Genomic DNA, 115,343 nt, shown 5'->3' on the forward strand with positions numbered 1-115,343 from the left:
GGGGGCGGGCCGGTGGCGGCCCGCCCCCGCCGCGGCCGGGTCAGCCGTCGAGCTCGGTGAGGAGTCGCTGCATCTCGGCGATCTCGGCGTTCTGGCTGTCGCGGATGGACTGGGCCAGCGCGAGCGCCTCGGCGTTGCGGCCGTCCGCGGACTGCTCGGCTGCCATCTCCACCGCGCCCTGGTGGTGGACGATCATGCCGGACAGGAAGAGACGGTCGAACTCAGCGCCGGTGGCGGACATCAGCGCGTGCATGTCGTCCGCCGACATCATCCCGCCCTCGCCGTGGTGCATGCCGCCGTCGCCGTGGTCCATGCCGTCCATGCCGTCGTCCATGTGCCCGCCGTCGGCGTCCCAGTCCTGCAGCCAGCCGGTCATCGTCTGGATCTCGGGGTCCTGCGCGGCCTGGATGCGGGCGGCTAGGTCGAGCACGCGGGGGTCGGCGGCGCGCCCTTCGGCCAGCTCGGCCATGGCGATGGCCTGCCGGTGGTGGGGGATCATGCCCTGGGCGAAGGCGACGTCGGCGTCGTTGAACTCGGCCTGCGCGGCCGAGGAGCCGGCCGAGGAGGCGCTGCCGTTCATCATCGAGCCGTGCCCGGGAGCGCCGGTGTCGTCGGCGCAGCCGGCGAGGACGAGTGCGCCGGTGAGCAGGGCGGCGGTGAGGCCGGTCAGGCGTGCGGTGGTGCGGGTCATGGTGGGTGTCTCCTGGAGCTGCGGATGTGGGCCGGTGGGCGTGCGCGTGCACCGCCGCCGGGCCAGCACGGTCGCTGGAGGCGGGGCGGTGGCGGCGGTCGGCCTAGATCCGCAGCAGGCAGAGGGCGTGCAGGTCCGGCGGGCGCAGTGGCGCGAGGGCGGCGGAGGCGTGCGTGCGCAGCCGCGCCCACGCCGCCGGCAGCAGCGTCAGCAGGCGGGGCAGCAGCAGGGCGAGCAGCACCGCCAGCCCGGCGGCGACCACCGCCAGGCACAGCGCCCACAGGTGCCCGCCCGCTCCGGCCGGCGCACTGCCGTGGTCGGCGGCGAGCAGGCCGACCGGCGGGGCCGCGGCGACCATCGCGGCGGCGCCCTGGATGCTGCCGTGCTCACCGGCGTGGGCGCTGCTGTGCGCCTCGAGGCCGGGGCTCACCGGGCCGGTGTGGAGGCCGCCCTCGAGCAGCCCGGCGGGGGCTGCCGCCACCGGAGCGGCGCCGTGACCGGCTGGGTGCTCGGTGCCGGCGGCGGTGCACTGCAGGCCGTGCATCGCGAAGACGGCGGCCAGCAGCAGCAGCGCTGTCCATCCTCGTGCCGCCATCTCCACCCCCTTCCTCGGGCGAGGCTACGACGCCCGCGATGGCCGGCCGCCGGGACGGTGCCCGGCGGCCGGACCCGGTCAGCGCCGGCCGGCGATGGTCGGCTCCGCGGCCGCCCCGGAGCGCCGGGCCGGGGCGGCCCGGCCGGCGGCGACCTCGGCGACGCTGGCCTCCGGGCGCAGGTCCAGCCGCCGCAGCAACTGGGCGTTGGAGGCCACCACCACGGTGGACAGGCTCATCAGCAGGGCGCCGACCTCCATCGGGAGGACGAACCCGATCGGGGCGAGCACCCCGGCGGCCAGCGGGACCGCGATCAGGTTGTAGCCGGCGCCGGCCCACAGGTTCTGCTGCATCTTGCGGTAACTGGCTCGTGACAGCCGGATCACCGACACCACCGCGCGCGGGTCGGAGGAGGCCAGGATGATCCCGGCGGAGCCGATCGCGACGTCGGTGCCGGCCCCGATCGCGATGCCCACGTCGGCGCGCGCCAGGCTCGGGGCGTCGTTCACGCCGTCGCCCACCATGGCGACCGCCCGGCCCTGCTGCTGCAGGGCGGCGACCTTCGCGGCCTTGTCCTCCGGGCGCACCCCGGCGAACACCTGGTCGATGCCCAGCTCGGTGGCCACCGCGCGGGCGACCGGCTCGGCGTCGCCGGTGATCATGACGACGTCGACGCCGAGCGCGTGCAGCGCGTCGACCGCATCCCGGGACTCCGGCCTGATCTCGTCGGCCAGGGCCAGCGCGCCGGCGACGTGCCCGTCGACGAGCACGTGCAGCACCGTCGCGCCGTCGGCGGCCCACGGCCGGGTGTCGGGCAGCGGGGTCAGGCCGTGCTCGGTCAGCAGGTTCGGGCCGCCGACGGCGACGGTGTGCCCGTCGACGGTGGCGGTGACCCCGACCGCGGCCGACGCGCGGAACTCCGCCGCCGGGGACACGGGCAGGTGCCGCTGCCGGGCGGCGGCGACGATCGCGCGGGCCAGCGGGTGCTCGCTGTCGGCCTCCGCCGCCGCGGCCAGCGCCAGCACCTCGTCCTCGGTCAGGCCGACCCCGGTGACGTGGGTGACCGCCGGCTCCCCCTTGGTCAGGGTGCCGGTCTTGTCGAAGAGCACGGTGTCGACGGTGCGCATCCGCTCCATCGCCCCGCGGTCCTTGACCAGCACGCCGCCCCGCGCGGCCCGCTCGGTGGAGATGGACACCACCAGGGGGATGGCCAGGCCCAGCGCGTGCGGGCACGCGATGACCAGCACCGTGATCACCCGGACCAGCGCGCTGTCCGGCGCGCCGTAGAGGCTCCACACGACAGCGGTGACCGCCGCGGCCCCGACGGCGAACCAGAACAGCCAGCCGGCCGCCCGGTCGGCCAGCAGCTGCGCGCGCGTGGTGGAGGACTGCGCATCTGCGACCAGCCGCTGGATGCCGGCCAGCGCGGTGTCCTCTCCCACCGCCGTGACCCGCACCCGGATCGCGGTGTCGGTGGCCACGGTGCCGGCCACCACGGTGTCCCCGACGCCGCGGCGGACCGGCTGGGACTCCCCGGTGATCATCGACTCGTCCACCTCGGCGGTGCCGTCGACGACGTCGCCGTCGGCCGGCACCCGCCCACCAGGACGGACGACCACCACGTCGCCGACGGCCAGCTCGGCCGGGGACACGGTGACCAGGTCGTCGCCGACGACCTTCTCCGCCTCGTCGGGCAGCAGCGCGGCGAGCGAGTCCAGTGCCGAGGAGGTCTGCGCCAGGGAGCGCATCTCCAGCCAGTGCCCCAGCAGCATGATGACGACGAGCAGCGCCAGCTCCCACCAGAAGTCCAGCTCGTGGGAGAGCACGCCCACCGTGGCACCCCAGGACGCGACGAACGCCACGGTGATGGCCATGCCGATGAGCAGCATCATCCCGGGCTTGCGGGCCCGGACCTCCCCGACCGCTCCGGTGAGGAACGGCCGGCCGCCCCAGACGTAGATGACCGTCCCGAGCACCGGGGACACCCACTCCCGGCCGGGGACGTCGGGCAGCGTGTAGCCGACGATGTCGGCGAACATGCCGCTGAGCAGGACCGTCGGCACCGCCAGCGCCAGCATGAGCCAGAACAGCCGGCGGAACATCGCCACGTGGTCAGCGCCGTGACCGCCATGCCCGGCGTGCCCCGCGTGGCCGTCGTGGTCTCCCTGCCCGGCGTGCCCCGCGTGCCCGCCGTGGGACGCGCCGTGGCCGTCGGGAGTGGAGCCGGCGGCGGCGCGCAACGGGTCCTCCACGTCCACGCGGTTGTCGCCGGCGGCGACCGGCAGTCCCTGTCCGTGCGTCGGCCCACCACCGTGGCCGTGGCCGTGGTGGTGGCCGGCCACTGTCGCCTTCGGCGCCGCCGCGTAGCCGTCCGGGCGGCTCGTCGCATCTGACATGACCTTCTCCTCTGCCTCGCACTCCTCCACCGACCGGCCGCCGGACCCCGCCGAAGAAGTGCGGGAGGCGGCTCGGGTGGCCTGCACCGCCACGAAGGTTATACCCCCCGGGGGTATTCCACCAGAGGTCCTGCCTCGGGAGTTCCCAGCCGACGGCGAGATGCGGGAAACCGGGCGCTGCGGGCCCTGCCAGCGCCCGATCCACCGTCTCTCGACCGGCCCCGCCACGCCCTCCGCAGGGCGTTTCCGGGCAGCGGAAGGTCTGCTTCGTCAACGTCCCGCCGTGTGTCTAGCGTCACAGCCGCTCAGTCTCCGCACCGGCGACAACGCCCCCACTGAATCGGAGCTCGACACACATGCGCCCCACCGCACGCACCGCCCGGAAGGGCCTCGCGGCCGGCTGCGGCCTCGCCGCCGCACTGGCCGTCTCCCTCGCCGCCCCGGCCCACGCGGCCCCGCCGTCCGAGCCCACCGTCGTGAGCGACCTCGCCTACGGCCCGGCGTCCCCGGGCAACCTGCTGGACCTGCACCTCCCGGACGCCCGCGGGAGGGGCGGCCTGCCGCTGGTCATCTGGCACTCGGGCTCCGCGTGGTTCAGCAACGACGTCAAGACCGGCGAGCAGGCGCTCGACGTCGTCGAGGAGTTCACCGGCCGCGGGTACGCCGTCGCGGCGATCAACGTGCGCTCCAGCTTCGACGCCCGCTTCCCGGCGCAGGGCCACGACGTCCGCGCCGCCGTCCGCTACCTGCGGGAGAACGCCGACCGGTACGGCCTCGACCCGGACCGCTTCGCCTTCATGGGCAACTCGTCGGGCGGCTGGTCGGCGGCGTTCGCGGCCACCACGAGCGACGTCCTGGAGCTGCCCGGCGAGACGGGCGTGGACGGGACCTCCAGCGCCGTCCAGGTGGCCGTGCCGTTCTTCCCACCGACGGACTTCCTGTCCATGGACGCCTTCGCGGCAGAGAACGACCTCCCGATGCAGGAGGGCATCTACCCCCACGACGCACCGGACTCCCCGGAGAGCCGGCTGATCGAGTGCCCCGGCGAGGTCTTCCCGACCGAGCTCGTGAGCATCCAGGACTGCCCGGCGGAGACCGAGGCGGCCGACCCGAGCAGCTACATCGAGGGCGACGAGATCCCGATCTGGGTGCTCCACGGCCTGGCCGACCCGCTGCTCCCCTACAACCAGAGCCAGCTCGTCTACGACACGACGACGGCCGCGGGGAACGAGGCGCGGTTCTCCCTCGTGCCCGGTGCCGGCCACTCGGTCGACGACATCATCGGCGCCCGTGAGTCGACGACGTGGCTCACGAACGCCTTCGGTCGCGAGCGGGTGGTCCACCGCGCCGGCCCGAGCTGGCACGACATCGACCGGTTCCTGCGCAGCGGCTTCGCCCAGGCGGAGCGCGCCGGCCGCTGACCCCGCGAGAGACGGCGAACGGGGCCCCGGCACAGCTGCCGGGGCCCCGTTTCGCGTCTCTCACCCCGGGCCCGCAACCCGACTTCGGGGAAAGCGGGCGCCCGAACGCCCGCCACGGGCCGACTTCCCGGAAGTCGGCCCCTCGAAGTCGGCCCTGCGGAGCGGTCAGAACCCCGAGTGGTCGGGGGCGGCGGGCGCGGGGCCGGACACGGGGCCGGCGGCCACGGGCTGTGCTGCCTCCGCGGCCTCCTTCTCGTCCTTGGCCCGGTGGATCTGCTCGTAGACCCGCGCCCGCAGCTCGGCGAACCGCGGCGAGGAGCGGGTGGTGAGCTGGTCACGCTCGTCGGGCAGGTCGATGACGAGGTCGTCGCGGATCACCGTCGGCGAGTTGGACAGGATGAGCACCCGCTGGCCGAGGTAGACCGCCTCGTCGATGTCGTGCGTGACGAACAGCGTGGTCACCTGGAAGCGGTGCCACAGGCTCCGGATGAGGTCCTCGAGGTCGGCGCGGGTCTGCGCGTCGACGGCGGCGAACGGCTCGTCCATGAGCAGCACGTGCGGCTCGTAGGCGACCGCCCGGGCGATGGCCACCCGCTGCTGCATGCCGCCCGACAGCTGCCACGGGTAGGCCGCGTGCGCCTCGGCCAGGCCGACGGCGGCCAGCGACTCCTCGACCAGCTCCGTGCGCCGGGCCGATGCCAGCTTCTTCTGCTTGAGCGGGAGCTCGACGTTGTCGCGCACGGTCATCCAGGGGAAGAGGCTGCGCCCGTACTCCTGGAAGACCACCGCCATGCCCGGCGGCGGGCCGTTCACGACCTCGCCCTCCATGCGCACCTCACCGGAGGTGGGCTCCAGCAGGCCGGACATGATCTTCAGCAGCGTCGTCTTGCCGCAGCCGGAGGGGCCGACCAGGCAGGCCAGCTCGCCCGCGGGCAGGGTGAACGTCAGGTCGCGGACGGCCTCGACCGTGCGGTCCTTGCTCTCGTAGACCTTCTTGATGCCACGGACGTCGAGCACGAGGTTCCCCTTCCGGGAAGTCGAGGAGGTCAGGAGGAGCGCTGGGCCCGGCGCAGGCCGTGGTACCAGGCGAGCTGCCGGCTCTCGACGAGCCGGAACAGCAGCGACAGCAGGAAGCCCAGCAGACCCAGCATGAGCATCCCCGCCCAGGTCTCCGGGATGGCGAAGCTGCGCTGCGCCTGGACGACCGCGTAGCCCAGCCCGTTGCTCGCGGCGAACAGCTCGCTGATGACCATGAGGATGATCGCGACCGAGAGCCCCTGGCGGAGCCCGGCGAAGATCTGCGGGCTGGCGCTGGGCAGCACCAGGCGCCGCAGCCGGGACCAGCCGGTGAGGCCGTAGACGCGGCCGGTGTCGCTGAGCACCTCGTCGACGGCGCGCACGCCCTCGACGGTGTTCAGCAGGATCGGCCACATGCAGCCGAAGGCGATGACGACGATCTTCATCCCGTCGCCGAGGCCGAACAGCAGGATGAAGATCGGCACCAGCACCGGCGGCGGGATGGCCCGGAAGAACTCGAACACCGGCTCGGTCAGCGCCCGCACCGTGCGCGAGGTGCCGATCAGGACGCCGAGGGCCAGGGACACCACGACGGCGAGCGCGTAACCCGCGGCCAGCCGGTAGAGGCTGGGCCAGACGTCGGCGGCCAGCCGGGGGCCGAACCACTCCTCGACCAGGCTGTCGAGGATCTCCGACAGCGGCGGGAAGAAGAAGCTCGTGCTGCCGGCGCTGGCGAACCACCAGGCGGCGAGCAGGATCACCGGCAGGCCGAGGGTCATCGCGACCCGGCGGAGCACGCTCACGCCGCCACCTCCGCTCGCTGGGACGGGTGCCACGACAGCGCCCGCCGCTCGATGGCCCGGAAGACCAGGTTGACGATCACGCCGAGGATGCCCGTGGTCACGACGATCGCGTACGCGGCCACGACCGCGCCGCTGCTCTGGGCCGTGGCGAGCAGCTGGCCCAGCCCCGGCGTGCCGATGACGAGCTCGGCGGTGACCGCGAGGATCAGCGCGACCGCCGCGCCCAGGCGCAGGCCGGTCATGACGTAGGGAAGCGCGGTGGGCCAGGTGACGTGCCGGACCCGCGCCCAGGGGCCGAGCCCGTAGGCGCGGGCGGTGTCCTGGGCGACGGGGTCGACGTCCTGCACCCCGTAGAGCACCTGGATGAGGATCTGCCAGAACGACGCGTAGACGACGAGCAGGAGCTCGCTCTCGAGGTCGTTCCCGTACAGCAGGACGGCGATCGGGATCAACGCCACCGACGGGATCGGCCGCAGGAACTCGATGGTGGACGCGGAGAACTCCCGGGCGAACCGGAAGGTGCCCAGCAGCAGCCCCAGCAGCACGCCGGCGACCGCGGCGATGGCCAGGCCGATCGCCCAGCCCTTCAGGGTCTCCAGGACGGCGGTCCAGAACTCCGGGCGGCCGAACTGCTCGACCAGCTCCGCGCCGATCTCCGACGACGGCGGGAACCAGCGGCGCGGGACGAGCCCGATCCGCGGGGCGATCTCGACCAGCGCGACGAGCGCGACCAGCCCGAGCAGCCCCAGGACCCAGGCCGGGACGGGCCGGCGCCGGCCCGCTCGTGGGGAGCGGGCCGGCGACGCGGCGGGGTCCGCCGCCGTGCGGGTGGCGGTGGAACCGGTCACGGCAGCAGGGCGTCCAGGTCCGGAGCCTCGTCGAGCAGCCCGTCCTCGACCGCCAGGTCGGAGAGGGTCTGCACCGAGTCGCGGTTGATCTCGGCCGGCCAGGCCGGCAGGGTCATCGCCTCGGCGATGGCCGGGTCGATCTCGGTGTACTCGTCCAGGACCTCGCGGACGGCGTCCGGGTTCGCCTGCGCGTACTCCAGCGACTGCGCCATCGCGTCGCTGAAGCACTCGACGGCCTCGGGGTTCTCCTGGGCGTACTGCTCGCTGGTGAAGTACGCGGCCACGGTGAGGTCGTCGGCGGTGTCGACGAAGTTCGAGGTCACGACCGTGGCGCCGGCGTCGGTGGCGACGGCGAGGAACGGCTCCACCACCCAGGCGGCGTCGACGTTGCCCTGCTCCAGGGCGGCGGGCATCTCCGGGAACGGCAGCTCGACGAACTGGACGCTGTCGGGGTCGCCGCCGGCGGCGCGCACCGACTCGCGGACCGTCGTCGTCCCGATGTTGTTGAGCGTGTTGACCGCCACGGTGGCGCCGGCGAGGTCGGCGGCGCCGGCGATGCCGCTGTCGGGGGTGGTGACGATGCCGCCGAAGTCCGCGCCCTGCTCACCGGTGGAGGCGACGCCGTTGGCGACGACCTGCAGCGGCAGGCCCTCGCTGGCGGCGAGCAGCAGCGAGGTGATGTTGCTGAAGCCGAACTGCGACTGCCCGCTCACCACGGCGGGGACGATGGCGGCACCGCCCTGGCCGGTCTCGAGGGTGAGGTCGAGCCCGCACTCCTCGAAGAAACCCTGCTGGTCGCCGAGGTAGATCGGCGCCACGTCGACGATGGGGATGACCCCGACCGACACCTGCTCGAGCTCTCCACCGCCACCGCCGCCGGCCGCGCCGGCGTCGGGCTCCTCGTCGGATCCGCCGCAGGCGGTGACGAGCAGCAGGGGGGCGGCGACGAGCGCTGCCACGGTGCGGCGCATGAGTTCTCCTCGGATCGATGGCGACTCCAGGCACGTGTTCGCTGTGCGAACATCTGTGTGCCATGTGAACGTGCACGACGCTCGCACGTGAGGGCAGTCACGTCAATCCGTCGTGATCCGACCGTCATGTCGTGCGCTCTCCGCACAGGCGTTCATCATGCGCACCGTATGGTGATCGCGCTCACCACCCCGCCGGAGCGAAGGAGCGCCGTGACCCCTGTGCCCGACGAGCGGCCGGTGCCCGTCCGGGACGGCACCTACGTGCAGTCCCTCGACCGCGGCCTGGCCGTGATCCGCGCCTTCGACGCCGAGCACCCCCGCCTGCAGCTCAGCGAGGTCGCCCGCGCCACCGGGCTGACCCGCGCGGCCGCCCGGCGCTTCCTGCTGACCCTCGTCCAGCTCGGCTACGTCCGCGCCGAGGGGCGGGAGTTCTCCCTCCGCCCCCGCGTGCTGGAGCTCGGCTACTCCTACCTCTCGGGGCTCACCCTCCCCGAGGTCGCGCAGCCGCACCTGGAGTCGCTGGTGCAGCGGGTGGAGGAGTCCTCGTCGCTGTCGGTGCTCGACGGCGACGACGTCGTGTACGTGGCGCGGGTGCACACCAAGCGGATCATGACCGTGATGATCACCGTCGGCACCCGGTTCCCCGCCTACGCCACGTCGATGGGGCGGGTGCTCCTCGCCGGGCTCCCCGACGAGGAGCTGACCGCCTACCTCGACCGCGCCCGGCTGGAGCCGCTCACCGGGCGCACCGTCACCGACCCCGGGGTGCTGCGGTGGGTGCTCGGCGACGTGCGCGAGCGCGGCTACGCGATGGTCGACCAGGAGCTCGAGGAGGGCCTGCGCTCGGCCGCCGCCCCCGTGCGTGACCGGTCCGGCGCCGTCGTCGCCGCGGTCAACCTGTCGGTCAGCGCCAGCCGCACCTCGGTGGCGCAGCTCGAGCAGGACTACGTGCCGCCGCTGCTGGAGACCGCCGCCCAGATCGAGCACGATCTCGGCCGCAGCGCCCGCTCGTGACCGCCCCCGCCACCCGACGGCGCTCCGCCTGGCGGCTCGCGCTCCCGGCCGCCGCCCTCGTGCTGGTCGCGCTGTGCCTGCGCGCGCCGTTCGCCGCCGTCGGCCCGCTGCTGGCCGAGCTCGGCGACGAGTTCACCCTCTCCACCGGGGCGCTCGCCGTCGTCACCGCGCTCCCGCTGGTCTGCTTCGGGCTGGTCTCGCCGTTCGCGCCGGCCCTGGCCGCCCGGTTCGGGGTGCACCGGGCCGTGCTCCTCGGCGTCGTCGCGCTGGCGGCCGGGATCGGGCTCCGGCTGGCCGGCGTCCCGGGGCTCTTCCTGGGCACCGTGCTGCTCACCGGCGGCATCGCCGTCGCCAACGTGCTGCTGCCCGCCGCGGCACGCGCGGAGTACGGCAACCGCAGCGCCCTGGTGCTCGGGATGATCGTCGCCGCCATGGCGGCCTCGGCCAGCATCGGGGCGGGGCTGGCGCAGCCGCTGGCCGGGCTCGCGGGCAGCGCCGGCACCGGCCTGCTGCTGTGGGCCGTGCCGGTGCTCGCGGCGCTGCTCGGCATGGCCGCCCTCACCCGCGCGCGGCGGGCCGTCCCGCCCCCTCCACCCGCTCCGGCCGGCGCCCGCACCGCCGTCCTGCGCGACCGCGTGGCGCTGGCGGTGACCCTCTTCTTCGGTCTCCAGTCGCTGTCGTTCTACGCGATGCTCACCTGGCTGGCCGAGGTGCTGGAGTCCGACGCCGGCGTCTCCCCGGTGGCCGCGGGCGGCCTGGTCGCGCTCGCCGCCGCCCTCGGCCTGCCCGCGTCCCTCGTCGTCCCGCCGCTGGCCGCGCGCCGCCCGGGCCAGGGCGCGTGGGTGCTGGCCGGCACGATCCCGGTGATCGCCGGGATCGTCGGCCTGCTCGCGGCGCCCGCATCCGCCCCGCTGCTGTGGGCGGTGCTCTACGGCCTCGGCACCGGCATCGCCTTCCCGCTGGCGATGACGCTGATCCTCCAGCGCACCCGCGACGTCGGCCAGACCGGGCGACTCTCGGCGGCGGCGCAGAGCGTGGGCTACCTGGTGGCGGCCACCGGGCCGCTGACCGTCGGCCTGCTGCACGAGGCGACCGGCGAGTGGGCGCCCGGGCTGTGGATGCTGCTCGCCGTGGTGGTCGCCCAGCTCGCCGTCGGGCTGGCCGCCGCCCGCCCGCGCCTGGTCGGCGAGACCGTCTGACGCCCCTCCCCGGTTGATCATCGTCATCTGGCGCCCACCGCCGGCGTGTCTCCAGCCACACGACGATGATCAACAGCGATCCAGAGCGTCAGGGGTCGGCGGTGACGCCCTCCGGCGTCTCGGTGACCGGCGTCCCGGCGACGCCGTGCAGGTGGCACGCGGCCAGCTGGCCGGGCGCGCCCGCCGGCTGCAGCGCCGGGTCGACGTCGTCGCACGGCTCGAAGACGTACGGGCAGCGGGTGCGGAACCGGCAGCCCGAGGGGACGTCGGACGGCGAGGGGACGTCGCCGCGCAGCACGACCCGCTTCCGCGCCCGCTCCTGCGCCGGGTGCGGCACGGGCACCGCCGACAGCAGCGCCTGCGTGTAGGGCATCTGCGGCTCGGAACCCACCGCCGCCGCGGGGCCGATCTCGACGATCCGCCCCAGGTACATGACGGCGATCCGGTCGGAGATGTGCCGGACGGCGGAGAGATCGTGCGAGATGAACAGCAGGGTGAGCCCCAGCTGCCGCTGCAGCCGGCGCAGCAGGTTGAGCACCTGGGCCTGCACGCTCACGTCGAGCGAGGCGATCGCCTCGTCGCACACCAGGAAGTCGGGCTCCCCGGCGAGCGCCCGGGCGATGCCGACGCGCTGCCGCTGACCGCCGGAGAACTCGTGCGGGTAGCGCCCCGCGACGACCGGGTCGAGCCCGACCAGCTCCAGCAGCTCGCCCACCCGCTCGGCCCGCTCCCGCTTGCCCGACCGCAGCCCGTGCACCTCCAGCGGCTCGCTGACCGTCTGGGCGACGGTGCGCCGCGGGTCGAGCGAGGCGAACGGGTCCTGGAAGACCATCCCGGCCCGCCGGCGCATCTCCTTGAGCCCGCGGCGGTCCAGCGAGGTCACGTCGGTGCCGTCGAAGGTCACGCTGCCCCCGGTCGGCGGCACCAGCCGCAGCAGGGCGTTGCCCAGCGTGGACTTGCCGCAGCCGGACTCCCCCACCAGGCCCAGCGCCTCCCCGCGCAGGATGTCGAGGTCCACCCCGTCGACGGCGCGCAGCACCCGGGCGGGCGTGCCGCGGCCCTGCCCGCGCAGCGGGAAGTGCACCTCCAGCCCGCGGGCGGAGACCAGGACGTCGCCCCCCGGCGCCGTCCCATGCTCGGCCACCGGCGCTCCCTGCGAGGCGTGCGCCCCCGCCGGCCCCCGCTCGCTCATCGCGGCTCCTCCCCCTCGGCGCACCAGGTCGCCGCCCGGTGCGGCAGCGCCCCACCGGAGGGGCCGACCACGGCCAGCGGCGGCTGCTCGGTCTCGCAGCGCGGATCGGCCCGCACGGGGCAGCGCGGCCAGAACACGCAGCCCGGCGGCAGGTCGGTGGGCGGCGGCGGCAGCCCGGGGACGGCGGTGAGCTCGGGCACCTCGCCGTCGGGCCCCACCGGGGCGGCGAGGTCGGGCAGCGAGCCGAGCAGGCCGCGGGTGTAGGGGTGCGCCGGCCGCTCCAGGACGTCGTCGACCGTGCCGTCCTCGACGCACCGGCCGCCGTACATGACCAGCACGCGGTCGGCGATGCCGGCGACCACGCCGAGGTCGTGGGTGATCCAGATGACCCCGGTGCCGTGCTCGGCCTGCAGCTCCTCGACCAGGTCGATGATCTGCGCCTGCACCGTCACGTCCAGCGCCGTCGTGGCCTCGTCGGCGATGAGCAGCGAGGGCGAGTTGCTCAGCGCGATCGCGATGACGACCCGCTGGCGCATCCCCCCGGAGAGCTCGTGCGGGTAGCGGTCCAGCGCCCGGCCCGGATCGGGCAGCCCCACCTCGCGCAGCAGCTCCGTCGCCCGGTCCCGCGCGGCCTGCTTGGAGACCTCGCCGTGCGCACGGATGCCCTCGACCAGCTGCCGCCCGATGGTGAGCACCGGGTTGAGCGACGTCATCGGGTCCTGGAACACCATGCCCGCCCCCGGGCCGCGCACCTGGCGCAGCCGTTCGGGCGACATGGTCAGCAGGTCCTCGCCCTGCAGCACGGCGCGGCCGGTCACCGTCGCCACCCGCGCGGGGAGCAGCCCGAGCAGCGCCAGCACCGAGACGCTCTTGCCGCTGCCGGACTCCCCCACGACCGCGACGGTCTCCCCCGGGCCCACGGTGTAGCTCAGCCCGTTGACGACGTCGGCCGGCCCGCGCGGGGTGCGCAACCGCACCCGCAGGTCCTCGACCTCCAGCACCGGCGCGGTCACCGCCCACCCCCGCCGGTGTCGGCGGCGGCGGCCGCACCGGCCGCCCGTGAGCCCCCGGCCATCTGGGTGCGCTGGCGCGGGTCGAGGACGTCGCGAAGCCCGTCGCCGAGCAGGTTGAAGCACAGCACGGTCAGGAAGATCGCCATCCCCGGGAAGAAGGCCAGCCACCAGGCCAGCTCGATGTAGCCGCGCCCCTCGGCGAGCATCAGCCCCCACGAGGGGTTGGGCGGTTGCGTGCCCAGGCCGAGGAACGACAGCGCCGCCTCGGCCAGCACCGCGAACGCCAGGCTGATCGAGGTCTGCACGATGATCGGCGGCGCGGCGTTGGGCAGGATGTGGCGGGTCAGGATCCGCCAGTCCGACGCCCCCACCGACCGGGACGCCCGCACGTACACCTCCTCGCGCACGCCGAGCACGCTGGCGCGGGTGACCCGGGCGAAGATCGGCGTGTAGACGATCCCGATCGCCAGCGCGGTGTTGCCCGACCCGGGCCCGCGGACGGCGAGGACGGCGATCGCGAGCAGCACCGCGGGGAAGGCGAAGAGCATGTCCATGACCCGCATGAGGACGTCGTCGACCCACTTGCCGTAGTAGCCGGCGAGCAGGCCGATCAGGGTGCCCACGACGAGGGCGAACCCGACGGCGAGGAACCCCACGCGCAGCGACACCGAGGCACCCAGGATGACCCGGCTCAGGATGTCGCGGCCGAGGTCGTCGGTGCCGAACGGGTGCTCCCAGCTCGGCGACTGGAGCCGGTCGGCCACCGAGATGTCGTTGGCCCCCTCCGGCGCGAAGGTGTCGTCGAAGACCGCCACCACCACGATGAAGAGCAGGACGACCGAGGCGATCGCCGCCGTCGGGTTGTGGGCCAGCAGGCTGAGGGTCTCGCGCCACCGCGGCCGGGCCGGGCGCAGGGTGGGCGGCTCGGGCGAGGTGTCCCGCTGCGGGGACCCGCCCGGGGGCTCCTCCGGCGTCTCGGGCGGACGCTCGCCATCCCTGCCCTGGTAGGGCGGGGGCCCTGGGGTCGGCTGGATGCTCATGGCAGCAGGACTCGGCTGGGGGTCGGCAGCAGGACTCGGCTGGGGGTCGGCAGCAGGACTCGGCTGGGGATCATCGGCGGATCCGGGGGTCGATGGCGGTGTAGAGCAGGTCCACCACCAGGTTGATCACCAGGAAGACCAGCGCGAAGAGCAGGATCGCGCCCTGCAGCACCGGGTAGTCGCGGGCCTGGACCGCCTGCAGCGCCAGCTGCCCCAGCCCCGGCCACGAGAAGACGATCTCCACGACCACCACCCCCGACAGCAGGTAGGCCAGCTGCACGCCGGTCACCGTGACCAACGGCAGCAGCGCGTTCCGCAGCACGTGCCAGGTGAACACCTGCCGCGTCGGCAGCCCCTTGGCCTGCGCCGTGCGCACGTGATCGGCGCCGAGGGCCTCGAGCATGCTGGACCGCACGAACCGGGTGATCACCGAGCCCGACACCACGCCGGTCACCAGCGCAGGCATGAGCAGCCGCTGGAGCCACCCGCCCGGGTCCTCGGTGAGCGGGACGTAGCCGCCCGAGGGCAGCCAGCCCAGCGTCCCGGCGAAGATCAAGATCAGCACGATGCCCATCCAGAAGTCCGGCACCGAGATGCCGAACTGGCTGATCACGGTGGCCGCGCGGTCGACGAGCGAGCGCGGGCGCAGCGCCGAGATCGTGCCCAGCGGGACGGCGATGAGCAGCGCCACCAGGATGGAGGCGAGCGCCAGCGTCAGCGTCGCCGGCAGCCGCTCGGCGATCTGGGAGGTCACCGTCTCGCCGCTGCGGAAGCTCACCCCCAGGTCGCCGGTGAGCGCCCGGCCGAACCAGCTGAAGAACTGCTCGAACAGCGGCTGGTCCAGCCCCGAACGCTCGCGCAGGGCGTCGTAGCTCTCCTGGGAGAACCGGGTGCCCAGCGCGAGCCGCACCGGATCGCCTGGTACCAGGTGCACCAGGCCGAACACGATGACGCTCACTCCGGCGAGGACGACCGCGGACTGGCCGATCCGCCGGAGGACGTAGCCGGTCAGGGCAGCTCCACGCCTTCGAAGTTGATGGCCTTGTCGGCCCGGATCTCGTACCCGGAGAGCCCTGGCGCCCAGGCCTGCACGACGTCGGGGTTGTAGAGGTACAGGTAGGAGACGTCGTCCACGATCAGCTTCGCGGCCTGGTCGTAGAGCTCCTTGCGGGCGTTCTCGTCGGTCTCCGTGGATGCCTGGGTGAGCAGCTGGTCGACCTGCGGGTTGCTGTAACCCTGGTAGTTGCTGGAGCCGTCGGTGATGTGCTGGGCGTGGTAGAAGTCGAACGGGTCGATGTTGCCCAGCCAGCCGAGCATGAACGCGTCGAAGTCGCCCTGCGCCTGCCGGTCCAGCCAGGTGGCGAAGTCCACGGTCTGGACGTCCACCTCGATCCCGATCGGCTCGAGCTGGCTGGCGATGACCTGCGCGGCGGTGACGGTCTCCGGGAACTCGTCGGTGACCATCAGCCCCATGGTGATCGGGGTCTGCACCCCGGCCTGCTCGAGCAGCGCCGTCGCCTCTTCCACGTTGGGCTCGAAGGGCGCGTAGTCGTAGTAGTAGAAGCTGTCCTCGGGGATGGCGGTCTGGTTGGGCTGCGCCGCCCCGAACCGGGCCGCCTCGGTCACCGCACCGCGGTCGATGGCGGTGGCGATCGCCTGGCGCACCAGCGGGTTGCCGAAGGGCTCCCGGTCGTAGTTCATGCTCATGTACCAGTAGTCCACGCTGGGCGTGGTCGCGAGCTCGACGGCGTCGTCACCTTCGAGGGACTCGATCTGCTGCGGCGGGATGTTGTCGGTCCACTGCACCTCGCCGTTCTGCAGCGCGGTCAGCGCCGCGGCCGGCTCGGTGATGTAGGTGAACTCGACGCCGCCGATGCTGGGCGCGCCGCCCCAGTAGTCCTCGTAGGCGGCGAGCTCGGTGCTGCTGGCGTCGGAGCTCTCCAGCGTGAACGGGCCGGTGCCGACCGCCTCGGTCGTGAGGTCGTACTCCTCGGCGGCGCCCTCCGGCAGGATCGCCATGCCCTTGAAGGCGCCGATCAGGGCGGGCAGGTTCGGCGTCGGCTGGCTGACGGTGATCTCGACGGTCTGCGGGTCGACGGCTTCGACGCTCTCGACCGTGGCGAACCGGTAGGCGTTGTTGAGCTCCTCGTCGATGATCCGGTTGTACGAGTAGACGACGTCCGCGGCGTCGAACTCGCTGCCGTCGTGGAAGGTGACGCCCTCCCGCAGGTTGAACGTCCAGGTCAGCCCGTCCTCGCTGACCTCCCAGTCGGTGGCGAGGCTCGGCTCCATCGTCAGGTCCTGCGCGTTCGGGACGACGAGGGTGTCGTAGACGTTCTCCAGCACCTGGAAGCTCGGGTAGGCGCTGGTCACGTGCGGGTCGAACTGGTCGGGCTGGGCGCTCACCGCGGCCACGAGCACGTCGCCGCCGCCGCCCCCGCCGCCGCCGGCACCGGTGTCGACGCTCTCGCCGCCACCGCTGCACGCACTGAGGGCGAGCGCGCCGACGGCGCCCAGGGAGATCAATCGAGTGGTGCGCACGGGAACCTCCGCGATCGGGGCAGGTCGTCCACCCCGACCTTGCTCCCGTACCCGCAGGTTGGCGACTCGGGGGCAAGGGATCGTTGCCGGTTCGAGACCCGACGGTGGACGCGCGGGGGGAAGTGAGCCACCTCACAATCGAGGCGTCACACCGTCGTCCCGTCGAGGTGCCCCATGACCGACGCCCGTCCTCCGCACCGCGCCCGCATCCCCCGCGACCGGGAGCACGACTACACCGACGAGATGGCGCACAAGCGGCAGGCCTTCGTCGCCGAGCAGACCGGCGCCGGGCTCGACCACGTCGGCCGGTACTCCATCGACCCCGCCGTGCTGCCCGGCAACGTCGAGAACTTCACCGGCGTCGCCCAGGTGCCCCTGGGCCTCGCCGGGCCGCTGACGCTGCGGGGCGAGCACGCCCGGGGCGACTTCTTCGTGCCGATGGCCACGACGGAGGGCACGCTGGTGGCCAGCTACAACCGCGGGATGCGGCTGATCGCCGAGTGCGGCGGCGCGCGGACCACCGTCGTGGACGACCACATGCAGCGCGCGCCCGCCTTCATGCTCGAGGACGCCCTGGCGGCGCGGGAGTTCGGCCGCTGGGTGGACGAGCACGTCGACGGCATCAGGGCGGCGGCCGAGGCCACGACCCGCTCGGGGAAGCTGACCTACATCGGCCAGCACCAGATCGGCCCGCTGCGGTACCTGCGGGTCAACTACACGACCGGCGACGCCGCCGGCCAGAACATGACCGGCAAGGCGACGCTGGCCGCCTGCGAGTGGATCCGCGAGAACCACCCCGACCACCCGCGCTACGTCCTCTCCGGCGCGATCGACACCGACAAGAAGCACTCGCAGATCAACATGCTGATGACGCGGGGCAAGCGCGTCGTCGCCGAGGTGACGATCCCCGACGAGGTGCTGCGGCGGCTCACCGGCGTCGGCACCCGGCAGCTGTTCGAGTACCGGCAGATCGGCATGGCCGGCGCCTTCATGTCCGGGGCGGCCTACAACGGCGCGCACGCCGCGAACGGGCTGACCGCCATGTTCATCGCCACCGGGCAGGACGCCGCCAACGTCGCAGAGTCGCACTCCGGGGTCACCTACACCCAGCTGCTGGAGAACGGCGACTACTACTGGTCGACCACGCTGACCTCGCTCATCGTCGCCACGTACGGCGGGGGCACGGGGCTGCCCACCCAGCGCGAGTGCCTGGAGGTGCTCGGCTGCTACGGCAAGGACAAGGTGCAGAAGTTCGCCGAGATCTGCGCCGGGGTGGTGCTGGCCGGCGACATCTCGCTCACCTCCGCGATCCTGGCCGGTGACTGGGTCACCAGCCACGACGCCCTCGGGCGCAACCGGTAGCCGCGGGCCGCCCCGGCCACGAGACTGCCCGGGTGGAGCTCACCTGCCGCCCCCTGACGCTGCACCTGCGCGACACCTTCACGATCGCCCGCTCCTCCGTGGACACCGAGGAGGTGCTCGTCGTCCGGGTCGACGAGGGGGGCGTCCGCGGTTACGGCGAGGGCGCGCCGGTCGCCTACTGGGGGGAGTCGGTGGCCGCGATGGCCGACGCCGTCGCCGCGGACGGGCCCGCGCTCCTGGACGGGGACCTCCGCGACGTCGAGTGCATCGCCCGCCGGCTGCGGGCCTGGGACGGCCCGCAGGGCGCGAAGATGGCTCTCGACGGCGCGGTGCACGACTGGCTGGGCCGTCGCTACGGGCAGCCGGTCTGGCGGCTGCTGGGGCTGGACGGGGTCCTCCCGCCCACCAGCTTCACGATCGGCATCGCGTCGGTGGAGGAGACGGTCGCCCGTGTGCGGCGCGCCCCGGGGTTCGCCGTCTACAAGGTGAAGGTGGGCGGGCCGGGCGACCTGGAACGGCTGGCGGCGATCCGCTCGGTCACCGACGCCCGGCTGCGGATCGACGGCAACGAGGGCTGGACGTTCGACCAGGCCCGCGAGCTGCTGCCGCGGCTGCGCGAGCTGGGCGTCGAGATGGTCGAGCAGCCCTTCCCCGCCGGCGACCTGGACTCCTTCGCCCGCTACCGGGAGCTCCCCGACCGGCTGCCGGTGTTCGTCGACGAGGGCTGCAAGGACCTCGCCTCGGTGCCCGCCGTCGCCGGCTACGCGGACGGCATCGTGGTGAAGCTGGCCAAGTGCGGGGGCATCCGCGAGGCGCAGCGGATGCTGGCGGCGGCCGCGGCGCTGGACCTCCGGGTGATGCTCGGCTGCATGATCGAGTCGCAGCTCGGCATCGCCCAGGCGGCGCAGCTCGGCCCGCTGGCCGACCTGGTGGACCTCGACGCCCACCTGCTCGTCTCGGACGAGCCCTTCACGGGTCTGGGGCTCGAGGCCGGGCGGGTCGTGCTGCCCGACGCACCCGGCCTCGGGCTCGAGCCGGCCGGGGAGGCGGCGTGAGCGGGGAGCGGCTGGCCGTCCTGACCGGCGGGCAGCTGTCGGAGTCCTACGCCAAGACCGCGCACGGGGTGCTCCGCTACGGCACCCGCGAGGTGGTCTGCGTGATCGACCCCGCGCACGCCGGGCGGCGGGCGGTCGACGTCGTCCCCTTCTGCGCCTCCCCCGCCCCCGTGGTCGCCGACGTCGCGGCCGCCCGGGAGCTCGGCGCGACGACGGTGCTGCTCGGGGTCGCACCGCTCGGCGGCCGGCTGACGGCCGCCTGGCGGGAGACGCTGCTGACCGCCCTCCGGCTCGGCCTGCACGTCGAGGCCGGGCTGCACACCGACCTGGGCGCCGATCCGGAGCTGGCGGCCGCCGCCCGGGCGGCCGGGGTCTCGATCCGCGACCTGCGCGCGGTCCCCGACGACCTCGGCGTCCCGCTCACCGGGCCGGTCGGCGCCCGGGTGGTGCACACCGTCGGCTCGGATTGCGCGATCGGGAAGATGAGCGTCGTCCTGGAGCTGGACCGGGCCGCGCGGGACCGGGGGCTGCGCTCGGTCTTCGTGGCCACCGGGCAGACCGGCGTCGCGATCTCCGGCTGGGGCATGGCCGTCGACCACGTGATCTCCGACTTCACCGCCGGCGCCGCCGACCGGCTGGTGCGGGAGGGCGCCGGACGGGGTGACCTGCTGTGGCTGGAGGGGCAGGGCTCGATCTACCACCCGGCCTACTCGGGCGTGACCCTCGGCCTGCTGCACGGGTCGTCGGCGGACGCGCTGGTGCTGTGCCACCGGGCGGGGCGCACCGCGATCGCCGACTACCCGGGCACGGCGCTGCCCCCGCTCGCCGAGATCGTGCGCGGCTACGAGCAGGCCGCCGGCTGGGTGCGCCCGGCGCGGGTCGCCGCGGTCGCCGTGAACACCGCCGGGCTCGACGACGTCGCCGCGCGGCGTGCCGTGGACGCCGCCGCGGGAGAGACCGGGCTGGTCACCGACGACGTCGTCCGCTGGGGCCCCGACCGGGTGCTCGACGCCGTGCTGGCCGTTCTGGACCGGTAGCGATCAGCCGTCGACGGTGACGTCGTTCCAGGGGAGCTGCGGCTCCACCCACGGGAAGACGACGAAGAGCAGCAGGGCGCAGACGGCGAGCGCGAGGACGAGCGACTGCGCCGCCCTCAGGCCCGTGCCGCCGGGCAGGTGCCGCCAGATCCAGCCGTACATGCGGTCCTCCGGTGTCCGGATCAGCCCTCGCGCAGCGCCGGCGGGCCATCGGGCATCTCCGACTTGGGAATGCCCGCGCCGTCCAGCCGCGCGTGGATGATCAGCCGCTCCCGCGCGGAGAAGCGCGGGTGGCAGGTGGTGAGCGTGAGGTAGGCGCCGGTCGGGCCGACCGCCGGGTCGGCGGTCGGTGTCGGGGCGATCACCGACACGTCGGAGGGGGAGACCACGTGCCGGCCGGGGATGCCGGTCGGGTCGGCCTCGAGATCGCCGGTCGCCGGGTCGCCCAGTACGCGGTAGACGAACCAGGTGTCCACGGTCTCGACGACGATCGGATCGCCGGGGGCGAGCGCGTCGAGCTCGAGGAAGGGCGAGCCCTTGCCCACCCGGTGGCCGGCGAGCGCGACGTTCCCGGGCTGCCCCGGCATCGCGGTGCCGACGTAGTGGCCGGGCCCCTGCGAGAGCTCGCCCTCGGTGGTGCCCTCCAGGACCACGCGGGCGTAGTCCTCGCCCAGCCGCGGGATGCGCAGGACCCCGAACGCGTCGCCGATCTCGACCTGGACGAGGCCCGCCTCGGTGGGGGCGTTCCGCCACTCCTCCTCCAGCTCGGCGCTCAGCTGGTCCTGGCGCCGCTCGGCGAGCAGGTCGGTGACGTAGACCTCGTAGACGACGAAGAGCAGCAGCACCAGGCCGGCGGTGACCATCAGCTCGCCGATCCCGCGGGACACCACCTGCCACCGCGGCTCTCGGCGCCGGGGCGGGGTGGCCTGCTCCTCGCCGTCCTCGTCCTGCCAGGAGGCGCCGTGCCAGGACCGGCCGTCCGAGGAGGGGTCGTCCCAGGTGCCGTCGTCCGCGGTGAGCTCGTCCCAGTGCTCGTCCCACGGCCCGTCGTCCCACGGGCGCTCGGCCGGGCGCGCCCCGGCCACGGTGCCGACCGGGCCGCCGTCGGGTGCGGGGATCGCGTCGTGCCGCGGGCCGGCCACCGGCGGCACCGGCGGGCGGGCGGTCAGCGGCAGGACGTCCGGGTCGGCGCCGGCGTCCCACCGCAGCGCCGGACGGGTGTCGTCCTCGCGCCGTCCCCGGTCCGGGTCCGCCATACCGTGCCCCCGGTCGTTCGGCTGCGGCGCCCCTCGAAGGCGCGTCGGGCCGATGCTAAGTGACGGAACCGCTGCTCAGCGTGATGCGACGCGCCGGGCACGGGCCGCGTCACCACACCCGGACGACGGTCGCGCTCTGCCCCGCCCACGTGGGCAGAGCGCGACACCACGACACAGCTGCCCGGTCGGCTCTCCGTCAGCGGAGCTGCACGCCGGAGATGGCGCGGGCGATGACCAGGCGCTGGATCTCCGAGGTGCCCTCGAAGATCGTGTAGATCTTCGCGTCGCGCGCCATCCGCTCGACGGGGTATTCGCGGGTGTAGCCGTTGCCGCCGAGGATCTGCATGGCCTTCTCCGTCACGCGCACGGCCGTCTCCCCTGCCACCAGCTTCGACATCGAGCCCTCGGCGGCAGTGAACTGCTGGCCGTTGCGGGCCATCCACGCCGCGCGCCACACCAGCAGGCGGGCCGCGTCGATCGAGGTCTTCATGTCGGCGAGCATGAAGGCGATCGCCTGGTTCTCGATGATCGGCCGGCCGAACTGCACCCGCTGCTTGGCGTAGTCCAGCGCGTAGTCGTAGGCGGCCCGCGCCACCCCGACCGCCTGGGCGCCGACCGCGGGGCGGGTGCGCTCGAAGGTCGCCATCGAGGGCTGGGTGCGCCCGCTCCGCACGCCCTCGCGCGCGCGGGCCAGCCGCTCCTCGAGCTTCTCCCGCCCGCCGAGCAGGCAGTCACCGGGCACGCGGCAGCCGTCCAGCACCACCTCGGCGGTGTGCGAGGCGCGGATGCCGTGCTTGAGGAACTTCTGGCCCTGGCTGATGCCCTTCGTGCCCGGCGGGACGACGAAGCTCGCGTGCCCGCGCGCCTTCAGCTCCGGGTCGACCACGGCGGTGACCACGTGGATGTCGGCGATCCCGCCGTTGGTGGCCCAGGTCTTGGTGCCGGTGAGCACCCACTCGTCGGTCGCCTCGTCGTAGACGGCCCGGGTACGCATGGCCCCGACGTCGGAGCCGGCGTTGGGCTCGCTGGAGCAGAAGGCGGCCACCTTCGGCTCGCTCTCGGTCCCGAACATCGCGGGGATCCACTGCCCGACCTGCTCGTCGGTGCCGTTGGCCCGCACGGAGGCGGCGGCGAGCGTCGTCCCCACGATCGCCAGCCCGATCCCGGCGTCGCCCCAGAAGAGCTCCTCCATGGTGAGCGGGATGCCGAGACCGGACTCGTCGAACCACTGGGTGGCGAAGAAGTCCAGCGAATACAGGCCGATCTTCGCGGCCTCCTGCAGGACCTCCCACGGGAAGTCCTCCCGCTCGTCGTACTCGTGCGCGGCCGGGCGGACGACGTCCGCAGCGAACTCGTGCACCCACTTCTGCAGCTCGAGCTGGTCCTCGGTGAGGTCGAACGACACGGCCATGCGGAGCTCCTCGATTCGGTCCGTCGCGTTGATCATCGGCATCCGGCTGCGCCCAGCGGCGTGTCGGCCGACCAGACGCCGATGATCAACGAGGGGGTGCGCTCAGGTCACAGGGGGCGGATGGTGGCGACGAGGTGCTCGGTGCCGCTCGCCGCGTTGCGGACGGCGGCGTCCCAGCCACCCTGGGCCTGCTCCGTGGCGAGCGTGACCGTGGAGGGCAGGAACAGCGGCTTGCGGAAGGCGACGTCGACCGTGAACGCGTCGGGCAGCCGGTTCTCCAGCGCCGCCAGCACGCGGGCCTTGACCCACATGCCGTGCGCGATCGCCCGCTTGAAGCCGAACGCCTTGGCGGACAGCCCCGAGAGGTGGATCGGGTTCACGTCACCGGAGACCTTGGCGTAGCGGCGACCGGCGTCGTCGGGGACCCGCCAGGTGGCGACCGCCCGCTCCAGGCTGCCCACCGTCACCGTCACATCGGATTCCGGCGCGCCGTCGGGTGCGGCCGCCCCGCGCGCCAGGTACGTCGACCGGGAGCGCCAGACCTCGGCGCCGCCGGCGCGCACCGACGCGCAGAGGTCGACGGTCACCCCGCTCCGGTGCCGCGCGAACCGCTCCGCCCACACCTCGAGGTCGAGCGCCCCGGTCGTGGCGATCGGGCGCAGCAGGTCGATGCGGTTGCGCACGTGCACCAGCCCGGGCAGGGCGAGCGGGAACGCGCGGTCGCTCATCAGCGCCAGCTGCAGCGGGAAGGTCAGCACGTGCGGGTAGGTCGCCGGCAGCGTGTCGGCGAGCGGGAAGCCGCAGACCCGCGCGTACGCGGCGAGGTCGGCCGGGTCCACGGTCACGCCGGTGCGCGCGACGCGGGTGTCGGGCAGGTCCCCGCCCCGGCCGCGCGCGGTGAGCGCGGCCCGGGCGAAGAGCGCCGCCATGTTCGGCGGCCCGTCCAGGACGGTGCGTGCAGCGGAGGACTCGGCCATCAGGCCCCCAGCAGCGACTGGCCGCAGACCCGCACGGTCTGGCCGTTGACCCCGGCGCTGGCCGGCTGCGCCAGCCAGGCGATCGTCTCGGCGACGTCGACCGGCAGCCCGCCCTGCTGCAGCGAGTTGATCCGCGACCCGATCTCCCGGGTGCCGAAGGGCATCTTCGCCGTCATCTCGGTGACGATGAAGCCCGGCGCGACGGCGTTGATCGTGGCGGCCCGGCCGGCGAACTCAGGCGCCCAGGCCCGCACCATGCCGAGGACGCCGGCCTTGCTCGCCGCGTAGTTGGTCTGGCCGCGGTTGCCGGCGATGCCCGACTGCGAGGAGACGCAGACGACGCGGGCGCCCGGCCTCAGCACGCCGTCGGCGTCCAGCAGCGCCTGCGTGAGGTCCAGCTGCGCCTGCAGGTTGACCGCCATGACGGTGTCCCAGCGGGCGGCGTCCATGTTCACCAGCAGCTTGTCGCGGGTGATGCCGGCGTTGTGGACGACGACGTCCACGCCCCCGTGCCGCTCCCGCAGGTGCTCGACGAGCCGCTGCGCGGCGTCCGCGGCGGTGATGTCGAGCTGCAGCGACGTCCCCCCGATCTCGTTGGCCACCCGGGCCAGGGCGTCCCCGGCGGCGGGGACGTCGACGGCGACCACGTGCGCGCCGTCGCGGGCCATGACCTTCGCGATGGCGGCGCCGATGCCGCGCGCCGCACCGGTGACGACGGCGACCTTGCCGGCCAGCGGCCGCTCCTCGTCGGGGTTCGCCGGGACGTCCGCCGCCGAGAGGGTGAGCAGCTGGCCGTCGACGTAGGCGGAACGGCCGGAGAGGAAGAAGCGGAGCGGCGCGGCGAGCGAGCCCTCGGCGCCGTCGGGCACGACGAGCGCGTTCGCCGTCGAGCCGTTGAGCAGCTCCTTGCCGATGGACCGGACCAGTCCGTCCACGGCCTGGCGTGCCGCCGCCTGCGCCGGGGTGGCGGCATCCGCCGGCGGGTCGGCGAGGACCAGCACCCGCCCGGAGGCCCGCAGCCGCTTGATCACCGGGGCCAGGACGTCGCGCGCGCCGGCCAGGTCGCCCGGCGAGGCCAGCCCCGTGGCGTCGAGGACCACCGCGCCGAGCTTCTCGCCGTCGGCCGCCCCGTCGGCGGTCACCGGCGACTGCACGGTCACCCCGGCGTCCCGGAGGACGGCGGTCACGGTCTCGCCCAGCCGGCCCGCGCCGGCCGAGCCGACCACCACCGGGCCCGGGAGCAGGGGCTCCCCGGGCTCGTAGCGGCGGAGCTCGACCGGGCGCGGCAGGCCCAGTTGCTTGGTGAGGGTGGTGCCGAAGCCGGAGTTGGCGAAGTTCGTGTACCAGTCAGCCACTGAGAGCTCTCTTCTTCCGGAGGTGTGCGGGTGGGGTGCGGCCGGAGGCCGTCCGGTTCCCCACCGGAGGTGTGTGGGTCAGGACTCGAGGATCGCGACGACGCCCTGACCGCCGGCGGCGCAGATGGAGATCAGGCCGCGCTTGCCCGGGCCCGCCTCGTGCAGCATCTTGGCCAGGCTCGCCACGATCCGGCCGCCGGTCGCGGCGAACGGGTGCCCGGCGGCCAACGACGAGCCGTTGACGTTCAGCTTCGCCCGGTCGATCGGTCCCAGCGGCGCGTCGAGGCCCAGCTTGTCCTTGCAGAACGCGGGGTCCTCCCAGGCCTTCATCGTCGCGAGCACGGTGGACGCGAACGCCTCGTGGATCTCGTAGAAGTCGAAGTCCTGCAGGGTCAGGCCGTTGCGGGCCAGCATCACCGGCACGGCGTAGACCGGGGCCATGAGCAGGCCCTCGCCGCCGTGCACGTAGTCGACGGCGGCGGTCTGCGCATCGACGAGGTGGGCCAGCACCGGCAGCCCCTTGGCCCGCGCCCACTCGTCGGAGGCCAGCAGCACGGCCGAGGCCCCGTCGGTGAGCGGCGTCGAGTTGCCCGCGGTCATCGTGGCGCGCTCGCCCTTGCCGAAGACCGGCGTCAGCTTCGCCAGCTTCTCGACGCTCGAGTCGGGGCGCAGGTTGTTGTCGCGGGCGAGGCCGAGGAACGGCGTCACCAGGTCGTCGAAGAAGCCGCGCTCGTAGGCGGCAGCCATGCTCCGGTGGGAACGGGCGGCGAGCTCGTCCTGCTCCTCGCGCCCGATCTCCCACTCCTCCGCGGTGATCGCGGCGTGGTCGCCCATGGCCAGGCCGGTGCGCGGCTCGGCGTTGCGCGGGATCTCGGGCGCCAGCATGCCCGGGCGGATCCGTGCGAGGGCCTTCAGCCGGTCCTGCACCGTCTTCGCGCTGTTGAGCGAGATGAGCACGCGGCGGAGGTCCTCCCCCACGGCCAGCGGCGCGTCGGAGGTGGTGTCCACCCCGCCGGCGATCCCGGACTCGATCTGGCCCAGCGCGATCTTGTTGGCGACGAGGATCGCGGCCTCCAGCCCGGTGCCGCAGGCCTGCTGGACGTCGTAGGCCGGCGTGGTGGGCGACAGCTTCGAGCCGAGCACCGCCTCGCGGGTGAGGTTGAAGTCGCGCGCGTGCTTGAGGACGGCGCCGGCGACGACCTCGCCCACCGACTCGCCCTGCAACCCGAAGCGGGCGACGAGCCCGTCGAGGGTCGCGGTGAGCATGTCCTGGTTGGACGCCTGGGCGTAGGCGGTGTTGGACCGCGCGAACGGGATCCGGTTGCCGCCGACGATCGCCGCCCGGCGGGTGGCGGGCTTCGCGTTCTCAGCCATGGGGACCTCCGTGGTGGGGGATGGGTGGCCGGTACCGACAGTACCCGGTACCGTCGGTGCCGTGAAACTCGAGGCGATGGACCCGTCGTCGCAGCCGGAGGCCCCGGCCGGCCGCCGGCGGCGGGCCGGCGGGGACACCCAGGGGCGCGCCGAGCACCGGGCGGGGGCGGCCGCCGCCCGTGCGGCCGCCCCGCGCGACCGGCGCGACTCCCGGTGGGACGAGCACCGCCGCGCCCGCCGGGCCGCGCTGGTCGACGCGGCGGTCGTCGCGGTCGGCCGGCACGGCGCCGGCGTGGGCATGGACGAGATCGCGGCCGTGGCCGGCACCAGCAAGACCGTCGTCTACCGGCACTTCGCCGACCGCAGCGACCTGCACGTCGCCGTCTGCACCCGGGTCGCCGAGCAGCTGGTGCCGACGCTGCGCGCCGCGATGGGCAGCTCCGACCAGCCGCGCGACATGCTCGGCGCCGCCGTCGAGGCCTACCTGGCGTTCCTCGAGGCCGATCCGGAGCTGTACCGCTTCGTCGTCCACGGCCCGACCGGCCCGGCCGACGCCGACGACCCGATCACCGGCCTCTCCGACCTCGTCGGTGACCAGGCGGCCGCGATCCTGGCCCCGGCGCTCGAACGGGCCGGCCGCGACCCGGTCGCCGCCGCGCCCTGGGGCCACGCCGTCGTCGGCCTGGTCCGCGCCGCCGCCGACTGGTGGCTGCGCGCCGGCCGCCCCATGCCGCGTCGCGACCTGGCCGCCCACCTCACCGAACTCGCCTGGGCCGGACTCTCCGGCGTCGCGACCCCCGAACCCCGCAAGGAGGACCTGTGACGAGCACCCTGCCCCCCACGGTCGACCCGGCCCGCCTCCAGGAGGCGCTCGACGGCCGCTGGGCGCACGTGCGCCGCGACGCCCGCGAGAACCTGCACGACCCGGAGATGCTCCCGGTCTACGGCGAGTCGATGGCCGAGGCGCGGGAGCGGGTGACCCGCATGGCGGCGAAGCTCGCAGAGTCCGGCCGGGTCACCCTCGGCTTCCCCAAGGAGTTCGGCGGCGAGGCCGACGCCGGCGGCTCGGTCGTCTCCATCGAGATGCTGGCCTTCGTCGACCTCTCGCTCATGGTCAAGGCCGGCGTCCAGTGGGGCCTGTTCGGCGGGGCGGTGCAGCTGCTCGGCACGCGCCGGCACCACGAGACCTACCTGCGCGACATCATGAGCTTCGACCTGCCCGGCTGCTTCGCGATGACCGAGACCGGGCACGGCTCCGACGTCCAGCAGCTGCGGACCACGTGCACCTACGACCCCGCGACGCAGACGTTCGACCTGCACACCCCGCACGAGGCGGCGCGCAAGGACTACATCGGCAACGCGGCGAGGGACGGCCGGATGGCGGTGGTCTTCGCGCAACTGGTCAGCCAGGGGAGGAACCACGGGGTGCACGCCTGGCTGGTGCCGATCCGGGACGAGGACGGCAACCCGATGCCTGGCGTCACCATCGGCGACGACGGCCCCAAGGCCGGGCTGCTCGGCGTCGACAACGGCCGGCTCACCTTCGACCACGTGGCCGTGCCGCGGGACATGCTGCTCGACCGCTACGGCCAGGTCGCCGCGGACGGCAGCTACACCTCGAGCATCGAGAACGAGACCCGGCGCTTCTTCACCATGCTGGGCACCCTCGTGCGGGGCCGGGTCAGCGTCGGCGGCTCGGCGGCGTCGGCCACCAAGCTGGCGCTCGACATCGCCGTCCGCTACGGCAACAGCCGTCGCCAGTTCGCCGCTCCCGGCGAGGAGCGCGAGATCGTCATCAACGACTACCTCGTGCACCAGCGCAAGCTGCTGCCGGCGCTGGCGAGGACCTACGCGCTGCACTTCGCCCAGAGCGAGCTGGTCAGCACCATGCACGACCTCCAGACGGCGGTGCACGAGCACGGCCAGGAGGTCGACGAGCACGCCCAGCGGGAGCTCGAGTCCCGCGCCGCCGGCCTCAAGGTGGCCCAGACCTGGCACGCCACCCGCACCATCCAGATGTGCCGTGAGGCGTGCGGCGGCGCGGGCTACCTGCAGGAGAACCGGCTCCCCCACCTCAAGGCCGACACCGACGTCTTCACCACCTTCGAGGGCGACAACACCGTCCTGCTGCAGCTGGTGGCGAAGGGCCTGCTCACCGGCTACCGCGACACGTTCGGCTCGCTCGACGGCTGGGGCCGGATCGGCTTCGTCGCCGACATGGTCCGCGAGACCGTCCTGGAGCGGACGGCGGCGCGGGCGCTGATCCAGCGGCTCGTCGACGCCGTCCCCGGCCGGGACGACGAGGTGCCGATGCTCGACCGCGGCTGGCAGCTCAAGATGTTCGAGTTCCGCGAGAAGCACGCCCTCGAGGGCGCGATCCGCCGCCTGCGGAGGAACTCGACGATCGAGGGCATGGCCCCGTTCGACATGTTCAACGACGTCCAGGACCACGTCCTGAAGACGGCGCAGACGCACATCGACCGGGTCGTCCTCGAGGCGTTCGTCGACGCCGTCGACCGCACCACCGACCCCGCCGCGAAGGCGCTGCTCGACACCGTCTGCGACCTGTACGCCCTGTCCACCATCGAGAAGGACAAGGCCTGGTTCCTCGAGCACGGGCAGCTCACCCCGTCGCGGGGCAAGACGCTGACCGCGACGGTGAACGGCCTGCTCAAGGCCCTGCGGCCGCACATCACCACGCTGGTCGACGCCTTCGCGATCCCCGACGGCTGGAAGGCCGCCGCGATCCTGGAGGAGGAGCCGGGCCGGCAGGAGGCGATGGCCGCCCGCGACGCCGAGCTGCGGGCCCAGACCGGCGCGAGCACCCCCCAGGGCACCGCGACCGCCGTCGAGGTCCCGCCGGGCCAGTAAGAGGACCCCCGTGCCCCCCGGCCCTCGCACGCTCGGGCCGGGGCCCTGCACGGGAGGGTCCGGCGGCCGGGGTGCCCGGCAGCGCATCCACCCGGTGCGGGGTCAGTCCTCGGGAACGAGCCGGACGGCGAGGACGGCGACGTCGTCCTCGGCGTCCGGCAGGATCATCCGCTCCAGGACGCGGTCGCAGAGCTCGTCGAGGGGCAACCCGCCGCACTCGCCGAGGACCTCCAGCAGCTCCTCGGTGCCCGCGTCGATGTCGCGGTCGCGGCGCTCGACCAGCCCGTCCGTGTAGAGCAGCACCGTCGAGCCGGGGGCCAGGACGGCGACGTGGTCCTCGCGGACGGTCTCCGGCGCGACGCCCAGCAGCAGGTCCGCCTGCTTGCCGTCGAGGAGCACCACACTGCTGTCCGAGGCGAGCAGCGCCGGTGGCGGGTGCCCGGCGTTGGCCCAGCGCAGCCGCATGCGCCCGGCCTCGTCGCCGGGCTCGGGGTCCAGCTGGGCGACCAGCGCCGTCGCCATCGTGTTCAGCGCCAGCCCCTGGACCGCGCGGTCGAGCTCGGTGAGCACCTCGGCCGGTGAGCCGCCGCTGGAGTAGCTGATCCCCCGCAGCAGACCGCGGACCTGACCCATCGCCGCCGCGGCCCGGGTGTCGTGGCCGACGACGTCGCCGATCGCCAGCACCGTCGTGCCGCCGCGCTGGAGGAAGGCGTCGTACCAGTCGCCACCGATCTCGGCGCCCTCGGCGGCCGGCACGTAGCGCACCACGATCTCGCAGTGCTCCGGCTGCGGCGGCTCGGTCAGCATGCTCCGCTGCAGCGCGTCGGCCAGATCCCGTTGCTGCTCGTACAGCCGGGCCTGGTGCAGGGCCAGCCCCGCCCGCCGGCCGATCTCCACCGCCGTGTCCACCTCGGCGTCGCCGAGCGGCCCGCGCTGCTCCCCGGTGAACAGCCCCAGCGCGCCGAGCGCCTGCCCGCGCGCGACCAGCGGCACCACGACGGAGGACGCGGCCCCCAGCCGGGAGAAGAGCTCCCGCGTCACGGGATCGGGCAGCGCGCGCGCCACGTGGTCGCGGTCGATGGCCGGCAGCACGACGGGGCGGCCGGTGGCGGTCACCTGCCGCGCGGCGGCCTCCTCGGTCATCTCGGCGACCATCGCGCGCACGTAGGCCTGGACCTCCTCGCGCCGCGCCGGGTCCCGGTGACCGCTGGCCACCCCGTGCAGCCGGCCGGCCTCGTCGGTGACCACGATCCAGCACCAGTCGGCCAGCTCGGGCACCACGAGGGAGGCCAGCCGGCCGATCTGCTGGTCGATGTCCAGCGTCCCCGACAGCACCCGCCCGGCCTCCGCGAGCAGCCGCAGCCGCTGGTTGGCCTGCGCCATCGCCGCGACCGCCGCACCGCGCTCGGCGTCGGACTGCAGCCGCGACACGCTCAGCGCGATCTGCGCGGCCAGCGCCTCGAGCACCTCGACGTCGTCCCCGATGAACGTGTGCGCGCTGGTCCAGACGACCAGGAACGAGCCGAGCAGCCGCCCTTCGACCCGCAGCGGGATGGTCGCCAGCGCGTGCAACCCCAGCAGTTCGATGACCGGCTCCAGCGCCGGGAAGCGGGCCACCGCCTCGGCGCGGTCGTCGAGCAGGATCCGGCGTCCGTGCCGGGCCGCGTGCTGGGCCGGCAGCGCGTCGTCCATGGGGAGGATGACGCCGTCGCCGAGCACCCCCGCCTCCGGCGCGCTCTCCTCCACCGCGGCCACCATGTTCCCGGTCATGCGCAGCCGCAGCGGGCCGCCCGGGAAGTCGAAGACAGCCAGCGCGCTGGACTCGGCACCCAGCACCTGGGCCCCGCGCAGCGCGATGTCGGCGAGCTGGTCCAGCCGCGCCGCGTTGGCGAGCTCGGCCGCCACCTCGGCGATCGCAGCGGCCCGCTGCACCGCGGTGAGCCGCCGCTGCGCCTGCCCGCGCGCCTCGGTGATGTCCACGGCCGTGCCGAGCACCCGCGCCGGGGCGCCGGTCACGTCGGCCACCACACGCCCGCGGGCGAGCACCCACCGCGTGACGCCGTCCTCGCGCAGCGCCCGGAACTCGACGGTGTAGTCACCGCGCTCCTCCACGGCGACCCGCATGGCCTCGGCGATGGCGGCGTGGTCGTCGGGGTGCACGTGCGAGACCAGGACGTCGTCGAGCGAGTCGAGCTCGACCGCGGAGTCCAGGCCGAACAGCGCCGCGCACCGGTCGTCCCAGTGGATGGTCCCCGTGCGCAGGTCGCGCTCCCAGATGCCCACCGAGCTCGCCTCGAGCGCGACCTCCAGCCAGGCCCGCGAGGTGCCCACCGCCGACTGCGCGGCCGACAGCTCCAGCTCGGCGACGACGGAGGCGGCCAGCTGCTCCAGCAGCTCGGCGGCGTCCTCGGACCAGGTGCGCGGCTCGGCGTCGTAGGCCGCCAACGCGCCCACCACCTGACCCGAGACGGCGGTCAGCGGCGCGCCCAGGTAGGAGAGCACCTGCCCCGACGTGACGGCGGGCAGGTCGGCCACCCGCGCGTCCTCGGTGGCGGCGGAGACGACCAGCGGCTGGCCGGTGCGCACCGTGATGGCGGAGAGCGCCCCGGTGAGGAGGGCCGGGCCGCCCACCACGCCGGCCGGGAGGCCGTACCCACCGACGACGACGTCGTGGTCGGTGAAGAGCGTGACCTTGACGTGGCCCACCCCGAGCACCCGGGCCGTCAGCGCCGAGAGCCGGTCGAACGCCGCGGGGCCGCGGACCTCCAGCAGCAGCCGGCGCGCCGCGGCGATCCGCAGCGGATCGGTGAGCGGGTCGTCCTCGGACCGACCGTCCGGGACCGCGGCGCCCATCGTGGCCACGCATCCTCCGCCCGGCGTCCGCGCCCCCCTGACCGGGGACGTTCCTGGCACATGCTGGCACGCCGCGCCGCGGGCGCGGGACCGGCGTCCCCGGTGTGCCACGGAAGGACGTCCCCCCGCGGGGTGAGGCGGCAGGGGCCGGGACCGCACGGCCAGCCCGCGGCCCTGCGGCTGAGCGACCCGCGGACCGGCGAGGTGCACACCGCCCCCGTCTCGCTGCGGGTGCACCTCTCGACCGGTGTCGGGGACGCCCTGCGCAGGGCGCCCACCCGCCCGGCCGCCCACCGCTTCACCCCCGTCGTCTGCACCGACCCCGCCCGAGGAGCGGCTGAGCCAGCCCGCAGGGGCCGCGGGACCGCGTGACGGCTGTGATCAGCGGGTCTGCCGGGTTTCCCAGGACCCCCCACTGGCCAGACCTGCAGGTGGCATGACACCGTGCCCCCGGCCCGGAATCCCGCGAGACCGGGTGCTCGCACCCCCGCCAGGCGTGGGAGCGGGAACCCCGGTGTCGTCCCGCGCGTCCGGGTGAAGAGCCGGCTGCGTGCCGAGGACACGGCACCGCCACCCCCTACGGAAAGGTTGCTCCATGAACAAGGCTGAACTGGTCTCCGCCATCGCCAAGCGCGCCGACGTCCCGACCTCGACGGTCGACTCGGTCCTCGCCGGCCTCCAGGACGAGCTCGTCGACGCGATCACGCGTGGCGAGAAGGTCGCCGTCTCCGGGCTGATCACGGTCGAGCGCACGCAGCGCTCCGCCCGCACCGGCCGCAACCCGCAGACCGGTGAGTCGATCGACATCCCCGCGGCCAACACCGTCAAGGTGACCGCCGGCTCCAACCTGAAGAAGGCCGCGAGCTCCGTCCCGGTCTGACCCCGGGTCGCGCCCGCAGCCGGGCCGACGCCGACCCCGTGTGTCCGGGCTCACAACGCCGTGAGCCAGGATGCGGTCGAGGCGTCGCCCGGCGGCGGTCGGCGCCCGGGACCCGGAGGTGCGCGTGAGCGACGAACTGCAGGTGGTCACCGACCCGGCAGAGGTGGGCATGGACCCCGCCCGGTTGGGACGCCTGGACGGCCGGCTGGCCCGCTACGTCGAGGAGGGCCAGCTGCCCGGCTTCCTGGTGACGGTCGCCCGCCACGGGAAGCTGGTGCACGTCGGGCGCTACGGCTCCCGCGACGTCGAGCACGGCCGCCCCGTCGAGCTGGACACCCGGTGGCGCATCTTCTCGATGACGAAGCCGGTCACCTCGGTCGCGGCGATGATGCTGTACGAGGAGGGCGCCTTCCAGCTCTCCGACCCGATCTCGCGGTGGCTGCCGGAGTTCGCCGAGACCCGCGTGTACGTGGCCGGGTCGACGATGAAGCCGGTCACCGCGCCGCAGGTGGAGCCGATCCGGATCTGGCACCTGCTCACGCACATGTCGGGGCTCACCTACGGCTTCCACCACGCCCACCCCGTCGACGCCATGTACCGCGCGATGGGCCACGAGTGGGGCACCCCGCCCGGCGCGGACTCCGCCGAGGTCTGCCGGCAGTGGGCCTCGGTGCCGCTGGTCTTCCAGCCCGGCAGCGAGTGGAACTACGGCGTCTCCACCGACGTGCTGGGCCGGCTGGTCGAGGTCGTCTCCGGGCAGCCGCTGGACGAGTTCTTCGAGCAGCGCATCTTCGCGCCGCTCGGCATGGCGAACACGTCGTTCGGGCTGCGCCCCGAGGACGACCCCGACACCCTGGCCCGGCTCTACGCCGCCACCCCCGGCCGGCCGGGGGGCGCGCCCACGGGCTTCGCCCCGCTCGACGCCATGGGCCAGGCGGCCCTGAGCAAGCCCGCGTTCCTCTCCGGCGGCGGCGGGCTCGTCTCCACCGCCGGTGACTACCTGCGGTTCGCGGAGATGATGCGCCGCGGCGGCTCCTACGACGGCGGCCGGCTGCTCGGGCCGCGGACGCTGGCCCACATGGTCAGGAACCACATCCCCGGTGGGCAGGACCTGGAGACCTTCGGCCGGCCGCTGTTCGCCGAGACGCCGCTGCGCGGGGTGGGCTTCGGCCTCGGGGTCTCGATGGTGATCGACCCGGTGCGCTACGGCGTCGTCTCCAGCGTCGGCGACTACAGCTGGGGCGGGGCGGCGTCGACGGCGTTCTACGTGGACCCGGTCGAGGACCTGACGGTCGGCTTCTACACGCAGCTGCTGCCCTCGAGCACGCTGCCGATCCGCACCTACCTGCGCCAGCTGATCAGCCAGGCGATCGTCACCTGACCCGTCCCCGGCGCTGGGATCAGGTGGCCTGATCGTCGGGCGTCCTCCCTCGCGGTGCGCGGTGAGGGAGGACGCCCGGCGGTGAGGGTGGACGGCGGTTGCGAGCCGACCGCCCGCCGGTCAGAGGTAGCGGCGGTAGACGACGGTGGCGACCATCGCCGGCTTGCTGCCGCCCTCGACCTCCACGGTGACGGCGAGGTTCATCTGGATGCCGCCCTCGAACGGCGTCGCCGCCTCGAGCGTGGCAGAGGCCCGCACCCGCGCGCCGACGGGCACCGGCGAGGGGAAGCGCACCTTCTCGGTGCCGTAGTTCACGCCCATCCGGAAGCCGGTGATCTCGACGATCTGCGGCATCAGCGCGGGCAGCAGCGACAGCGTCAGGTAGCCGTGGGCGATGGGCCCGCCGAACGGGCTCTCCTTCTTCGCCCGCTCCGGGTCGACGTGGATCCACTGGTGGTCGCCGGTCGCCTCGGCGAACTGGTTCACCTGCTCCTGCGTGATCGTCACCCAGTCGCTGTGGCCCAGGTGCTGACCCACCAGGCCCTGGACCCCCTCGACGCCCTCGGCCGTCGTCTGCGCCATCTGCTCTGCCTCCTCGTGCACGGTCTGGTTGGCTGACTCCACCACACACCACCATGGGACGGGGAGCGGGTTGCTGCGACTGGGGGCGCTCGACGTTCCGGACGGCGCGTTCGTGGTCATGGCGATCGTCAACCGCACCCCCGACTCGTTCTACGACCGCGGGGCCACCTACGAGCTGGCCGCGGCCGTCGAGCGGGTGGACCAGGTGGTCGCCGAGGGCGCGGACATGGTCGACGTCGGCGGCGTGAAGGCCGCGCCCGGCGAGGAGGTCTCCCCCGCCGAGGAGGTGCGCCGGACCGTCGACCTCGTGGCCGCGATCCGCGCCGCGCACCCCGCCCTGCCCATCTCCATCGACACCTGGCGGGCCGGGGTCGCCCGCGAGGCGCTGGCCGCCGGCGCCGACGTGGTGAACGACGCCTGGGGCGGCGTGGACCCGGCGCTGGCGGTCGTCGCGGCCGAGGCCGGCGCCGGCATCGTCTGCACCCACGCCGGTGGGCTGCCGCCGCGCACCCGGCCGCACCGTGTCGCCTACGACGACGTCGTCGCCGACATCGTCACGCGGACGACGACGCTGGCCGAGGCCGCCGTCGCCGCCGGGGTGGACCGCGAGCGCGTGCTGGTCGACCCGGGGCACGACTTCGGCAAGAACACCCGGCACTCGCTGGAGGCGACCCGCCGGCTGGACGAGCTCGTCGCGACCGGCTGGCCGGTGCTCGTGGCGCTGTCGAACAAGGACTTCGTCGGCGAGACCCTCGACGTCCCGCTGGGCGAGCGGCTCACCGGCACGCTGGCCGCGACCGCGGTGAGCGCCTGGCTGGGCGCCCGGGTGTTCCGCGCCCACGACGTCGCCCCGACCCGGCAGACGCTGGACATGGTGGCCTCAATCCGCGGCACCCGCCCGCCGGTGCGCACCGTCCGCGGCCTCGCGTGAGAGAGGACCCCCTGCCGCCCACGCCTCGCAGGCTCGGCGCGGGCCCCTGCGGAGGGGCCGGGGCGCGCCGCCCACTCGCCGGGACCCTTCGGGCCCCGCTCCTCGCGGGCACCCCTGCAGCTAAGTTCCCTTCCCATGTCCGCCACCGGGTTCCTGACCGCCGACGAGCTCAACGACCTGCTGCCGGGCACCCTCCCCGGCCTGCTCGGCATCGTCGTCGACACCCACGAGCCCGGTCGGCTGACGAGCCACCTCGACGTCCGGCCCGAGCTGCTCGCCCCCAACGGCTACCTGCACGCGGGCACCGTCGTCACCCTCGCGGACACCTCCTGCGGCCTGCCCACGCGCGCGCTGCTCCCCGAGGGTGCCAGCGGGTTCACCACGATCGAGCTCAAGAGCAACCACCTGAGCACCGCGCGGGAGGGCCGGCTCACCTGCGAGGCCACCAACGTGCACGCCGGGCGGACCACCCAGGTGTGGGACGCCGTCGTCCGCAACGCCGCCACCGGGAAGACCATCGCGTTGTTCCGGTGCACGCAGTCTGTGCTGTGGCCCCGCTGACCGGGCGAACCCGCCGGTAACCCCCTTGTGAGCGGGGACACCGCGGGTGTGAGACTGGCGCCACACACCATGCGAGGAGGAACACCCGTGGCGCTGTCGAGCCCGTATCCCGACGTCGAGATCCCGAACGTCTCCGTCCCCGAGTTCGTCCTGGCGGCCGGCCGGGAGAAGCCCGATGCACCGGCCCTGATCGACGGCCTCAAGGGCGACGTCATCACGCACGGCCAGCTGGCCCAGTACGTCGACCGGGTCGCGGCCAACCTGCACGCCCGCGGCCTGCGCAAGGGCGACGTCGTCGCCGTCTTCTGCCCGAACACCCCGTGGTTCCCGGTGGTCTTCCACGGCATCGCCGCAGCCGGCTGCGTGATGAGCCCGATCAACTCGCTCTACACGCCCGACGAGATCGCCTTCCAGCTGAAGGACTCCGGCGCGAAGATCCTGATCACCATCGGGCTGTTCCTGGACCGCGCCACGGCGGCCGCGGAGAAGACGCCGCTGGACGAGATCATCGTGCTCGACGGCGCCGAGGGGCACGCCAACCTGTTCGACCTGCTGGGCGCCGACGCGCCGTCGGTCCAGGTGGACATCGACCCGGCGAACGACCTGGTCACGCTGCCGTACTCCAGCGGCACCACCGGGCTGCCCAAGGGCGTCATGCTGACCCACCGCAACCTGGTGGCCAACGTCGCGCAGTGCCGCCCGCTGATCCGGCTGGGCGAGGACGAGCGGATCATCGCCGTCCTGCCGTTCTTCCACATCTACGGCCTGACCGTGCTGATGAACCAGGGCCTGGCGTGGGGCGGCGCCGTCGTCACGCTGCCGCGCTTCGACCTGGAGGACTTCCTCCGCACCATCCAGGACCACAAGATCACCCGCGCGTTCGTCGCGCCGCCCATCCTGCTGGCGATGGCCAAGCACCCGGTGGTCGACCAGTACGACCTGTCGTCGCTGACCTCGATCCTGTCGGGCGCCGCCCCGCTCGACGAGCAGCTCGCACTGGCGGCCCAGGACCGGCTGCGCAAGGGCGCCGACACCGGCGTCACCGTCGGGCAGGGCTACGGCATGACCGAGCTCTCGCCGGTCTCGCACACCACGCCCGACCCGGGCGCCGAGCCGCCGGGCGTCAGCAGCGAGGTGCCCAAGGGCTCGGTCGGGTACGCGGTGCCCAACACCGAGTGCCGGCTGGTCGACCCGGGCACCGGCCAGGACGCCGCGCCGGGCGAGCGCGGTGAGCTGTGGGTGCGCGGCCCGCAGGTGATGAAGGGCTACCTGAACAACCCCGACGCCACCGCCGGGACCGTCGACAGCGAGGGCTGGCTGCACACCGGCGACGTCGCCGTCGTCGACGAGAACGGCTGCTACACGGTCGTCGACCGCGTCAAGGAGCTGATCAAGTACAAGGGCTACCAGGTGGCCCCGGCCGAGCTCGAGGCCGTGCTGATCAACCACCCGGAGATCGCCGACGCCGCCGTCATCGGCGTGCCGGACAAGGAGAGCGGCGAGGAGCTGCCGAAGGCGTTCATCGTCCGCGCGCCGGGCTCGGAGCTCTCCGAGGACGCCGTCATGGCGTACATGTCCGAGAAGGTGGCCCCGCACAAGAAGATCCGCTTCGTCGAGTTCATCGAGCAGGTGCCGAAGTCGGCAGCCGGCAAGATCCTGCGCAAGGACCTCAAGGCCCGCGCCTGAGAACGCCCCGCGACGGCGGTGGGGCCCCGGCACGGCGACGTGCCGGGGCCTCACCCCAGCGGCAGACCCTTGACCACCCGCCCGGCCGTCCGGCCGGCCCGGCGCAGCTCGACCGGTCCCGCGCCCGCCCCGACGACGAGCACCGCGCGCCGCGCGGGGAGCTTCCCGTGGTGCACCGCGACCGCCCCGGCGGCGTCCACCCCGATCCCCACCTCCAGCCGGGAGTCGGTCGCCGCGGCGTGCGCCATCGCCACGGCATCCGGGGATCCGTGCGGGAGCACGACCTCGCGGGTCGGCACCCCCTCCTCCTCCATGCCGGCGTGGAGCTCGCGCAGCACCGTGGCATCGGCATCCGCGTGGCGGTGCACGAGCACCGCCGGGGGCTCCGGTGCCGACCTCCCCGGCGCGGTCACGGCACGGCGGCGGCTGCGTCCACCGGCGCCGCCGGGACGGCGGTGGCCGCCGCGTAGGCGTGCACGAGGCCCGAGGCGACGGCGTTGCGCGGCCCCTCGGTGCCCAGCACGTTCCCGGTTCCGCACACGATGCCGTGACCGGCCAGCGCGTCGGCGATCATGTCCGGGATCTCGAAGTCCAGGGCGGAGCCGCCGAGCAGGACCACGAAGTCGAGGGCACGCAGGTCCGCGTCCGGCGCGACCTGGCGGAGCGCGCGCAGGGAGTTGACGACGAAGACCCGGCGCTTGGCCTCCCGGCGGACACGGCGCACGCGGTCCAGCCCGTGCCTGGTGACCACCGGGACCGGCCCCTCCGGCGTCATGACCACCACCCGGGCGAACACGTGGGCCGGCAGCGGGTCGGGGAAGAACTGCACCGTCCCGTCCTCGTGGCGGACGTGGAAGAAGCTCTCGACCTTCGCCAGCGGGAACCGCTTGACGCTCTCGGCCACCTCCCGGTCGTCCAGCGCCAGCTCCGAGTCGATGAGCTTGGTGACGAGCTCGCCCGCACCCGCGACGTGCACCGCGGTGCTCCGGCCGGCGCGGTCCACCAGGGCCGCGTCGGTCGATCCGCCACCGAGGTCGAGCACCGCGACCGGCCGGTCCACGCCCGGGGTGGTCAGGGCGCCGCGCACGGCCATCTCACCCTCGACCCCACCGATCTCGGCCGGGACGCCCAGCCGGGTGGACACCTCGTCGGCCACCAGCTGCATGCGGCTGCGGCTGGTGCGCACCATCGCCGCCAGCGCGACCGCGTTCTCCAGCGCGACCTCACCCGCCAGCCCGCCGCGCACCTCGGCGGGCACGAAGGTGTCGACGGCCAGGACGTCGCGGATGGCGATCTCCGCCGAGGGGACGCCCGCCTGACCGGGCACCTCCATGACGTCGGCCATGGTGTCGCGGACCTGGGCCAGCATGCCACCCACGTGGGTGCCCGGCTCACCGTGCGCGTCGTCGAGCGGCTGGACGCGGGCGAGGGTCGCCATGATCGCCTCCGCACCGGCGTCGACGTCGACCCGCAGGGTCTTGCCGGCACCCCGCAGCTCCAGGACCCCCACCGGGATGCGCCGGTCGGAGACGTCACCCGACGGGGTCCGGATCACGACGGCCGAGCGGTTGCCGGTGAGCGCCCGCGCCACGGGCGACACGTGCCGGGTCTGCTCGGGGTCCAGGCCGAACACGGTGGCCAACCCGTAGGTGTTCGACAGGGTCCGGATGGTGCGACCGGGCGCGGCCACCTCGACCGCGGCGAGCATGCCCAGCGGCACCTTCTCCACCGACGCGACCTCGTCGACCACCGGTATGGGCCGTGCGAGCCGGTTGGTGACCAGGACGGCGTCATCCCCGGCGAGCACCGCGGCCACGACCTCCACGCCGCGGTCGACCGCCGTGTTGAGGGCGCCGGCGACGTCGTCGAAGTCCCAGCCGTGGGGCACCACGCAGATCACCGGCGTCCCGGCCTCCTGCGCGGCGAGGTCGGTGACCGACACGGTGGTGCCCACCCCGAGCCCCTCCCCGCCCGGGGTGGCCGGGTTGTGCCCGATCATGGTCGATTCGGTGATGATCGTCTCGGTGATCGTCTCCATGGCCAGCCCGCTGATGACCGGCGTCGCCTCGTTGAGCAGCACGACGTGCACGTCGGCGGGATCCCGCCCGGCACGGGCCAGGGCGCCCCGGATCGCGACGAGCGCTCCCGCGCTGTTGTCCGGGGTCCCCTTCACGCCGGTGGTGTGCGTCAGATCGGTGCCCAGGTGGTCGGCCGCGCCGTCCGCACCGATCACGGCGACGCAGGCCTCGGTGGTGGAGTTGCCGATGTCGACGCCGACGACGAGCCGTCGACCGCGCTGACCGGTCACCTCAGCCGGCGGGCCCGAACGCCACCGCCAGCTCGACCGGCTCGCGGTCGTGCTGGATGCACTCGAACTCCTTGAGGTGCAGCAGAGCGGCCTTCGCCTGCCACCGGGGTCGCGCCATCTGGTCGTTTCGGGTCGGTACGGGCTGGGGTGACTCGCCCTTGGCGTACTGGGCTGCGTTCGAGCCGATCATCCGGAACACCGGCGGGTCGAGCAGCGGGGACTGGGGGAAGAGCTCGAGGTTGCTCAGCCGCGCGAGGTCCTTCTGGTGGATCATCGTGGTGCCCCGGGAGAGCAGCCCCACCGAGATCCCCGAGCCGGACAGCTTCGCGGCGGTGTGCGACAGGGCGGCGAGATCGGCGGTCGACCAGACGCGCACGACCCGCGCCGACACGCCCTGCTCCTCGATGCCGGCGAGCAGCTGACGCAGCACCTCGGCGTGCGGCACCCCGACGATCGTCTGGCTGAAGTGCCCACCGAACGCCGGGGACACCGCGACCACGACCTCGTCGCCGCGGGTCCCCCGGCCGGCCGGCCCCACCTCGCGGAGCGCGAGCGTGCGCTCCGGTCGTGCCGGCGTCGTCTCCAGCGTGGTCACGGTTCAGCTCACCTCGGTCTCGGGGTCGGTGGCGGAGGTGACGTGCCGCAGCTTCTTGAGCTGCTCCCACCTCTCGCCCTCCAGCCGGTAGCCCGTGCCGGGCCCGGCGTAGTCGTTGGCGTCGTTGATCGCCGACAGCGGCACGAAGTCGGCGGTGAGGACGGCGGACGTCTGCAACAGGTCCCCGCTCACCCGTTGGCGCAGGACCGCCAGCAGGTTCTCCGCGACGTCGTGGAAGCCGGTGGCCTCCAGTCCCCGCACGAGGTCCAAGCCGGTGATCCCGCGGTCCATCACGGACTGCGCACCCTTGAGGTCGGCGAGCACGTCCCGGAACGGGTAGTCGTTGGAGGAGTTCGCGCGGGTCGCCGCCTCCACCTCCTCGTCGGTGATCGACGGGAGGTCCAGGTGGGCGAAGAGGGCCTGCAGTGCCCGCGCCGCTCTGTTCCGGACGGCGAGGATCTCGTCCTCGCGCACGTGCCGGAGGCCCCCGTCGACCTGGAGGTCGCGCTGGATGGTGTTCCAGTCGTCGTAGTCGTCGGTGTCGAAGTTGGAACCCGCGAACATGTTGTCGGGGTTCGGCACGGCCGAGTAGCCGGAGCAGACGAAGTCGGTGCCCGGCAGCAGCTGCGGCATCAGCCGGGCCACCCGGCGCATCGAGGAGTGGGAGAAGGACTGGTCGTTCCCCGACGCGCACTCGAGGTCGAGCATGCTGGCCACCAGGTTCTCCGCGGCCACCGCGCGGATGCCGCCCGGTACCGCCCCGGGCACGCCGATGCAGCTGATCGACCCGTTCTGCAGACCCTGCACGCCGGCGCCCTTGGCCATGAGGATGCAGCGGATCTCCAGGTAGAGCATGGACCTGCCCTCGGCGTTGCCCATCTGCACCTCCGACCCGGTCCCGGAGGTGAAGCGCATCTTGATGCCGCGGGAGGCGTACGCCGAGGCGAGGAATGCCTTGGACCAGGGGGTGTCGTCGCCGTCGACGAACACCGACTCCGTCCCGTACACGGAGATGGTCTCCGCATAGGCGGTGATGCCGCGCATGCCCAGCTCGAGCTCGGTCGCCTCCTCCAGCGCGCACTGGGTGAGGACGCCACCGCGCCCGACCTGCCCGCCCACCTGCAGCGCGATCGCCACCAGCGGGGCGTACCGCACCACGCCCAGCGTCGTCTCCAGCTCGGCGAACCCGCGCAGCGCTCCCTCGGCGGCGTCCACGGCGACCTGGAGCGGGTTGTCGCGGGCGCTGGTGGAGTGGGCCTGGTTCGCCGGGGTGCGGCGGGCCCGCATCTTCTGCATCCCCTGCATGATCTCGACGACGTTCATCAGCTTGACGACGTCGAGGATCTTGGCGGGGGTGAGGCCGCGCGTCACCTGGAGCACGTCGGCGCGGGAGGTCCGGGGGTCGATGAGCATCCGGGCGATCTCGATCGACGGCACGGCGTTGGATGCCTCGGCCGTGGCGACGTCGATCGCGTGGTCGGCGATGAAGGTGTCCATGAAGTCGAAGTCGGCGCGTGCGCGGCCGTCGAGCTCGACGATCCGGCCGTCCTCCACCCGCACACCCGGGGCCGGGTCGAAGGCGCTCTCCATCGCCACGAGGCCCTTCTCGGGCCACTCCTCCACGAAGCCGTCGAGGTTGACCGGCCGCGCCTCGAGGACGTCGGTGCGCCGGGAGCGCCCGGGCTCGTCCGCCGTGCGGGGCTGCGTGGTGGTCATGTCCGCGGTGTCCTCTCGCTCAGCTCGGGGGTGAGGTCTGCGGCCGCGACGTCGTCGGCGGCGGTGGGGGGCACGTCCCCGGAGGCGACCGGACCGTCGGCGTCGGTGGCGTCGTCGGGGGCGGCGTCGGGGGCCAGCAGGCGGCGCCGGGCGTAGACCTCGGCGGCCTCGCGGACCAGGCCGGCGCAGGTCGGCGCCGAGTACGTGCCTTCCAGCCGGTCGGCGAGCGAGCGCAGCTCCGCACCCGTCGAGGCGCGGGGGCGGAGCGCGTTGTACATCTGCAGCACCTCGACGTCGGGTATCACGGCCATCTCCGCCGCGCGCCGGAAGTTGGCCGCCAGCTGCGGGCGGCCGCTCGCCTCGGCCAGCTGGGCCTGCAGCTCGAGGGTCTGCGGGGCGATCCGCAGGTCGTCGGCCGACAGCTCGCCGGACACCACCGCGGCCATGGTCAGGTCGCTGACCGACTTGCCGGTGGGGGTGCGCAGGAGGTCGGGCCGGTTGATGGACAGCGGGTAGTCGGCGGGGGTCAGCGGTCTGCTCGGTGGCGTGCTCATCCGGCGGCGCTCCTGTGGTGGTCCGGCGCGGGCGTCCAGCCCGGCAACTGTGACAGGCGCCACGTTGCACGCGCGTTGCGTCGGGGGACGGCGGGCACCGGGCCGCGGACCGGCACGACGGGAGGGCTGGCCCCGACGGAGCGTTGACGGTTTGCTGCCCGCCATGACACCTCGCCTCACCCACGCAGAAGCCCGCCAGGTCCTGGACGCCGGCATCGCCAAGGCCGAAGAGATCGGCCAGCCGATGAACGTGGCCGTCGTCGACGACGGTGGCCACCTGGTGGCCTTCGCCCGGATGGACGGCGCCATCCGGGCCAGCATCGACATCTCCAACCGCAAGGCGGTGACGTCGGCGCTGATGGCTCTGCCGACCGCCGCGCTCACGCCCCTCGTCCAGCCGGGGGCCGAGCTCTACGGCCTCGAGAACACCGCGGGCGGCCTGGTCACCTTCGGCGGGGGGATCCCCCTGCAGCGCGGGAACGAGATCATCGGAGCGGTCGGGGTCAGCGCCGGATCCGTCGAGCAGGACGTCGTCGTCGCGACGGCGGCCGCGGCTGCGCTCGACGGCCGGCCAGGCGCCTGACGCCTGCCACCTGCCGCCACGAGCAGGCCCGGCGGCGCCGGGGGTTGCCCGCCCGGCGCGGCCGGGTCGATGATGCGCGGGCGAGGTGTGCTCGGCGGGTGCCCGGCACCGGGGCTCGGAGGTGCGGGTGACACGCGGAGCGGCGCCCCGGCTCGGCAGCGCGCGGACGGCACCCGATCCCGTCGCGCACGCCCGCACCCTGAGCAGGGTCTTCGACGCGGTCCTCGCCGGCGACCCGGACGCCCCCCGCCCGCGCCCGGTCGTGTCGGCCTCGTGGGAGCGGAGCCTCGCCGCGCACGTCGACCCGGAGCACCGCACCCCGCCGGTCGTCTACGCGGAAGACGAGCTGCGGGACATCCGGGATGCCCACCCGCTGAACGCGGTGCTCCCCCTCCTGCAGAGCACCCTGACCAGCATCGCCGACGAGGCCGTGCACGTCATGCTGGTCACCGACGCCGCCGGCAACGTCCTGTGGCGGGAGGGCGCGGCCACCCTGCTCCACCAGGGGGACCGGGTCGGCCTGTTCCCCGGCACGAACTGGAGCGAGCAGGCCATCGGCACGAACGCGATGGGAACGACGCTGGCCGTGGACGAGCCGGTGCAGATCCACTCGGCCGAGCACCTCGTCCGCACCTACCACAGCTGGACCTGCGTGGCCGCGCCCGTGCACGACCCGGAGACCGGCTCGATCCTCGGCGCGATAGACCTCAGCGGCCCTCTGCAGACCGTGCACCCGGCGCTCGTGCAACTGGTCTCCACCACCGCGCAGCTCGCCGAGCACCAGCTGCGGGTGCGGTCGGCGATCGCCGACGAGCGCCTGCGACGGCAGAACATGCGGCACCTGACGGCCCTGCGGGGCGCCCCCGGAGCTCTTCTCACCCCGTCCGGCCGGCTGCTCGCCGGGCAACCCTGGGGCTGGTGGCCCGACCGCATGGAGATCCCCGCCGCGGGCGACCGGCTCGTGCTTCCCGGTGGTCAGGAGGTGGTGGTCGAGCAGCTGGACGAGGGGCTCCTCCTGCGCACCACCGACCGCCTCTCCGGCACCGCCGCCGGGCCACCCGAGAGGGCGCTCTCCCTGCGCCTCATGGGCGACGAGCCGCCCCGGGCGGTGGTGCGGGGACGCCCGATCCCGCTCACCCTCCGCCCTGCCGAGATGCTCACCGCCCTGGTGCTGCACCCCGAAGGGCTCACCGGCGAGCAGCTGGCCCTGCTGCTGTACGGCGACGAGGGCAACCCCACGACGGTGCGGGTCGAGGTCCTCCGCCTGCGCAGCCTCATCGGCGCCGAGTTGCTGCTGACCCGGCCCTACCGGCTGACCACACCGGTGGACAGCGACCTGGGCACGGTGCGTCGCGCGCTGCAGCAGGGCCAGGCCGCCACGGCGCTGCGGGGGGCGCCCGGGCCCCTGCTGCCCCGCTCGGAGGCGCCACTGGTCCGCCAGCTGCGCGGCGAGCTGTCGGCCGCCGTGCGCCGTGCGGTGCTCGACTCCGGGGACGTGGACCTGCTGCACGAGCTGGCCCACCACCGCCTCGGCGAGGACGACCTGGAGGTGCACGACCGGCTGATCGAGCTGCTGCCCGTGCGCGATCCGCGGCTGGCGCCCCTGACGGTCCGCCGGGGTCGGCTGGCGGCCGACTGACCCGGAACCCGTCCTGCCCCGGCCCGCGAGAGGTGGGGAGCCCACGGTCCTCCTAGGGTGCGGGCATGCGCGCGGTGACGATCAGCGAACCCGGCGGTCCGGATGTGCTGACCTGGGGGGAGGTGCCCGACCCGGTCTGCGGCCCCGGCGAGCTCGTCGTCGACGTCGTCGCCACCGCCGTGAACCGCGCCGACCTCCTCCAGCGGCGAGGCAACTACGCGCCCCCGCCCGGTGCGACACAGGTCCTCGGCCTGGAGTGCAGCGGGATCGTGAGCGAGGTCGGGGAGGGCGTCACCGGCTGGGCGGTCGGCGACGAGGTGTGCGCCCTGCTCGCCGGCGGTGGCTACGCCGAGCGGGTCGCCGTCCCGGCCGCACAGGTGCTGCCCAGGCCGTCGGGCGTGGAGCTGGCGACGGCCGCCGCCCTGCCGGAGGTGGCCTGCACCGTCTGGTCCAACGTCTTCATGCTCGCCGGGCTGCGCCGGGGCGAGACGTTCCTGGTGCACGGCGGGTCCAGCGGCATCGGGACGATGGCGATCCAACTCGCCGCCCGCGCCGGCGCGCGGGTGCTCACGACCGCGGGGACGGCGGCCAAGCTCGACGTCTGCCGCGAGCTCGGCGCCGACGTCGGCATCAACTACCGCGACGAGGACTTCGTCGAGCGCGTGCGGGAGGCGACCGACGGCCGTGGGGTCGACGTCGTCCTGGACAACATGGGCGCCGAGTACCTGGCCCGCAACGTCGATGCCCTCGCGACCGGCGGGCGGCTGGTGATCATCGGCATGCAGGGCGGCATGAAGGCCGAGCTGCACATCGGGAAGCTGCTGGCCAAGCGGGCCTCGGTGCACGCCACGGCGCTGCGGTCGCGCCCGGTGGAGGGCCGCGGGGGCAAGGCGGAGATCGTGGCGGCCGTGCGGCACGACGTGTGGCCCGACGTCGAGCGCGGCACGATTCGGCCGATCGTCGACCGCCGCCTGCCGATGTCGCGGGCGGCCGAGGCCCACCGGGTCGTGGAGGCCAGTGAGCACGTCGGCAAGGTGCTGCTGGTCAACGGCGACTGACGGCCCCGTCCAGAGGCTCGTCGCGAGCCTGCGAGCGATGAGGAGGACGGGGCCCTCAGCGGGGGCGTAGGCCGGCGACGGCGTCGATGATCCGGCCGACCTCGTCCGCGGTGTTGTAGTGCATGAGGCCCAGGCGCACCGCTCCCCCGCTCTCGTTGACCCCGAGGGCGTCGAAGAGCTCGCGGGCGTAGAAGTCGCCGTCCCAGGCGCAGATGCCGGCGCGGGCGAGCTCCGCGGCCACCTGGCGGGGGCGCATGCCGGCGACGGTGAACGACAACGTCGGGGTGCACCGCTCGGGCTCGCCCAGCACCTGCACGTGCCGCATGGCGCGGAGCGCCTGGTCCAGCCAGTCGAACAGGTCGCCCTCGTGCCGGGCGACGGCGGCCATCGACACCCGCAGCCGGTCGCGGCGGCTGCCGAACGTCTCCCCGCAGAGACCGGCCAGGTGGTCGACGGCGGCGCTCACGCCGGCGTAGAGCTCGAACGGCGGCGTCCCCGTCTCGAACCGGTCGGGCACCCGGTCGGAGGACGGCAGCAGCTTCTCCGGCTGCAGGTGGCCGAGCAGTTCGGGGTCGGCGACCACCGCCGCGACGTGCGGGCCGCACCACTTGTAGGCCGACACCGCGAGGAGGTCGGCGCCCAGGGACGCCTTGTCGAGGAACACGTGCGGGGCGGCGTGCACGGCGTCGACGTAGACCAGTGCCCCCGCCGCGTGCGCCTCCGCGGCGATGCCGGCGACGTCGGGCCGGGTGCCCAGGGCGTTGCTGGCCGCGGTGACGGCCACCAACCGGGTGCGCCGGTTCAGCAGCTCGGCGTACTGCCAGGCGGGCAGCTCACCGGTCTCGATGTCGACCTCCGCCCACCGCACGTTCACGCCGGTGGCGGCGGCCAGTTGCAGCCAGGGGCGGACGTTGGCGTCGTGGTCCAGCCGGCTCAGCACGATCTCGTCACCCGGCCGCCAGGTGCGGGCCAGCGCGCGGGCCATCCCGTAGGTCAGCGCCGTCATGCTGGGGCCCAGGACCACGCCGCCGGGGCGGCCACCCACGAGGTCGGCGACGGCCGCGCGGGCGCCGGAGACCAGCGCCTCGGCCCGCCCGGACGCCGGGAAGACCCCGCCGCGGTTCGCGACCGGCATGCGCATCGCGGAGCCCACGGCGTGCGCCACGTTCTCGGGGACCAGCGAGCCGGCTGGACCGTCCGCGTGGACGTACCCGTCGGAGAGCGCCGGGAAGAGGCCGCGCACCCGCGCGACGTCCAGCCGGCCCCCCGAAGACATGGGCCGCACCCTAGTTCGTGCGCCCGGCGGTCCCGCGCCGTCCCGGTGCCCCGGCGGACCGTCCGCACCACCGGGCAGGATGGGGGCATGACTGCACCGCAGAACGGCAACGAGCGCCCGCAGCAGGTCGTCGTGGTCGGGCCCGACGGGCGTCCGGTCGGCACCGTGCCGATGCCCCAGGGGTCCGACGATGAGGGCGACGGCGCGCCCGGCGTCGGCGAGCTGGTCGAGCAGCCCGCGAAGGTGATGCGCATCGGCACGATGATCAAGCAGCTGTTGGAGGAGGTCCGCGCCGCGCCCCTGGACGACGCCAGCCGCAACCGGCTGCGCGACATCCACGCCTCCTCGATCCGGGAACTCGAGCAGGGCCTGGCGCCGGAGCTGCGCGAGGAGCTGGAGCGGATCACCCTGCCCTTCAGCGAGGGCGAGACCCCCTCGGACGCCGAGCTGCGGATCGCGCAGGCGCAGCTGGTGGGCTGGCTGGAGGGAGTGTTCCACGGCATCCAGACGGCGCTGTTCGCCCAGCAGATGGCCGCCCGCGCCCAGCTGGAGGAGATGCGCCGCAAGGCCCTCCCCGGCGGGCAGGCGCCGGCCCAGCAGCCCGACTTCCGGCCCGGCGGCGGCCAGTACCTCTGACACCTGGCCCCGGCAGGGGAGCACCTGGCCCCGGCGGGAGAGCACCTGGCCCCGGCGGGGATCAGGTGACCTGATCACCGGGTGTCCTCCCTCAGCGTCTGCGGCGAGGGAGGACACCGCGAGCTGAGGACGGACGCCGGTTGTCCACAGATCGGCCGACGCCGTCCCGCGGTCGGCCGGGCATCCCGAGACTGGCGCGGTGCATCCAGTCCTCGAGGCCGCCGCCCGACGCCGTGACGGCGTCTTCACCGTCGCCGACGCCCGCCGCGCCGGCTACCGCCCCGACGAGATCCGCTCGGCCGTCGGATCGGGCGCCTGGCACCGGCTGCGCCGCGGCGTCTACGTGACGGCCGAGACCTGGGCCACCGCGGCCGGCGACCCTCGGGCCCGGCACCTCCTCGCCGCGGTCGCGGCGCTCACCGTCCTCCGCGCCGGCCCGGTGCTCAGCCACTCGTCCGCGGCCCGCTTCCACGAGCTGGTCCTCCCGCGCGGTGTGGACGACGTCGTCCGGTTGACCGACCCGGACCAGTGGCGGGTCGGCGACGGCTACCGCATCGCCGCCGCGGCGCTGCCCGCGGACGACGTCGTCGACACCGGCCCGTTCCGGGTGACGGGCGTCGCGCGGACGCTGGTCGACTGCGCCAGGGAGCTGCCCGTCGCCGACGCCGTCGTCGCCTTCGACGCCGCGATCTTCCGCAAGCAGGTGCGCCGGCGTGAGCTGACGACGGCGGTGCTGCAGCAGAGCCACTGGGTGGGCATCGGTGGGGCGGCGCGCGCCCTCGGCCTGGCCGACGGGCGAGCCGAGTCGCCGCTGGAGTCGCGGGGCCGGTTGGCCCTCCTGGACGCCGGGCTGCCCCGCCCCGAGCTGCAGGTGGACCTGCACGGGCCTCGCGGCTTCGTCGCGCGGGTGGACGCCTGGTTCGAGGACGCCGGTGTCGCCGTCGAGTTCGACGGGCGCATCAAGTACGAGGACCCCCACGGCGGCCGCACCCCGGCGGAGGTTGCCTGGCGGGAGAAGCGTCGCGAGGACCGGATCCGCGACCTCGACGTGCGGGTGGTCCGCGTCGTCGACGAGGACCTCCCCCGGCTCCACGGACCCGCCGAGCGCCTCCGCGAGCTGCTGGCCCGGCCGTTGAGCGGGCCTCGCCGCTTCCGGGTGGTCCGCCGGCCCGAGCCCGGGTCCGATCCGGCGGACGCGGTCGCCTGACGCCTGCCCGGTCGCGTCCTCCCTCAACGCAGAGCGTCCTCCCTCACGGTCTGCGGTGAGGGAGGACGCTCGATGATCAGGTCACCTGATCCCAGCCGGGTCCGCCGGGTCAGACGGTGAAGCGGCCGACCGCCTCCTGCAGCTCACCGCTCATCCGGGCCAGCTCACCGGCGGCGCGCTGGGCGTCGGCGACGCGCTGGTTGGTCTCCTGCGTGCCCGCGGCCAGCCCCGAGATCGCCGCGGCGATGCCCTGGGTCCCGCTGGCCGCCTCGGCGACGTTGCGGTTCATCTCGTTGGTCGTCGCCGTCTGCTCCTCGACCGCCGCGGCGATGGTCGCCTGGAAGTCGTTGATCTCGCCGATGACCGAGCTGATCCGGCTGATCGCGTCCACCGCGCCGGCGGTGTCGGCCTGGATCGCCTCGACGCGCTTGGAGATGTCCTCGGTCGCGCGCGCCGTCTCCTGCGCCAGCTCCTTGACCTCCGAGGCGACGACGGCGAAGCCCTTGCCCGCCTCACCGGCCCGCGCCGCCTCGATGGTGGCGTTGAGCGCCAGCAGATTGGTCTGCTCCGCGATGCCGTTGATCAGCTTGATGACGGTGGCGATCTCCTGCGAGGAGTCGCCCAGCTTGCCGACGGTCCTGGTGGTGTTCTCGGCGACCGACACGGCCTGACCGGCGACGCGGGCGGCCTCGGTGGCGTTGTGCGCGATCTCGCGGATCGCCGACTCCATCTGGGAGGAGCCGGTCGCGACCGTGTCCACGCTCGACGCGACGGCACCGGCGGAGGCGACGACCTCGTCGGCCTGGCCGGCCGCGGTCTCCGCATTGCCGCGCATGCCCTCGGCCGCCGCGTTCAGCTGCGTCGAGGCCGCGGCGAGGCGGGTGGAGGAGTCGTTCACCAGCACGAGGACGTTGCCGATGGCGTCGAGGGTCTCGTCCAGCGACGCCGCCATCTCGCCGAGCTCGGCACCGCCGGTGCGGCCGGCGCGGACGGTGAGGTCACCGGCGGCGACCTGGCCGAGCACCTCGCGGATGCGCTGCACCGGCCCGGTGACGCCGCGGGCCACCACGAGGGCCAGGACGACGGAGATCGCCAGACCCGCGCCGATGATCAGCAGGGTCATGGTGCGCGCGGTCTCGTAGGCCGCCTTGGCGTCGGCCGCGGTGGCGCGGGCGGCCGCTGCCGCGGCGTCGGTCGCCTCGACCAGCGACTCCTCGATGAGGACCTCGTTCTCGTTCATGGTCCTGAGCAGCCCCGGCATGGCGGCGGGGTTGGTGGTCGCCACCGTCTGCAGCTCGCCGAGCGCGGCCAGGTATGCCTGGGTGGCCCCGGCGAAGGTCTCGAACGCCGCACGCGTCGGCCCGTCCAGGGGCATCTCCGCGACGGTGGCGGTGTCGGCGGCGAGGGCCTCGGTGGCCGCCACCGTGCCGCGCTGCGCCTTGGCGATCGTCTCGGGCGGGAGGGTGGGGATGGCGGCCCGCGCGACGTTGGTGGAGAGCTGCCACCAGTCCGCCTCGAGTCCCTGCAGCCCGCTGAGCGGGATCGCCCCGCGGTCGTAGACCTCCTGGGCCTGGTCGCTGAGGGTGGACATCCGGTCGATGCCGAACGCGCCCACGCCGACGGTGGTCAGGGCGACGACGAGGATGGAGCCGAGCAGCCGGGTGCGCAGCCCGATCCCGGACAGGCCGCGCCGGGCCTCGTCTCCGGGGTGGACGTTCGCCGCTGTCTCGGGGTCGTGCACGTGCTCCATGCCTGCTCGCTTCCGTGAAGTCGGTCGGTCGGCGGAGGACCGTCGTGCTCCTTTCGGACGGCGGACGGCCGGAATGCAGCCGAGCGGTGTACCGACTACACCGTCACCCACGACGGCGGAGGTCGACGGCGCCGTCGCGGGACGCCGGACGCGCCGGGCCGGGGCGCGTCCTCCCTCGGCGTCGCGCGTCCTCCCTCACCGCCCACCGTGAGGGAGGACCCTCGATGATCAGGTCACCTGATCCCAGCCGGGCCGCGCCGGCGCGCGGGGGGAGGGGCTCGTTCCGACCTAGAGCGCGGACAGGAAGGCGGCGACGCCGTCCTCCTCGTTGGTGCCGGTGACGTCGGTCGCGACGGCGAGCAGGTCCGGGTGGGCGTGGGCCATCGCTACCGCCCGTCCCCCGCCGGCGCGGACCCACTCGAACGCGGCGATGTCGTTGGGCATGTCGCCGAACACGACGACGTCCTCGGGTCCGACCCCGTGCTCGGCGGCGACCCGGGCGAGGCCCGTCGCCTTGGTCACCCCGGGCGCGGAGATCTCGGCGAGCGCGTCGGTCGACGAGGTGGTCACCGTGGCCCGGTCCCCGACGACGTCGCCGACCAGGCGCACGAAGGCGTCCCGGGTCATCGACTCGTGCCGGGCCAGCAGCTTCGCGACCGGTTGCGCGACCATCTCCGCCAGCGTCGCCTCCGCCACCCCGGGTGCGTCGACGTCCCACCGCGGCTTGTAGATCGGCTCGTGACGGAACTCCAGGCCGTACTCGACCGCGAACCAGGTGTCGGGCTGATGCCGCCGGAGCTCGGCGGTGACCGACTCGAGGACCTCCGGCTGCAGCGGGTCCTCGTGGAGGATCTCCAGCCGCTCCAGGTCGAGCAGCACCGCGCCGTTGCAGCACACCGCGGTGCCGGTGCCCAGGACCTCCCGGATCCGGACCATCCAGCGGGGTGGCCGGCCGGTGGCCAGGACGACGGGCACCCCGTCGGCCCGCCAGCGCGCGAGCTCGGCGACCGTCGCCTCGCTCACCGTGTCGTCCCAGCGCAGCAGGGTGCCGTCCATGTCCGTGGCGATCAGCCGCGGCCGCCAGTCAGACATCGCCCAGCACCGCCTCCAGGTAGCGGGCGACCCCGTCGACCTCGTGGCCGCTCGTCAGCTCCGGGGTGAGCGCCTTCACCGCCGGGTGGGCGTTGGCCACCGCGACCGCCCGGCCACCGGCGTCCTTGACCGCCGAGAGCATCGGCAGGTCGTTGGGCATGTCGCCGAAGACGAGGACGTCGCCGAAGCCGACGCCGTAGCGCTCCAGGGCCATCGCCAGGCCGCTGGCCTTGGTGATGCCCGGAGGCAGCACCTCGATGAAGCCGAGCCCGGCGTGGGTCAGCTCGGCGTCGGCCGGGTCGACGACGGACCGGGCGCGGGCCAGCAGCTCGTCCTGCCCCAGCGCGGCCGAGCGGAGGAACACCTTGAGCACGGGCCCGGCGGGCAGCACCTCGCCGCGGGGGAGCAGGTGCGCCGGCTCGGGGTAGGGCCAGTCGAACCCGTGCTGCACCCGCAGGCGGGCGTGCACCTCGCCCTGCTCGGCGGCGTCCTCGACGGCGAGGACGAGGTCGCCGGCGACCTCCTCGATCTGCTCCACCACCCGCTCGGCCTGGTCACGCGGGAGAGCGACGGTGCGCAGCACCTCGTCCCGCTCGAGGTCCACGACGAACCCGCCCTGCGAGAGGACGGCGATCCCGCGCCCGTCCAGGGCCGCACGGACGCTGTCGAGCAGCCGCGGCCCCCGGCCGGTGACGCCGATGACCGGGATCCCGGCGTCCCAGCACGCCTCCAGCGCCGCTCGGGTGCGCGGGCTCACCTCGCCGTCGCGCCCCAGCAGCGTGCCGTCGAGGTCGCTGGCCACCAGCTTGGGCCGCCAGGTGCCCAGGTCGCCCAGCTCGACCACGGTGTCCGCCCCCTCGAGGACGCCGTGAGCGCGGACCGCCCGCGGCGTGCGGGCCGTCATGCGGTCGGCACCGGGGGCACCAGCGCCATGCCCGGGGTCAGCGTCTCGACGCCGCCCAGCCAGGGGCGCAGCGCGACCGGCACGTGCACCGACCCGTCGGCCCGCTGGTGCACCTCGAGCAGGCAGGCGATGGTGCGGGCGATGGCGCAGAGCGTGCCGTTGAGGGTGGCCGCGATCTGGTTCTTCCCGTCGGCGTCGCGGTAGCGGATGTTCAGCCGGCGGGCCTGGAACGTGGTGCAGTCCGAGGTCGAGGTCAGCTCCCGGTAGGTGCCCTGGGTGGGGAACCAGGCCTCGATGTCGTACTTGCGGGTGGCGCTGGTGCCCAGGTCGCCGGCGGCGATGTCGACGACGCGGTAGGGCAGCTCGAGGGCCTGGAGGAACTCCTCCTCCCACGCCAGCAGGCGCAGGTGCTCGGCCTCGGTCTCCTCGGGCCGGCAGAAGCTGAACATCTCGACCTTGTCGAACCAGTGCACGCGGATGATGCCGCGGGTGTCCTTGCCGTAGGACCCGGCCTCCCGGCGGAAGCAGGACGACCAGCCGGCGTAGCGCCGCGGCCCCGACGAGAGGTCGATCACCTCGTTCGCGTGCATGCCGGCCAGGGCGACCTCGGAGGTACCGACGAGGTACAGGTCGTCGCGCTCGATCCGGTAGACCTCCTCGTCGTGCTCGCCGAGGAAGCCGGTGCCCTCCATGGCGCTGGGCTTGACCAGCGCGGGGGCGATCACCGGGGTGAAGCCGGCGGCGACCGCGCGGCTGATCGCCAGCTGGGCCAGCGCGAACTCCAGCAGCGCACCGGGCCCGGTGAGGAAGTAGAAGCGGGAGCCCGAGACCTTCGCCCCGCGCTCCATGTCGATCGCGCCGAGCTTCTCCCCGATCTCGATGTGGTCGCGCGGCGGGAAGTCGTAGGCGGGCACCTCGCCCACGGTGCGCATCGTCACCGCGTCGTCCTCACCGCCGGGCGGGACCTCGTCGGCGACCACGTTCGGGATGCGCAGGTGGACCTCGCGCAGCGCCGCGTCGGCGGCGCGCTGCGCCTCCTCGGCCTCCTTGACCTCCGCGGCCAGGGCCTTGGCCCGCTCGAGGACGGCGGGACGCTCCTCGGGGGTCGCCTTCTTGACCGCCTGCGAGGCACTCTTCTGCTCGCCGCGCAGGTCGTCGCCGCGCTTCACCGCGTCCCGCCTTGCCGCGTCCGCGGCCAGGAGCGCGTCGACCAGGGACTCGTCGGCGCCCCGGGCGCGCTGGCTGGCACGGACGACGTCGGGGTGCTCGCGTACCAGGCGCAGGTCGATCACGTCGCCATGGTGTCACCCGGGGCCGGACGACGTGTCGAGCGGCGGGGGACCCGGCGGCGCGGGGTCGCGGTCACGGGGCGTCGAGCAGGGTCGTGACGGCGGCGTGCACCCGCCGGCTCTCGTCGCGCAGCGCGCCGAGCACCTCGTCCCGGTCCCCCGGCGCCGCGCCGGCGTCCTCCAGGCGGTGGCAGAGGTCGGCCAGCCGCAGCGCCCCCATGGCGGCGCTGCTGCCCTTGAGGCGGTGGGCCAGCCGGGGGAGGCCGGCCTCGTCGTCGGCGTCCGTGGTGACGTCGGCCGCCAGCAGCGCCGCCACCGTCTCCGCGAGCGCGTCCGCGTACTGGCGGTAGAGGTGCTGGAAGCCGTCCTCGCCGAGGTCGCGGAGCTCCGCCACCGTCTCCGCGTCCAGGGCGTCGTCGTCGGCCGGGGGCGCGGCGGGCACCGCGACGGGTGCCGGCGCCGGGATGCCGCTGGGGCGCCCGGTGGCGACCCGCTCCAGCGCGTCGCCGAGCGCCCCCATGCGGACGGGCTTGGTCAGGAACTCGTCCGCGCCCGCGGTGTGGAAGGCGGTGCGGTCGCTGGCCAGCACGCTGGCCGTCACGGCGATGACGGCCGGCTGCCGCACGTCGAGGGCGCGGATCGCCGCCGTGGCGTCCACCCCGCCCATCACCGGCATCTGCGCGTCCATCAGGACGACGTCGTAGCGCTCCGTGCGCACCGCCTCCACCGCGAGCGCGCCGTTCTCCACGTGCACGCCGTCGTGCCCGAGCTGGCGCAGGTAGAGCCCGATCAGGTGCGCGTTGACCGCGTGGTCCTCGGCGACGAGCACCCGCAGCCGCTGCCCCGCGACCCCGGTCCCGTACGGCTGCGCGCCCCCGGCATCGGGCGCGGCGGCCCCGTCCCGCTGCAGCACCGAGCGCAGCGTCTGCACGAGGCGCTCCGGGCGGACCGGCTTGTGCAGCCGCGCCTCGAATGTCGCGCCGCCGTCGCAGGGGATGTGCGCGGCACTGCTGAGCAGCACCAGCGGCATGCGGCCCGCCCGCGGGTGGGCGCGCAGCCGGCGGGCCAGCTCCTCGCCGTCCATGAACGGCATGTGCAGGTCGAGGAGGCAGGCGTCGAAGTCCCCGCTCTCGACCTGCTCGAGCGCGGCCGCCCCGCTACCGGCGTGGACGCAGGTCGCCCCGGCCCGGCCCAGCTGGTGCTCGAGGATCCGCAGGTTGGTCGGGTTGTCGTCGACCAGCAGCAGCCGCCGGCCGGCGAGGCTGCCGCTGCGGTCGTCCTCCGGCGCCGGCGGGGCGACCGGCAGCTGCACGGTGACGGTGAACGTCGAGCCGCTGCCCTCCGTGCTGTCGACGCCGATGTCGCCGCCCATCGCCCGGGCGATCCGCTGGCTGATCGCCAGGCCCAGGCCGGTGCCGCCGTAGGAGCGGGTGATCGAGGCGTCGCCCTGGTTGAAGGACCGGAACAGCCGGTCCCGCTGGGCGGCCGGGATGCCGATGCCCGTGTCGCTCACCGCCAGCCGGCAGGTCAGCACCCCGTCGGTCTCCTGGCCGGCGAGGCTGACCAGCACCTGGCCCGAGCTGGTGAACTTGACCGCGTTGCCGAGCAGGTTGGTGAGCACCTGTCGCAGCCGGGCGGCGTCGCCGACGGCCCGCCACGAGCAGGTGACCGGGACGTCGACCAGCAGGTCCAGCCCCTTGCCCGCCGCCTGGGGCGCGAGCAGCTGCGCGACGTCGTACACGAGCCCGGCGACGTCGAAGGGCGCCTGCTCCAGGTCCAGCTCGCCGGCCTCGATCTTGGAGAAGTCGAGGATGTCGTTGATCAGCGCCAGCAGGCTGTCGCCGCTGCGCGAGACGGTCTCCAGGTGCCCGCGCTGCTCGTCGGTGAGCGACGTCGTCAGCAGGAGGTCGGTGAGCCCGAGGACGGCGTTCAGCGGCGTCCGGATCTCGTGGCTCATGGTGGCGAGGAAGGCGGTCTTGGCCTGGCCGGCGCGCTCGGCCTCGTCGCGGGCGGCGACCAGTTGCGTCTCCCGGGCGGCGACCTGCTCGCCGCGCTCCCGCAGCGCTCGGCCCAGGGCGTTCACGTCACCGGCGATGGCGCGCAGCTCGGCGGGCCCGGCCTCGGGGGCCCGGCGGTCCAGGTTGCCGGAGGCGAGCGCCTCCAGCGCGTCCCGCACCTCGCGGGTCGGGGGCAGCAGCTGGGCGGCCAGCCGCCGGTTGGCCCGGCGGACGGCCAGCGCCACGACGACGGCCACGACCAGCCCCAGCCCGGCTCCGCCCAGCACGACGGCGTTCCGCTGCCCGGTCGCCTGCTCGCGCCGCTCCTGCATGAGGGCGCGCGCCTCGCCCTGCACCTCCCGGTACCGGTCGAACAGGGCCTTGTCGCGCACCAGCAGCGCGCTCAGGGCGGCGGTGTCGCCGACGGCGGGCTGGGTCCGGAGGACGGGCTCGGCCCAGTCGGTGATGAACTGCTGCTGCGCGGCCCGCAGGTCGGCGACGACGGCGGCGAACTCGGCGTCCCCCGGGGCCATGCGGTCCAGCGCGGCGTCGCTCCGCCGGAGGGCGTCGACGCCGTCCCAGTACGGCTTGAGGAACCGCACCTCGCGGGTCACCAGGAACCCGCGCAGCCCCGTCTCCTGGTTCAGCATCGCGACGTGCCCGTCCTGGAGGGTCGCGAGCATGGCGTCGGTCCGATCGATCCGGGGGCCGATCACCGTGACCACCAGCAGGGCGAGCCCCAGCGTCGTCAGGGCCACCGTGGTGAGGGCGGCGAGCGCGACCAGCATCGGCCGGCGCAGCAGCGCCCGCAGCGGGCGGGCGTCGTCGGCGTCGGTCAGGGGACGGGGGGAGGGGCGCACCCCTGTGGTGTCGGCCGCCGGGCCCGCGTCCTTGAGGCCCGACGGCCCGGCCCGGGACGCTTCAGTTCCGCGCCGTGCGTGCCGATGCCGGGGAGGTCCGCCCCCTCCGATCGGAGCCCCATGACCCACGTGCTCGTCGTCGACGACGACCCCGTCATCGCCGACCTCGTCGCGTTCCGCCTCGGCCGGATGGGCCTCGAGGTGTCGGTCGAGCGCGACGGCGAGGCCGGCCTGGCGGCCGCCCGCGAGCTGCGCCCGGACCTCGTCGTCCTCGACTGGATGATGCCGCGGATGAACGGCCTGGAGGTGTGCCGCGCCCTGCGCGAGGACGGCGACGCCGCGCTCGCCCGCACCCCCGTGCTGCTGCTGACGGCCAAGGCCCAGGAGCCGGACCTGGAGCGGGGGTTCGCCGCGGGGGCCACCGACTTCGTCGCCAAGCCGTTCAGCACCCGTGAGCTGGTCAGCCGCGTCACCGCGGCCCTGCCGCCGGGCAGCGTCGTCACGTGACCGTCCCGCTCGCACCGGCGCTCGTGGCCGGGGCGGCGGTGACCGCGCTGATCGTCGTCCTGCTGGTCCTGGTCGGGGCAGCCCACCTCCTGCGCGGACGCCGCGTCGCCCGGGACGCCCGGCGCAAGCGGGAGCTCACCCCGCTGGTGCACGCCCTGCTGGACGACGGCCCCGCGGGCGGCGCGCCCCTCCCCGAGGCCGTCGGCGCGCCCGCCGAGCTCGACGCCATCGTGCTGGAGCTCCTCCCCCAGCTCCGCGGCAGCGGCCGCGAGGTGCTCCGCCGGCTGCTGACCGAGCGGGGCGTCGTGGCCTGCGCGGTCGCCGACCTCTCGGCGCGCACGCCCTGGCGGCGCGGCCGCGCGGTGACCCTGCTGGGCTCCGCCGCGGGGACCTCGCACGTCGCGGCGATGACCCCGCTGCTGCGCGACCGCTCGCTCGAGGTGCGCTGCGCCGCGGCCCGCGCCCTCGGCAAGGCCGGCGACCCCGCCGCCGTCGACCCCCTCCTCCGGGCCACCCGGGGCGCCGGCGGCCTGCCCCACGGCGTCGTCGGCATGGCCCTGCTCGACCTGGGGACCGCGGCCCTCCCCGTGCTGCGCGACGCCCTCGCCGGCTCCCGCGGCGTCGCCCGCGAGCTCGTGGCCGAGCTGCTCGGCGTGCACGGCGACGCCTCCGCCGCCCCGCTGCTCGAGGACCTGCTCCGCGACGTCCGGGAGGACCTCGGCGTACGCCGTGCCGCGGCCGCCGCGCTCGGCCGCATCGGCTCGCCGACGTCGACCGAGCCGCTCGTCGCCGCGCTGACCCACTCCCCCGACGCCCGGCTCCAGCGCACCAGCGCCGAGGCCCTCGGGCGGGTCGGCGACCCGGTCGCGACCATCCCGCTGCTCGCCGGCCTGGCCGCCCCCGGGATCGCCGTCCGCAGCGCCTGCGCCGATGCGCTCGGCCGGCTCGGCGCCGAGGGGCGCCTCGCCCTCCGCGAGGTGGCCGACGGCCCCGGGGCCGCCGCCGACGTCGCCCGGGCCGCGCTCGACGAGCTCGACGGCGGGCTGCGCCGTCCCGAGCCGGTCGGTGCCCGGTGAGCGGCCTCCTCACCGACGTCGTCCTGACCGCGAGCTGGACCGTCCTCGGCTACACGCTGCTGCTCGACCTGAGCATGCTGGCCCTGGTGCTCCTGGGAGCCCGGCGGGTCGCCGAGGCCCGCCGGTGGCGCGGTGCCGAGGGGCACGGCGAGATCTTCGCCAGCCCGCTCACCCCGGCCGTCTCGCTGCTGATCCCGGCGCACGACGAGGAGGCGGGCATCCTCGACACGCTGCGCGCGGCCCTCGGCCAGCGCTACCCGGCGCTCGAGGTGGTGCTCGTCGACGACGGCTCCACCGACCGGACCTTCGCGCTGGTCGCCGAGCGCTACGGGCTCACCGAGATCGCCCCTCGCCGCACCGCGGAGCTCCCGGTCGACGGCGAGATCCTCTCGGTGCACCGGGCCACCACCGGCGACCCGCTGGTCGTCGTCCGCAAGACCAGCGTCGGCCGCCGCTCCGACGCCCTCAACGCGGCGCTGAACGTCGCCCGCCACCCGCTGGTCTGCATGGTCGACGCCGACTCGCTGCTGGAGGAGGACGCGCTGCTGCGGGTGGCCCGCCCGTTCGTGGAGGACCCGGCGAACGTCATCGCCGCCGGCGGGGTGATCCGCGCGGCCAACGGCGCCGTCACCGACCGCGGGACCGTGCTGGAGCCGCGGTTGTCGCGCAACTGGCTGGTCCGCATCCAGGCGGTGGAGTACCTGCGCTCGTTCCTGCTCGGTCGCACGGGCTGGGCCGACGCCAACGCGCTGCTGATCATCTCCGGCGCCTTCGGGCTGTTCCGCCGCGACCTGCTGCTGGAGATCGGCGGGCTGGACGCCCGGTCCCTGGCCGAGGACGCCGAGCTGGTCATCAGCCTGATCGAGCACCAGCGCCGGGCCGGCGCGCCGCACCGCGTCGTCTTCGTCCCCGAGCCGGTCTGCTGGACCGAGGTCCCCGAGACGTGGGGTGTGCTGGCGCGGCAGCGGCGGCGCTGGTCGCACGGGCTGGCGCAGCTGCTGTGGAAGCACCGGCGGATGGTCGGCAACCCGCGCTTCGGCGCCGTCGGCACGATGGCGCTGCCGTTCTTCGTGCTGTTCGAGCTGCTGGGCCCGGTCGTGGAGGTGTTCGGGCTGGCCTCGGTCGTCCTGGCCGCGGGGCTGGGCATCCTCGACCACGGCACCGCCGCGCTGATGGTCGGGCTGGCGCTCGCCGTCGGGACGCTGCTGTCGACCACGGCCATCGCCGTCGAGGAGCTGACCTACCACCGGTACCGGCGGGGGCGGGACCTGTGCGCCCTCCTGCTGGCCGCCCTCGTCGAGAACGTGGGGTACCGGCAGGCGCACGCCTGGTTCCGGCTGCGCGGCCTGGTGGCGGCGCTGACCTCCCGCGACCCGGTGTGGTCGGCCATGCCGCGCGTGGGCTTCGCCGCGGACCCGCGGCGAAGGCAGCTCGCCCCCGCGCGCTCGCTGTACTGACCGGAGACGTTGGTCGAGGAGCGCGTCCTGCCACCGCGTCCACTGCTCGTGGTCGACGCCGGCCGCGATCCGGCTCCTCGCCCGCTCCACCCACCCCGGAGGTCCCCACCCGAGCAGTACCTCTCTGCCCACCCGGGCGGGGCAGAGAGGTACAGCCCGCAGGGCACCACGGGCCGGGCCGGGGATCGGGGACAATGGGCCCCATGCGCTTCCTGCAGCGGCCCTCGCACGACCTCACCTACTCCGACGTCTTCATGGTGCCGGCGCGCTCCACCGTCGGGTCGCGGCTGGAGGTCGACCTGCGCACGCCCGACGGCGTGGGCACCACGATCCCGATCGTCGTGGCCAACATGACGGCGATCTCGGGCCGCCGCATGGCCGAGACGGTGGCCCGCCGCGGCGGCCTCGCCGTCCTGCCGCAGGACATCCCGGTCGACGTCGTCGCCGAGGTCGTCTCCTGGGTCAAGACCCGGCACCCCGTCTACGACACCCCGATCACCCTCTCCCCCACGTCCACGGTGGGCGAGGCGCTGTCGCTGCTGACCAAGCGCGCCCACGGCATCGTCGTCGTGGTCGAGGGCGGCTCCCCGGTCGGCGTCGTCACCGACGGGCAGTGCCAGGGCGTCGACCGCTTCACCCAGCTCTCCGAGGTGATGACCCGGCAGCCGCTGACGATCCCGGCCGGTACCGACCTCACCAAGATCTTCGACGTGCTCTCCGGCGAGCGGGTGAGCGCCGCCCCCGTGGTCGAGGGCGACCGCCTGGTCGGGGTCATCACCCGCAAGGGCGCGCTGCGCTCCTCGCTCTACCTCCCGGCGGTGAACGCCGACGGGCACCTGCTCACCTCGGCCGCCGTCGGCATCAACGGCGACGTCGCCGGCAAGGCCGGCGCACTCCTGGCCGCCGGCGTCGACGTGCTGGTCGTCGACACCGCGCACGGGCACCAGGAGAAGGCGATCGAGGCGGTGCGCGCGGTCCGCTCGGTCGCCGGCTCCGTGCCGGTCGTCGCCGGCAACGTGGTGACGGCGCAGGGCACCCGCGACCTGGTCGAGGCCGGCGCCGACGTGGTCAAGGTCGGCGTGGGCCCGGGCGCCATGTGCACCACCCGGATGATGACCGGGGTGGGGCGACCGCAGTTCTCCGCCGTCGAGGAGTGCGCCGCCGAGGCCCGCTCGCTGGGCAAGCACGTGTGGGCCGACGGCGGCGTGCGGCACCCCCGCGACATCGCCCTGGCGCTGGCGGCCGGCGCGGCGAACGTGATGGTGGGCTCCTGGTTCGCCGGCACCTTCGAGAGCGCCGGCGACATCCACGACGACGCCGGCCGGCTGTACAAGGAGTCCTTCGGGATGGCGTCGGCGCGCGCGGTCAAGGCACGGACGGCGACGCAGAGCGGCTTCGAACGGGCGCGGGCCGGGCTGTTCGAGGAGGGCATCTCCTCCTCCCGCATGTACCTGGACCCCCAGCGCCCCGGCGTCGAGGACCTGATCGACCAGATCGTCGCCGGCGTGCGCTCCTCCTGCACCTACGCCGGTGCGCGCACCGTCGACGAGCTGCACGAGCGGGCGGTGCTGGGGGTGCAGAGCTCGGCCGGGTACGAGGAGGGCCGGCCGCTGCCGACCAGCTGGTGACGCCGCTCCCGCTCCCGGTCTTCGAGGACCTCGTCGCCGACGCGCTGGACCAGGTGCCGCCCGAGCTGATGGCGCTGCTGGACAACGTCGTCGTCCTGGTCGAGGACCGGAACCCCGACGAGCCCGAGCTGCTCGGGCTCTACGAGGGCTACGCGCTGACCGAGCGCGGCTGGGACTACGGCGGGGCGCTGCCCGACCGGATCATGATCTACCGCGAGGCGATCTGCGACATCTGCGAGACCGAGGACGAGGTGGTCGACGAGGTGACGATCACCGTCGTCCACGAGATCGCGCACCACTTCGGCATCGAGGAGGACCGCCTCCACGAGCTCGGCTGGGGGTGAACGTAGCCTTGCCCCCCGTGCCCGAGAACAGCGCCGGACGGCTGCCGATCAAGATGCTGCACGACCGCATCCTGGTGTCGCTGCGCCGGGAGGACGGCGAGCGGCGCTCGACCGGCGGCATCCTCATCCCCGCGACCGCCCAGGTCGCCAAGCGGCTGGTCTGGGGCGAGGCCAAGGGGGTCGGGCCCAGCGTCCGGCAGGTGAAGGTCGGCGACCAGGTGCTCTTCTCCCCCGAGGACCAGCACGAGGTCGAGGTGCACGGCGAGGACCTGGTCATCCTGCGCGAGCGGGACGTGCACGCCGTCGCCGCCGAGCGCATCGAGGAGTCGACCGGCCTCTACCTCTGAGACAGGACCCCCTCGCCCCCGCCCTTCGCGCGCTCAGGGCGGGACCCTGCGAGGGGCCGCACGGTCACGGGGCGTCGCGGGCGTGCGCCTCGATCACCTCGGTCATCCCCAGGAGGAACCGGCGGACGACGGTGAGCTCGTCGTCCGAGAACCCCTCCATCGCGGCGAGCAGGTCCCGCTGCAGCCCGCCGAAGAACTCCGCGCCGGCAGCCATCGAACCGGCCGACATCTCCAGGGTCACCCGACGGCGGTCGGCGTCGTCCCGCACCCGGCGCAGGTGACCGGCCCGCTCCAGCCGGTCGACCAGCGCGGTCACCGACGCCGAGCTCAGCTCCACGGCCGACCCGAGCCGCCCGGCGGTGAGCGCCTCCCCGCGCCGCGCGGCGTCCATGACGGCCACGAGCGCCCGGACGTCGGTGCGCCCGAGCCCGTGCAGATCGGCGAACCGCTGCCCGACCGCATCCAGCTCCACGGTCAGCCGGCGAAGGAGCAGTGCGAGCTCCTGCCGGTCGACGTCCTCGGCCACCGCACCTCCACTCGCCATCGTGGTCCCGCCGTCCTATCATCTCGACGATCGAGATGATCGAGCATCTAGGGGAATCATGCCCGGCCGCCGCTCCGCCCGCTGGATCCTCCCGCTCCTGGTCCTCGTCGTCTGGCTCGGCGGCGCCGGCCCGCTCAGCGCCCTGGGCGCCGGGCTCACCGGCCTGCAGGAGAACGACGTCGCCGCGTTCCTGCCCGACAGCGCGGAGAGCACACGGGTGCAGGAGCTGCAGCAGGGCTTCGCGCCGACGCAGTCGATCCCGGCGATCCTGCTGTGGGAGGGCGAGGGCGGCATCGACCCCGCAACCCTCGCCACCATCGCCGAGCGGGTGCAGCAGGCCGCCGACGTCGCCCGCGAGGCCGACGCGCTGGCCGGCGAGCCCAGCCCGCCGATCCCCTCGCAGGACGGCGAGGCGGTGCAGGCGGTCCTGCCGCTGAGCCCCGAGCTCGGCGACGAGATCATCCCCGTCGTCGCCGACCTCCGCGACACCCTGCCGGTCGAGGGCACCGACTCCTACGTCACCGGCCCCGGCGGGATCTTCGCCGACTTCGCCAACGGCTTCGCCGGCATCGACGGGCTGCTGCTGGCCGCCGCCTTCGGCGTGGTGCTGCTGATCCTCCTCGTCGTGTACCGCAGCCCGATCCTGCCCTTCCTGGTCATCGGCACCGCCGGGCTCGCCCTCACCGCGGCCAACGCCGTCGCCTACCTGCTGGCCGACGCCGGCGCCATCACCGTCAACGGCCAGAGCCAGGGCATCGCCGCGATCCTGGTGGTGGGTGCGGCCACGGACTACGGGCTGCTCCTGGTGGCCCGCTTCCGCGAGGAGCTCCGGTCCCAGCAGTCCGCGTACGCCGCGATGGGGACGGCGTTGCGCCGGTCGTGGGAGCCGATCGTCGCCTCGGGGGCCACCGTCGTCCTGGGCGTCCTCTGCCTGCTGCTCTCCGACCTGGGCTCGAACCGGGGCCTCGGCCCGATCTCGGCGGTGAGCGTGACCCTCGCGGTCGTCGCCGCGCTCACCTTCCTCCCGGCGGCGCTGACCCTGCTCGGCCGGGCCGCCTTCTGGCCGTTCCGCCCGGCGTACGGGGTGCAGCCGCCGGAGGGCCGTGGCTGGCAGCGGGTCGCCGCGCTGGTCGGCCGCCGGCCGCGCCGGGTCCTCGCGCTCAGCACGCTCGCGCTCGTCGCCGCCGCCGTGTTCGCGCCGGCCTACGACGCCAGCGGCATCACGTTCTCCGACGCGATCCGGGGCGAGTCCGACGCCGTCGCGGGGCAGGAGGCCCTGGGCCGCCACTTCCCCGCCGGGGCCGGCAGCCCCACGGTGGTCCTGACCCCGGAGGAGAACTGGCCCGCCGTCGCCGAGGCGGCCGCGGCGACCGAGGGGGTGGCCGCCGTGCTGCCCTTCACCGGGGCGGAGGGGCCGCCGCAGCCGGGAGCCGAGCCGCTGGTGGTCGACGGGCTGGTCCGGCTCGACGTCGTGCTCGCCGTCCCAGCCGACAGCGTCGAGGCCATCGAGACGGTGCAGGACCTGCGCACGAGCCTGGACGGCGCCGACCCCGCCGCCCTCGTCGGGGGCGACACCGCGAGCAACCTGGACACCCGCGAGACCGCCGCACGCGACCTCCAGGTGATCGTGCCCGCCGTGCTGGTGGTGATCACCGTGGTCCTCGCGCTGCTGCTGCGCTCCCTCGTGGCCCCGCTGCTGCTCCTCGGCACCGTGGTGCTCAGCGTCGGCGCCACCGTCGGCGTCGCCGCGCTGCTGTTCGACGGCGTCTTCGGCTTCCCCGGCAGCGATCCCACGATCCTGCTGATCGCCTTCGTGTTCCTCGTCGCGCTCGGGATCGACTACAACATCTTCCTCATGACCCGGGCCCGCGAGGAGGCCACGCGGCACGGCACGCGGGACGGCGTCCTGCGGGCCCTGGCGGTCACCGGCGGGGTCATCACGTCGGCGGGCCTGGTGCTGGCCGCGACCTTCGGCGCGCTGTCGGTGCTGCCGCTGCTGTTCCTGGTGCAGCTGGCGTTCCTCGTCGGCTTCGGCGTGCTGCTGGACACCTTCGTGGTGCGCTCCCTGGTGGTGCCGGCCGCCGTGCACCTCCTCGGCGACCGGGTGTGGTGGCCGAGCCGGCTGGCCCGGGGGCCGGACCGGGGCGCCGAACCCGACCGCGAGCTCATCGGCGCGGCCGCGGGCTGACCGGCGGGGGCCGCGCCGCTCCGGGAGGACTTCGTGCAGGCTGGCCCCATGACGACTGCGGACGGGCTCCGGATCGCCGTGCTCGGCCCCGGCGGGGTGGGCGGGCTGCTCGCCGCTCTGCTCGCGCGGGACGGGCACGCGGTCACCTGCCTCGCCCGTCCGGGGACCGCCGCGCACCTGGACGCGCACGGCGTGCGGGTGGTCAGCGACCGGTACGGCGAGCTGACGGCGCGGGTCCGCGGCGCCGAGCGGCTGGACGGCCCGGTCGACGTCCTCCTGGTGACGACGAAGGCCACCCAGCTGGACGAGGCGCTCGACCGCGTGCCGGCCGAGACGCTGGGCGGCGCCGTGGTGGTGCCGCTGCTCAACGGCGTGGAGCACCTGGCCGCGCTGCGGGAGCGCTACGCGGCGGCGCGGGTGGTCGCCGGGACGATCCGGGTGTTCGCCTCCCGCCCCGCGCCGGGCGAGGTCCGGCACGAGGGGCAGCTGTGCGCGGTGCAGCTGGCCCCGGGCGCCGAGCCCCTCGCCGCTGCGCTCGACGCCGCCGGGGTGGACGTCGCCGTCCGCACGGACGAGGCCGGGCTGCTCTGGGACAAGCTGTGCTTCCTGGCCCCCATGGCGCTGCTGACGACCCGGCACGCAACCGACCTCGGCACGGTGCGCGCGGAGCACGGCGAGGAGTTCACCGCCGTGATCGCCGAGGTGGCCGCGGTGGCGCGGGCCGACGGGGCGGCCGGGGACGCCGCGGCGACCCGGGAGTTCGCCTGGTCGCTGCCCGAGGGCATGCGGTCCTCCATGCAGCGCGACGCCGGGGCCGGGCTGCCCACCGAGCTCGAGGCGATCGGCGGCGCGGTGCTGCGGGCGGCGGACCGGCAGGGCGTCGAGGTCCCGGTCACCCGGGAGATCGTCGAGGAGCTGCGCGCCCGCCTGGGCTGAGCCGGGTCAGCCGGCGGTGGCGATCCAGCAGGAAGAGCACGGCGCCGCAGCGCGGCCACCCTGCGTGGCCTACGACGGCGGCGAGCCGCGGCTCAGAGCTCCCCTGCGCGCACCCGGGCCAGCCACTGCCCGGCCTCGACGAACGCGTCGTCGGACGACTCCGCCGGCACCGACCGGTTGTCCCGCCCGTCGGCGCGCGCGTACGAGCCGAGGAAGCGGACGTCGTCGCACACCCGGTGCAACGCGGCCAGCGCCTCCCCCACCCGGGAGTCCGCGACGTGCCCCTCGCAGTCCAGGGAGAAGGAGTAGACGCCGAGCCGTTGCCGGGTGGGGCGCGACTCGATGCGGGTCAGGCTGATGCCGCGGACGGCGAACTCCCGCAGCACGTCCAGCAGCGCACCGGTGCGGTCACCGACGACGACGGTCAGCGAGGTCTTGTCGTTGCCGGTCGGCGCGGGCAGCGGGCCGGGCGGCTGCACGAGCACGAACCGGGTCACCGCACCCGCGGTGTCGGCGACGTCGTCGGCGAGCACCTCCAGGCCGTAGCGGTCGGCTGCGATCCGCGCGCAGACCGCGGCGTCGACCTTCCCTGCGGCCACGGCCGAGGCGGCGGCGGCGGTCGAGGCCGTGGGCATCGGGGGAACGCCGGGCAGCAGCTCGGCCAGCCGGCCGCTGGTCTGGGCGAGGGCATGCGGGTGGCTGGCCACCGACCGGACGGCGTCGAGCGCCGTCCCGGGGCGGACGGCGATGACGAACGCCACCTCGAGGTAGACCTCGCGGGTGATGACGAGGGTGGCGCCGTCGGCCAGGCCGTCCATGGTGGCCGGCACGGACCCCTCGACCGAGTTCTCCAGCGGCACGAGCGCCGCGTCGGCGTCCCCCGAACGGACGGCGGAGAGCGCCGCGGAGACACTCGGGTGGGGGTCCCGCCGTCCCCCGGCAGTGGCGATCGCCCTGCTCAGGGCCGCTTCGGCGAAGGTACCCTCGGGCCCGAGATAGGCGAACCGCGTCGGAGACGGACTGGGTGGCATCCCGGGCATCCGACGAGGGTAGTGCGCACGGTACGAGGCGGTCGCCCGGCCCGGTAGGGGTGTCGGGAACCGGCAGGACCGGCCCTCCGGGGCCCCACCGCGGAGGGAGGGATGCGTGACCGCCCGTCCGGCCCGTGTCGCTCCCGGCGCCCTGCAGACCCTCCTGTGGCGGCTGCTCGACGCCAGCGACCGGGAGGACCACGCCCCCTTCCTCGCCCTCGTCGACGAGGCCGACGACGCCTTCGCCGACGACCTCGGCGCGCCGTGGCCGGCCTGGCGGCACGCGTTCGGCGCCCGTCGCGCCCTGGTGGACGGCGAACCCGGCGCGGCCGCCGCCGGGATCGCGGCCGCCCGCGAGCAGCTCGACGCCTGCCCGGTGTCGGCCGAGACGGCGCTGCTCATGGCCTACCTGGCGCACGTCGAGACGACCGCCGACCACCTCGACTCCGCGATGCTGCTCGCCGTCGACGCCAGCCTGCTCACCGACGGGCCGTCCGCGCCGCCGTCCCGTGCCCTGCTGCAGGCCCACCGCTGGCTGTCGATGGCGCTCTCCGGCCTGGACCTGGAGGAGCTCGCCGTCCACCACGCCGTCCGCGGGCACCAGGTGGCCGCGGCCCTGCCCGACGTCGACGACCGCGGGCGGCTGCTGCTGCTCTCGGCCCGCCAGCACGTCGAGCTCGCGCAGACGATGCGCCGCCGCGGGGAGACCGAGCGCTCCGCCGAGCTCGCCGGCGAGGCGATCACCTGCGCCACCGGCGCGCGGGAGCTGGACTGGTCGCCCGACCAGGCCGACGCCGACCTGCTCGACGTGGTGCAGGCCTGGGCGCTGATGTGCAGCGGCGACCCGGACGCCGCGCTCGGGCCGCTGCGCCGCGTGCGGCGCGCGCTGCAGCGGGACGGCGGCCTGTGGCTGCGGGGGTACGCCGACCTGGCGCTGGCCCGGGTGCTCTCGGCGCTCGCCGCGCGCGACGGGCGCACCGCTCCCGGCGAGGAGGCGATCGACCTGCTGGTCGAGGCCTCCGGTGCCTTCGCCGCCGCCGGTGACCGCCGCCGCTACCGGCAGAGCCTGCTCGAGCTCGGGCAGGGCAACGCCGACCTCGGTCGCCCTGCCGAGGCGCTGCACTGGCTGGAGGCCTACCGCGCCGACACCGGCCGGGCGCACGCCCGCGGCCGGGCGCTGTGGGCGGAGATGTTCGTCCGCCGCAGCCGGCTGCGCGAGGCCGAGCGCCAGGAGGCGGTGCTCCGGCGGCACGCGCTCGAGGACCCGCTCACCGGGCTGGGCAACCGGCGCAGCGCCGAGCGGCGGCTGGGCGCCCTGCGGCTGGGCGAGGAGCCGCTGTCGCTGGCCGTCGTCGACGTCGACCGGTTCAAGGAGGTCAACGACGACACCTCGCACACCCACGGGGACGCCGTCCTGCGCCGGGTCGCCGACCTGCTGCGCGAGCACAGCCGCACCGGCGACGAGGTCTACCGCTGGGCCGGTGACGAGTTCCTCGTCGTGCTGCCGACGGCGACCGAGGCGCAGGCCGTGGTGGTGATGGAGCGGCTGCGCTCGGCGGTCGCCGAGGCCGACTGGCGGGACCTGGAGCTCTCCGCGCCGGTGACGGTCAGCATCGGCGTCGCGACCGCGCCCGCGGTGACCGACGGCCAGCCGAGCCCGGTCACCGGCTGGCGGTCGCTGTTCGACACCGCCGACCTGCACCTCTTCTCCGCCAAGCGCCTCGGCCGCAACCGGGTCCGCGCGCACGGGCCGGCCGAGGTGGGGCCGGCGGATCGCGGGGCGAGTGCGTGACCATCCTGCACGCGTGGGGCGGGAGGGACGAGGGACGGCGCGTTCAGCGTGACGTCCTCGACACTGTCGGTGACGACATGCACAGTGCGCTCGTGCCACCGGGAGCCCTGCACCACCGGGTGACCGCCGCCCTCAGCAACTGGCAGCTCGACGACGCCGAGCAGCTGCTCGCCGGGGTCGAGCGGGACCCGTCGCCCTACGTCGCAGCCACCCCGGCCGCCGACGCGCCCGAGGGCGCCCCGGTGTCGCTGGGCCGCGCGTGGGCCGACACCCTGCGCGCCGAGCTGCTGGTGCGCCGGCTCCGCGTCGCCGGGTTCACGCTCGTCGGCGACCCGGTCTCCGCCGCCGAGCCGGCCCTCGACCTGCACGCGGGCGTCGCCGGGCTGATCGACGGCGCCGGCGAGGGCTCCCCCGACGGCACGGAGCCCGACGCGCGGTCGGAGTCCGCCTCGCGCGCGGCGCTGGCCATCGCCCTGGTCCGCTCGGCGAAGGCCGCGTTCGACGCCTCCGACGACGCCCTGCAGCGCGCCGCCGGCCTGGCCCGGCATGCCCGCATCGAGCTGCTCTCGCGCCGGATCGACGCCGCGATGGACGAGGCCGTCGAGGCCGCCAGCCTGCTCGACCCGGGGCTGGCGCCGAGCCCGCTGCTGGTGGACACGCTCGGGACGCTGGCCGGGGTGCTCGCCGACCTCGAGCTGATGCCGCTGGCCCTGGACTACCAGCGCCGCTCGCTCGAGGCCGCCCAGGCGGTCGCCACCGGCCCCGCCGCCGCGGAGGGCGACCCCGACGTGCTCGTCGCCGTCGCCGCCACCCGCCTCGGCGAGCTCTGCGCCGAGCTGGGCGAGGGGCTCCTGGACGACGGCGCTCCCGAGTCGGCCGCACCGTACTTCGCCGAGGCCCGCGCGCTGGCCGAGCAGGCGCTCGTGCAGCTGCCGCCGGACTCCCCCGGCGTCGTCCCCGCCCAGGTCGTGCACGGGTGGGCCCTGGTCGGCATGGGGGAGCAGACGGCCGCAGTCGGGCCGCTGCGCGCCGCCGTGCGGCTCTCCGCCGCCACTGCCGACCGCGACCGCATGGCCTCGGCGCAGCTGGCCCTGGGGCGCGCGCTGCGCCGGCAGGGCGAGGGCCACGCCGCCGACGAGCACCTGGTCGCCGCGCTGACCCTGGCCACCGAGCACGGCCTGCCGCGGCTGCGCCGCGCCGCCCTCCGCGAGCTGTGCACGCTGCACGCCGACCTCGACGACGCCGGGCGGGCGCTCCCGTACCTGCAGGCCTACCTCGCCGACGAGCTGGACCGGGTCGACGAGCGGCGCACCCGCTGGGTCGAGCTGTTCGGCCGGCGCAAGAGCCTGCTGGAGACCGAGCGCGCCGCCGGTCAGCTGCGCCGGCAGGCCTACGAGGACCCGCTCACCCACCTGCCCAACCGGCGCTACGCCGAGGCGCGGCTGGACGGGCTGCTGGCGGCGGGCGACGTCCCGGCGCTGGCCGTGGTCGACGTCGACACCTTCAAGGCGATCAACGACACCGCCGGGCACCCCGCCGGCGATGCCGTGCTGCGGACCATCGGCGAGCTGCTGGTCGCCGGGGTCCGCGACACCGACGAGGTGTGCCGCTGGGCCGGCGACGAGTTCGTCATCCTGCTGCCCGAGACGACCGCCGAGCAGGCCGAGCGGGCGCTGGAGCGGATCCGGGCCTCGGTCGCCCGCTACCCGTGGGTGGATCTCGGCCTGGACGTCCCGGTGACCATCAGCGCCGGCATCGCCTCGGCCACCCGGGGTGACGACCGCAAGACCCTGTTCGCGGCCGCCGACGGCGTGCTCTACGAGGCCAAGCGCGGCGGCCGGGACCGCGTGGTGCGGCTGTCGGCGCTCACCCAGACGAGAGCCACCGACGGCGTCGCGCAGCCGTCCCCCGCCGCTCCCGTGCGCCAGGTGCCCGACGGGCCCAGCCCGGCGGAGGACGCCGCCCGCGCCGCCGCGGCCGTCCGGGAGGAGGCGGCCGGCTTCGCCGCGCTGCTCGGCGACGCGCACGCCCCGCTGGGTACCGCGCGCCCGGGGGAGCCGCTGCTCGTGCCGACCCCGCCCGCGCACCGCCCCGCCGAGGAGGTCGGCCCGGCGGTGGTCCGGGCTCCGGGCCGCACGGTCGACGAGGTGCTGGCCCTGGTCCGCCAGGCGCGCCGCGACACCCCCGACCGCCCGGTGCTCGTGCTGCGCGCCGCCGCGGAGACGCTGGTGGCGGTGGCCGGCGAGCACGGACCGGTCACCACCATGGACGGCGCCGCGATGGCCGCCGTCGTCGGCCCGCTGCCCGAGCCGGCCGGCCGCACCACCGTGCTGCGCGCCGCGGGCGCCGACCCCGTCGTCGCGGCCGAGGCGGCGTTCGTGGCCCGGGCCTCCGGCACGGAGGTGGTCCGCGTCGAGGACGGCTCCGTGCCCGACGGCACCGACTGCCTGGTCGTCGTCGCCGGCGCCGACGCCGCGGTCGTGACCTCGCTCGCCGCGCGCACCGACGTCCCGGTGGTCGCGGTGCCGACGTCGGCCGCGCACCCCGGCGGCCTCGGCGGGCTGGGCGCGCTCGTGTCGATGCTGCACCCCGCGGGGACCGGCGTGGTCGTCACCTCGGTCGACGACGGCTGCTCGGCCGGCATCTTCGCCGCCCGTGTCGCGCGGAGGAGCGCGCGGCGGCCGTGACCATCGGCTGGCTGGACCTCGCGGCCGGGGCCTCGGGCGACATGCTGCTGGGCGCCCTCGTCGACGCCGGGGTGCCGCTGGACGTGCCGGCCGAGGCGGTCGCCGCGCTCCCCGTCGAGCAGGTCCGGCTGACCACCGAGCAGGTGACCCGCCACGGGCTCGGCGCCACCCGGGTGCACGTGCACGCGCCGCCGTCGGACGTGCTGCGCACCTGGGCCGACGTCCGGGCGCTGCTGCACTCCTCGGCGCTGCCCCCACCGGTGCGCGACGGCGCGCTCGCGGTGTTCGAGCGGCTGGCCGTCGCGGAGGGCCGGGTGCACCGCATCGACCCGGCGCGCGTGCACTTCCACGAGGTCGGGGCGCTGGACGCCCTGGCCGACGTCGTGGGGGTGGTCGCCTCCTTCGAGTACCTGGAGCTGTCGCGGCTGACCGCCTCCCCCGTCGCGCTGGGCAGCGGCTCGGCCCGCGGGGCGCACGGCGTCGTCCCGATCCCGGGTCCGGCGGTGCTGGAGCTTCTCGCCGGGGTGCCGGTGCACGCCGGCGCCGTGCCGGCCGAGATGTGCACGCCCACCGGCGCGGCCCTGCTCGCCGCCCGGGTGGAGGAGTGGACGACGCTGCCCGCGCTCCGCGTCGAGCGCGTGGGCGTGGGCGCCGGCGGCCGCGACCCGGAGCAGCTGCCCAACGTCGTGCGGCTGGTGCTGGGCGAGCCCGCCGAGCCCGCGCCGGCCCGCCCGGTGGTCCTGGAGGCCAACGTCGACGACCTCGACCCGCGGCTGTGGCCGGCCGTCCTCGACGCCCTCCTCGCGGCCGGCGCCTCGGACGCGTGGCTCACCCCGATCCTGATGAAGAAGGGCCGCCCGGCGCACACCCTGTCCGCGCTGTGCCGTCCCGAGGTGCTGCCCGCCGTGCAGGCCGCCGTCTTCGCGACGACGTCGACGATCGGGCTGCGGGTGGTCGAGGTCGGCAAGGTCGCCCTGGAGCGGGCGCACGCCACGGTCGAGGTGCTCGGCGCCCCCGTCGGCGTGAAGCTCGCCGTCTCCGGCGACCGGGTCGTGAACGTGAGCGTCGAGTACGAGGACGTCGCCGCGCTGGCCCGCGCCCGCGAGCTACCGGTCAAGGAGGTGCTGCGGGCCGCCACGGCCGCCGCCGAGGCGGCCCACCCGGTCGCTCCGCCGGCCGAGGTCCCTCCGCTCTGGGGCTGAGCGCCGTCGCCGGCGCGGCCGGTCACCCCTGCGCCGCGCCCCACTCGGCCAGGCGGCGCTCCACCTCGGCCGGGGTCAGGTCCTCCACCCGGGTCATGACCGCCCAGCGGTGGCCGAACGGGTCGAGGACCGAGGCGAAGCGGTCACCGGTGACAAACGTGGACGGCGCCTCGCGCACCGTCGCCCCGCGCTCGACCGCGGCGGCGAAGACCGCGTCGACGTCGGCCACGTAGATGCACGTGGACCCGCTCACCCGGTCGCCGTCCCGGGTGGGCGCCACCAGGCCGTACTCGTCGTTCGGGTCGGACAGCTGCAGCCGTCCCTCGCCGAACTGGAGCTCGGCGTGCAGCACGGTGCCGCCGGGGCCGTCCATCCGGCTGACCAGCGTGGCGCCGAAGACCTCGCCGTAGAAGCCGATCGCCTCGGCGGCCGGGGCGCAGACGAGGAAGGGGGTGAGGGTCGTGTAGCCGGCGGGCTTCCAGGTCGTGGACATGCCGCGGATCGTCCCTACGCTCCGGCCGTGGCGTCTTGGACGAACACGACACCGCCCTCGATGCGCGGCGTCCTCCGGCCGGAGGAGACCGGGGAGGTGGCCGGGCTGCGCCGGGACGCCGCCGTCTCCGCCGCCCTCTCCCCCTTCGTGGAGCGCTACTGGTCGGTGCGCTGGGACCGCACCGGTCTGCCGCCCTTCCGCTCGGACGTGCTCAGCCACCCCTCGGTGAACGTGTCGGTCGAGAGCGGCACCCGGCCGCGCTTCGGCTTCGCGCTGCCCGCGGTGCTCGTGCACGGTGTCGTGTCCCGCCGGTTCACCGTCGAGCTCGTGGGAGTTGGAAGGGTCACCGCGGTGAAGTTCCGGCCCGGGGGCTTCGCCGCGTTCACCGGCAGGCGCCCCGGCCGCGAGACGGTGGCCCCGCTGGCCGGTGAGCTCGGGCTGGAGCCGGCCCCCCTGCTGGCCGCGGTGCTCGCCGAGGAGGACGACGCCGCGCGGGCCGCCGTCCTCGACGCCGCCCTGGCCCCGCGGGCTCCCGCGCCCGCACCGGAGTACCTCGACCTGCTCGCGCTGGTCGACCGGATGGCCACCGACCGTGAGCTGGTGCGGGTGGAGCAGGTCGCCGAGCTGGGCGGCACCGGCGTCCGCTCGCTGCAACGGTCGTTCGCGCGGTACGTGGGCCTGGGGCCGAAGGCGGTGCTGGCGCGCTACCGGCTGCAGGACGCCGCCGCGCTCATCGACTCCGGCGAGGTGACCGACCTCGCCGGGCTGGCCGCCTCGCTGGGCTGGTTCGACCAGGCGCACTTCAGCCGCGACTTCCGGGCGGTGGTGGGGCAGCCGCCGTCGGAGTACCTGCGCCGGGCGCGGGCGGCGCGCCCGGCGACGTGAGCCAATCCTCCCGATTGGCCTGCGGTCGCCGGGCCGGTCGTCACCGATGATCGCCGGGTGAACCAGCGTCTCCTGCTCGCCGGCGCCCCCGCCACCGTCGGCGGCACCCCGCGGCGGCTGCTGCAGCTCTACGCCGGGCTGGCCCTCTACGGCGCCTCGATGGCGCTCCTCGTCCGCTCGGCGCTGGGCGTGATGCCCTGGGACGTGCTGCACCAGGGGCTCGCGGGGCGACTCGGGTGGTCGCTGGGCACGGTCACGATCGCGGTGGGGGCGCTGGTGCTGCTGGCGTGGATCCCGCTGCGCCAGCGGCCCGGGCTCGGCACGGTGAGCAACGTCCTGGTCATCGGTCTGGCCGTCGACGCGACGCTCGCCGTCCTGCCCGCGCCGGGAGCGCCGGCGGCACGGGCCGGGTTCCTGGTCGCCGGCGTCCTGCTCAACGCGGTCGCCACGGCCGCCTACATCGGCGTCCGCCTCGGGCCCGGGCCGCGCGACGGCCTGATGACCGGCCTGGGTGGAGCGCACCGGGCGGTCGGTGCGGCTCGTGCGGACCTCGGTGGAGCTCGGCGTCGTGGCGACCGGGTGGCTCCTCGGCGGCACCCTGGGTCTCGGCACCGTGGTCTACGCGCTGGCCATCGGCCCGCTCGTGCAGGTGCTCCTGCCGCGGCTGTCCCTGCCGCTGGCCGGATCAGCCCCGGCGGCGCAGCCCGAGGACCACGACGGGGACGACGGCGAGCACGAGCAGCGCGACCGCCCTGCCGCCGCCGCCGGCCCACGCTGCGAAGACCAGCAGTGACGACAGCTCGACCCCGGTGCCGGCGACCGAGGTGATGGTCGCGCGGTACGGGCCGCTGATCCGCCGCTGCAGCTCGGCCTCCGCGGCCACCAGCACCGCCAGGTAGACCCCGTAGGCCAGGCCCAGCACGACCACCACCGGCGGCCCGGCCGTCGCGGCGGCGAGCAGCAGCCCCGCGCCCGCGGCGACCAGCAGCCCGCCCAGCACGCGGCCCGGAGGGCGCACCAGCCGGCCGCCGAGCGCGGCGCCGGCGGCCCCGGCGAGCGAGACGACCAGCACGGCCGCCGGGACCGCGAGCCCGGGCACGCCGCGCTCGGCCACGAGCACCGGGAAGTACTCCTCCACCGCGTCCAGCCCGCCGACCAGGGCCACGGCCAGGACGGCGGCGAGCAGGGCCGGACGGCGCAGCAGCGCTCCGGGGCCCGGGGCCGCCTCCTCGCCGTCCCCGCCGTCGCTCTCCGCCTCGGGGAACCGCAGGGCCAGCCCGGCGGCGCCCAGGCAGGCGGCCGCGCTGACCCAGCCCACCAGCGGGTAGCCGCCGAGCGCGTGCAGGACCGTCGCCGCGAGCGCCGTCGGCACCTGCACGAGCAGCTCGGCGGCGGTCATGGCGGCGTGGACCCGGGCGAAGCAGTGCGCCGCGCCGATCTCGGCCAGCCCGTCGTGCACGAGCGCCTCCGCGGTGCCCGAGGTCCCCGCGCCGGCCAGGCCCCAGAGGACGAAGCCGACCGCGAAGGCGCCGGTCGACGGGGCCGCCGTCCAGACCACGAACGCCGCCGCCTGGAGCACCCCGGCGAGGACGAGCACGCCCCGCCGGGACCACCGGTCGGCGAGCAGCCCCGCCGGCACCTCGGCCACCAGGCCGGTGACCGACCAGAGGCCGAACAGCACCGAGAGCTCGGTGGCGGGCACCCCGGCGTCGAGGAACAGCAGGGCGTACAGCGGGTACAGCGGCACCCACTCGGAGAGCGCGGCCCAGCCGATGGCCAGGCGGGCGAGCGGCCTGGCCGCCGGGGGCAGCGGGGGCGGTGCGGATCAATGTCGGCGCATGACCGGGACGGTAGACCCGACGGCGCCCCGGCGCACCGGGGTTCTCGACCAGGGGGATGCCCGGGGGAGCCGCGGACCTACCCGTGCGGGGGAATCGACACGCCGTCCCTCAACCAGGCGGCGGCGCCCGCCGTTGCGAGACTGGACGGACCGGATGCGCCGGCCACGTCGGCGGGGGGACACAGGATGACCAGCACGGCCGGGCACACGCCGGCGCCCGGGCATCCGGACGTGGACCTCCCCCTCATGGACGCCGACCCCGCGCTCGAGGGCCTGGTGCGGGTGGCCGCCGCGGTCACGAACATGCCCTCCGCCGCGGTGATCACCATGGACACCGCCGTCATGCACGTCATGGCGGTCCACGGCTTCCGGGGCGCCGCCTGGCCGCGCGCGGGCTCGATCGTCGCGACGGTGCTCGAGCGGGGGCCCGGCGTCCAGACCTGCGACGACCTGACCGACGACCCCGGGTTCGCCCGCAGCCCCTGGGTGGACGGCCGCCGGGCGCGGATGCGCGCCTTCGGCACCGTCCCGGTGGTCGTCGACGGCCGCACGGTCGCCGCCATCTGCGTCTTCGACTCCACGCCGCACGCCTTCACCGACGAGGAGCGCGCCCGGCTCGCCGACGTCGCCGCCGCCGTGGGCACGCTGGTGCGAGCCGGGCAGCAGACCCGCGAGCTCGCCGACCTCGCCGCCGCCAGCCAGCTGGCCCGAGCCGAGACGGCGCGGGCGCACCAGGAGCTCGCCCGCTCCACCGCGTTCACGCAGTCGCTGCTGGAGGTGCTGCCCGTGGGGGTCATCGGCGGGGACGCCGAGGGGCGGGTCACCCTCTTCAACGCCGCCGCCCGCGCCTGGCACGGCCTCGACGCCGACCCGACCGTCGCGGTCGAGGACATCCCGAGGACCTTCGGGCTCACCGACGTCCACGGGACGCCCCTCGCCTACGGCGACGTGCCCTTCAGCCGGGTCTACACCGAGGGCCGCGTGGAGGACGCCGAGATGGGCATCGCCCTCCCCGACCGGCCCCTGCGCAGGGTGTCCGGCTCGGGCGTCCAGGTGCACGACGTCGACGGCTCGCTGCTGGGCATCGTCGTCACCCTCACCGACGTCACCGAGCAGCGGGCGCTCGAGGAGGCGCTGCGGGACGCCGCGCTGCACGACCCGCTCACCGGCCTGCCCAACCGGAACCTGCTGCTCGACCGGCTCGACCAGACCCTCGCCGCCGCGGAGCGGGCGCGCCGGCAGATGGCCGTCCTCTACTGCGACCTCGACGGGTTCAAGCCGGTCAACGACACCGCCGGGCACGCCGCCGGCGACGAGGTGCTGGTGGTGGCCGCCCGCCGGCTGGCCGCCGAGATCCGCCCCGGCGACACCGTCGCGCGCATCGGCGGTGACGAGTTCGTCGTCCTGTGCCCGGAGGCCGGCTCCGAGCGGGCCGCCCAGGTCATCGCCGACCGGATCACCGCCGCCTTCGACGAGCCCCTGCGCCAGGCCGACGGCGCGGAGCACGCCGTCGGCATCAGCATCGGGGTGGCGCTGTGCGGTCCCGGCGAGACGCCGGACTCCGCGCTGGCCGCCTCGGACGCCGCCATGTACCGGGTCAAGGCCGCCCGGCGGGAGGCGCGCGTCCCCGCGCCGCGGCCGGAGCCCGGCCCCGTCGTCCCCGCCCCCTGACCCCACGTCGCGCACCGCCCGGCGGCCGCTACGGTGGTCCACCGAGAGGTCGCCTGCCCGAGCCCCGCCCGGCAGTGCCGTGCGAGAAGGGTTCGTCGTGATCTGGTCGGTCGTCCTGGCCGCGTTCGTCCTGGTGCTGCCGGTCGAGCTCCCCGACAAGACGCTCTTCGCCAGCCTGGTGCTGGCCACCCGCTTCCCGCCGCTGCCGGTGTTCGTCGGCGTCGGCACCGCGTTCGGCCTGCAGGTGGCGATCGCGGTCACCGCGGGCTCGCTGCTGTCGCTGCTGCCCCAGGCGCTGGTCACCGGCGTCGTCGCGCTGCTGTTCCTGGTCGGCGCGGTGATCCTCTGGCGCAGCGCCACCGCGGGCGCCGAGGACGCCGGCGAGGCCGCCGACGTCCGCGAGCAGACGTCGTTCCTCCGGGCGGCCGCCATCTCCTTCGGCGTGCTCTTCGCCGCCGAGTGGGGCGACCTCTCCCAGCTCGCCACCGCGGGCCTGGCCGCGCGCTACGACGCGCCGCTCTCAGTGTTCGTCGGCTCCTGGGCCGCCCTGCTCGTCGTCTCCGGCCTCGCGGTGTTCCTCGGCAAGAACCTCGCCGACCGGCTGCCGATCGCGCTCATCCGCCGGGTGGCCGCGGGGTTGTTCCTGGTCTTCGCCGTCATCGCCGCCGTGGAGACCGTCCGCGCGCTGGTCTGACTACGCGAGCGTGGGGAGCCAGTCGGCCACCGCGCGCCCGATCTCGTGCGGCGAGTCCTCCGGGACGAAGTGGCTGCCCGCCACGGTGACCTCGGTGAGCGCCGGCCAGCTGCGCACGAACTCCCGCTGGCGGCCGACCAGGATCGAGCCGGGGTCGGCGTCGATGAACAGCTTGGGGACGTCGCTGCCGGCCAGCCACTCCCCGTACTGCTGGACCCGCTCCACCACGGCCGCCGGCTCGCCCTCGATCGGCAGCTGACGGGGCCACTCGAGCGTCGGCCAGCGGTCCTCGCGCCCCGGGAACGGCGCGCGGTACCGGTCGTGCGCCTCGGGGGTGAGCCCGCGGGCCACCGACGCCGGCAGGATCTTCTCGACGAACACGTTCTTGTCCAGCACGGCGGCCTCCCCGTTCGGGCCGCGCATCAGCTGGAAGATGTTGCGCGCGTCGGCGGGCCAGTCGTCCCAGGTGACCGGCATGACGATCGCCTCGGTGAAGGCGATGCCGCGGACCCGGTCCGGGTGGCGGGCGGCCCAGTCGAAGCCGAGCCCGGAGCCCCAGTCGTGCAGGACGAGCGTGATGCGGTCGCCGACGAAGACCCGGTCCAGGAACTCCTCCAGGTAGGCGGCGTGCGTGTCGAACGAGTACGTGCCCGGGGCCGGGTCGGGCAGCTTCTCGGACTCCCCCATGCCGATGAGGTCGGGGGCGACGCAGCGGCCGAGGTGCTGGACGTGCGGGATCACGTTGCGCCACAGGTAGGACGACGTCGGGTTGCCGTGCAGGAAGACGATCGACTCCCCGGTGCCGACGTCCACGTACGCCATCTCGGCGTCCTTGACGGTGATCCGCGTGCGCGGGAACGGGTCCTCGGGGGAGATGGCGTCGGGCATGCGCCGATCCTCACACGGACCGCGGCCGGTCCGCCGGGTCGGCCCGCCCGGCGCCGGCAGGCCCGTTCCTGCCGTCGCCGTCGCCGCCGTGGAGACGGTCCGCGCCCTCAGCTGACCGGCGGGGTCAGCAGCGCCAGCCGCTCCACCAGCGCCGACAGCTGCCCGTCGAGGTCCGGCCAGCCCGGCGCGGGCGCGGCCGACCGCAGGGTGACCACGCCGTGCAGCGCCGTCCACACCAGCGTGGCCTCCTCCCGCGGGTCGATGCTGCGGGATCGGCCCGCCCCGACGCAGGCCTCGATGCCCTGGACCAGGACGGCGAACGCCATCTCGGCGCTGTCGGGCTTCCGCGGGCCGAACATGGCGCGGTACCGCGCCGGTGCGGCGAGGCCGGCCAGCACGTAGGTCCGGCACCCGGCGAGCAGCCGTCGCACCGGGTCGGACTCGCGCTCGACGGCTACCAGCACCGCCGACCGCAGCTGCTCGAAGCCCTCGTCCAGGACGGCGCGCAGCAGCTCGTCCAGGTCGGCGAAGTGGCCGTAGACCGCGGGCGCGCTGACGCCGGCCTCGCGCGCCACGCCGCGCAGGCTGACGGCGGCGATCGAGCCCTCGCGCTCGAGCAGCGTGGTGGCCGCGGCGAGGAGGTCGGCGCGGAGGTCGCGGGCGGGCACGAAGACACTTTACAGGCGTTAAGCAAAGGGCCTACGCTGCTTTACACCCGTTAAGTCGAAGGAGGAGTCATGGGCCTGATCCCCGACCTCGCCTGGACCTCGCCCGCTCCGGGCCCCGGACCCGGCGTCGTGGTCGACACCCGCCTGCACCTGCGGCGGCTCCGGGACGTGCCGATGTTCTTCCGCACGTCCCTCGCCACGTACCGGCAGGCCGTGCGGAGCCCCGGTGCCCGCTCGGTGCGCATGCGCGCCCAGCCGCTGGCGCGCCGGTTCACGACGGTGTCGTGGTGGGACGACGCCGGGGCGGCGCGGGCCTTCGCGATCGCGGAGCCGCACCGCTCGGCGATGCGGTCCTGGCGCCCGCGCATGGACCAGGCGGACATCACCTGGCGGCCGGGCGTCGCCGGCGAGATCCCGGCGCTGGCGGTCCTCGAGCCCACGACCTCCTAGACCTGCCGCGCCACCAGCACCCGGAAGAGGTTCTGCAGCCGGTAGCCGCCGTCGCCGGTGCGGTAGGGCTCGAGGTGCTCCAGCACCGTGTCGCGCAGCGCCTCCGGTTCGGTCCGCCGCACGGCCGAGCGGGCGAGCGGGGTGACCATGAGCGGCCCGACCAGCTCGTCGGCACCGGCGTAGTCGAAGGGCACGACCACCTCGTCGAGCCGCTCGACCGCCAGCCCCGCCCGCTCGGCCATCGCCCGCAGCCGGGCCGGCTCGCTCACCGCCGGCCCGCGGCGGGGCCGGCCCGGCGCCAGCGCCTCCTGCAGCACCCGCAGGTCGCACTCCCGGTCCCGGCCCCACACCGTCGCGGCGACGACCCCACCCGCGCGCCCGGCCCGGTGCAGCACCGCGACCGGGTCGGCGACGTGCATCAGCAACTGGACGGCGGTGACGACGTCGAACGGCCCGGGCGGAGGGTCCTGCGCGTGCCGGACGAGGAAGGTCCCGCCGGGCACCGCCGCGGCCGCCTCCGCGACGGCGGCCGGATCGGTGTCGACGCCGGTCACGCGGGCGCCCCGGCCGGCCGCGCGCCGGGCAAGCTCGCCCGCGCCGCAACCCAGGTCGAGCAGGCGGGTGCCGGCGGTCACCGCGGTGGCGTCGAGCACGGCCTCGTGCAGCGCCGCGCCCCAGCTCTCCGCTCCCCCGCTCACCGGGCGACCATAAACGTGCTTGACCCTGACGCGACGTCAGGCCGTTGCCTTCTCCTCGTCAGAGGGAGCGAGGGATCCGATGAACGTGGGCGAGGTCGCCGCGATGGCCGGCGTCACGGTACGCACGCTGCACCACTACGACCGGATCGGCCTGCTACGGCCGTCCGGGCGGACGTCGGCCGGCTACCGGCAGTACGCGCGGGCCGACCTGGACCGGCTGCACCAGGTGCTGGTCTACCGCGAGCTCGGGTTCCCCCTCGAGGAGGTCGCGGCCCTGCTGGACGACCCGTCCGCCGACCCCGCCGAGCACCTGCGCCGGCAGCACCGGCTGCTGCGGGACCGGCTGGATCGGACGCAGGCGATGGTCGCGGCCGTGGAGAAGGAGATGGAGGCGAGAGCCATGGGAATCGGACTCACCCCGGAGGAGCGGTTCGCGGTGTTCGGGGAGCACGACCCCGAGCAGTACGAGGCCGAGGTCGAGGAGCGCTGGGGCGAGACGGAGGCCTACGCGCAGACGAAGCGCCGGACCGCGGCGTACTCCAAGGAGGACTGGCTGCAGATCCTGGCCGAGGGGGAGGACGTCGAGGCCCGCTTCGCCGCCGCCCTGCGGGCCGGGGTCCCGGCCGACTCGGCGCAGGCGATGGACCTCGCGGAGGAGCACCGGCAGCAGATCAGCCGGAACTTCTACGACTGCCCGCCCGAGATGCACGCCGACCTGGGCCGGATGTACGTCGAGGACGAGCGGTTCGCCGCCCACTACGACCAGCGCGCGCCCGGCCTGGCGCAGTACGTCAGCTCCGCCGTCCAGGCCAACGCCGCCCGCCAGGGGTGACCGCCCTGGACCAGTGGCCGGCCGGCGAGATCGGCGATCCGGCCCTCTCCAGCGCCGGGATCCGGGCGGGATCGCCGATCTCGCGTGGTCACACCCGGATCAGCAGCTCCCCGTGCAGCATGCCGAGCCAGCCGTTGTCGGCGTCGGCCCAGCGCAGCCACGCATCGGCGATGCCCTGGAGGTCGCCCGGCGTCGCCAGGCCGTAGGCCACAGCCTGCTCGGCGAAGGACGACGCCGTCGCCCGCCCCGCCCACGAGCCGCCCCACCACCGCCGCTCGGCCGGGGACGCGTAGCACCACGCCGAGGTGGACGCGGTCAGGTCGCGGAGCCCCGCCGCGTGCGCCCAGGCCAGCAGCCGGCGACCGGCGTCGGGCTCGGCGCGGTTGCGGCGGGCCACCTGCTGGTAGAGCGCCAGCCACCGGTCGAGCCCCTCGTCGGCGGGGAACCAGGTGGTGGCCGCGTAGTCGACGTCCCGGACGGCGACCAGCCCGCCCGGCCGGCAGACCCGCGCCATCTCCCGCAGTGCGGCCACCGGGTCGGTGAGGTGCTGCAGCACCTGGTGGGCGTGGACGACGTCGAACGAGGCGTCGGGCAGGTCGAGGGCGTAGACGTCGCCGACGGCGAAGGCGACCTCGACGCCGGCGCGGTCGGCAGCGGTCCGCGCCTCGTCCAGCGGGTCCGCCGAGAGGTCGAGCCCGAGCACGCGTCCGGGCGCCACCCGGGCGGCGAGGTCGACGGTGATCGTGCCGGGCCCGCACCCGACGTCGAGCAGGTCGAGCCCCGGGCGCAGCGCGGGCAGCAGGTGCGCGGCGGAGTTCTCGGCGGTGCGCCACCGGTGCGACTGCAGGACCGGCTCGGCGTGCCCGTGGGTGTAGGTGTCCACGGGCGCAGTGTGGCCCGGCGTCCCGGCTAGTGGAACCGGCATCCCGCTTGATGAGATGCCGCCGTCCTCCCCCGTCGCAGCGCGTCCTCCCTCAGCGCCCACCGTGCGGGAGGACGCGCCATGATCAGGGAACCTGATCCCGGCGGACGGGGTCAGCCCTCGGCGAGGACCTGCTCGGCCACCGGCACCGCCCGCTCCCGGTCGGCGCGCACCAGCCCGATGCGGGAGCGGCGGTCGAGCAGGTCGGCCACCGTGCGCGCGCCCTCGTGCCGGACCGCGAAGCGCAGCTCCCCCACCGTCTCCGGCCGCCCGGCGACGACCAGCGCCGGTCCGAGCGCCTCCACCGCGGGCGCCTCGGTGCCGTACCGGGCGACCAGCCGCGCCGGTGCGGGCACCCGGTCCAGCGCCACCCGCGGCGCCGCCCCGGCGAGCGCGAGCCGCGCGGTGGTCGACCGCGCCGCGCCCCGCCCCAGCCGCGTCACGACGGCGTCCACGGCCTCCTCGGCCATCGCCCGGTAGGTGGTCAGCTTCCCGCCGACGACGGAGAGGACCGGTCCGTCCCACGCGAGCAGGTGCCGGCGGGAGAGGTCGGCGGTGGCGCCACCCGGCCCCGTGCCCGCCGACTCGGGCAGGACCAGCGGCCGGTAGCCGGAGTAGGCGCCCACCAGGTCGGCGCGGGTGAGCGGCTCGGCGAGCACCTGGTTCACGGTGTCGAGCAGCTGCCGCACCTCGGCGTCGGACGGTGCCGCGTCGTCGTCGGGGACCGGCCCCTCGACCGGCTCGTCGGTGAGCCCGAGGTAGACCAGGCCGTCGGGCTGCGGCAGCGCGAAGACGTACCGCGAGCGGGACCCCGGCAGCGGCACGGTCAGCGCGGCCGACGGCGAGCCCAGCCGCACGCCCGGCACGACGAGGTGGGAGCCGCGCGAGGGCACCAGCCGGATGTGGGGCGCCAGCCGCTGCGCCCACACCCCGGCGGCGTTCACCACCACCCCCGCCCGCACGGTGAGCGGGCCCTCGTCGGTGGTCGCGTGCACGTCCGCGCCGTCGACGGCGGTGACGGTCGCGCCGGTGACCACCCGCGCGCCGTGGGCGGCCGCCGTCCGGGCCAGGGCGACGACGAGCCGCGCGTCGTCGGTCAGCTGCCCGTCCCAGAAGACGACGCCGCCACCGCCGGGCCGCACCGCGGGCACCAGCCGGCCGACGTCGGAGGCCTCCACCCGCCGGGTCGCGGGCAGCGAGCGCCGGCCGCCGGGCACCGAGAGCCGCACCGCGTCGCCGAGCCGACCGCCCAGCTCCGCGAGCGCGGTGACGTCGCGGCCGGCGGCATCGGGGACCAGGAAGGGCAGCGGGCGCACCAGGTGCGGCGCCGTCGCCCCCATGAGGACGGCGCGCTCGCGGGCGCTCTCCCGCGCCAGCCCGAGCTCGCCGTGGGCCAGGTACCGCAGGCCGCCGTGCACGAGCTTCGAGGACCACCGGCTGGTGCCCGCTGCCAGGTCGGTGCGCTCGCACAGCAGCACCGAGAGGCCGCGCGAGGCGGCGTCCAGGGCCACCCCGGCGCCGGTCACCCCGCCACCGACGACCACCACGTCGACGGCGGCCCCGGCGACGGCGGCCAGGTCGCGGGCGCGGCGCTCGGGTGAGAGGGAGCCGATCACCCGGTCCCCCAGCGCTGCGGCACCGGCAGACTGTAGCCGTGCCCGAGCAGCCGGAACTGACGATCCAGGGCTGGGGCCCGCGCCCCGCCACCCCGGGGGACGAGAGCCCCGACGGCGCCCTGACCAAGGCCGCGCGCCGCTTCCTGACCCGCGAGCTGGGCTGGGAGCCCCGGCACACCCCGCCCGCCGCCGTGGACGAGATCCGCCTGGCGCCCTGCCGGCTGCCCGAGGAGGACCGGGCGGCCCTGGCCGGCCTGCTGGGCGAGGACCACGTGCGCACCGACCGCGACGCGCGGCTGCGCCGGGCCGGCGGCAAGAGCTACCTGGACCTGCTGCGCCGACGGGAGGGCGACGCCTCCGACGCGCCGGACGGCGTCGTGCTCCCGGGCACCACCCAGGAGACGGCGGCGCTGCTGGCGCTGTGCAGCGAGCGCGGCATCGTCGTCGTTCCGTTCGGCGGCGGCACCAGCGTCGTCGGCGGGCTGGCCGGCGTGGACGCCGACGACCGCCCGACCCTCGCCGTCGACCTCTCGCGCATGGCGTCGGTGCAGGCCCTCGACGTGCCGTCGTCGCTGGTCACCGTGGGTCCGGGCATGCGCGGGCCGGCCCTGGAGCAGGCCCTCGCCCGCGAGGGGCTGACCTTCGGCCACCTGCCGCAGAGCTGGGAGTTCGCCACGCTCGGCGGGTACGCCGCGACGCGGTCGGCGGGCCAGACCTCGACGGGGGTCGGCCGCTTCGACCAGCTCGTCGCGGGGCTCACCCTGGCGACGCCCTCGGGGGTGCTCCAGCTCGGCCACCCCCCGGCGTCGGCCGCCGGGCCCGACCTGCTCGGCCTGGCGCTGGGCTCGGAGGGGACGCTCGGCGTGATCACCGAGCTGACGCTGCGGGTGCGGCCCAAGCCCTCGGCCAGCTCCTACGAGGGCTGGTCGTTCCGCACCTGGGCGGCCGGGCTGGCCGCGCTCCAGCTGCTGGCCCGCCACGACCTGCTCCCCGACGTCGTCCGGCTCTCCGACGCCGACGAGACGAAGGCCAACCTGCTCATGGCCGCCGGCACCGGCGCGCGGGCGCTGCGGGGCGGGCTGCGGGCCCGGGGCCACGGCGAGGGGTGCCTGCTCGTCGTGGGCTGGGAGGGGGTGCCCGACCTGGTGCACGCCCGGACGCGCGCCGCCGCGGCACTGCTGCGCGACGGCGGCGCGGTGCGGCTCGGCCGCCGGGTGGGTGACTCGTGGCGCCGGCACCGGTTCGAGGCGCCCTACCTGCGCGACCGCCTCATGGACGGCGGCCTGCTGGTGGAGACGCTGGAGACCGCGGCCACCTGGACGGCGCTGCCCACCGTGTACGACACCACCCGCCGGGCGCTGCAGGAGTCGCTGGCCCGCGGCGGGCACCGGCCGTTGGTCATGGCCCACGTCTCGCACGGCTACGCCACGGGCGCCTCGCTCTACTTCACCGTGCTGGCCGACCGCGACGACGCGCTGCCCATCCAGCAGTGGCTGTCGGCCAAGCGGGCGGCGACCGACGCGCTCCTGGCCGCGGGCGGGACGCTCACCCACCACCACGCCGTCGGCGCCGACCACCGGCCGTGGCTGGAGCGCGAGGTGGGGGCGCTCGGCGTCGAGGTGCTGCGGGCGGTGAAGGAGCGGCTGGACCCCCGCGGCATCTGCAACCCCGGCGTCCTCCTCCCCGACTGAACGCCCCGCGCCATGATCAGGTGACCTGATCGTCGAGCGTCCTCCCTCACGGTGTGCGGTGAGGGAGGACGCTTCATGATCAGGTCACCTGATCGACGAGAGGCCGGCGCGGCGCCGGGAGGGCCGGGGTCAGGGGCCCGTGACGCCGGGGGCGATCTCTCAGAAGGCGTGGCCGAAGGAGAAGACGCGCTCCGGGTCGACCGCCGCCTTCACCTCGGCCAGCCGCTGGTAGACCCCGGGCGGGTAGGCCGCGGCCACCTCCCCGGGGCCGGAGACGTCACCCAGGAAGTTGGTCAGGCACCCGGGGGCCCGCCACGGCGCCATCGCCCCGAGCACGCCCCGCCCGACGGCGGGCACGATCTCGGCCAGCTCGGGCACGCCCGGCCCGAGGGCCAGCATCGAGAAACCCCCGTCGCGGCCGGCCACCGCGTTGGGCACCTTCGGCGCGCGGGCGAAGGCCCCGCCGAGCTTGCGCAGCTCGACCATCATGAGCGGGATCTCCGCCTGCGGGCCGGCCACGGCCAGCAGGGCGTCGATGCCGTCGTCGGTCAGCTCGGTGAGCAGCTGCCCCTTCTCCCACGCCGGCACGGGGTCGACCGGGTCCATGTGGATCGAGTCCATCTCGTCGGTCCGCATCGGCCCGATGAAGCCGAGCAGGATCCGGCCGGCCCGCATCATCGGCTCGACCAGCCGCTGGCCCTCGTCGAAGTCGGTGCCGCAGTAGGCGTAGCGGAGGTGGACGGCGGTCTGCCCACGCAGCGGCGGCGGGAGGAACTCCATGTCGGGCAGCCGGAGGATCGCGACCGAGGTGCCGACCTCCTCCGGCAGCTCGCGTGACCAGCGGCCGAAGGCGTGCAGGACGGCGGCCATGTCCTCACCGGCGAAGAAGACCCCGCCGGCGTACAGGCCGGTCAGCGGGACCAGGTCCATCTCCAGGGCGGTGACGACGCCGAAGTTGCCCTTGCCGCCGCGGACCGCCCAGAAGAGCTCGGGCTCGGAGTCGGGGGAGAGCGTGCGCTGCCGCCCGTCGGCGGTCACGATCTCCACCGCCCGGACGTGGTCGGCGGCGAACCCGTGCTTGCGGCCGAGGGAGCCCACGCCGCCGCCCAGCGTGTAGCCGATCACCCCGACGTCGGACGACGAGCCGCACAACCCCGCCAGGCCGAACTCGGCGGCGGACTCCATGAGCCGCTTCCACTTCACCCCGGCCTCGACGCGGACGGTCCGCCGCTCGGGGTCGATGAACAGCCCCTGCATGCGGCGGGTGGTGATCATCATGGAACCGGCGGCGTTGCGCACCGGGCCGTGGCCGGTGGCCTGGACGGCGACGCGCAGACCACGGGCGACGGCCCAGGAGACGGCGGCGGCGACGTCGGCGGCGCAGGTGGCGCCGACGGCGATCGACGGGGTGTGCTGTATCGCGACGTTCCAGGTGGCCACCTCGGCGGCCAGCCCGTCGTCGCCGGCGGCGTAGACGGGACCGTGGACGAGGCCGCGGAGCACGTCGACGTCCGCCGCGGGGAACGGCGGTACGAGGGCGTTCACGGCGTCGGCGTCCAGGAGGGCGACGGGCTGCTCGGGCTCGCGGGGGAGCTCGGTGAGGGACATGCGGATTCCTCTTCGCTGCCGCGGTGGTGACCGCGGGTGGGGCACCGCGGTCGGGCCGCGGCTTTTCGGGACGGCGGAAGCGTGCGCGGCCCCGCTTGCCGCGAGCTTGGAGCCGACTTGCACGAGCACCTTGCGGCCCGCTGCAGGCCCACCGCGCGAAAAGGGGTGCCCCCGGGGGCGCCGCGCTGGGAGCATCCTGCGGCGTGCGCTTCCGAGTCCTGGGGCCGCTCGAGGTCTCCGGCCCCGACGGCAGCCCCGCCGACGTGGGCGGGGCCAAGCCCCGGGCGCTGCTGACCCTGCTCCTGGCGGAGGCCGGCCGGGTCGTCGGCATCGACCGCATCGTGAGCACGCTCTGGGGCGAGGAGCCGCCCCCGACGGTCACCGGCACCCTCCAGGCCTACGTCTCGCACCTGCGGCGGGTGCTGGAACCGGGCCGCGGCCCGCGCGAGGCGCCGACCGTGCTGATCACCCGCCCACCGGGCTACCTGCTGCAGGTCGAGGCCGACGACCTGGACCTGCTGCGCTTCGCCCGGCTCATCGAGGAGGGCGACCGCGCGGTGACCGCCGGCGCACCCGCGCGGGGCGTGGCGCTGCTGGACGAGGCGCTGGGCCTCTGGCGCGGGGAACCGCTGGCCGAGCTGGGCGACCTGCCCGCGGCCGCGAGCGACCGGCTCCGCCTCACCGAGCTGCACGTGCGCGCCCGCGAACGGCGCTGCGACGCGCTGCTGGCGGTCGGCCGCCCGGAGGCCGCCGTCCCCGACCTGCAGCACCTGGTGTCCGAGCACCCCCTCCGCGAGCGGCTGTGGGCCCGTCTCGTGACGGCCCTGTACGCCGCCGACCGGCAGGCGGAGGCGCTGGACGCCTGCCGCCGGTGCGCCGACCTGTTGCGCGACGAGCTGGGCATCGACCCCGGGCCGGAGCTGCGCGACCTGGAGCAGGCCGTGCTGCGGCAGGACCCGCGACTGCTGGAGCGGCTGCCCCGCCCCGTGCTGCCGCCGGCTCCCGCGCCCGCGCCGAGCGCCTCGGTGGACGCGCTGGTCGGCCGCCGGGCGGAGCTCGACCAGGTGCGCGCGGTCGCCGAGCAGGTGGCCGGCGGGCGATCCGCCGTCGTCGTCATCGAGGGCGAGGCGGGCATCGGCAAGACCCGGCTCGCCGAGACGGTCGCCGACGGTGCCCGGCTCCTGGGGTGGCCGGTGGCGTGGAGCCGCTGCGCCGACGACACGGGTGCGCCGCCCCTGTGGCCGTGGACGCAGGTGCTCGAGCAGCTGGGCCAGCCGGAGCTGGTCCCCGACGAGGCGGCCGGGGACGACGCCGACGCAGCGCGCTTCCGGCTGTTCCAGGACCTGCGCGCCCGGCTGACCGCCGCGGCATCCCGCCCGGCGCTCGTCGTCCTCGAGGACCTGCAGGGCGCCGACACCACGTCGGTGCAGCTGCTCGGCCTGCTCGCCCGCCACCTCCCCCGGGCGCCGGTGCTGCTGGTCGTCACCGCGCGGACCGTCGGCGAGCCGCTGCCCGAGGCCGTCGCGGACTGCCTGGCCCGGCTCGCCCGCGAGCCCGCCGCCACCTGCCTGCGGCTGCGCGGGCTGGACGCCGACGACGTCGCCGCGCTCCTGACCGCTCAGCTGGGCTCCCCGGGCGACCGCGCGCTGGCCGCCACCGTGCACGACCGCACCGGCGGCAACCCGTTCTTCGTCGTCGAGCTGTCGCGCTGGATGGTCGGCGCCCACGACCTCCACCTGGACGTCGTCCCGGTGCCGCCGTCGGTCGGGGAGGTGCTGCGCACCCGGCTCGCCCGGCTGCCCGCGGGCGCCCGCGAGGTGCTCGAACTGGCCGCCGTCGTCGGCCGCGAGGTGTCCCTGGGCCTCCTGGAGGCGGCCGGCGTCGCCGTCGACGACGCGCTTACGGCGATGGACTCGGCCCTCGCCGTCGGCCTGGTGGTCGAGGGCGGGCGGCCGTGGAGCTGGCGGTTCGCCCACGCGCTCGTGCAGGAGGTGCTGGCCGGCGACCTGCCCGCGGTGCGGCGGGCGCGGCTGCACGCCCGCGTCGGCGAGGCGCTCGAACGGCGGATCACGACGTCCACGGACGACGGGCTCGTGGAACGGCTCACCCACCACTTCGTCGAGGCGCTCCCCGTGGTCGGGCCCGGCCCGGCGCTGCTCTACCTGGGGGCGGCCGCCCGCGCCGCGCGGGCCCGGCTGGCCCACGGCGAGGCCGCCGCGCACGGCCGGCGGGCGCTGCAGCTGCTCGACCCGGAGGCGCCGGACGCGGCGCGCACCCGGCACGACCTGCTCACCGCCCTGGGCAACGACCTGCTCCGCAGCGGCCAGCTGACCGAGGCGCGCGAGGTGGTGGCCGAGGCGATCTGCCTGGCCCGCCAGCTCGACGACCGGGAGTGCCTCGCCGAGGCGGCGGCGGTCTGGGGCAGCGTCACGCTGTGGAACTGGCGACCGCACGGGGTGGTCGACGAGGACATGGTCGCCGTCCTGGAGGACCTGCTCGCCGAGCGCGGGGACGGCGACGACCCGACCACGGCCCGGTTGCTGGGCACCCTCGGCGTCGAGCTGGCGTTCGGCCCCGACGACCGCGGCGTGCGGGCCGCCGGGCAGGCGGTCGCGATGGCGCGGCGGATCGGCGACCCGGAGCTGCTGGGCCGGACGCTGAACAACCTGAGCCTGGCGGTGTGGGGGCGTCCGGGCGCCGCCGAGCTGCGGCTGGCGGCGGCCGACGAGTCGTTGGAGCTGGCCGGTCGCGGGCTGCCGCGGCGCACCGAGTTCCTGGCGCACCTGCACCGGGCGGCGATCCGGCTGCACCTCGGCGACCTGGCCGGGTTCGAGGCCGATCACGCCCAGGCCCGGCGGCTGGCGGTGTCGCTGAGCGGGCCGGAGGTGCGCCCGCACGTGCTCTGGCAGGCCGGCGGGCTGGCCTGGCTCCGCGGCAACGCCGCCCGCGCGGAGGAGCTGACCACCGAGGCCTACGAGCTCTTCCGGCGGGTCACCCCGCACGCGCGGCACGCCTACGCGGCGCACCAGTTCACCCTGCGGCGGGCCGACCACCGCCAGGGCGAGGCGCTGCCGCTGCTGGTCGAGACCGGGGACGAGGGCAACCCGCTGCTGCAGGAGATGGCGGTGCTGGCCGCCGCCGAATCGGGCGACCTGGCCGAGGCCCGCCGGCTGCGCGCGCGCTGGGGCCGCACGCTGGTGCGCGACTGGGCCAGTGACGTCGCGCTGTACCTGCAGGCCGAGAGCTCGCTGTGGCTGGGGGACGAGCGGGACTGGGCGTCGGCGGCGGAGTCGCTGCTCCCCTACCGCGGCAGGCAGGCGGTCCTCGGGACGCCGGCGCTCACGCTCGGCGCCTACGACGAGCTGCTGGGCCGGATCGCCGAGCGGCTGGCCGACCAGGCCGGCGCGCGGCGGTGGTGGACGGCGGCCCGGGAGCAGGGTGCGCTGGTCGGCTCACCGCACCAGGTGGCGCTGGCCGAGTCCCACCTGCGCCGGGTCGCGGCCGAGCCGACCCCCGCCTGACCCCGGACGCGGGGTCCCGGCCCCCCGGCAGTCCCGGCCCGGGGACGCCGTCCTCCCTCACCGTGGCGCGTCCTCCCTCACCGTCTGCAGTGAGGGAGGACGCTCGATGATCAGGTCACCTGATCATCGCGGGTGGGGCTCAGGCGGTGGTGGCGATGCCGCCGTCGACCGGGATGACCGCGCCGGTGACGTAGGCGCCCGCCCGCGAGGAGAGGTAGACGACGACGCCGGCCATGTCGTCGGGGCGCCCGATGCGGCCCAGCGGCGACTTGGCCGCGATCTCGGACCCGAAGGCGTCCAGCGTGGCGGCCATCATCTTCGACTCGAACGGCCCGGGCGCGACGGCGTTGACGGTGATGCCCTGGGGCCCGAGCTCCTTGGCCAGCACGCGGGTGAGCTGGTGCAGCCCGGCCTTGCTCGCGGCGTAGGAGTAGGTCGGCATCGGATTGACGTGCAGGCCGTCGATGCTGCCGACGTTGACGATGCGCGCCGGGTCGCCCTCGGCCGCCGCGGCCCGGAGCCTGGGCAGGAACGCGCGGGTGAGGAAGAAGGGCGACTTCAGGTTCAGGTCGAGCAGCTTGTCCCAGGCCGACTCGGGGAAGGTCTCGAGCGGCTCGCCCCAGGTGGCACCGGCGTTGTTCACGAGGATGTGCACCCGCTCCTCGTGCCGGCCCACCTCCTCGGCCAGGCGGATGCACTCGGCCTCGGTGGAGAGGTCGGCCGGGATCGAGACGACGGTGCCGAACTCCGCGAGCTCCGCCGCCGCGGCGGCCCCGGCCTCGGCCTTCCGTGAGCTGATGTAGACCTTCGCCCCCGCCTGCAGCAGGCCCCGGGCCATCATCAGGCCGATGCCGCGGGTGCCCCCGGTGACCACAGCCACCTTGCCGGTCAGGTCGAACAGGTCCACGGGTACCTCCGGTTCGGCGTCGCGGCGCCGTCGTCGGCACCGACCCCGCACCCTAACGAGGCGGTCCGCACGCTCCTCCACGACGCCGTCGTCGCCGACCTGTGCCAGCCTGGCGGTCATGATCGAACCCGCCGCGACCCCGGGGGCCACGAGCGAGGTCGGCCCGCTGCGCACCGTGATGCTGCACCGCCCCGGCCCGGAGCTGCGCCGGCTGACGCCGCGGAACAACGACCAGCTCCTCTTCGACGGCGTCCCGTGGGTGGCCCGCGCCCAGGACGAGCATGACGCCTTCGCGCAGGCGCTCAGCGACCGCGGCGTCGAGGTGCTGCACCTGGCCATGTTGCTGGCCGAGGTGCTCGCGGTGCCCGCCGCGCGGGCCGACCTGATCGGTGCCGCCGTCGACGACCCGCGGCTGGGCGCGACCCTGCAGCGCGACGCCACCCGCCACCTGACGGGGCTCTCCCCGGAGGACCTGGCGACGGCGCTCATCGCGGGCCTGGCGCACGACGAGCTGCGCGGCCACGGGCTGGCCTACCAGATCATGGACCGCTCGGACTTCGTCGTCCCCCCGCTGCCCAACCTGCTGTTCACCCGCGACTCGTCGGTGTGGATCGGCGGCGAGGTGGCGGTGACCTCCCTGGCCATGCCCGCGCGGCACCGGGAGAGCACCATCACCGCCGCCATCTACACCCACCACCCCCGCTTCGCCGGGTCCGGTCAGCTGTACTCACCGGGGCTCGAGCACCTGGAGGGCGGGGACGTGCTGCTCCTGGCCGAGGGCGTGGTCGCCGTCGGCGTGGGCGAGCGGACGACGCCCGGCGGTGCCGAGCGGCTGGCGCGGCGGGTCTTCGCCCGCGGGCTGGCGCACACGGTGCTCGTCGTCCCCATCGCCCAGGAGCGGGCCACCATGCACCTGGACACGATCGCCACCATGGTCGACGTCGACGCGATGGTGATGTACCCGGCGGTGGCCGACTCGATGGTCGCCTGGACGGTCACGGCGCCCGCCGGCTGCCCCGCCGACGACGCCGACACGACCGACCTCGTCGTCAGCGGCCCCGAACCGTTCGTCGCGGCGGCGGCGCACGCGATGGGCATCGACAAGCTGCGGGTGATCGACACCGGCCTGGACCCGGTGACCGCCGAGCGGGAGCAGTGGGACGACGGCAACAACACCCTCGCCCTGGCCCCGCGGCTGACGGTGGCCTACGAGCGCAACACGGTCACCAACGCCGCACTCGAGGCGGCCGGCATCGAGGTGGTGCGCATCGCGGGCTCGGAGCTCGGCAGCGGCCGCGGCGGTCCGCGCTGCATGTCCTGCCCGGTCTCCCGCGCCCCGCTCTGAGCCCTCCGCGGCGAGCGGCGGGCTACGACCGGGGGACCGCCCGCTCCGACGAGCCACACCGGTGATCCCGGCCACTACGCTGCCAACTTCCTGCGCCGGCCCGGCGCTCGGCGGAGGGACGGTGCGGTGGCAGGCACGGGGACGGCACGGCGGACCGGCCGGATCGCGGGGATCGGCGGCGGGCTCGTCGGCTACCTGGTCTTCGTCGAGTTCACCAGCGGCGTGCTGCAGGGCTACTACGTCCCGCTGCTGACCGACATCGCCCGCTACCTCGGGGTCAACGACGCCGACGTCAACTGGCTCGAGGCCGCCCAGCTGATGCTCTCGGCGATCGCGGTGCCGGTGCTGGCGAAGCTCGGTGACCTGCACGGGCACCGGCGGGTGCTGCTCTGGTCCTCCGTCGTCGTCGCGCTCTCCACCGTCGTGCTGGCCTTCGCGCAGAGCTTCCCGCTGTTCCTCGTCGCCTGGGCGCTGCAGGGCATGTACGTCGTGTGGCTGCCGCTGCAGGTGGCGCTCATCTGGGACCGGTCCCGCCGGACGCCCGGCGCGGCGAGCCAGACCCGCCGCGCGACCGGGCTGATCGTCGCCGCCCTGCAGGCCGGCGCGATCGTGGGGGCGCTCACCGGCGGGCAGATCGGGCAGAGCCTCGCCGACTCGTTCTGGCTGGTGCTCATGGCGCCGCTGGTCCTGGTCGTCGGCGTCTGCGTCGTCGTCGCCCTGCGCGTGCCGGAGAGCCAGGACCGCACCGGCGGCAGCATCGACACGACCGGCGCCGCGGTGCTGAGCCTCGTGCTGCTGGTCATCACCGGCGGCCTGAGCTTCGTCCGCCTCAACGAGGATGCGCTCTGGCCGTGGGCGGTCACCGCGCTCGGGCTGCTGCTGCTGGTCCCGTTCGTGCTCTACGAGCTGCGCCAGGACGACCCGCTGGTCGACTTCCGGGTGCTGCGCAGCTCCTCGATGTGGCCGGTGCAGCTCACCGCCGGGCTCTTCGGCATCAGCGTGCTCGGCGCCCAGGGCCCGCTGTCGACGTACGCGCGCACCGATCCGGAGGTGTACGGCTACGGGCTGGGCCTCTCCACCAGCGAGGTGTCGGTCGTCATCGGCGCCTACGTGATCTCCATGCTGGTCGGCGCGAGCCAGTTCTCCCGGGTGAGCCGGCTGACCACGCCCCGGCGCACGCTGATCGGGGCGGCCACCCTCACCGGCACCGGCTACCTGCTCCTCGTGCCCTTCCACGACACGCTCGCCCAGATGCTCACCTGCATCGCGATCGCCGGGCTGGGCTCCGGTGCGCTGGTCGCGGCCCTGCCGGCGGCCGCCGCAGCCGCGGCCCCGGTCGGCCGCACGGCGGTGGCCACCGGCCTGACCAACACGACCAAGGTGCTCGGCGGGTCGTTCGCCTCCGCGACCTTCGCCCTCGCGCTGGCCTCGAACGTGCCGCTCCTGCCCGACGGGTCGGCCGGCACCGCCGGATCGCTGTCGGGATACATCACCGTGTGGGTCGTCTGCGGCTCGGCGGCGCTGCTGGCCGCGCTGGCGCTGCTCGTCGTCCCGAAGCTGGCCTTCTCCGACCCGTCCGTCCCCGAGCCCACCGAGGAGTCCCGAGCATGAGGCGCGCGCTGGCCCTGGCCGCGACCGGAGCCGCCGCCGCGGCCGCCACCACGACCGCCCGGCGGGTCGCCCGCTTCCGGCCGGTGGAGCAGCCGGTTCCGCCGGTCGACCTGACCGGTCTGGACGCCGACGCCGCGGCGCAGCGGCTCGCCGAGTTGATCCGCATCCCGACGATCTCCTCCCGGGACGCCGACCAGGTGGACGCCGCGGCGTTCGAGGCCTACCGCGCCCGGCTCGCCGAGCTGTACCCGCGCACCCACGAGGCGCTGGAGCGCGAGGTGCTCGGGGCCGGCGCGCTGCTCTACCGCTGGCGCGGCACCACCGACGAGCCGCCGCTGGTGCTCATGGCGCACTACGACGTCGTCCCGGTCGCCGGCCAGGAGTGGACCCGCGACCCGTTCTCCGGGCTGGTCGAGGACGGCTGCGTGCACGGCCGCGGCGCGATCGACGACAAGGGTTCGATGGTCGCGATCCTCGAGGCGGTCGAGGCGCTGGTGGCCGAGGGCTTCGCGCCCCGGCGCGACGTCTACCTCTCGTTCGGCGACGACGAGGAGGTCGCCGGCGTCGGCGCCCGGCTCGCGGTCGAGGCGTTCACCTCCCGCGGCATCCGGCCCTGGGCCGTCGTCGACGAGGGCGGCGCGGTGGTGAGCGGGATGTTCCCCGGCGTCCCGGGGCAGGTCGCCGTCGTCGGGCTGGCGGAGAAGGGCCTGCTGGACGTCGAGCTCGTCACCACCGACCCCGGTGGGCACGCCTCCTCCCCGGCCCCCGGCGGCGCACCGGCGCGGCTGGCGAAGGCGATCCTGGCCCTCGAGGCCGACCCGTTCCCCGCCCGGCTGCACGACGTCGTCCTCGGCATGATCGACGCCGTCGGGCGGCGGGCCCCGCTCGGCCACCGCGCGCTGTTCGCGCACGCCGCCCAGCTGCGGCCGGTGCTGGCGTCCGTGCTGGCCCGGGCCGGCCGGGAGGCGGGTGCGATGGTGCGGACGACGGTCGCCGTGACCCGCCTCGAGGGCAGCCGGGCCTCCAACGTGCTGGCCACCCGGGCCCTGGCGCACCTGAACATCCGGATCGCGCTGGGCGAGAGCGTGCAGTCGACGGTGGAGCGGCTGCACCGCGTGATCGACGACCCGACGGTGGAGGTCCGGGTCGTGTCGGGCAACGACCCGTCACCGGTCTCACGGGCCGACAACGAGGCGTTCGCGCTGATCGGCGCGGCCGCGCGCGCGACCTACCCCGAGGCCGTCGTGGCGCCGTACGTGATGGTGCAGGCCAGCGACGCCAGGCACTTCAGCCAGATCTGCGACAGCGTGTACCGCTTCATGCCCTTCGACCTGAGCCGGGAGGAGCTGTCGGCGCTGCATGCAGCCGACGAGCGCATCTCGGTCGCCGCCCTGCACCGGGGTGCGGGCTTCTTCCGCCACCTGGTCCGCCACCTCTGAGCCGCTCCCCGGGAGCTCCGCCCCTCCCCACACCGGGTGGGCAGAGGCGGAGCCGCCGGGCCGGGTTCACAGTCGCTGGTTGAGGCGGTGGTAGGCCGCGCTCCAGCGCAGCTCGTTGGCCAGCGAGCGCCGGGTGGTGCCGGCGTCGATGAGCACCAGCTCGGTCGCGAAGATCTCGGCGAGGTCGGTGAGCTCGTCGGCGCCGAGCTGCGTGGTCAGCACCGTGTGGTGCGGGCCCCCGGCGGTCAGCCAGCCCTCGGTGGACGTCGAGAAGTCAGGCCGCGGCTCCCACACCGCCCGCGCGACGGGCAGGTTCGGCAGCGGCTCGGACGGCGGCACGACGTCGATCTCGTTGGCCACCCAGCGGAAGCGGTCGCCGAGGTCGGCCCAGCCGATCACGACGCCCTCAGCGGGCGCCGCGTCGAAGACCAGGCGGGCCGGGTCCTCGCGACCCCCGATCGAGAGCGGGTGCACCTCCAGCGAGGGCCGCCCGCCGGCGATGGTCGGGCAGACCTCGAGCATGTGGGCGCCGAGGATCTTCGGCGTCTCCGAGGCCAGGTCGTAGGTGTAGTCCTCCATGAACGAGGTGCCACCGGGGAGCCCGGCCGCGGCCGTCTTCAGCACGCGCAGCAGCGCGGCGGTCTTCCAGTCGCCCTCGCCGCCGAAGCCGTAGCCGTCGGCCATGAGCCGCTGCACGGCCAGTCCGGGCAGCTGCCGCAGACCGCCGAGGTCCTCGAAGTTGGTCGTGAACGCGCCGAATCCGCCTTCGGTGAGGAAGCGGCGCAGCGCCACCTCGATCCGCGCCTGGTACCGGACGGCGTCGTGCTGCGCGCCCCCGGGCCGGACGTCGGCCGCCATCTCGTACAGGTCGCCGTACTCCTGCACCAACGAGTCGACGTCCTCGTCCGCCACGGCGTCCACCACGGCCACCAGGTCGTTGACGCCCCAGGTGTTCACGGACATCCCGAACCGGAGCTGCGCCTCGACCTTGTCGCCCTCGGTCACCGCGACGTCGCGCATGTTGTCGCCGAAGCGCGCCAGCTTCAGCTCCCGCGCGGCGGCGGCGCCGACGGCCGCCCGCGCCCAGGAACCGACCCGTGCCCGGACGGCCGGGCTGCCGACGTGGCCGGCGACCGTCGCGCGCGGCTGGCGCAGCCGGGTGAGGACGAACCCGTGCTCCCGGTCGCCGTGGGCGGCCTGGTTGAGGTTCATGAAATCCATGTCGATCGTCGCCCACGGGAGGGCGGCGTCGGCCTGGGTGTGCAGGTGCAGCAGGGGCTTGCGCAGCGCGTCGACGCCGGCGATCCACATCTTCGCGGGCGAGAACGTGTGCATCCAGGTGATGACGCCGAGGCACGCAGGGTCCTCGTTGGCCTCGCCCATGATGCGCCGGATGGCGTCGGCGTCGGTCAGCACCGGCTTCCAGACCACGCGGACGGGCACCTCGGCGGCCTCGTCGAGGGCGGCGGCCACACGTCGGGACTGCTCCGCGACCTGCTGGAGGGTCTCGTCGCCGTACAGCCCCTGGCTGCCGGTCAGGAACCAGACCTCGCGGTCGTCGAACGGGGCAGTCACACGTTCCTCCATCAGCGTTGTCCGTACACGTTCTGGTACCGGGCGTAGAGCGAATCGATGTCCGCCTGCGCGATCGGGATGGGCTCCCCGAGCTGGCGGGAGAGGTGCACCGTGCGCGCGACGTCCTCGGTCATGACGGCGGCCTTGACCGCGGCCTTGGCGTCGCGGCCAACGGTGAAGACGCCGTGGTTCTGCATGAGCACGGCCGGCGAGCGGGAGCCCCGCAGCGTGGCGACGACGCCCTGGCCGATCGAGTCGTCGCCGATGAGCGCGAACGGGCCGACCGGGATCGGCCCGCCGAACTCGTCGGCCATCGCCGTCAGCACGCACGGGATCTCCTCCCCGCGAGCGGCCCAGGCCGCGGCGTACGGGCTGTGCGTGTGCACCTGCCCGCCGACGTCGGCCATGTGGCGGTAGACGTAGGCGTGGGCGGCGGTGTCCGAGGACGGCGCCTTGACCCCGTCGACGACCTCCCCGTCCAGGTCGCAGACGGTGATGCCCTCCCACGTCAGCTCGTCGTAGGAGACTCCGCTGCCCTTGATCACGAACAGGTCCTCGCCGGGGACGCGGGCGGACACGTTGCCCGCCGTCCAGGTCACCAGCGCGTAGCGGGTGAGCTCGGCATGCAGGGCGGCGACGTGCTCGCGCAGCTCGCGGTGGGTGCCCCGCTCGGTGCGGGTCTGCGTGGCGGTCATGCCAACTCCTCGGTCGGGACGGCGGAGGGCGTCTCGGGTCCGCCGGTCCCCGGCGTACCGACCCCTACGTGCTCCACGGCTGCGCGCTCGACCGGGAGCGCGGCGACGTACCGCTGCATGAACGCGTCGAACCCCTCGACGTCGGCGGGGTCGGGCTCCACGGTCAGGCCCGTGCCGGTGAAGACCGTCCTGTCCAGGTAGTCCGCCAGGCTCTGCCCGGGCTCAGCCCGGGTGGCGAAGGCGGCCAGGACGGCGATGCCCCAGGCGCCCCCCTCGCCGGCGACGTCGCCGACGGAGACCGGGGTGTCGATCGCAGCGGCCAGGAAGCGTTGTGCGACGCCCTCGGTCTTGAACAGGCCACCGTGCGCGAACATCCGGTCCAGCCGCACGCCCTCGGTCTTCTGCAGGACGTCCATGCCGATCCTCAGCGTCGCCAGGGACGAGTACAGGTGGGCCCGCATGAAGGTTCCGAGGTCCAACCGGCTGTCCGGGGAGCGCAGGAACAGCGGCCGGCCCTCCTCGAGACCGGTGATCGGCTCCCCGGAGAGGTAGTTGTAGGCGAGCATCCCGCCGCCGTCGCTCGCCCCGCCCAGGGCGGCGGTGAAGAGGGTCGCGAAGACCTCCGACGGGCCGGCGTCGGAACCCAGCGCGCGGGCGAACTCGGTGAACAGCCCGGCCCAGGCGTCCAGCTCGCTGGCCCCGTTGTTGCAGTGCACCATCGCCACCGGGTCCCCGGCCGGCGTGGTGACCAGGTCCAGCTCGCGGTGCGGCCGGGCGAGGGCGCGCTCGAGCACGACCATGGCGAAGATCGACGTCCCGGCGGAGACGTTGCCGGTGCGCGGGGCGACCGAGTTGGTGGCGACCATCCCCGTGCCCGCGTCACCTTCGGGTGGGCACAGCGGGCTCCCGGGGCGCAGCCGCCCGGTCGGGTCCAGCAGGGCCGCGCCCTTCTCGGTGAGCGTCCCGGCCGGCCGGCCGGCGACCGCGATCGCGGGTAGCAGGTCGGCCAGGCTCAGCTCGACCCCGGCCTCGGCGGCCAGCTGGTCGAACCGGGCCAGCATCGTGGCGTCGTACGAACCGGTGGCGCCGTCGATCGGGAACATGCCGCTGGCATCCCCGATGCCCAGGACCTTCTCGCCGGTGAGCTGCTCGTGCACGTGGCCGGCCAGGGTCGTCAGGTGGTCCAGGCGGCCGATGTGGTCCTCACCGTCCAGGATCGCCTGGTACAGGTGCGCGACGCTCCACCGGTGCGGGATGTTGACGCCGAACTCCGCGCTGAGCCGCTCGGCCGCGCGGCCCGTGTTCGTGTTGCGCCAGGTGCGGAAGGGCGTGAGCAGCTCGCCGTCGGCGTCGAACGCGAGGTAGCCGTGCATCATCGCCGACACGCCGAGGGAGCCGACCGCTCCCAGCTCGATCCCGTGACGGCGCCGAAGGTCCTCGGCCAGGGCCGCGACGCTCTGCTGCACACCCGTCCAGACGGCCTCCAGCGAGTACGTCCACAGCCGGTCCACGAGCTGGTTCTCCCAGTCGTGGCTGCCCACGGCGAGCGGAGCATGGTCGGGACCGATCAGCACCGCCTTGATCCGGGTCGAGCCGAGCTCGATCCCCAGGGCCGTGCGACCGAGGGTGATCGCCTCACCGGGGTGCATGCCCGCACCGACCTCGCCCATCAGGCCTCCTGCCTCGTCGTTGTGATCGTTCACATCAGCCTGTCACGGTGCCGGCGGACCGGTGCTGGACCGGACCACCAGACTCGCCGGCACCGGGTCCGGGTGCGGCTCCTCACCCCGGAGCCGGCCCAGGACCAGGTCCACCCCGCGCCGGCCCAGCTCGGCGAAGTCCTGCCGGACGGTGGTCAGGGGCGGGACGAAGTACGGCGCCTCGGGCAGGTCGTCGAACCCGACGACGCTCAGATCGCCGGGCACCGAAAGACCGGCGTCGTGCAGCGCCGCCAGCAGGCCGAGGCTCATCTGGTCGTTGGCGGAGAACACCGCCGTGATCGGTTCACCGTCCCGGCGCCGCGCCACGACCGCCTGGCCGGCCGCGTAGCCGGAGGCCGGCGTCCAGTCGCCGCGCGGCAGCGCCTCGGGCACCGGCACGCCGGCGGTGCGCAGCTCGGCGCGCCAGCCGTCGGTACGGCCACGGGCCTCCTGGGAGTCGGCCGGCCCCGGTAGGTGGTGCACCGTCCGGTGCCCGAGGTCGAGCAGGTGCCGGACCGCCGTCCGGGCCCCCGCCACCTGGTCGATCGCCACCGCGGGCCGGTCGTCGGCACCACCCACCTGGACGGCGACGAGCGGGACCGGCGGCGCCAGCCGGCTCACCGCGTCGGCCGCGTCGTCGTAGGTGGACAGGGCGACGACGGCGTCCACCCCGTGGGCGACCAGGTCGTCGACCGCCGTCCGCATCGCCTCCGCGGTCGCCTCGTCGAGGATGGTCACCGACAGCGCGTACCCGGCTGCCCGGGCCGCCTTCTCCAGGCCGATCATCGTCTGCGCCGGCCCGTACTGGGCGATGTTGACGGTGACCAGCCCGAGGGTGCGGCTCGACCCGGTGACCAGGGCACGGGCAGCACGGTTCGGCCGGTAGCCGAGCTCGAGGATCGCCTGCCGCACGCGTTCCCGGGTGAGCGGGGCGACGCTCGGGTGATCGTTGATCACCCGCGACACCGTCTGGTAGGACACGCCCGCTCGCTGCGCGACGTCGGCCAGGCCGGGGGCGCGGGTCCCCGTCACCTCGGCAGCCATGGAGCCTCCCTCCTACGCGCCCGGAGCGGCGGGGTCGACGACGCGCCCGATCAGCGGGAGGCGCCGGCGCGGCGCTTGTTGTAGACGTCGAAGGCGACGGCCAGCAGCAGCACGAGCCCCTTGACCACGGACTGGATCTGCTGCTCGACGCCCATGAGCTGCATGCCGTTGCTCATCACCGCCATGATCAGGCCCCCGACCATGGCGCCGACGACCGTACCGACGCCACCGGTCACCGCCGCACCGCCGATGAAGGCCGCGGCGATCGCGTCGAGCTCGAACATGTTGCCCGCGGCGGGCTGGGCGCCGTTGGACCGGGAGGAGTAGATGACCCCGGCGACCCCGGCGAGGAAGCCCATGTTGACGAAGATCCAGAAGTTGACCTTCTTGACCTTCACGCCGGAGAGCTGCGCGGCGGCCAGGTTGCCGCCGATGGCGTAGACCTGGCGGCCGAAGACGGTGCGCTTGGTGACGATCCCGTAGGCGATGACCAGCACGGCCAGGATGATCAGCACGATCGGCAGCCCGCGGGCGTGGGCCAGCTGCCAGGCGAAGTACATGACGACGGCGCCGACCACGGCGATCCGGGCGATGAACGCCCCGAGGGACCCGACCGGCTGCTCGTAGCGCACGCGGGCCGCCCGGGTGCGCCAGGCGCTGACCGCGTAGCCGCCCACCGCGACCGCACCGATGAGCAGCGTGAACGCGTCGTAGCCGTGGCCGCCGAGCAGCCCGTTGAGGAACCCGGTGGCCACGTCGGTGTACCTGTCCGGGAAGGGCGACAGGGAGACGTTGTCGAGCACCTGCAGGGTCAGGCCGCGGAACAGCAGCATGCCGGCGAGGGTGACGATGAAGGCCGGTATCCCGACGTAGGCCACCCAGAACCCGTGCCAGGCCCCGACGAGGATGCCGACCCCCAGGGCGGCGACGATGCCCACCCACCAGGGCAGGCCCTGCTGGATGACCAGTACCGCGGAGACCGCCCCGGTGAGCGCGACCACCGACCCCACGGAGAGGTCGATGTGCCCGGCGATGATCACGATGACCATGCCGATGGCCAGCACCAGGATGTAGGAGTACTGCAGGATGATGTTCGTGATGTTGCCCGGGCGCAGCAGCGTCCCGTCGGTGAGGATCGTGAACAGCAGGACGATCGCGACGAAGGCGACGTAGATGCCGCTCTGCCGCATGTTGCTGGTCAGCTTGTGCCAGAGGTTCTTGTCGTCGTCGGGCCGCGTGCCGGGGGCGGCGGCGCCGGGAGCCGGGGTGATCGACTCCTCCTGGGGCACGGTCTTGGTCACGCCGCGGCCTCCTTGTTCTTCGTCATGAGCGCCATGAGGTTCTCCTGGGTCGCCTCGGCCACCGGCAGCTCACCGGTGATCCGGCCTTCGGCCAGCGTGTAGATGCGGTCACAGATGCCGAGCAGCTCCGGCAGCTCCGACGAGATGACGACGACGGCCTTCCCGTCCGCCACCAGCCGATTGATGATCGTGTAGATCTCGTACTTCGCCCCGACGTCGATCCCGCGGGTCGGCTCGTCGAGGATCAGCACCTCGGGGTCGGTGTAGAGCCACTTGGACAGCACGACCTTCTGCTGGTTGCCGCCCGAGAGCTTGCCGACGATCGAGGAGACGCTCGGCGCCTTGATGTTCATGCTGCGCCGGCTGTCCTCGGCGACCTTGGTCTCCTCGTTGTCGTTCACCCAGCCGGCGCGCGACAGCTTGCCCAGGGCGGCGGCCGAGATGTTCTGCCGGATGTCCTGGATCAGGTTGAGGCCGTAGTGCTTGCGGTCCTCGGTCGCGTAGGCGATCCCGTGGTCGATCGCCTCGGCCACGGTGCGGGCCTTGATCTCCTTGCCGTGCAGGAAGAGCCGGCCGCCGGTGTACCGCCCCCAGGCGCGGCCGAAGATGCTCATCGCGAACTCGGTGCGCCCGGCGCCCATGAGACCGGCGATCCCGACGACCTCGCCGGCCCGCACGGAGATCGACGCCTGGTCGACCACCAGCCGGTCGTTGACCGGGTGCCTCACCGACCAGTCCTCGACGCGCAGGACCTCCTCGCCGGGGTGCGACTCGCGGTCGGGGTAGTAGCTCTCCAGGTCGCGGCCGACCATGCCGCGGATGATCCGGTCCTGGGTGACCTCACCGGCGTCGAGGTCGAGCGTCTCCACCGTCTTCCCGTCGCGGATCACGGTGACCTGGTCGGCGATCGCGGTGATCTCGTTGAGCTTGTGCGAGATCATGATGGAGGTGATCCCGCGCTCCCTGAGGTCGCGCAGCAGGCCGAGCAGGTGGGCGGAGTCGTTGTCGTTCAGCGCGGCCGTCGGCTCGTCGAGGATGAGCAGCTTGACGTCCTTGGACAGCGCCTTGGCGATCTCGACCAGCTGCTGCTTGCCGACGCCCAGCTGGCCGACCGGCGTCGTCGCGTTCTCCCGCAGGCCTACCGAGCGCAGCAGCTCGGCGGCCTCGGCGTTGGCCCTGTTCCAGTCGATCAGCCCGCCGCGGCCGCGGCGCTCGTTGCCCAGGAAGATGTTCTCGGCGATCGAGAGGTAGGGGACGAGCGCGAGCTCCTGGTGGATGATCGCGATCCCGGCGTGCTCGCTGTCGCGGATCCCCGAGAAGGAGACCGGCGTGCCGTCGAAGACGATCTCGCCGTCGTACTCCCCGGCCGGGTAGACGCCGGAGAGGACCTTCATCAGCGTGGACTTGCCGGCGCCGTTCTCTCCGCAGATCGCGTGGATCTCACCGCGGCGCACGGCCAGATTGACGTTCTCCAGCGCCTTCACACCGGGGAAGGTCTTGGTGATGGAGCGCATCTCCAGGATGTTGTCGTCCATGGACTCCGTCGTCCTCGTCCGTGTCATCGCGTGCTGCGGATGTGTGGGTCCAGGGGCCGGCGCCGGCCGGCGCGGTGGGGCAGCCGGCCGGCGCGCCCTCTGGTGGTGCGGCGCTCGTGCTGAGTGGACCTGCGGCGGTGCGGACGTGCGGTGGTGCGGTGGTGCTGAGGTTCCCGAGCCGGGCCCGGCGGCGCCGTCGGCAGGCCGCCGGGCCCGGAGCGGGAGGGCAGGTCAGTCGGCCTGGCCGGCGTCGACCTCTGCCTGGGTGTAGTACTCGGTGTCGATCAGGGTCTGCTGGATGTTGTCGGCGAACACGGTCTCGACGGGCAGCAGGTAGGACGGGACGACCTTCACGCCGTTGTCGTACGTGGTGGTGTCGTTGGCCTCCGGCTCCTCACCCTCGAGGAACGCCTCGGCGGCGATGACGGCCTGCTCGGCCAGCTGCCGGGTGTCCTTGAAGATCGTCGAACCCTGGGTGCCCTCGGCGATCAGCTTGACCGAGGCGATCTCGGCGTCCTGACCGGTGATGACCGGCATCGGCTTGGCGTCGGTGCCGTACCCGGCGTTGGCCAGCGCGGTGATGATGCCTCGGGACAGGCCGTCGTAGGGCGAGAGGACGCCGTCGACGACCGAGCCGTCGTTGTAGGCGGAGGTCAGCAGGTCCTCCATCCGCCGCTGGGCGGTCTCCTGCTGCCAGCGCAGGATCGCGGCCTGCTCGATGCTGGTCTGGCCCGACTTCACGACCAGGGTGCCGTCGTCGATGTAGGGCTGCAGCACCGACATGGCGCCCTCCCAGAAGAAGGTCGCGTTGTTGTCGTCCAGCGAGCCGGCGAACAGCTCGACGTTGAACGGACCCGCGACGTCGGTCTGCTCGCCCTCGCGGTCGAGGATGCCGAGCCCGGTCAGCAGGGCGTTGGCCTGCGCGACGCCGACCTCGAAGTTGTCGAAGCTGACGTAGAAGTCGACGTTCTCGCTGTCGCGGATCAGCCGGTCGTAGGAGATGACCGGGATGCCGGCGGCGGCCGCGGCGTCGAGCTGGCTGCTGAGCGCGGTCCCGTCGATGGCGGCGATGATCAGCGCGTCGGCGCCCTGGGTGATCATCTGGTCGATCTGCTGCGCCTGGGTGGGGATGTCGTCGTTCGCGTACGCCAGTTCGACCTGGTAGTCCAGCGCCTCCAGCTGCGACTCGACGGCCTCGCCGTCGGCGATCCAGCGCTCGGAGGTCTGGGTCGGCATCGAGACGCCGACCAACATGTCCTCGGCGCTGGCGTTCTCGTCGCCGGCGCTCGAGCTCCCGCCGGCGCCCTCGCCGCCGCACGCCGCCAGGGTGAGCGCCAGAGTGGCGCCCAGTGCGGTCAAGCCGAGCCGATTGCTCACATTGGCCTCCTCGTCGAAGCATCTGCCGCCGAGCCTCGGCGCTCAGACCCCGCACCTGCGGGAGCACCAATGTGAACGTTCACAACGGGTGTCGTCAAGAGGCCCGGACGTCACGGTCAGGTAACGCCGCGGCCATCTCCGCGTCACCCGTCCGAACGGAGGAGAGCCCGTCGGCCGGTGCAGCGCGTCGCTCGGGACGTCCTCCTCGCCGGGAACGTCAGCTCCGCCGCGCCGTGCGGTGCGTCCCCGAGGCGCCCCCGTCGGCGAGCGCCGCGACCGCCGGCAGCAGCACGCCGCGGCCCGGCCCGGGAGGCGGCGCGCGCGCACCGGTGGCCGTCGCGGCAGCCCTCCGCACACAGCGCCCTGACCGGTCGCCGGCGGGCGGTGCCCGGTCCCGCGCCCCGGCGGTGCGGGGGGTGGGGACGGGGGTCAGCGCAGGGTGATCTGGCGGGACAACAGCCCCGCGCGGGCACGCCGCTCGTCGGCGGTCAGCGGCGCGGTCTCGGTGAGAGCCTTCTCCAGCCGGCCCTGGAACTCGCGCGCCGGCGCGATCCAGTCCTCGGCGGGGGTGTCGGCAGGCAGGTCCCACACCGGGACGACGAGGCCGTGGGCGCGGAAGGCGCCGGCGTACCGGGTGCCCTCCCCGAGGAGGATCTGCTCGGCGGCCGACAGCCGGGCCAGCGCGTCGAGGAGCTGCTCCTCCTTCTCCGCCCGCACCCAGCGCAGGTGCGCCCGCTCGCTGCCCGGACGCACCCAGTAGGCGGCCTCCAGCCCCTCGAGCCGCACGGTCGGCAGGATCGCCTCGTTGGCCTGCGCCAGGCCCGCGCGCGCCGCAGGGCTCGGGTCGGTGCCCTCCAGCCAGAAGTCGAACGTGTCGTGCACGGTCACCTCGAGCGGCGCGGTGAGGTCCAGGACCTCCTGCAGCCGCGGGCCCGCCGACCCGGCGCCACCGATGGGGCCCGGGTCCACCGGCGCACCGGCCGGGGCCTCCAGCGCCGCGGCGATCGCGGTGCCGAGGTCGCGGCTGACGTCGTCCGACGAGGTCGCCAGCTGGGCACCGACGAGGATCTGGCCGTTGGCGCGGACCAGGCCCGGGGCGCCCCCGGGCAGCACGCTGGCCAGGGTCAGCTCGCGGCCGTCGGCCGAGCGCAGCGTCGCCGTCGCCGCCGGCACCAGCTCCCGCAGCGCCACCCAGTCCGCCTCGCCGGGCAGACCCTCGAAGGGCCGCGTCACCGGCGGGGCGTAGCCCGACCCGTGGCAGTGCTTGTAGCGGCGGCCCGACCCGCAGGCGCAGGGGGCCTTCGGGTTGACGCCGCCCTCGGCGACGGGGGCGGTGGCGGTGGAGCGCTTGCGGGAAGCCATGCGGGTCAGCGTAGGTGGCGGCGCGCGGGGCCCCGCCCCGAGGCTCCTAGGCTTCCCGGCATGACCGTGGCCGCCGATGCGCTCGACCTCCGCGCCCCGTCGTTCGTCGCCGACCCGTACCCGGCGTTCGCGCGGGCGCGGGCGCAGGCGCCCGTGCAGTGGCACGAGGGGCTGGGGCTGTGGCTGGCGCTCACCCACGCCGAGTCCAACGCCGTGCTGCGCGACCGGCGGCTGGGCCGCATCTGGCGGGACAGGGAGCCGGCCGAGCGGTTCGGCAGCTTCAACCTCATCCACCGCAACGCGATCCTGGAGATGGAGCCGCCGGACCACACCCGGCTGCGGCGGCTGATCACCAGCGCGTTCGCCCGGGGCCACGTGGAGCGGCTGCGGCCCTGGGTCGAGGAGCTGGCCGGCCGGCTGGCCGACGACCTGGTGGAGCGCTCGGCCGGGTCCGAGCCGGTCGACCTCCTCACCGGCATGGCCGAGCAGCTGCCCGTCGCCGTCATCGCCGAGCTGCTGGGCGTCCCCGAGGCCGACCGCCCGCTGCTGCGGCCGTGGTCGAACGCGATCGTGAAGATGTACGAGTACGGGCGCACGGCAGCCGTCGAGGAGGCGGCCGAGCGCGCGGCGGACGAGTTCGTCACGTACCTGCGCCGGCTCGCCGCGGAGCGGCGCACCTCCCCCGGCGAGGACCTGCTCTCCCACCTGGTGTCGGTCCGCGACACCGACGGCGACAAGCTCACCGAGGACGAGCTGGTCACCACCTGCGTCCTGCTGCTCAACGCCGGCCACGAGGCGACGGTCAACGTGACCGGCAACGGCATGCTGGCCCTGCTCCGCCACCCCGACCAGCTGGCCGCCCTGCGCGCCGACCGCACCCTGCTCCCGGCCGCGCTGGAGGAGCTCATGCGCTTCGACCCGCCGCTGCAGCTGTTCGAGCGCACCGCCACCGCCGACGTGCAGATCGGCGGCGTCACCGTGGGCGAGGGGCAGAAGATCGCCGCGCTGCTCGGCGCGGCCAACCACGACCCCGCCGTCTTCGCCGAGCCCGAGACCCTCGACGTCCGGCGCACCGACAACCCGCACATCGCCTTCGGCGCGGGCATCCACTTCTGCATCGGGGCGCCGCTCGCGCGGGTGGAGCTGCAGGCCACGTTCGGCGCCCTCCTGGACCGGACGGCGGTGCTGGAGCTCGGCGGCGAGCCGGTGCGCCGCCCGGAGTTCGTGATCCGCGGCCTGGAGACGCTGCCCGTCGTCCTCGGTCGCTGACCGGCTCCCCGCCGTCCTGGCCCACCTGATCACCGAGAGGCCACGGCTAGATCGTGAGCGCGGTCACTGGCAGGATCCGGCCATGCGCGGCTTGATGCAGGACTACCCCCTCACGATCGACTCGATCTTCCGGCACGTCGAGCAGCACTACGGCGACGGGACGATCGTCACCAACAACCCCGGCGGGGTGACCCGGGCGACCTACGCGGAGTGGGCCCAGCGGACCCGCAAGCTGGGCGGCGTCCTCGACACCCTCGGCATCAGCGCCGAGGGGCGGGTCGGCACCTTCGGCTGGAACAGCCAACGGCACCTCGAGCTCTACTTCGCCGCCCCCTGCACCGGGCGGGTGCTGCACACGCTCAACGTGCGGCTCTTCCCCGAGCAGCTGACCTACATCGCCAACCACGCCGAGGACGAGGTCGTCTTCGTCGACCGCACCGTGCTGCCGCTGCTGTGGCCGCTGATCGACACCATGAAGACGGTCAGGCACGTCGTGGTCATGGACGACGGCGGCGCCAACGAGGTCCCCGACGACCCGCGCGTGCTGGACTACGAGACCCTCCTGGCCGCCGCCCAGCCGGTCGAGTTCGCCGTCACGGACGAGTGGCGGGCCGCCTCGATGTGCTACACGTCGGGCACCACGGGCAACCCGAAGGGCGTCGTCTACTCGCACCGCTCGACGGTGCTGCACGCCATGGCCGCCATCGCGCCCAACGCCTTCAGCCTGAGCGTCCGCGACGTGGCGATGCCGGTCGTGCCGATGTTCCACGCCAACGCGTGGGGCATCGCGCAGGCGGCGCCCGCCGCCGGCGCCTCGCTGGTCATGCCGGGCGCGATGATGCAGCCCGAGAACCTGGCGAAGCTGATCGTCGACGAGGGCGTCACCTTCACCGCCGGCGTCCCGACCATCTGGCAGGGCGTGCTGCCCCACCTGGCCGGCCAGCCCCACAAGCTGCGCGACATCGGCTGCGGCGGCTCGGCCGTCCCGAAGGCGCTGAGCGAGGCCTACCGCGAGCAGGTGGGCATCCCGATCCTGCAGGCCTGGGGCATGACGGAGACGTCGCCGGTCGCGTCGTCGGGCATCCTGCCGCGCCGGTTCCAGGACGCCGACGACGCCACCAAGGCCGACCGCCGGGCCCGCGCCGGCGTCCCCCTGTTCGGGGTCGAGGCCCGCATCGTCGACGCCGACACCCTCCAGCCGCAGCCGTGGGACGACCAGGCCACCGGTGAGCTGCAGGTGCGCGGGCCGTGGTGCGCGCAGGAGTACTACAACCCCGACGCCGGGGTGGAGCTCACGACCGCCGACGGGTGGATGAAGACCGGCGACGTCGCGGCCATGGACGAGTACGGCTCGATCCGCATCGCCGACCGCACGAAGGACCTCATCAAGTCCGGCGGCGAGTGGATCAGCTCGGTCGACCTGGAGAACGCGATCATGAGCCACCCGAAGGTGAAGGAGGCCGCGGTCGTCGGCATCCCGCACCCGAAGTGGGACGAGCGCCCACTCGCCTGCGTGGTCCTCAAGGAGGGCGAGGAGTCCACGGAGGAGGAGATCCTCGACCACCTCCGGCCGCTGGTGGCCAAGTGGTGGATGCCCGACGCCGTCGAGTTCATCGACGAGGTGCCCAAGACCAGCGTCGGCAAGTTCTCCAAGAAGGACCTGCGCAGCCGCTTCGCGGAGTACGAGCTCAAGAGCTGAGCCGCGGGGGGGGGGGGGGGGGGGGGGGGGGGGGGGGGGGCGGGGCGGGGGGCCGCGCCGCCCGCCCGCCCCGCGCCCCGCCCCCCTCGTGCGGCCCCGCCCCGCCCGCGCCCGGCCCCGCCCCGCCCCCGAGCCGCCCCCGCCCCCCGCCGCCCCCCCCCCCCCCCCCGGCCCCCCCCCCCCCCCCCCCCCCCCCCCCCCCCCACGACGGCTCCACGACCCCCGCCGCGACCCAGTCGTCCAGCCGGCGCAGCAGCGCGTCACCCCGCAGCCGCCCGCCGCGGAACGGCAGCGACAGCTCACGCTCGGGCTCGGCGGTGCCGGTCACCTGCGCCGTGCGCAGCACGCGGGCGGCGGGTGCGGCGGCGAGCGCCGCCAGCTCGGTCTCCCCCTCGGGGCCGGCCACCCGCATGCGCGCGTGCAGGGAGGTCAGCCCGGCCCCGGCGATGGCCCGTGCCGCGTCCGGCGAGGGCAGCCCGGCCTCGACCAGCCGGCGGAAGTGGGTCAGGTAGCCCGCCCGCCAGTTGGTCTCCCGCTCGGCCGCGAGGGCGCCGGCGGCGTCGACGGGGCGCAGCGCGTCCGCGACGACGGCCCGGCCGAGGGCCGCCGTGCTCCGCCGCCCGTCGGCCCCTGCGGGGAACACGACCCCCCGGTCCTCGCTCATGCGCCCTGCTCCATCCGCCCAGCTTCTCGCGGCACCCCCCGCGTGGCCAGCGCAGCACCCCGGAGACCCAGGTCAGCGGCGTCACTGGATTGAGCACGTCCGATTCTGGCTATGGGCAGGAGCACGCCCGCCTCCCGACGTCCCGCGACCTCGGTGCGGCGGCCGGTCACCGTCCGCCGCGCACCGGGAGAGCGAGAGCCCCATGCCCTCTGCAGCCACCGACTTCTACGCGGCGGCCCTGCAGTCCGCCGGAACCGCGGACGCACCCGCGCCGGTGCCGTGGTCGGTGCGGGACGCCGACGGCCGCACGTACTCGCTCGCCGGTGCGCTCGACCGGTGGACCGGCGAGGCCGACGACGTCGATCGCCGCTTCCTCGCCCGGGCCCGGGGCACCGTCCTCGACGTCGGCTGCGGGCCCGGCCGGCTGGCCGCCGAGCTCGCCCGCCGCGGCGTGCACGCGGTGGGGCTGGACATCTCGCCGACGGCGCTGCGGCTGGCCCGGAGCTCGGGCGCCACGGTCATCCGGCGGTCGGTCTTCGAGCCGGTCGACGCCGAGGGGCTGTGGGGCACGACGCTGCTGGCCGACGGGAACATCGGCATCGGGGGGAACCCGACCGCGCTGCTGCGCCGCTGCCGGGCCATCGTCGCCCCGGGCGGCCTGGTGCTGGTCGAGACGGAGGGCCCCGGGGCGGGCCAGCGGACGACGCGGCTGCGGTTGGAGCGGGCCGGCGAGGTGAGCTCCTGGTTCGACTGGGCGCACGTGGGCTGCGACGCCGTCGAGCGGATCGCGACGGCGGCGGGCCTGCGCCTCGTGGAGTCCTGGGAGGACGGCGGGCGCTGGTTCGCCGCCCTGCGCCGCAGCCCGGTGCCCGGCGCCGCCTGAGCACGGAGAACGACCCGGCCCCGGACGACGGCGAGCTGCCGTCGGCCGGGGCCGGGTCGTGTCCTGCGCGGAGCCGCCGCCTGGCGGGACCGCGCCGAGATCAGCTGGTGGCGCCCTTCAGCGCCTCCGAGAGCGCGGCCGCCTCGTCGGGCGACAGCTCGACGACCAGACGCCCGCCGCCTTCCAGCGGTACCCGCATGACCAGGCCGCGCCCTTCCTTGGTGACCTCGAGGGGACCTTCACCCGTGCGCGGCTTCATGGCCGCCATGCGTGCCTCCTTCGCCAGCCGCACGTCTGCCTCTGCTGACAGGCGCGCGGTGTCCGATGCTGTGAGCTCCGTGGCAATGATCCCGTATGAGGGCCGTCCGTCCAACACGAGGCCCGTCAGGGTGACGGCGCGTCGCGCTCCGGGGGTGCCGCCCGGAAGCAGCCGGCGACGTGGTCGTCCACCATCCCGGTCGCCTGCATGAGCGCATAGGCGGTCGTCGGTCCGACGAAGACGAAGCCGCGCCGCTTGAGCTCCTTGGCCATGGCGACCGACTCGGGGCTGGTCGCCGGGACCTCGTCGAGGGTCTGCGGGCGGGTGCGCGGGCCCTCCGGCGCGAACGACCAGAGCAGCTCCGAGAGCCCCTCGGGGAGCTGCCCGGCCACCCGCGCGTTGGCGACCGCCGCGTCGATCTTGGCCCGGTTGCGGACGATGCCCGCGTCCGCCATGAGGCGTGCCCGGTCCTCCTCGGTGAAGGCGGCCACGGCGTCGATCCGGAAGCCGGCGAAGGCGGCGCGGAACGCCGGTCGCTTCCGCAGGATCGTGATCCAGGAGAGCCCCGACTGGAAGGCCTCCAGGCACAGCCGCTCGAACAGGGCGTCGTCGCCGCGCAGCGGGACGCCCCACTCCTCGTCGTGGTAGGTGACGTACTCGGGGGCGCTCGTGGCCCAGGCGCAGCGTTGCACGCGGAGACGCTAGCGCCGGCCACCGACGTTCCCGCCGGGCGGCGGGGCCCGGCCGGCCCCAGTAGCGTCCCCGCTCGTGCACGTCCTCGTCACCGGCGGTGCCGGCTTCATCGGCTCGGCCGTCGCCGCGTCCCTCCTCGACGCCGGCCACCAGGTGCGCGTGCTGGACGCCCTGCTGCCCGCCGTCCACCCCGACTACCCCGACGGCCCCCCGCTCCCGGAGGGGGCGGACCTGGTGGTCGGCGACGTCCGCGACGCGGCGGCGGTCGACGACGCGCTGGACGGCGTCGACGCGGTGTGCCACCAGGCGGCGATGGTGGGCCTGGGTGTCGACGTGCAGGACATGCCGCTCTACGCGGGCATCAACGACCTGGGCACCGCGGTGCTGCTGGCCGCGATGGCCCGGGCCGGCATCGGCCGGCTCCTGCTGGCCGGCTCGATGGTCGTCTACGGCGAGGGCCGGTACTCCTGCCCGGAGCACGGGCCGGTCCCGGCGGCGCCCCGCCGGCGCGCGGACCTCGACGCCGGCCGCTTCGAGCCGCCGTGCCCCCGCTGCGGGCGGCAGCTCGGCTGGGACCTGGTCACCGAGGACGACGCGCCCGACCCGCGCACCACCTACGCGGCCACCAAGCTCGCCCAGGAGCACCTCGCGGCCGCCTGGGCCGGCTCCACCGGCGGCAGCGTCGTCGCGCTGCGATACCACAACGTGTACGGCCCCCGGATGCCGCGGGACACCCCCTACGCCGGCGTCGCGTCCATCTTCCGCAGCGCGCTGGAGTCCGGCCGCGCCCCAGCGGTGTTCGAGGACGGCGGCCAGCAGCGCGACTTCGTCCACGTGTCGGACGTGGCGACGGCGAACCTCCGGGCGTTGGAGCACCCGCCCGCGGAGTCCACGCTGCGCGCCTACAACGTGGCGTCGGGGCGGCCGCACACCGTGGGCGACATGGCCCGGGCCCTGGCCGACGCCATGGGCGGCCCGGAGCCGGAGGTGACCGGCGGGTACCGGCTCGGGGACGTGCGGCACGTGGTGGCGAGCCCGGCCCGGGCCGAGGCCGAGCTGGGGTTCCGCGCGCGGGTGGACTTCCTCGACGGCATGCGGGAGTTCGCCACCGCGGAGCTGCGCCCGGCCCCGCGCGGCTGAGCCGGCCGGTTCACCACTCGGTGCGCAGGGCCACCTCCGCCACCAGCGCGGTGACCGCGCTCAGCACCAGCCAGACCCGCGCCTGCCGCGGCGGCAGGAACGCCGCGGCGAGCGGCAGCCACACCGTGAAGGGGAGCCAGATCCGCTCGGTCTCCCCGCGGACCAGCCCGGTCAGGTCGCTCACCAGCATCGCGGCCAGCACCGCCAGCGGCAGCAGCGCGAGCGCCGACCGGCGCAGGCAGGCCAGCCCGGCCACCGCCGCGGGGCCCGCCGCCACCGCGGCCGCCGCCAGGTTGGCGACCAGGAAGAACGCCAGCGGGCGGTCGGCGTAGGACGGGCCGGAGCGCACTCGCTCGGCGGTGAGGGACAGCCCCTCGAACCAGTCGTAGCCGGGGACGGCGAACAACGCGAAGACCAGGACCACCCCACCGGCCGCGACGGCGAGCACCCGCACGACGCCCGGCCAGCCGAGCCGGGGTCGCTGCGCCACCACGACGGCGAGGGCGAGCAGGCCCAGCGACGCCAGCCCGAAGGAGAGGTGCAGGGCCAGCCCGAGCAGCAGCCCGCCGGCCAGGGCACGGGCTGCTGCTCCCCCACCCCGCCCCCGCGCCGCCGCGGTGGCCAGCAGGGCGACGCCCCAGGCCATCACCCCGGCGAACAGCGCGTCGGCGCTGGTGGCCACCCACAGCGCCGTCGGCGCCAGCACGAGGAACGGCGCCACCGCCCGGGCCGCCGGCTCGTCGGCGACCGCGCGCACGGTCACCAGCACGGCCGGCACCGCGAGGGCGCCGGCCGCGATGCACATCGCCGCCGCCCAGCCCAGACCGCCGAGCCCGGCCCGGTCCAGGAGCACG

General features: G+C 74.9%; 98 protein-coding genes (1 of these 98 running past the window's edge). 44 read left to right on the top strand and 54 right to left on the bottom strand.

What is annotated here, in order from left to right:
- Positions 1–40 precede the first annotated feature (40 nt).
- From ACI792_RS00005 to ACI792_RS00015, 3 genes are all read right to left on the bottom strand, one after another.
- A complete protein-coding gene (locus tag ACI792_RS00005; RefSeq protein ID WP_456600756.1) occupies positions 41–691 on the bottom strand; it encodes a DUF305 domain-containing protein in 651 nt (216 codons plus the stop codon).
- Positions 692–794: 103 nt separating this feature from the next.
- Complete coding sequence (locus tag ACI792_RS00010) at positions 795–1,286, bottom strand: hypothetical protein (protein WP_456600757.1); 492 nt, start codon at positions 1,284–1,286, stop codon at positions 795–797.
- A 78-nt stretch (positions 1,287–1,364) separates the two neighbouring features.
- Complete coding sequence (locus ACI792_RS00015) at positions 1,365–3,680, bottom strand: heavy metal translocating P-type ATPase (protein WP_456600758.1); 2,316 nt, start codon at positions 3,678–3,680, stop codon at positions 1,365–1,367.
- Positions 3,681–4,036: 356 nt separating this feature from the next.
- On the opposite strand from ACI792_RS00015, the gene ACI792_RS00020 reads away from it, so the two are divergent.
- A complete protein-coding gene (locus tag ACI792_RS00020) occupies positions 4,037–5,101 on the top strand; it encodes an alpha/beta hydrolase fold domain-containing protein (protein ID WP_456600759.1) in 1,065 nt (354 codons plus the stop codon).
- 165 nt (positions 5,102–5,266) lie between these two features.
- On the opposite strand, the gene ACI792_RS00025 is transcribed toward ACI792_RS00020, so the two are convergent.
- From ACI792_RS00025 to ACI792_RS00040, 4 genes are read right to left on the bottom strand one after another with little or no spacing between them, the layout of a single operon-like run.
- Positions 5,267–6,118 (bottom strand): ABC transporter ATP-binding protein, encoded by an 852-nt coding sequence (locus ACI792_RS00025; protein ID WP_456580051.1) that lies wholly within the window; start codon positions 6,116–6,118, stop codon positions 5,267–5,269.
- A 29-nt stretch (positions 6,119–6,147) separates the two neighbouring features.
- The gene (locus ACI792_RS00030; protein ID WP_456580050.1) at positions 6,148–6,921 is read right to left on the bottom strand and encodes an ABC transporter permease; all 774 of its coding nucleotides are present in this window, start codon (positions 6,919–6,921) and stop codon (positions 6,148–6,150) included.
- Positions 6,918–7,769, bottom strand: coding sequence for an ABC transporter permease (locus ACI792_RS00035; RefSeq protein ID WP_456600760.1), 852 nt, complete (start codon positions 7,767–7,769; stop codon positions 6,918–6,920). The genes ACI792_RS00030 and ACI792_RS00035 overlap by 4 nt, the downstream gene beginning before the upstream one ends.
- Positions 7,766–8,740 carry an ABC transporter substrate-binding protein gene (locus tag ACI792_RS00040; protein ID WP_456600761.1) on the bottom strand — a complete coding sequence of 325 codons (975 nt, stop codon included), beginning with the start codon at positions 8,738–8,740 and terminating at the stop codon, positions 7,766–7,768. The genes ACI792_RS00035 and ACI792_RS00040 overlap by 4 nt, the downstream gene beginning before the upstream one ends.
- 210 nt (positions 8,741–8,950) lie before the next feature.
- On the opposite strand from ACI792_RS00040, the gene ACI792_RS00045 reads away from it, so the two are divergent.
- Together ACI792_RS00045 and ACI792_RS00050 are read left to right on the top strand one after the other, a co-directional pair.
- Positions 8,951–9,754 (top strand): IclR family transcriptional regulator domain-containing protein, encoded by an 804-nt coding sequence (locus tag ACI792_RS00045; protein ID WP_456600762.1) that lies wholly within the window; start codon positions 8,951–8,953, stop codon positions 9,752–9,754.
- The gene (locus ACI792_RS00050; protein WP_456600763.1) at positions 9,751–10,953 is read left to right on the top strand and encodes an MFS transporter; all 1,203 of its coding nucleotides are present in this window, start codon (positions 9,751–9,753) and stop codon (positions 10,951–10,953) included. The genes ACI792_RS00045 and ACI792_RS00050 overlap by 4 nt, the downstream gene beginning before the upstream one ends.
- An 88-nt stretch (positions 10,954–11,041) precedes the next feature.
- Here the strand turns inward: ACI792_RS00050 and ACI792_RS00055 are convergent, their stop codons facing one another.
- The 5 genes from ACI792_RS00055 to ACI792_RS00075 form a co-directional block, all read right to left on the bottom strand.
- A complete protein-coding gene (locus ACI792_RS00055; RefSeq protein ID WP_456600764.1) occupies positions 11,042–12,145 on the bottom strand; it encodes an ABC transporter ATP-binding protein in 1,104 nt (367 codons plus the stop codon).
- Positions 12,142–13,158: an ABC transporter ATP-binding protein gene (locus ACI792_RS00060; RefSeq protein WP_456600765.1), complete on the bottom strand. Its 1,017-nt coding sequence runs from the start codon at positions 13,156–13,158 to the stop codon at positions 12,142–12,144. The genes ACI792_RS00055 and ACI792_RS00060 overlap by 4 nt, the downstream gene beginning before the upstream one ends.
- Positions 13,155–14,198: an ABC transporter permease gene (locus ACI792_RS00065; RefSeq protein ID WP_456600766.1), complete on the bottom strand. Its 1,044-nt coding sequence runs from the start codon at positions 14,196–14,198 to the stop codon at positions 13,155–13,157. The genes ACI792_RS00060 and ACI792_RS00065 overlap by 4 nt, the downstream gene beginning before the upstream one ends.
- A 70-nt stretch (positions 14,199–14,268) precedes the next feature.
- Complete coding sequence (locus tag ACI792_RS00070) at positions 14,269–15,210, bottom strand: ABC transporter permease (protein WP_456601164.1); 942 nt, start codon at positions 15,208–15,210, stop codon at positions 14,269–14,271.
- Entirely contained in the window at positions 15,207–16,739 is a 1,533-nt protein-coding gene (locus tag ACI792_RS00075) for an ABC transporter substrate-binding protein (protein ID WP_456600767.1), read from the bottom strand. Before ACI792_RS00075 ends, ACI792_RS00070 begins: the two co-directional genes overlap by 4 nt.
- A gap of 174 nt (positions 16,740–16,913) precedes the next feature.
- Here ACI792_RS00075 and ACI792_RS00080 point away from each other — a divergent pair, with 174 nt between their 5' ends.
- From ACI792_RS00080 to ACI792_RS00090, 3 genes are read left to right on the top strand one after another with little or no spacing between them, the layout of a single operon-like run.
- Positions 16,914–18,101, top strand: a complete 1,188-nt coding sequence (locus ACI792_RS00080; RefSeq protein ID WP_456600768.1) for a hydroxymethylglutaryl-CoA reductase — start codon at positions 16,914–16,916, stop codon at positions 18,099–18,101.
- Between the two features lie 32 nt (positions 18,102–18,133).
- Complete coding sequence (locus ACI792_RS00085) at positions 18,134–19,156, top strand: dipeptide epimerase (protein WP_456600769.1); 1,023 nt, start codon at positions 18,134–18,136, stop codon at positions 19,154–19,156.
- Positions 19,153–20,193: a DUF1611 domain-containing protein gene (locus tag ACI792_RS00090; RefSeq protein ID WP_456600770.1), complete on the top strand. Its 1,041-nt coding sequence runs from the start codon at positions 19,153–19,155 to the stop codon at positions 20,191–20,193. Before ACI792_RS00085 ends, ACI792_RS00090 begins: the two co-directional genes overlap by 4 nt.
- Before the next feature lie 3 nt (positions 20,194–20,196).
- Here ACI792_RS00090 and ACI792_RS00095 read toward each other — a convergent pair whose 3' ends face one another.
- From ACI792_RS00095 to ACI792_RS00120, 6 genes are all read right to left on the bottom strand, one after another.
- Positions 20,197–20,355: a hypothetical protein gene (locus tag ACI792_RS00095; protein WP_456600771.1), complete on the bottom strand. Its 159-nt coding sequence runs from the start codon at positions 20,353–20,355 to the stop codon at positions 20,197–20,199.
- 20 nt (positions 20,356–20,375) lie between these two features.
- Positions 20,376–21,449, bottom strand: coding sequence for a class E sortase (locus tag ACI792_RS00100; RefSeq protein WP_456600772.1), 1,074 nt, complete (start codon positions 21,447–21,449; stop codon positions 20,376–20,378).
- Positions 21,450–21,645: 196 nt separating this feature from the next.
- Positions 21,646–22,860, bottom strand: a complete 1,215-nt coding sequence (locus ACI792_RS00105; protein WP_456600773.1) for an acyl-CoA dehydrogenase family protein — start codon at positions 22,858–22,860, stop codon at positions 21,646–21,648.
- 107 nt (positions 22,861–22,967) lie between these two features.
- Positions 22,968–23,837 carry a MaoC family dehydratase gene (locus tag ACI792_RS00110; protein WP_456600774.1) on the bottom strand — a complete coding sequence of 290 codons (870 nt, stop codon included), beginning with the start codon at positions 23,835–23,837 and terminating at the stop codon, positions 22,968–22,970.
- On the bottom strand, positions 23,837–25,192 hold the full coding sequence (locus ACI792_RS00115; RefSeq protein ID WP_456600775.1) for a 3-oxoacyl-ACP reductase: 1,356 nt from the start codon (positions 25,190–25,192) through the stop codon (positions 23,837–23,839). The genes ACI792_RS00110 and ACI792_RS00115 overlap by 1 nt, the downstream gene beginning before the upstream one ends.
- A 78-nt stretch (positions 25,193–25,270) precedes the next feature.
- Positions 25,271–26,566, bottom strand: a complete 1,296-nt coding sequence (locus ACI792_RS00120) for an acetyl-CoA C-acetyltransferase (protein WP_456582445.1) — start codon at positions 26,564–26,566, stop codon at positions 25,271–25,273.
- 61 nt (positions 26,567–26,627) lie between these two features.
- Between ACI792_RS00120 and ACI792_RS00125 the strand changes: the two genes are divergently transcribed.
- Complete coding sequence (locus ACI792_RS00125) at positions 26,628–27,389, top strand: TetR family transcriptional regulator (protein WP_456600776.1); 762 nt, start codon at positions 26,628–26,630, stop codon at positions 27,387–27,389.
- The gene (locus tag ACI792_RS00130) at positions 27,386–29,437 is read left to right on the top strand and encodes an acyl-CoA dehydrogenase family protein (RefSeq protein ID WP_456600777.1); all 2,052 of its coding nucleotides are present in this window, start codon (positions 27,386–27,388) and stop codon (positions 29,435–29,437) included. The genes ACI792_RS00125 and ACI792_RS00130 overlap by 4 nt, the downstream gene beginning before the upstream one ends.
- A gap of 102 nt (positions 29,438–29,539) precedes the next feature.
- On the opposite strand, the gene ACI792_RS00135 is transcribed toward ACI792_RS00130, so the two are convergent.
- A complete protein-coding gene (locus ACI792_RS00135) occupies positions 29,540–32,290 on the bottom strand; it encodes a SpoIIE family protein phosphatase (protein WP_456601165.1) in 2,751 nt (916 codons plus the stop codon).
- 595 nt (positions 32,291–32,885) lie between these two features.
- Between ACI792_RS00135 and ACI792_RS00140 the strand changes: the two genes are divergently transcribed.
- Together ACI792_RS00140 and ACI792_RS00145 are read left to right on the top strand one after the other, a co-directional pair.
- Entirely contained in the window at positions 32,886–33,170 is a 285-nt protein-coding gene (locus ACI792_RS00140) for an HU family DNA-binding protein (protein ID WP_456582449.1), read from the top strand.
- A gap of 124 nt (positions 33,171–33,294) precedes the next feature.
- A complete protein-coding gene (locus tag ACI792_RS00145) occupies positions 33,295–34,551 on the top strand; it encodes a serine hydrolase domain-containing protein (RefSeq protein ID WP_456600778.1) in 1,257 nt (418 codons plus the stop codon).
- A gap of 120 nt (positions 34,552–34,671) precedes the next feature.
- Here ACI792_RS00145 and ACI792_RS00150 read toward each other — a convergent pair whose 3' ends face one another.
- A complete protein-coding gene (locus ACI792_RS00150) occupies positions 34,672–35,175 on the bottom strand; it encodes a MaoC family dehydratase (RefSeq protein ID WP_456582451.1) in 504 nt (167 codons plus the stop codon).
- A 28-nt stretch (positions 35,176–35,203) separates the two neighbouring features.
- Here ACI792_RS00150 and folP point away from each other — a divergent pair, with 28 nt between their 5' ends.
- From folP to ACI792_RS00165, 3 genes are all read left to right on the top strand, one after another.
- Positions 35,204–36,064, top strand: coding sequence for a dihydropteroate synthase (folP, locus tag ACI792_RS00155; RefSeq protein ID WP_456600779.1), 861 nt, complete (start codon positions 35,204–35,206; stop codon positions 36,062–36,064).
- 135 nt (positions 36,065–36,199) lie between these two features.
- Positions 36,200–36,625 carry a PaaI family thioesterase gene (locus ACI792_RS00160; protein ID WP_456582453.1) on the top strand — a complete coding sequence of 142 codons (426 nt, stop codon included), beginning with the start codon at positions 36,200–36,202 and terminating at the stop codon, positions 36,623–36,625.
- 87 nt (positions 36,626–36,712) lie between these two features.
- Entirely contained in the window at positions 36,713–38,311 is a 1,599-nt protein-coding gene (locus tag ACI792_RS00165; RefSeq protein WP_456600780.1) for a 4-coumarate--CoA ligase family protein, read from the top strand.
- A gap of 50 nt (positions 38,312–38,361) precedes the next feature.
- Here the strand turns inward: ACI792_RS00165 and ACI792_RS00170 are convergent, their stop codons facing one another.
- The 5 genes from ACI792_RS00170 to ACI792_RS00190 are packed head-to-tail and all read right to left on the bottom strand — an operon-like array spanning position 38,362 to position 43,484.
- The gene (locus tag ACI792_RS00170) at positions 38,362–38,685 is read right to left on the bottom strand and encodes a glycerol dehydratase reactivase beta/small subunit family protein (protein WP_456582455.1); all 324 of its coding nucleotides are present in this window, start codon (positions 38,683–38,685) and stop codon (positions 38,362–38,364) included.
- Between the two features lie 35 nt (positions 38,686–38,720).
- Positions 38,721–40,619, bottom strand: a complete 1,899-nt coding sequence (locus ACI792_RS00175; RefSeq protein ID WP_456600781.1) for a diol dehydratase reactivase subunit alpha — start codon at positions 40,617–40,619, stop codon at positions 38,721–38,723.
- Between the two features lies 1 nt (position 40,620).
- On the bottom strand, positions 40,621–41,214 hold the full coding sequence (locus ACI792_RS00180) for a propanediol/glycerol family dehydratase medium subunit (RefSeq protein WP_456600782.1): 594 nt from the start codon (positions 41,212–41,214) through the stop codon (positions 40,621–40,623).
- Positions 41,215–41,217: 3 nt separating this feature from the next.
- Positions 41,218–42,930, bottom strand: a complete 1,713-nt coding sequence (locus ACI792_RS00185) for a propanediol/glycerol family dehydratase large subunit (RefSeq protein WP_456600783.1) — start codon at positions 42,928–42,930, stop codon at positions 41,218–41,220.
- Complete coding sequence (locus ACI792_RS00190; protein ID WP_456600784.1) at positions 42,927–43,484, bottom strand: diol dehydratase small subunit; 558 nt, start codon at positions 43,482–43,484, stop codon at positions 42,927–42,929. Before ACI792_RS00190 ends, ACI792_RS00185 begins: the two co-directional genes overlap by 4 nt.
- Before the next feature lie 163 nt (positions 43,485–43,647).
- Here ACI792_RS00190 and ACI792_RS00195 point away from each other — a divergent pair, with 163 nt between their 5' ends.
- The 3 genes from ACI792_RS00195 (at position 43,648) to ACI792_RS00205 (ending at position 46,764) form a co-directional block, all read left to right on the top strand.
- A complete protein-coding gene (locus ACI792_RS00195) occupies positions 43,648–44,067 on the top strand; it encodes a GlcG/HbpS family heme-binding protein (RefSeq protein WP_456600785.1) in 420 nt (139 codons plus the stop codon).
- Between the two features lie 127 nt (positions 44,068–44,194).
- On the top strand, positions 44,195–45,706 hold the full coding sequence (locus ACI792_RS00200; RefSeq protein WP_456600786.1) for a GAF domain-containing protein: 1,512 nt from the start codon (positions 44,195–44,197) through the stop codon (positions 45,704–45,706).
- Positions 45,707–45,771: 65 nt separating this feature from the next.
- The gene (locus ACI792_RS00205) at positions 45,772–46,764 is read left to right on the top strand and encodes an NAD(P)H-quinone oxidoreductase (protein ID WP_456600787.1); all 993 of its coding nucleotides are present in this window, start codon (positions 45,772–45,774) and stop codon (positions 46,762–46,764) included.
- 55 nt (positions 46,765–46,819) lie between these two features.
- On the opposite strand, the gene ACI792_RS00210 is transcribed toward ACI792_RS00205, so the two are convergent.
- Positions 46,820–48,040 (bottom strand): cysteine desulfurase-like protein, encoded by a 1,221-nt coding sequence (locus ACI792_RS00210; RefSeq protein WP_456600788.1) that lies wholly within the window; start codon positions 48,038–48,040, stop codon positions 46,820–46,822.
- 87 nt (positions 48,041–48,127) lie between these two features.
- Here ACI792_RS00210 and ACI792_RS00215 point away from each other — a divergent pair, with 87 nt between their 5' ends.
- Positions 48,128–48,676, top strand: coding sequence for a bacterial proteasome activator family protein (locus tag ACI792_RS00215; protein ID WP_456600789.1), 549 nt, complete (start codon positions 48,128–48,130; stop codon positions 48,674–48,676).
- 199 nt (positions 48,677–48,875) lie between these two features.
- On the top strand, positions 48,876–49,883 hold the full coding sequence (locus ACI792_RS00220; RefSeq protein WP_456600790.1) for a type IV toxin-antitoxin system AbiEi family antitoxin domain-containing protein: 1,008 nt from the start codon (positions 48,876–48,878) through the stop codon (positions 49,881–49,883).
- 109 nt (positions 49,884–49,992) lie between these two features.
- Here the strand turns inward: ACI792_RS00220 and ACI792_RS00225 are convergent, their stop codons facing one another.
- The 5 genes from ACI792_RS00225 to ACI792_RS00245 form a co-directional block, all read right to left on the bottom strand.
- Positions 49,993–51,633, bottom strand: coding sequence for a methyl-accepting chemotaxis protein (locus tag ACI792_RS00225; RefSeq protein ID WP_456600791.1), 1,641 nt, complete (start codon positions 51,631–51,633; stop codon positions 49,993–49,995).
- A gap of 288 nt (positions 51,634–51,921) precedes the next feature.
- Positions 51,922–52,725, bottom strand: coding sequence for an HAD family hydrolase (locus ACI792_RS00230; RefSeq protein ID WP_456600792.1), 804 nt, complete (start codon positions 52,723–52,725; stop codon positions 51,922–51,924).
- Positions 52,718–53,629, bottom strand: coding sequence for an HAD family hydrolase (locus ACI792_RS00235; RefSeq protein WP_456600793.1), 912 nt, complete (start codon positions 53,627–53,629; stop codon positions 52,718–52,720). The genes ACI792_RS00230 and ACI792_RS00235 overlap by 8 nt, the downstream gene beginning before the upstream one ends.
- On the bottom strand, positions 53,626–54,921 hold the full coding sequence (gene serS / locus ACI792_RS00240; protein ID WP_456600794.1) for a serine--tRNA ligase: 1,296 nt from the start codon (positions 54,919–54,921) through the stop codon (positions 53,626–53,628). Before serS ends, ACI792_RS00235 begins: the two co-directional genes overlap by 4 nt.
- Before the next feature lie 70 nt (positions 54,922–54,991).
- The gene (locus tag ACI792_RS00245; RefSeq protein WP_456600795.1) at positions 54,992–57,775 is read right to left on the bottom strand and encodes a response regulator; all 2,784 of its coding nucleotides are present in this window, start codon (positions 57,773–57,775) and stop codon (positions 54,992–54,994) included.
- A gap of 120 nt (positions 57,776–57,895) precedes the next feature.
- Between ACI792_RS00245 and ACI792_RS00250 the strand changes: the two genes are divergently transcribed.
- From ACI792_RS00250 to ACI792_RS00275, 6 genes are all read left to right on the top strand, one after another.
- Positions 57,896–58,282 (top strand): response regulator transcription factor, encoded by a 387-nt coding sequence (locus ACI792_RS00250; RefSeq protein WP_456600796.1) that lies wholly within the window; start codon positions 57,896–57,898, stop codon positions 58,280–58,282.
- The gene (locus ACI792_RS00255; protein ID WP_456600797.1) at positions 58,279–59,358 is read left to right on the top strand and encodes a HEAT repeat domain-containing protein; all 1,080 of its coding nucleotides are present in this window, start codon (positions 58,279–58,281) and stop codon (positions 59,356–59,358) included. Before ACI792_RS00250 ends, ACI792_RS00255 begins: the two co-directional genes overlap by 4 nt.
- Positions 59,355–60,815, top strand: a complete 1,461-nt coding sequence (locus tag ACI792_RS00260; RefSeq protein WP_456600798.1) for a glycosyltransferase family 2 protein — start codon at positions 59,355–59,357, stop codon at positions 60,813–60,815. The genes ACI792_RS00255 and ACI792_RS00260 overlap by 4 nt, the downstream gene beginning before the upstream one ends.
- 203 nt (positions 60,816–61,018) lie before the next feature.
- The gene (locus tag ACI792_RS00265; RefSeq protein WP_456600799.1) at positions 61,019–62,443 is read left to right on the top strand and encodes a GuaB1 family IMP dehydrogenase-related protein; all 1,425 of its coding nucleotides are present in this window, start codon (positions 61,019–61,021) and stop codon (positions 62,441–62,443) included.
- The gene (locus tag ACI792_RS00270) at positions 62,440–62,787 is read left to right on the top strand and encodes a metallopeptidase family protein (protein ID WP_456582475.1); all 348 of its coding nucleotides are present in this window, start codon (positions 62,440–62,442) and stop codon (positions 62,785–62,787) included. Before ACI792_RS00265 ends, ACI792_RS00270 begins: the two co-directional genes overlap by 4 nt.
- A gap of 17 nt (positions 62,788–62,804) precedes the next feature.
- On the top strand, positions 62,805–63,134 hold the full coding sequence (locus tag ACI792_RS00275) for a GroES family chaperonin (protein WP_456582476.1): 330 nt from the start codon (positions 62,805–62,807) through the stop codon (positions 63,132–63,134).
- 64 nt (positions 63,135–63,198) lie between these two features.
- Here ACI792_RS00275 and ACI792_RS00280 read toward each other — a convergent pair whose 3' ends face one another.
- Positions 63,199–63,660 (bottom strand): MarR family transcriptional regulator, encoded by a 462-nt coding sequence (locus tag ACI792_RS00280; RefSeq protein ID WP_456600800.1) that lies wholly within the window; start codon positions 63,658–63,660, stop codon positions 63,199–63,201.
- Positions 63,661–63,736: 76 nt separating this feature from the next.
- Between ACI792_RS00280 and ACI792_RS00285 the strand changes: the two genes are divergently transcribed.
- Both ACI792_RS00285 and ACI792_RS00290 read left to right on the top strand, forming a co-directional pair.
- A complete protein-coding gene (locus ACI792_RS00285) occupies positions 63,737–65,866 on the top strand; it encodes an MMPL family transporter (RefSeq protein ID WP_456600801.1) in 2,130 nt (709 codons plus the stop codon).
- Between the two features lie 48 nt (positions 65,867–65,914).
- On the top strand, positions 65,915–66,802 hold the full coding sequence (locus ACI792_RS00290) for a ketopantoate reductase family protein (protein ID WP_456600802.1): 888 nt from the start codon (positions 65,915–65,917) through the stop codon (positions 66,800–66,802).
- Between the two features lie 92 nt (positions 66,803–66,894).
- On the opposite strand, the gene pheA is transcribed toward ACI792_RS00290, so the two are convergent.
- Positions 66,895–67,842, bottom strand: a complete 948-nt coding sequence (gene pheA, locus ACI792_RS00295; protein WP_456600803.1) for a prephenate dehydratase — start codon at positions 67,840–67,842, stop codon at positions 66,895–66,897.
- A gap of 106 nt (positions 67,843–67,948) precedes the next feature.
- Here pheA and ACI792_RS00300 point away from each other — a divergent pair, with 106 nt between their 5' ends.
- From ACI792_RS00300 to larC, 3 genes are all read left to right on the top strand, one after another.
- Positions 67,949–69,625 (top strand): diguanylate cyclase, encoded by a 1,677-nt coding sequence (locus tag ACI792_RS00300; RefSeq protein ID WP_456600804.1) that lies wholly within the window; start codon positions 67,949–67,951, stop codon positions 69,623–69,625.
- A 92-nt stretch (positions 69,626–69,717) separates the two neighbouring features.
- Positions 69,718–72,312 carry a diguanylate cyclase domain-containing protein gene (locus ACI792_RS00305; RefSeq protein WP_456600805.1) on the top strand — a complete coding sequence of 865 codons (2,595 nt, stop codon included), beginning with the start codon at positions 69,718–69,720 and terminating at the stop codon, positions 72,310–72,312.
- A complete protein-coding gene (gene larC / locus ACI792_RS00310; RefSeq protein ID WP_456600806.1) occupies positions 72,309–73,514 on the top strand; it encodes a nickel pincer cofactor biosynthesis protein LarC in 1,206 nt (401 codons plus the stop codon). Before ACI792_RS00305 ends, larC begins: the two co-directional genes overlap by 4 nt.
- A 22-nt stretch (positions 73,515–73,536) precedes the next feature.
- Here the strand turns inward: larC and ACI792_RS00315 are convergent, their stop codons facing one another.
- Entirely contained in the window at positions 73,537–74,007 is a 471-nt protein-coding gene (locus ACI792_RS00315; protein WP_456600807.1) for a VOC family protein, read from the bottom strand.
- Positions 74,008–74,034: 27 nt separating this feature from the next.
- On the opposite strand from ACI792_RS00315, the gene ACI792_RS00320 reads away from it, so the two are divergent.
- On the top strand, positions 74,035–74,892 hold the full coding sequence (locus ACI792_RS00320; protein ID WP_456600808.1) for a helix-turn-helix domain-containing protein: 858 nt from the start codon (positions 74,035–74,037) through the stop codon (positions 74,890–74,892).
- Positions 74,893–75,038: 146 nt separating this feature from the next.
- Here the strand turns inward: ACI792_RS00320 and ACI792_RS00325 are convergent, their stop codons facing one another.
- Complete coding sequence (locus tag ACI792_RS00325; RefSeq protein WP_456600809.1) at positions 75,039–75,236, bottom strand: hypothetical protein; 198 nt, start codon at positions 75,234–75,236, stop codon at positions 75,039–75,041.
- Between the two features lie 167 nt (positions 75,237–75,403).
- On the opposite strand from ACI792_RS00325, the gene ACI792_RS00330 reads away from it, so the two are divergent.
- Positions 75,404–75,685, top strand: a complete 282-nt coding sequence (locus ACI792_RS00330) for a hypothetical protein (RefSeq protein WP_456600810.1) — start codon at positions 75,404–75,406, stop codon at positions 75,683–75,685.
- Here ACI792_RS00330 and ACI792_RS00335 read toward each other — a convergent pair.
- The gene (locus ACI792_RS00335) at positions 75,578–76,639 is read right to left on the bottom strand and encodes an MFS transporter (protein WP_456600811.1); all 1,062 of its coding nucleotides are present in this window, start codon (positions 76,637–76,639) and stop codon (positions 75,578–75,580) included. The genes ACI792_RS00330 and ACI792_RS00335 overlap by 108 nt on opposite strands.
- Positions 76,640–76,918: 279 nt before the next feature.
- On the opposite strand from ACI792_RS00335, the gene ACI792_RS00340 reads away from it, so the two are divergent.
- Positions 76,919–78,403, top strand: coding sequence for a diguanylate cyclase domain-containing protein (locus ACI792_RS00340; RefSeq protein ID WP_456600812.1), 1,485 nt, complete (start codon positions 76,919–76,921; stop codon positions 78,401–78,403).
- 97 nt (positions 78,404–78,500) lie between these two features.
- Positions 78,501–79,097 carry a TMEM165/GDT1 family protein gene (locus ACI792_RS00345; RefSeq protein WP_456600813.1) on the top strand — a complete coding sequence of 199 codons (597 nt, stop codon included), beginning with the start codon at positions 78,501–78,503 and terminating at the stop codon, positions 79,095–79,097.
- On the opposite strand, the gene ACI792_RS00350 is transcribed toward ACI792_RS00345, so the two are convergent.
- The gene (locus ACI792_RS00350; protein ID WP_456600814.1) at positions 79,098–79,985 is read right to left on the bottom strand and encodes a haloalkane dehalogenase; all 888 of its coding nucleotides are present in this window, start codon (positions 79,983–79,985) and stop codon (positions 79,098–79,100) included.
- Positions 79,986–80,092: 107 nt separating this feature from the next.
- Positions 80,093–80,653, bottom strand: coding sequence for a TetR/AcrR family transcriptional regulator (locus ACI792_RS00355; protein ID WP_456600815.1), 561 nt, complete (start codon positions 80,651–80,653; stop codon positions 80,093–80,095).
- A gap of 69 nt (positions 80,654–80,722) precedes the next feature.
- Here ACI792_RS00355 and ACI792_RS00360 point away from each other — a divergent pair, with 69 nt between their 5' ends.
- The gene (locus ACI792_RS00360) at positions 80,723–81,103 is read left to right on the top strand and encodes a hypothetical protein (protein WP_456600816.1); all 381 of its coding nucleotides are present in this window, start codon (positions 80,723–80,725) and stop codon (positions 81,101–81,103) included.
- Here the strand turns inward: ACI792_RS00360 and ACI792_RS00365 are convergent.
- Entirely contained in the window at positions 81,100–81,801 is a 702-nt protein-coding gene (locus ACI792_RS00365) for a class I SAM-dependent methyltransferase (RefSeq protein WP_456600817.1), read from the bottom strand. The genes ACI792_RS00360 and ACI792_RS00365 overlap by 4 nt on opposite strands.
- Positions 81,802–81,880: 79 nt before the next feature.
- On the opposite strand from ACI792_RS00365, the gene ACI792_RS00370 reads away from it, so the two are divergent.
- Positions 81,881–82,633 carry a MerR family transcriptional regulator gene (locus tag ACI792_RS00370; protein ID WP_456600818.1) on the top strand — a complete coding sequence of 251 codons (753 nt, stop codon included), beginning with the start codon at positions 81,881–81,883 and terminating at the stop codon, positions 82,631–82,633.
- A gap of 88 nt (positions 82,634–82,721) precedes the next feature.
- Here the strand turns inward: ACI792_RS00370 and ACI792_RS00375 are convergent, their stop codons facing one another.
- Together ACI792_RS00375 and ACI792_RS00380 are read right to left on the bottom strand one after the other, a co-directional pair.
- Positions 82,722–83,516 (bottom strand): methyltransferase domain-containing protein, encoded by a 795-nt coding sequence (locus ACI792_RS00375; RefSeq protein WP_456600819.1) that lies wholly within the window; start codon positions 83,514–83,516, stop codon positions 82,722–82,724.
- Positions 83,517–83,668: 152 nt separating this feature from the next.
- Positions 83,669–85,171 (bottom strand): glycerol-3-phosphate dehydrogenase/oxidase, encoded by a 1,503-nt coding sequence (locus ACI792_RS00380; RefSeq protein ID WP_456600820.1) that lies wholly within the window; start codon positions 85,169–85,171, stop codon positions 83,669–83,671.
- A 38-nt stretch (positions 85,172–85,209) separates the two neighbouring features.
- Here ACI792_RS00380 and ACI792_RS00385 point away from each other — a divergent pair, with 38 nt between their 5' ends.
- Complete coding sequence (locus ACI792_RS00385) at positions 85,210–86,862, top strand: FAD-binding oxidoreductase (protein WP_456600821.1); 1,653 nt, start codon at positions 85,210–85,212, stop codon at positions 86,860–86,862.
- Positions 86,863–87,021: 159 nt separating this feature from the next.
- Here the strand turns inward: ACI792_RS00385 and ACI792_RS00390 are convergent, their stop codons facing one another.
- Complete coding sequence (locus tag ACI792_RS00390) at positions 87,022–88,470, bottom strand: FAD-binding oxidoreductase (protein ID WP_456600822.1); 1,449 nt, start codon at positions 88,468–88,470, stop codon at positions 87,022–87,024.
- Positions 88,471–88,673: 203 nt separating this feature from the next.
- On the opposite strand from ACI792_RS00390, the gene ACI792_RS00395 reads away from it, so the two are divergent.
- Positions 88,674–91,991 carry a BTAD domain-containing putative transcriptional regulator gene (locus tag ACI792_RS00395; protein WP_456600823.1) on the top strand — a complete coding sequence of 1,106 codons (3,318 nt, stop codon included), beginning with the start codon at positions 88,674–88,676 and terminating at the stop codon, positions 91,989–91,991.
- A 139-nt stretch (positions 91,992–92,130) separates the two neighbouring features.
- Here the strand turns inward: ACI792_RS00395 and ACI792_RS00400 are convergent, their stop codons facing one another.
- A complete protein-coding gene (locus ACI792_RS00400) occupies positions 92,131–92,898 on the bottom strand; it encodes an SDR family oxidoreductase (RefSeq protein WP_456600824.1) in 768 nt (255 codons plus the stop codon).
- A 118-nt stretch (positions 92,899–93,016) separates the two neighbouring features.
- On the opposite strand from ACI792_RS00400, the gene ACI792_RS00405 reads away from it, so the two are divergent.
- The 3 genes from ACI792_RS00405 to ACI792_RS00415 all read left to right on the top strand — a co-directional run bounded on the left by ACI792_RS00405 (position 93,017) and on the right by ACI792_RS00415 (position 97,293).
- Complete coding sequence (locus tag ACI792_RS00405) at positions 93,017–94,243, top strand: arginine deiminase (protein WP_456600825.1); 1,227 nt, start codon at positions 93,017–93,019, stop codon at positions 94,241–94,243.
- Positions 94,244–94,369: 126 nt separating this feature from the next.
- Positions 94,370–95,854, top strand: a complete 1,485-nt coding sequence (locus ACI792_RS00410) for an MFS transporter (protein WP_456600826.1) — start codon at positions 94,370–94,372, stop codon at positions 95,852–95,854.
- Positions 95,851–97,293, top strand: coding sequence for a M20/M25/M40 family metallo-hydrolase (locus ACI792_RS00415; protein ID WP_456600827.1), 1,443 nt, complete (start codon positions 95,851–95,853; stop codon positions 97,291–97,293). Before ACI792_RS00410 ends, ACI792_RS00415 begins: the two co-directional genes overlap by 4 nt.
- A gap of 66 nt (positions 97,294–97,359) precedes the next feature.
- Here the strand turns inward: ACI792_RS00415 and araA are convergent, their stop codons facing one another.
- The 8 genes from araA to ACI792_RS00455 all read right to left on the bottom strand — a co-directional run bounded on the left by araA (position 97,360) and on the right by ACI792_RS00455 (position 107,882).
- Positions 97,360–98,868, bottom strand: coding sequence for an L-arabinose isomerase (gene araA, locus ACI792_RS00420; RefSeq protein WP_456600828.1), 1,509 nt, complete (start codon positions 98,866–98,868; stop codon positions 97,360–97,362).
- Positions 98,869–98,879: 11 nt separating this feature from the next.
- Positions 98,880–99,563 carry an L-ribulose-5-phosphate 4-epimerase gene (locus ACI792_RS00425; RefSeq protein ID WP_456600829.1) on the bottom strand — a complete coding sequence of 228 codons (684 nt, stop codon included), beginning with the start codon at positions 99,561–99,563 and terminating at the stop codon, positions 98,880–98,882.
- Positions 99,560–101,233, bottom strand: coding sequence for a xylulokinase (locus ACI792_RS00430; RefSeq protein ID WP_456600830.1), 1,674 nt, complete (start codon positions 101,231–101,233; stop codon positions 99,560–99,562). The genes ACI792_RS00425 and ACI792_RS00430 overlap by 4 nt, the downstream gene beginning before the upstream one ends.
- Positions 101,234–101,275: 42 nt before the next feature.
- Positions 101,276–102,307, bottom strand: a complete 1,032-nt coding sequence (locus tag ACI792_RS00435) for a LacI family DNA-binding transcriptional regulator (protein WP_456600831.1) — start codon at positions 102,305–102,307, stop codon at positions 101,276–101,278.
- A 50-nt stretch (positions 102,308–102,357) separates the two neighbouring features.
- Positions 102,358–103,608: a multiple monosaccharide ABC transporter permease gene (gene mmsB / locus ACI792_RS00440; RefSeq protein ID WP_456600832.1), complete on the bottom strand. Its 1,251-nt coding sequence runs from the start codon at positions 103,606–103,608 to the stop codon at positions 102,358–102,360.
- Complete coding sequence (gene mmsA, locus ACI792_RS00445) at positions 103,605–105,143, bottom strand: multiple monosaccharide ABC transporter ATP-binding protein (protein ID WP_456600833.1); 1,539 nt, start codon at positions 105,141–105,143, stop codon at positions 103,605–103,607. The genes mmsB and mmsA overlap by 4 nt, the downstream gene beginning before the upstream one ends.
- A gap of 231 nt (positions 105,144–105,374) precedes the next feature.
- On the bottom strand, positions 105,375–106,520 hold the full coding sequence (gene chvE / locus ACI792_RS00450; protein ID WP_456600834.1) for a multiple monosaccharide ABC transporter substrate-binding protein: 1,146 nt from the start codon (positions 106,518–106,520) through the stop codon (positions 105,375–105,377).
- A gap of 429 nt (positions 106,521–106,949) precedes the next feature.
- A complete protein-coding gene (locus tag ACI792_RS00455; RefSeq protein ID WP_456600835.1) occupies positions 106,950–107,882 on the bottom strand; it encodes a DUF5926 family protein in 933 nt (310 codons plus the stop codon).
- A gap of 60 nt (positions 107,883–107,942) precedes the next feature.
- Here ACI792_RS00455 and ACI792_RS00460 point away from each other — a divergent pair, with 60 nt between their 5' ends.
- The 3 genes from ACI792_RS00460 (at position 107,943) to ACI792_RS00470 (ending at position 112,397) form a co-directional block, all read left to right on the top strand.
- On the top strand, positions 107,943–109,151 hold the full coding sequence (locus tag ACI792_RS00460; protein ID WP_456600836.1) for a cytochrome P450: 1,209 nt from the start codon (positions 107,943–107,945) through the stop codon (positions 109,149–109,151).
- Positions 109,152–109,233: 82 nt separating this feature from the next.
- Entirely contained in the window at positions 109,234–110,850 is a 1,617-nt protein-coding gene (locus tag ACI792_RS00465) for a long-chain fatty acid--CoA ligase (protein WP_456600837.1), read from the top strand.
- A gap of 866 nt (positions 110,851–111,716) precedes the next feature.
- On the top strand, positions 111,717–112,397 hold the full coding sequence (locus tag ACI792_RS00470; RefSeq protein WP_456580784.1) for a class I SAM-dependent methyltransferase: 681 nt from the start codon (positions 111,717–111,719) through the stop codon (positions 112,395–112,397).
- A gap of 100 nt (positions 112,398–112,497) precedes the next feature.
- On the opposite strand, the gene ACI792_RS00475 is transcribed toward ACI792_RS00470, so the two are convergent.
- Complete coding sequence (locus ACI792_RS00475; RefSeq protein WP_012947303.1) at positions 112,498–112,665, bottom strand: DUF3117 domain-containing protein; 168 nt, start codon at positions 112,663–112,665, stop codon at positions 112,498–112,500.
- A 116-nt stretch (positions 112,666–112,781) separates the two neighbouring features.
- The gene (locus tag ACI792_RS00480) at positions 112,782–113,348 is read right to left on the bottom strand and encodes a DNA-3-methyladenine glycosylase I (protein WP_456600838.1); all 567 of its coding nucleotides are present in this window, start codon (positions 113,346–113,348) and stop codon (positions 112,782–112,784) included.
- Between the two features lie 76 nt (positions 113,349–113,424).
- On the opposite strand from ACI792_RS00480, the gene ACI792_RS00485 reads away from it, so the two are divergent.
- Positions 113,425–114,489, top strand: a complete 1,065-nt coding sequence (locus tag ACI792_RS00485) for an NAD-dependent epimerase/dehydratase family protein (RefSeq protein ID WP_456600839.1) — start codon at positions 113,425–113,427, stop codon at positions 114,487–114,489.
- A 10-nt stretch (positions 114,490–114,499) separates the two neighbouring features.
- Here the strand turns inward: ACI792_RS00485 and ACI792_RS00490 are convergent, their stop codons facing one another.
- Positions 114,500–115,343: the 3' portion of a hypothetical protein gene (locus ACI792_RS00490; protein ID WP_456600840.1), read on the bottom strand. Its footprint extends 524 nt past the window's final position; 844 of the gene's 1,368 nt are visible here — the last part of the coding sequence; its start codon lies off the right edge, out of view; the stop codon is at positions 114,500–114,502.

Source organism: Blastococcus sp. SYSU DS0669 (genome assembly GCF_054050895.1).

Coding starts and splice junctions, on each gene's coding strand:
- ACI792_RS00390 (WP_456600822.1), bottom strand. CDS start 88,470: ATGTCCCTCACCGAGCTCCCCCGCGAGCCCGAGCAGCCCGTCGCCCTC.
- ACI792_RS00325 (WP_456600809.1), bottom strand. CDS start 75,236: ATGACCAGGACGTTGCTCACCGTGCCGAGCCCGGGCCGCTGGCGCAGC.
- ACI792_RS00020 (WP_456600759.1), top strand. CDS start 4,037: ATGCGCCCCACCGCACGCACCGCCCGGAAGGGCCTCGCGGCCGGCTGC.
- ACI792_RS00425 (WP_456600829.1), bottom strand. CDS start 99,563: ATGACCGCCACGCAGACCCGCACCGAGCGGGGCACCCACCGCGAGCTG.
- ACI792_RS00235 (WP_456600793.1), bottom strand. CDS start 53,629: ATGACGGCCCGCACGCCGCGGGCGGTCCGCGCTCACGGCGTCCTCGAG.
- ACI792_RS00470 (WP_456580784.1), top strand. CDS start 111,717: ATGCCCTCTGCAGCCACCGACTTCTACGCGGCGGCCCTGCAGTCCGCC.
- ACI792_RS00105 (WP_456600773.1), bottom strand. CDS start 22,860: ATGGCCGTGTCGTTCGACCTCACCGAGGACCAGCTCGAGCTGCAGAAG.
- ACI792_RS00205 (WP_456600787.1), top strand. CDS start 45,772: ATGCGCGCGGTGACGATCAGCGAACCCGGCGGTCCGGATGTGCTGACC.
- ACI792_RS00195 (WP_456600785.1), top strand. CDS start 43,648: ATGACACCTCGCCTCACCCACGCAGAAGCCCGCCAGGTCCTGGACGCC.
- ACI792_RS00405 (WP_456600825.1), top strand. CDS start 93,017: ATGATCGAACCCGCCGCGACCCCGGGGGCCACGAGCGAGGTCGGCCCG.
- ACI792_RS00250 (WP_456600796.1), top strand. CDS start 57,896: ATGACCCACGTGCTCGTCGTCGACGACGACCCCGTCATCGCCGACCTC.
- ACI792_RS00005 (WP_456600756.1), bottom strand. CDS start 691: ATGACCCGCACCACCGCACGCCTGACCGGCCTCACCGCCGCCCTGCTC.
- ACI792_RS00475 (WP_012947303.1), bottom strand. CDS start 112,665: ATGGCGGCCATGAAGCCGCGCACGGGTGAAGGTCCCCTCGAGGTCACC.
- ACI792_RS00040 (WP_456600761.1), bottom strand. CDS start 8,740: ATGCGCCGCACCGTGGCAGCGCTCGTCGCCGCCCCCCTGCTGCTCGTC.
- ACI792_RS00315 (WP_456600807.1), bottom strand. CDS start 74,007: ATGTCCACGACCTGGAAGCCCGCCGGCTACACGACCCTCACCCCCTTC.
- ACI792_RS00120 (WP_456582445.1), bottom strand. CDS start 26,566: ATGGCTGAGAACGCGAAGCCCGCCACCCGCCGGGCGGCGATCGTCGGC.
- ACI792_RS00430 (WP_456600830.1), bottom strand. CDS start 101,233: ATGGGCGAGGTCGGTGCGGGCATGCACCCCGGTGAGGCGATCACCCTC.
- ACI792_RS00465 (WP_456600837.1), top strand. CDS start 109,234: ATGCGCGGCTTGATGCAGGACTACCCCCTCACGATCGACTCGATCTTC.
- ACI792_RS00350 (WP_456600814.1), bottom strand. CDS start 79,985: ATGCCCGACGCCATCTCCCCCGAGGACCCGTTCCCGCGCACGCGGATC.
- ACI792_RS00010 (WP_456600757.1), bottom strand. CDS start 1,286: ATGGCGGCACGAGGATGGACAGCGCTGCTGCTGCTGGCCGCCGTCTTC.
- pheA (WP_456600803.1), bottom strand. CDS start 67,842: ATGCCCGGGATGCCACCCAGTCCGTCTCCGACGCGGTTCGCCTATCTC.
- ACI792_RS00140 (WP_456582449.1), top strand. CDS start 32,886: ATGAACAAGGCTGAACTGGTCTCCGCCATCGCCAAGCGCGCCGACGTC.
- ACI792_RS00415 (WP_456600827.1), top strand. CDS start 95,851: ATGAGGCGCGCGCTGGCCCTGGCCGCGACCGGAGCCGCCGCCGCGGCC.
- ACI792_RS00265 (WP_456600799.1), top strand. CDS start 61,019: ATGCGCTTCCTGCAGCGGCCCTCGCACGACCTCACCTACTCCGACGTC.
- ACI792_RS00435 (WP_456600831.1), bottom strand. CDS start 102,307: ATGGCTGCCGAGGTGACGGGGACCCGCGCCCCCGGCCTGGCCGACGTC.
- ACI792_RS00100 (WP_456600772.1), bottom strand. CDS start 21,449: ATGGCGGACCCGGACCGGGGACGGCGCGAGGACGACACCCGTCCGGCG.
- ACI792_RS00370 (WP_456600818.1), top strand. CDS start 81,881: ATGAACGTGGGCGAGGTCGCCGCGATGGCCGGCGTCACGGTACGCACG.
- ACI792_RS00015 (WP_456600758.1), bottom strand. CDS start 3,680: ATGTCAGATGCGACGAGCCGCCCGGACGGCTACGCGGCGGCGCCGAAG.
- ACI792_RS00360 (WP_456600816.1), top strand. CDS start 80,723: ATGGGCCTGATCCCCGACCTCGCCTGGACCTCGCCCGCTCCGGGCCCC.
- ACI792_RS00460 (WP_456600836.1), top strand. CDS start 107,943: ATGACCGTGGCCGCCGATGCGCTCGACCTCCGCGCCCCGTCGTTCGTC.
- ACI792_RS00095 (WP_456600771.1), bottom strand. CDS start 20,355: ATGTACGGCTGGATCTGGCGGCACCTGCCCGGCGGCACGGGCCTGAGG.
- ACI792_RS00065 (WP_456600766.1), bottom strand. CDS start 14,198: ATGAGCATCCAGCCGACCCCAGGGCCCCCGCCCTACCAGGGCAGGGAT.
- ACI792_RS00290 (WP_456600802.1), top strand. CDS start 65,915: ATGACGACTGCGGACGGGCTCCGGATCGCCGTGCTCGGCCCCGGCGGG.
- ACI792_RS00185 (WP_456600783.1), bottom strand. CDS start 42,930: ATGACCACCACGCAGCCCCGCACGGCGGACGAGCCCGGGCGCTCCCGG.
- ACI792_RS00135 (WP_456601165.1), bottom strand. CDS start 32,290: ATGGGCGCCGCGGTCCCGGACGGTCGGTCCGAGGACGACCCGCTCACC.
- ACI792_RS00210 (WP_456600788.1), bottom strand. CDS start 48,040: ATGTCTTCGGGGGGCCGGCTGGACGTCGCGCGGGTGCGCGGCCTCTTC.
- ACI792_RS00225 (WP_456600791.1), bottom strand. CDS start 51,633: ATGGAGCACGTGCACGACCCCGAGACAGCGGCGAACGTCCACCCCGGA.
- ACI792_RS00455 (WP_456600835.1), bottom strand. CDS start 107,882: ATGGCTTCCCGCAAGCGCTCCACCGCCACCGCCCCCGTCGCCGAGGGC.
- ACI792_RS00110 (WP_456600774.1), bottom strand. CDS start 23,837: ATGGCCGAGTCCTCCGCTGCACGCACCGTCCTGGACGGGCCGCCGAAC.
- ACI792_RS00080 (WP_456600768.1), top strand. CDS start 16,914: ATGACCGACGCCCGTCCTCCGCACCGCGCCCGCATCCCCCGCGACCGG.
- ACI792_RS00340 (WP_456600812.1), top strand. CDS start 76,919: ATGACCAGCACGGCCGGGCACACGCCGGCGCCCGGGCATCCGGACGTG.
- ACI792_RS00160 (WP_456582453.1), top strand. CDS start 36,200: ATGTCCGCCACCGGGTTCCTGACCGCCGACGAGCTCAACGACCTGCTG.
- ACI792_RS00055 (WP_456600764.1), bottom strand. CDS start 12,145: ATGAGCGAGCGGGGGCCGGCGGGGGCGCACGCCTCGCAGGGAGCGCCG.
- ACI792_RS00230 (WP_456600792.1), bottom strand. CDS start 52,725: ATGTCTGACTGGCGGCCGCGGCTGATCGCCACGGACATGGACGGCACC.
- ACI792_RS00215 (WP_456600789.1), top strand. CDS start 48,128: ATGACTGCACCGCAGAACGGCAACGAGCGCCCGCAGCAGGTCGTCGTG.
- ACI792_RS00285 (WP_456600801.1), top strand. CDS start 63,737: ATGCCCGGCCGCCGCTCCGCCCGCTGGATCCTCCCGCTCCTGGTCCTC.
- ACI792_RS00190 (WP_456600784.1), bottom strand. CDS start 43,484: ATGAGCACGCCACCGAGCAGACCGCTGACCCCCGCCGACTACCCGCTG.
- mmsA (WP_456600833.1), bottom strand. CDS start 105,143: ATGGACGACAACATCCTGGAGATGCGCTCCATCACCAAGACCTTCCCC.